This window comes from Micropruina sp. (assembly GCF_047606665.1).
Lineage (GTDB): Bacteria > Actinomycetota > Actinomycetes > Propionibacteriales > Propionibacteriaceae > Micropruina.
The window spans coordinates 57,672-166,538 of the sequence record NZ_JASGEF010000049.1 but is presented as its reverse complement, the minus strand read 5'-3'; the positions used below and the strand labels follow the sequence as shown (position 1 = coordinate 166,538).

The 108,867-nt window shown below is 68.8% G+C and carries 108 protein-coding genes and 2 pseudogenes (1 of these 110 cut by a window edge); 65 read left to right on the top strand and 45 right to left on the bottom strand.

Annotated features, from left to right (window positions below):
- Nucleotides 1–67: 67 nt before the first annotated feature.
- Nucleotides 68–268, top strand: coding sequence for a hypothetical protein (locus QM619_RS12475; protein WP_415109000.1), 201 nt, complete (start codon nt 68–70; stop codon nt 266–268).
- Between the two features lies 1 nt (nt 269).
- Nucleotides 270–1,133, top strand: a pseudogene (locus QM619_RS12470) (NAD(P)/FAD-dependent oxidoreductase); the annotation flags it as partial.
- A 125-nt stretch (nt 1,134–1,258) separates the two neighbouring features.
- On the opposite strand, the gene QM619_RS12465 reads toward QM619_RS12470, so the two are convergent.
- Nucleotides 1,259–1,552, bottom strand: a complete 294-nt coding sequence (locus tag QM619_RS12465) for a DUF4253 domain-containing protein (RefSeq protein ID WP_415109022.1) — start codon at nt 1,550–1,552, stop codon at nt 1,259–1,261.
- Nucleotides 1,553–1,771: 219 nt separating this feature from the next.
- On the opposite strand from QM619_RS12465, the gene QM619_RS12460 reads away from it, so the two are divergent.
- The 3 genes from QM619_RS12460 (at nt 1,772) to QM619_RS12450 (ending at nt 4,691) form a co-directional block, all read left to right on the top strand.
- A complete protein-coding gene (locus QM619_RS12460) occupies nt 1,772–3,688 on the top strand; it encodes an acyl-CoA dehydrogenase family protein (protein ID WP_415108997.1) in 1,917 nt (638 codons plus the stop codon).
- A 21-nt stretch (nt 3,689–3,709) separates the two neighbouring features.
- Nucleotides 3,710–4,219 carry a hypothetical protein gene (locus tag QM619_RS12455; RefSeq protein ID WP_415108994.1) on the top strand — a complete coding sequence of 170 codons (510 nt, stop codon included), beginning with the start codon at nt 3,710–3,712 and terminating at the stop codon, nt 4,217–4,219.
- 223 nt (nt 4,220–4,442) lie between these two features.
- Nucleotides 4,443–4,691 carry a hypothetical protein gene (locus QM619_RS12450; protein WP_415108991.1) on the top strand — a complete coding sequence of 83 codons (249 nt, stop codon included), beginning with the start codon at nt 4,443–4,445 and terminating at the stop codon, nt 4,689–4,691.
- 58 nt (nt 4,692–4,749) lie between these two features.
- Here the strand turns inward: QM619_RS12450 and QM619_RS12445 are convergent, their stop codons facing one another.
- Both QM619_RS12445 and QM619_RS12440 read right to left on the bottom strand, forming a co-directional pair.
- Nucleotides 4,750–4,917 carry a hypothetical protein gene (locus QM619_RS12445; RefSeq protein ID WP_415108988.1) on the bottom strand — a complete coding sequence of 56 codons (168 nt, stop codon included), beginning with the start codon at nt 4,915–4,917 and terminating at the stop codon, nt 4,750–4,752.
- Nucleotides 4,918–5,106: 189 nt separating this feature from the next.
- Nucleotides 5,107–6,507: a DUF2786 domain-containing protein gene (locus QM619_RS12440; RefSeq protein WP_415108985.1), complete on the bottom strand. Its 1,401-nt coding sequence runs from the start codon at nt 6,505–6,507 to the stop codon at nt 5,107–5,109.
- 66 nt (nt 6,508–6,573) lie between these two features.
- Between QM619_RS12440 and QM619_RS12435 the strand changes: the two genes are divergently transcribed.
- From QM619_RS12435 to QM619_RS12420, 4 genes are all read left to right on the top strand, one after another.
- Nucleotides 6,574–11,175 (top strand): ATP-dependent helicase, encoded by a 4,602-nt coding sequence (locus QM619_RS12435; protein ID WP_415108982.1) that lies wholly within the window; start codon nt 6,574–6,576, stop codon nt 11,173–11,175.
- Nucleotides 11,176–11,299: 124 nt separating this feature from the next.
- On the top strand, nt 11,300–12,574 hold the full coding sequence (locus QM619_RS12430; RefSeq protein WP_415108979.1) for an ATP-binding protein: 1,275 nt from the start codon (nt 11,300–11,302) through the stop codon (nt 12,572–12,574).
- Between the two features lie 111 nt (nt 12,575–12,685).
- A complete protein-coding gene (locus tag QM619_RS12425; protein ID WP_415108976.1) occupies nt 12,686–13,528 on the top strand; it encodes a TIGR04222 domain-containing membrane protein in 843 nt (280 codons plus the stop codon).
- Nucleotides 13,529–13,552: 24 nt separating this feature from the next.
- Nucleotides 13,553–14,380 carry a DNA-formamidopyrimidine glycosylase family protein gene (locus QM619_RS12420; RefSeq protein WP_415108973.1) on the top strand — a complete coding sequence of 276 codons (828 nt, stop codon included), beginning with the start codon at nt 13,553–13,555 and terminating at the stop codon, nt 14,378–14,380.
- 262 nt (nt 14,381–14,642) lie between these two features.
- On the opposite strand, the gene QM619_RS12415 is transcribed toward QM619_RS12420, so the two are convergent.
- Nucleotides 14,643–14,882 (bottom strand): addiction module protein, encoded by a 240-nt coding sequence (locus QM619_RS12415; protein ID WP_415108970.1) that lies wholly within the window; start codon nt 14,880–14,882, stop codon nt 14,643–14,645.
- A gap of 28 nt (nt 14,883–14,910) precedes the next feature.
- A complete protein-coding gene (locus tag QM619_RS12410; RefSeq protein WP_415108967.1) occupies nt 14,911–15,198 on the bottom strand; it encodes a putative quinol monooxygenase in 288 nt (95 codons plus the stop codon).
- 102 nt (nt 15,199–15,300) lie between these two features.
- Here QM619_RS12410 and QM619_RS12405 point away from each other — a divergent pair, with 102 nt between their 5' ends.
- The 8 genes from QM619_RS12405 to QM619_RS12370 all read left to right on the top strand — a co-directional run bounded on the left by QM619_RS12405 (nt 15,301) and on the right by QM619_RS12370 (nt 25,177).
- Nucleotides 15,301–16,143, top strand: coding sequence for a phosphotransferase family protein (locus tag QM619_RS12405; RefSeq protein WP_415108964.1), 843 nt, complete (start codon nt 15,301–15,303; stop codon nt 16,141–16,143).
- 4 nt (nt 16,144–16,147) lie between these two features.
- Nucleotides 16,148–16,462, top strand: a complete 315-nt coding sequence (locus QM619_RS12400; RefSeq protein WP_415108961.1) for a zf-TFIIB domain-containing protein — start codon at nt 16,148–16,150, stop codon at nt 16,460–16,462.
- 89 nt (nt 16,463–16,551) lie between these two features.
- The gene (locus tag QM619_RS12395) at nt 16,552–18,051 is read left to right on the top strand and encodes an FG-GAP repeat domain-containing protein (RefSeq protein ID WP_415108958.1); all 1,500 of its coding nucleotides are present in this window, start codon (nt 16,552–16,554) and stop codon (nt 18,049–18,051) included.
- Between the two features lie 70 nt (nt 18,052–18,121).
- On the top strand, nt 18,122–18,955 hold the full coding sequence (locus tag QM619_RS12390; protein WP_415108956.1) for an SH3 domain-containing protein: 834 nt from the start codon (nt 18,122–18,124) through the stop codon (nt 18,953–18,955).
- Nucleotides 18,956–19,188: 233 nt separating this feature from the next.
- Complete coding sequence (locus QM619_RS12385; RefSeq protein WP_415108954.1) at nt 19,189–20,316, top strand: carboxylate-amine ligase; 1,128 nt, start codon at nt 19,189–19,191, stop codon at nt 20,314–20,316.
- Nucleotides 20,313–21,044 carry a glutamine amidotransferase gene (locus tag QM619_RS12380; RefSeq protein ID WP_415108952.1) on the top strand — a complete coding sequence of 244 codons (732 nt, stop codon included), beginning with the start codon at nt 20,313–20,315 and terminating at the stop codon, nt 21,042–21,044. The genes QM619_RS12385 and QM619_RS12380 overlap by 4 nt, the downstream gene beginning before the upstream one ends.
- 98 nt (nt 21,045–21,142) lie before the next feature.
- The gene (locus tag QM619_RS12375; RefSeq protein ID WP_415108950.1) at nt 21,143–22,447 is read left to right on the top strand and encodes an ATP-binding protein; all 1,305 of its coding nucleotides are present in this window, start codon (nt 21,143–21,145) and stop codon (nt 22,445–22,447) included.
- A 255-nt stretch (nt 22,448–22,702) separates the two neighbouring features.
- Nucleotides 22,703–25,177 carry a hypothetical protein gene (locus tag QM619_RS12370; RefSeq protein ID WP_415108947.1) on the top strand — a complete coding sequence of 825 codons (2,475 nt, stop codon included), beginning with the start codon at nt 22,703–22,705 and terminating at the stop codon, nt 25,175–25,177.
- 214 nt (nt 25,178–25,391) lie between these two features.
- Here QM619_RS12370 and QM619_RS12365 read toward each other — a convergent pair whose 3' ends face one another.
- The 3 genes from QM619_RS12365 to QM619_RS12355 are packed head-to-tail and all read right to left on the bottom strand — an operon-like array spanning nt 25,392 to nt 26,820.
- Nucleotides 25,392–25,880, bottom strand: a complete 489-nt coding sequence (locus QM619_RS12365) for a ribonuclease domain-containing protein (RefSeq protein ID WP_415108945.1) — start codon at nt 25,878–25,880, stop codon at nt 25,392–25,394.
- Nucleotides 25,877–26,329, bottom strand: a complete 453-nt coding sequence (locus tag QM619_RS12360) for a barstar family protein (protein WP_415108942.1) — start codon at nt 26,327–26,329, stop codon at nt 25,877–25,879. The genes QM619_RS12365 and QM619_RS12360 overlap by 4 nt, the downstream gene beginning before the upstream one ends.
- Entirely contained in the window at nt 26,326–26,820 is a 495-nt protein-coding gene (locus QM619_RS12355) for a universal stress protein (protein ID WP_415108939.1), read from the bottom strand. The genes QM619_RS12360 and QM619_RS12355 overlap by 4 nt, the downstream gene beginning before the upstream one ends.
- 47 nt (nt 26,821–26,867) lie before the next feature.
- Between QM619_RS12355 and QM619_RS12350 the strand changes: the two genes are divergently transcribed.
- The 3 genes from QM619_RS12350 (at nt 26,868) to rocD (ending at nt 30,388) form a co-directional block, all read left to right on the top strand.
- Nucleotides 26,868–27,785 (top strand): ABC transporter ATP-binding protein, encoded by a 918-nt coding sequence (locus QM619_RS12350; protein ID WP_415108937.1) that lies wholly within the window; start codon nt 26,868–26,870, stop codon nt 27,783–27,785.
- A complete protein-coding gene (locus QM619_RS12345) occupies nt 27,782–29,038 on the top strand; it encodes an ABC transporter permease (protein WP_415108935.1) in 1,257 nt (418 codons plus the stop codon). The genes QM619_RS12350 and QM619_RS12345 overlap by 4 nt, the downstream gene beginning before the upstream one ends.
- Before the next feature lie 108 nt (nt 29,039–29,146).
- Nucleotides 29,147–30,388 carry an ornithine--oxo-acid transaminase gene (rocD, locus tag QM619_RS12340; protein ID WP_415108933.1) on the top strand — a complete coding sequence of 414 codons (1,242 nt, stop codon included), beginning with the start codon at nt 29,147–29,149 and terminating at the stop codon, nt 30,386–30,388.
- A gap of 9 nt (nt 30,389–30,397) precedes the next feature.
- Here the strand turns inward: rocD and QM619_RS12335 are convergent, their stop codons facing one another.
- The 4 genes from QM619_RS12335 to QM619_RS12320 all read right to left on the bottom strand — a co-directional run bounded on the left by QM619_RS12335 (nt 30,398) and on the right by QM619_RS12320 (nt 35,238).
- On the bottom strand, nt 30,398–31,822 hold the full coding sequence (locus tag QM619_RS12335; protein ID WP_415109019.1) for a phospholipase D-like domain-containing protein: 1,425 nt from the start codon (nt 31,820–31,822) through the stop codon (nt 30,398–30,400).
- Between the two features lie 182 nt (nt 31,823–32,004).
- Nucleotides 32,005–32,550: a YceI family protein gene (locus tag QM619_RS12330; protein ID WP_415108931.1), complete on the bottom strand. Its 546-nt coding sequence runs from the start codon at nt 32,548–32,550 to the stop codon at nt 32,005–32,007.
- Between the two features lie 103 nt (nt 32,551–32,653).
- Nucleotides 32,654–33,430 (bottom strand): class I SAM-dependent methyltransferase, encoded by a 777-nt coding sequence (locus tag QM619_RS12325; RefSeq protein ID WP_415108928.1) that lies wholly within the window; start codon nt 33,428–33,430, stop codon nt 32,654–32,656.
- On the bottom strand, nt 33,430–35,238 hold the full coding sequence (locus QM619_RS12320; protein ID WP_415108925.1) for a DUF2207 domain-containing protein: 1,809 nt from the start codon (nt 35,236–35,238) through the stop codon (nt 33,430–33,432). The genes QM619_RS12325 and QM619_RS12320 overlap by 1 nt, the downstream gene beginning before the upstream one ends.
- A 181-nt stretch (nt 35,239–35,419) precedes the next feature.
- Between QM619_RS12320 and QM619_RS12315 the strand changes: the two genes are divergently transcribed.
- The 3 genes from QM619_RS12315 (at nt 35,420) to QM619_RS12305 (ending at nt 36,967) form a co-directional block, all read left to right on the top strand.
- Nucleotides 35,420–36,349, top strand: coding sequence for an aldo/keto reductase (locus QM619_RS12315; RefSeq protein WP_415108922.1), 930 nt, complete (start codon nt 35,420–35,422; stop codon nt 36,347–36,349).
- 96 nt (nt 36,350–36,445) lie between these two features.
- The gene (locus tag QM619_RS12310; RefSeq protein WP_415108919.1) at nt 36,446–36,670 is read left to right on the top strand and encodes a hypothetical protein; all 225 of its coding nucleotides are present in this window, start codon (nt 36,446–36,448) and stop codon (nt 36,668–36,670) included.
- Between the two features lie 36 nt (nt 36,671–36,706).
- Complete coding sequence (locus QM619_RS12305; protein ID WP_415108916.1) at nt 36,707–36,967, top strand: hypothetical protein; 261 nt, start codon at nt 36,707–36,709, stop codon at nt 36,965–36,967.
- 78 nt (nt 36,968–37,045) lie between these two features.
- Here the strand turns inward: QM619_RS12305 and QM619_RS12300 are convergent, their stop codons facing one another.
- Entirely contained in the window at nt 37,046–37,258 is a 213-nt protein-coding gene (locus QM619_RS12300; protein ID WP_415108913.1) for a DUF6191 domain-containing protein, read from the bottom strand.
- A 113-nt stretch (nt 37,259–37,371) separates the two neighbouring features.
- On the opposite strand from QM619_RS12300, the gene ilvD reads away from it, so the two are divergent.
- The 4 genes from ilvD to QM619_RS12280 all read left to right on the top strand — a co-directional run bounded on the left by ilvD (nt 37,372) and on the right by QM619_RS12280 (nt 42,998).
- Complete coding sequence (gene ilvD / locus QM619_RS12295) at nt 37,372–39,219, top strand: dihydroxy-acid dehydratase (RefSeq protein ID WP_415108910.1); 1,848 nt, start codon at nt 37,372–37,374, stop codon at nt 39,217–39,219.
- Between the two features lie 106 nt (nt 39,220–39,325).
- Complete coding sequence (locus QM619_RS12290) at nt 39,326–40,990, top strand: C1 family peptidase (protein WP_415108907.1); 1,665 nt, start codon at nt 39,326–39,328, stop codon at nt 40,988–40,990.
- Nucleotides 40,991–40,998: 8 nt separating this feature from the next.
- Nucleotides 40,999–41,283 (top strand): protease inhibitor I42 family protein, encoded by a 285-nt coding sequence (locus tag QM619_RS12285; protein WP_415108905.1) that lies wholly within the window; start codon nt 40,999–41,001, stop codon nt 41,281–41,283.
- A 467-nt stretch (nt 41,284–41,750) separates the two neighbouring features.
- Complete coding sequence (locus QM619_RS12280) at nt 41,751–42,998, top strand: hypothetical protein (protein ID WP_415108902.1); 1,248 nt, start codon at nt 41,751–41,753, stop codon at nt 42,996–42,998.
- A gap of 6 nt (nt 42,999–43,004) precedes the next feature.
- On the opposite strand, the gene QM619_RS12275 is transcribed toward QM619_RS12280, so the two are convergent.
- Complete coding sequence (locus tag QM619_RS12275) at nt 43,005–43,964, bottom strand: threonine dehydratase (protein WP_415108899.1); 960 nt, start codon at nt 43,962–43,964, stop codon at nt 43,005–43,007.
- Nucleotides 43,965–44,105: 141 nt separating this feature from the next.
- On the opposite strand from QM619_RS12275, the gene QM619_RS12270 reads away from it, so the two are divergent.
- The 9 genes and pseudogenes from QM619_RS12270 to QM619_RS12230 all read left to right on the top strand — a co-directional run bounded on the left by QM619_RS12270 (nt 44,106) and on the right by QM619_RS12230 (nt 50,170).
- Complete coding sequence (locus QM619_RS12270; protein WP_415108897.1) at nt 44,106–44,606, top strand: hypothetical protein; 501 nt, start codon at nt 44,106–44,108, stop codon at nt 44,604–44,606.
- The gene (locus QM619_RS12265) at nt 44,564–45,370 is read left to right on the top strand and encodes an alpha/beta hydrolase family protein (protein WP_415108894.1); all 807 of its coding nucleotides are present in this window, start codon (nt 44,564–44,566) and stop codon (nt 45,368–45,370) included. The genes QM619_RS12270 and QM619_RS12265 overlap by 43 nt, the downstream gene beginning before the upstream one ends.
- Before the next feature lie 27 nt (nt 45,371–45,397).
- A complete protein-coding gene (locus tag QM619_RS12260; RefSeq protein WP_415108891.1) occupies nt 45,398–45,709 on the top strand; it encodes a DUF1778 domain-containing protein in 312 nt (103 codons plus the stop codon).
- Nucleotides 45,702–46,208, top strand: a complete 507-nt coding sequence (locus tag QM619_RS12255; protein WP_415108889.1) for a GNAT family N-acetyltransferase — start codon at nt 45,702–45,704, stop codon at nt 46,206–46,208. Before QM619_RS12260 ends, QM619_RS12255 begins: the two co-directional genes overlap by 8 nt.
- A gap of 242 nt (nt 46,209–46,450) precedes the next feature.
- The gene (locus QM619_RS12250; protein WP_415108886.1) at nt 46,451–47,776 is read left to right on the top strand and encodes a DUF222 domain-containing protein; all 1,326 of its coding nucleotides are present in this window, start codon (nt 46,451–46,453) and stop codon (nt 47,774–47,776) included.
- A gap of 1,120 nt (nt 47,777–48,896) precedes the next feature.
- Nucleotides 48,897–49,031, top strand: coding sequence for a hypothetical protein (locus QM619_RS12245; RefSeq protein ID WP_415108883.1), 135 nt, complete (start codon nt 48,897–48,899; stop codon nt 49,029–49,031).
- Between the two features lie 14 nt (nt 49,032–49,045).
- A pseudogene (locus tag QM619_RS12240) lies at nt 49,046–49,207 on the top strand (hypothetical protein); the annotation flags it as partial.
- Between the two features lie 109 nt (nt 49,208–49,316).
- The gene (locus tag QM619_RS12235; protein WP_415109025.1) at nt 49,317–49,472 is read left to right on the top strand and encodes a hypothetical protein; all 156 of its coding nucleotides are present in this window, start codon (nt 49,317–49,319) and stop codon (nt 49,470–49,472) included.
- 92 nt (nt 49,473–49,564) lie between these two features.
- The gene (locus QM619_RS12230; protein WP_415109017.1) at nt 49,565–50,170 is read left to right on the top strand and encodes an HAD-IA family hydrolase; all 606 of its coding nucleotides are present in this window, start codon (nt 49,565–49,567) and stop codon (nt 50,168–50,170) included.
- Nucleotides 50,171–50,177: 7 nt separating this feature from the next.
- On the opposite strand, the gene QM619_RS12225 is transcribed toward QM619_RS12230, so the two are convergent.
- Entirely contained in the window at nt 50,178–51,083 is a 906-nt protein-coding gene (locus QM619_RS12225) for an AEC family transporter (RefSeq protein WP_415108880.1), read from the bottom strand.
- 94 nt (nt 51,084–51,177) lie between these two features.
- Entirely contained in the window at nt 51,178–51,666 is a 489-nt protein-coding gene (locus QM619_RS12220; protein ID WP_415108877.1) for a glutathione peroxidase, read from the bottom strand.
- A 150-nt stretch (nt 51,667–51,816) separates the two neighbouring features.
- On the opposite strand from QM619_RS12220, the gene QM619_RS12215 reads away from it, so the two are divergent.
- The 6 genes from QM619_RS12215 (at nt 51,817) to QM619_RS12190 (ending at nt 58,512) form a co-directional block, all read left to right on the top strand.
- Nucleotides 51,817–53,268 (top strand): DUF2252 domain-containing protein, encoded by a 1,452-nt coding sequence (locus QM619_RS12215; RefSeq protein WP_415108874.1) that lies wholly within the window; start codon nt 51,817–51,819, stop codon nt 53,266–53,268.
- A 151-nt stretch (nt 53,269–53,419) separates the two neighbouring features.
- A complete protein-coding gene (locus tag QM619_RS12210) occupies nt 53,420–54,172 on the top strand; it encodes an ABC transporter ATP-binding protein (protein ID WP_415108871.1) in 753 nt (250 codons plus the stop codon).
- Nucleotides 54,172–56,619, top strand: a complete 2,448-nt coding sequence (locus QM619_RS12205) for an FtsX-like permease family protein (protein WP_415108868.1) — start codon at nt 54,172–54,174, stop codon at nt 56,617–56,619. Before QM619_RS12210 ends, QM619_RS12205 begins: the two co-directional genes overlap by 1 nt.
- Nucleotides 56,620–56,793: 174 nt before the next feature.
- Nucleotides 56,794–57,141 (top strand): ArsR/SmtB family transcription factor, encoded by a 348-nt coding sequence (locus tag QM619_RS12200; protein WP_415108865.1) that lies wholly within the window; start codon nt 56,794–56,796, stop codon nt 57,139–57,141.
- Nucleotides 57,138–57,623: an SRPBCC domain-containing protein gene (locus tag QM619_RS12195; RefSeq protein ID WP_415108862.1), complete on the top strand. Its 486-nt coding sequence runs from the start codon at nt 57,138–57,140 to the stop codon at nt 57,621–57,623. The genes QM619_RS12200 and QM619_RS12195 overlap by 4 nt, the downstream gene beginning before the upstream one ends.
- Before the next feature lie 106 nt (nt 57,624–57,729).
- A complete protein-coding gene (locus tag QM619_RS12190) occupies nt 57,730–58,512 on the top strand; it encodes an Ig-like domain repeat protein (RefSeq protein WP_415108859.1) in 783 nt (260 codons plus the stop codon).
- A gap of 9 nt (nt 58,513–58,521) precedes the next feature.
- On the opposite strand, the gene QM619_RS12185 is transcribed toward QM619_RS12190, so the two are convergent.
- A complete protein-coding gene (locus QM619_RS12185; RefSeq protein WP_415109015.1) occupies nt 58,522–59,115 on the bottom strand; it encodes a TetR/AcrR family transcriptional regulator in 594 nt (197 codons plus the stop codon).
- A 106-nt stretch (nt 59,116–59,221) separates the two neighbouring features.
- On the opposite strand from QM619_RS12185, the gene QM619_RS12180 reads away from it, so the two are divergent.
- Together QM619_RS12180 and QM619_RS12175 are read left to right on the top strand one after the other, a co-directional pair.
- Entirely contained in the window at nt 59,222–59,533 is a 312-nt protein-coding gene (locus tag QM619_RS12180; protein ID WP_415108856.1) for a DMT family transporter, read from the top strand.
- Complete coding sequence (locus QM619_RS12175) at nt 59,530–59,868, top strand: DMT family transporter (RefSeq protein ID WP_415108853.1); 339 nt, start codon at nt 59,530–59,532, stop codon at nt 59,866–59,868. The genes QM619_RS12180 and QM619_RS12175 overlap by 4 nt, the downstream gene beginning before the upstream one ends.
- Nucleotides 59,869–59,893: 25 nt before the next feature.
- Here QM619_RS12175 and QM619_RS12170 read toward each other — a convergent pair whose 3' ends face one another.
- The 12 genes from QM619_RS12170 to QM619_RS12115 all read right to left on the bottom strand — a co-directional run bounded on the left by QM619_RS12170 (nt 59,894) and on the right by QM619_RS12115 (nt 74,437).
- Nucleotides 59,894–60,301, bottom strand: a complete 408-nt coding sequence (locus QM619_RS12170) for a heat-shock protein HtpX (RefSeq protein WP_415108850.1) — start codon at nt 60,299–60,301, stop codon at nt 59,894–59,896.
- 110 nt (nt 60,302–60,411) lie between these two features.
- Nucleotides 60,412–61,881 carry an ABC transporter ATP-binding protein gene (locus QM619_RS12165; RefSeq protein ID WP_415108847.1) on the bottom strand — a complete coding sequence of 490 codons (1,470 nt, stop codon included), beginning with the start codon at nt 61,879–61,881 and terminating at the stop codon, nt 60,412–60,414.
- Nucleotides 61,868–62,728, bottom strand: coding sequence for an ABC transporter permease (locus QM619_RS12160; RefSeq protein ID WP_415108844.1), 861 nt, complete (start codon nt 62,726–62,728; stop codon nt 61,868–61,870). Before QM619_RS12160 ends, QM619_RS12165 begins: the two co-directional genes overlap by 14 nt.
- Complete coding sequence (locus QM619_RS12155; RefSeq protein WP_415108842.1) at nt 62,725–63,717, bottom strand: ABC transporter permease; 993 nt, start codon at nt 63,715–63,717, stop codon at nt 62,725–62,727. Before QM619_RS12155 ends, QM619_RS12160 begins: the two co-directional genes overlap by 4 nt.
- The gene (locus QM619_RS12150; RefSeq protein WP_415108839.1) at nt 63,714–65,147 is read right to left on the bottom strand and encodes an ABC transporter substrate-binding protein; all 1,434 of its coding nucleotides are present in this window, start codon (nt 65,145–65,147) and stop codon (nt 63,714–63,716) included. Before QM619_RS12150 ends, QM619_RS12155 begins: the two co-directional genes overlap by 4 nt.
- Before the next feature lie 218 nt (nt 65,148–65,365).
- Nucleotides 65,366–66,118 carry a class I SAM-dependent methyltransferase gene (locus QM619_RS12145; RefSeq protein ID WP_415108836.1) on the bottom strand — a complete coding sequence of 251 codons (753 nt, stop codon included), beginning with the start codon at nt 66,116–66,118 and terminating at the stop codon, nt 65,366–65,368.
- Entirely contained in the window at nt 66,115–67,314 is a 1,200-nt protein-coding gene (locus QM619_RS12140) for an MFS transporter (protein ID WP_415108833.1), read from the bottom strand. The genes QM619_RS12145 and QM619_RS12140 overlap by 4 nt, the downstream gene beginning before the upstream one ends.
- Before the next feature lie 32 nt (nt 67,315–67,346).
- Entirely contained in the window at nt 67,347–68,384 is a 1,038-nt protein-coding gene (locus QM619_RS12135) for a pyridoxal-phosphate dependent enzyme (RefSeq protein WP_415108831.1), read from the bottom strand.
- Complete coding sequence (locus QM619_RS12130) at nt 68,381–69,184, bottom strand: Rossmann-like domain-containing protein (RefSeq protein ID WP_415108828.1); 804 nt, start codon at nt 69,182–69,184, stop codon at nt 68,381–68,383. The genes QM619_RS12135 and QM619_RS12130 overlap by 4 nt, the downstream gene beginning before the upstream one ends.
- Nucleotides 69,181–70,449, bottom strand: a complete 1,269-nt coding sequence (locus tag QM619_RS12125; protein ID WP_415108825.1) for an ATP-grasp domain-containing protein — start codon at nt 70,447–70,449, stop codon at nt 69,181–69,183. Before QM619_RS12125 ends, QM619_RS12130 begins: the two co-directional genes overlap by 4 nt.
- 107 nt (nt 70,450–70,556) lie before the next feature.
- Nucleotides 70,557–73,943: a pyruvate carboxylase gene (locus tag QM619_RS12120; RefSeq protein ID WP_415108823.1), complete on the bottom strand. Its 3,387-nt coding sequence runs from the start codon at nt 73,941–73,943 to the stop codon at nt 70,557–70,559.
- A 59-nt stretch (nt 73,944–74,002) separates the two neighbouring features.
- A complete protein-coding gene (locus tag QM619_RS12115; RefSeq protein ID WP_415108820.1) occupies nt 74,003–74,437 on the bottom strand; it encodes a hypothetical protein in 435 nt (144 codons plus the stop codon).
- Nucleotides 74,438–74,544: 107 nt separating this feature from the next.
- Between QM619_RS12115 and QM619_RS12110 the strand changes: the two genes are divergently transcribed.
- The 3 genes from QM619_RS12110 to QM619_RS12100 all read left to right on the top strand — a co-directional run bounded on the left by QM619_RS12110 (nt 74,545) and on the right by QM619_RS12100 (nt 76,072).
- Nucleotides 74,545–74,898, top strand: coding sequence for a type II toxin-antitoxin system RelE/ParE family toxin (locus tag QM619_RS12110; protein ID WP_415108817.1), 354 nt, complete (start codon nt 74,545–74,547; stop codon nt 74,896–74,898).
- Nucleotides 74,895–75,200: a helix-turn-helix domain-containing protein gene (locus QM619_RS12105; protein ID WP_415108814.1), complete on the top strand. Its 306-nt coding sequence runs from the start codon at nt 74,895–74,897 to the stop codon at nt 75,198–75,200. Before QM619_RS12110 ends, QM619_RS12105 begins: the two co-directional genes overlap by 4 nt.
- 74 nt (nt 75,201–75,274) lie before the next feature.
- On the top strand, nt 75,275–76,072 hold the full coding sequence (locus QM619_RS12100) for a phosphatase PAP2 family protein (protein ID WP_415108811.1): 798 nt from the start codon (nt 75,275–75,277) through the stop codon (nt 76,070–76,072).
- Here QM619_RS12100 and QM619_RS12095 read toward each other — a convergent pair.
- Together QM619_RS12095 and QM619_RS12090 are read right to left on the bottom strand one after the other, a co-directional pair.
- Nucleotides 76,059–76,892 carry a patatin-like phospholipase family protein gene (locus QM619_RS12095; RefSeq protein WP_415108808.1) on the bottom strand — a complete coding sequence of 278 codons (834 nt, stop codon included), beginning with the start codon at nt 76,890–76,892 and terminating at the stop codon, nt 76,059–76,061. The genes QM619_RS12100 and QM619_RS12095 overlap by 14 nt on opposite strands.
- A complete protein-coding gene (locus QM619_RS12090; protein WP_415108806.1) occupies nt 76,870–77,940 on the bottom strand; it encodes a hypothetical protein in 1,071 nt (356 codons plus the stop codon). Before QM619_RS12090 ends, QM619_RS12095 begins: the two co-directional genes overlap by 23 nt.
- A 99-nt stretch (nt 77,941–78,039) precedes the next feature.
- Here QM619_RS12090 and QM619_RS12085 point away from each other — a divergent pair, with 99 nt between their 5' ends.
- Genes QM619_RS12085 through QM619_RS12075 form a run of 3 tightly spaced genes read left to right on the top strand, consistent with a single transcriptional unit; the run spans nt 78,040 to nt 82,110 of the window.
- On the top strand, nt 78,040–81,495 hold the full coding sequence (locus QM619_RS12085; RefSeq protein ID WP_415108803.1) for a DUF2126 domain-containing protein: 3,456 nt from the start codon (nt 78,040–78,042) through the stop codon (nt 81,493–81,495).
- Nucleotides 81,496–81,523: 28 nt separating this feature from the next.
- A complete protein-coding gene (locus QM619_RS12080) occupies nt 81,524–81,775 on the top strand; it encodes a hypothetical protein (RefSeq protein ID WP_415108800.1) in 252 nt (83 codons plus the stop codon).
- Nucleotides 81,772–82,110 (top strand): type II toxin-antitoxin system PemK/MazF family toxin, encoded by a 339-nt coding sequence (locus QM619_RS12075; RefSeq protein ID WP_415108797.1) that lies wholly within the window; start codon nt 81,772–81,774, stop codon nt 82,108–82,110. The genes QM619_RS12080 and QM619_RS12075 overlap by 4 nt, the downstream gene beginning before the upstream one ends.
- Before the next feature lie 13 nt (nt 82,111–82,123).
- On the opposite strand, the gene QM619_RS12070 is transcribed toward QM619_RS12075, so the two are convergent.
- Entirely contained in the window at nt 82,124–82,390 is a 267-nt protein-coding gene (locus tag QM619_RS12070) for a hypothetical protein (protein ID WP_415108794.1), read from the bottom strand.
- A 183-nt stretch (nt 82,391–82,573) separates the two neighbouring features.
- Between QM619_RS12070 and QM619_RS12065 the strand changes: the two genes are divergently transcribed.
- Both QM619_RS12065 and QM619_RS12060 read left to right on the top strand, forming a co-directional pair.
- Nucleotides 82,574–85,084, top strand: coding sequence for a circularly permuted type 2 ATP-grasp protein (locus tag QM619_RS12065; protein ID WP_415108791.1), 2,511 nt, complete (start codon nt 82,574–82,576; stop codon nt 85,082–85,084).
- The gene (locus QM619_RS12060; protein ID WP_415108788.1) at nt 85,077–86,021 is read left to right on the top strand and encodes a transglutaminase family protein; all 945 of its coding nucleotides are present in this window, start codon (nt 85,077–85,079) and stop codon (nt 86,019–86,021) included. Before QM619_RS12065 ends, QM619_RS12060 begins: the two co-directional genes overlap by 8 nt.
- Before the next feature lie 61 nt (nt 86,022–86,082).
- Here QM619_RS12060 and QM619_RS12055 read toward each other — a convergent pair whose 3' ends face one another.
- Complete coding sequence (locus tag QM619_RS12055) at nt 86,083–86,685, bottom strand: GNAT family N-acetyltransferase (protein ID WP_415108785.1); 603 nt, start codon at nt 86,683–86,685, stop codon at nt 86,083–86,085.
- On the bottom strand, nt 86,682–86,975 hold the full coding sequence (locus tag QM619_RS12050) for a DUF1778 domain-containing protein (protein WP_415108782.1): 294 nt from the start codon (nt 86,973–86,975) through the stop codon (nt 86,682–86,684). Before QM619_RS12050 ends, QM619_RS12055 begins: the two co-directional genes overlap by 4 nt.
- Before the next feature lie 103 nt (nt 86,976–87,078).
- On the opposite strand from QM619_RS12050, the gene ligD reads away from it, so the two are divergent.
- A complete protein-coding gene (gene ligD / locus QM619_RS12045) occupies nt 87,079–88,035 on the top strand; it encodes a non-homologous end-joining DNA ligase (RefSeq protein ID WP_415108779.1) in 957 nt (318 codons plus the stop codon).
- Between the two features lie 7 nt (nt 88,036–88,042).
- Here the strand turns inward: ligD and QM619_RS12040 are convergent, their stop codons facing one another.
- Nucleotides 88,043–88,762 (bottom strand): Uma2 family endonuclease, encoded by a 720-nt coding sequence (locus tag QM619_RS12040; protein WP_415108776.1) that lies wholly within the window; start codon nt 88,760–88,762, stop codon nt 88,043–88,045.
- Nucleotides 88,763–88,792: 30 nt separating this feature from the next.
- On the bottom strand, nt 88,793–89,539 hold the full coding sequence (locus QM619_RS12035) for a PIG-L deacetylase family protein (RefSeq protein WP_415108773.1): 747 nt from the start codon (nt 89,537–89,539) through the stop codon (nt 88,793–88,795).
- Nucleotides 89,540–89,697: 158 nt separating this feature from the next.
- Here QM619_RS12035 and QM619_RS12030 point away from each other — a divergent pair, with 158 nt between their 5' ends.
- Both QM619_RS12030 and QM619_RS12025 read left to right on the top strand, forming a co-directional pair.
- On the top strand, nt 89,698–90,258 hold the full coding sequence (locus QM619_RS12030; protein ID WP_415108770.1) for a hypothetical protein: 561 nt from the start codon (nt 89,698–89,700) through the stop codon (nt 90,256–90,258).
- Nucleotides 90,255–91,631: a GH1 family beta-glucosidase gene (locus tag QM619_RS12025; protein ID WP_415108767.1), complete on the top strand. Its 1,377-nt coding sequence runs from the start codon at nt 90,255–90,257 to the stop codon at nt 91,629–91,631. Before QM619_RS12030 ends, QM619_RS12025 begins: the two co-directional genes overlap by 4 nt.
- 28 nt (nt 91,632–91,659) lie before the next feature.
- Here the strand turns inward: QM619_RS12025 and QM619_RS12020 are convergent, their stop codons facing one another.
- The 3 genes from QM619_RS12020 to QM619_RS12010 form a co-directional block, all read right to left on the bottom strand.
- Entirely contained in the window at nt 91,660–92,535 is an 876-nt protein-coding gene (locus QM619_RS12020; RefSeq protein ID WP_415108764.1) for a transglutaminase-like domain-containing protein, read from the bottom strand.
- 169 nt (nt 92,536–92,704) lie between these two features.
- Nucleotides 92,705–93,364, bottom strand: coding sequence for an RNA polymerase sigma factor (locus QM619_RS12015; RefSeq protein ID WP_415108761.1), 660 nt, complete (start codon nt 93,362–93,364; stop codon nt 92,705–92,707).
- A gap of 301 nt (nt 93,365–93,665) precedes the next feature.
- Complete coding sequence (locus QM619_RS12010; protein ID WP_415108758.1) at nt 93,666–94,070, bottom strand: hypothetical protein; 405 nt, start codon at nt 94,068–94,070, stop codon at nt 93,666–93,668.
- A gap of 102 nt (nt 94,071–94,172) precedes the next feature.
- Between QM619_RS12010 and QM619_RS12005 the strand changes: the two genes are divergently transcribed.
- Together QM619_RS12005 and QM619_RS12000 are read left to right on the top strand one after the other, a co-directional pair.
- Nucleotides 94,173–95,648 carry an FGGY family carbohydrate kinase gene (locus QM619_RS12005; RefSeq protein WP_415108755.1) on the top strand — a complete coding sequence of 492 codons (1,476 nt, stop codon included), beginning with the start codon at nt 94,173–94,175 and terminating at the stop codon, nt 95,646–95,648.
- 19 nt (nt 95,649–95,667) lie between these two features.
- Complete coding sequence (locus tag QM619_RS12000) at nt 95,668–95,970, top strand: hypothetical protein (protein ID WP_415108752.1); 303 nt, start codon at nt 95,668–95,670, stop codon at nt 95,968–95,970.
- Between the two features lie 46 nt (nt 95,971–96,016).
- On the opposite strand, the gene QM619_RS11995 is transcribed toward QM619_RS12000, so the two are convergent.
- Both QM619_RS11995 and QM619_RS11990 read right to left on the bottom strand, forming a co-directional pair.
- The gene (locus QM619_RS11995; RefSeq protein WP_415108749.1) at nt 96,017–97,480 is read right to left on the bottom strand and encodes a M1 family metallopeptidase; all 1,464 of its coding nucleotides are present in this window, start codon (nt 97,478–97,480) and stop codon (nt 96,017–96,019) included.
- 45 nt (nt 97,481–97,525) lie between these two features.
- Nucleotides 97,526–98,083 carry a TetR/AcrR family transcriptional regulator gene (locus QM619_RS11990; protein ID WP_415108746.1) on the bottom strand — a complete coding sequence of 186 codons (558 nt, stop codon included), beginning with the start codon at nt 98,081–98,083 and terminating at the stop codon, nt 97,526–97,528.
- Between the two features lie 64 nt (nt 98,084–98,147).
- On the opposite strand from QM619_RS11990, the gene QM619_RS11985 reads away from it, so the two are divergent.
- Nucleotides 98,148–99,173: an SDR family oxidoreductase gene (locus QM619_RS11985; protein WP_415108744.1), complete on the top strand. Its 1,026-nt coding sequence runs from the start codon at nt 98,148–98,150 to the stop codon at nt 99,171–99,173.
- A 14-nt stretch (nt 99,174–99,187) separates the two neighbouring features.
- Here the strand turns inward: QM619_RS11985 and QM619_RS11980 are convergent, their stop codons facing one another.
- Nucleotides 99,188–99,793 carry a CE1759 family FMN reductase gene (locus tag QM619_RS11980; protein ID WP_415108741.1) on the bottom strand — a complete coding sequence of 202 codons (606 nt, stop codon included), beginning with the start codon at nt 99,791–99,793 and terminating at the stop codon, nt 99,188–99,190.
- Entirely contained in the window at nt 99,790–100,938 is a 1,149-nt protein-coding gene (locus tag QM619_RS11975) for an LLM class flavin-dependent oxidoreductase (RefSeq protein WP_415108738.1), read from the bottom strand. The genes QM619_RS11980 and QM619_RS11975 overlap by 4 nt, the downstream gene beginning before the upstream one ends.
- 334 nt (nt 100,939–101,272) lie before the next feature.
- Between QM619_RS11975 and QM619_RS11970 the strand changes: the two genes are divergently transcribed.
- Nucleotides 101,273–101,794 (top strand): hypothetical protein, encoded by a 522-nt coding sequence (locus tag QM619_RS11970; protein ID WP_415108735.1) that lies wholly within the window; start codon nt 101,273–101,275, stop codon nt 101,792–101,794.
- A gap of 137 nt (nt 101,795–101,931) precedes the next feature.
- Here QM619_RS11970 and QM619_RS11965 read toward each other — a convergent pair whose 3' ends face one another.
- Together QM619_RS11965 and QM619_RS11960 are read right to left on the bottom strand one after the other, a co-directional pair.
- The gene (locus QM619_RS11965; protein WP_415108732.1) at nt 101,932–102,315 is read right to left on the bottom strand and encodes a hypothetical protein; all 384 of its coding nucleotides are present in this window, start codon (nt 102,313–102,315) and stop codon (nt 101,932–101,934) included.
- Nucleotides 102,312–102,575, bottom strand: coding sequence for a hypothetical protein (locus tag QM619_RS11960; protein ID WP_415108729.1), 264 nt, complete (start codon nt 102,573–102,575; stop codon nt 102,312–102,314). The genes QM619_RS11965 and QM619_RS11960 overlap by 4 nt, the downstream gene beginning before the upstream one ends.
- A gap of 74 nt (nt 102,576–102,649) precedes the next feature.
- Here QM619_RS11960 and QM619_RS11955 point away from each other — a divergent pair, with 74 nt between their 5' ends.
- The 6 genes from QM619_RS11955 to QM619_RS11930 all read left to right on the top strand — a co-directional run.
- Nucleotides 102,650–103,396, top strand: a complete 747-nt coding sequence (locus QM619_RS11955; protein WP_415108726.1) for an SIR2 family NAD-dependent protein deacylase — start codon at nt 102,650–102,652, stop codon at nt 103,394–103,396.
- Between the two features lie 250 nt (nt 103,397–103,646).
- Complete coding sequence (locus tag QM619_RS11950; RefSeq protein WP_415108723.1) at nt 103,647–104,864, top strand: branched-chain amino acid ABC transporter substrate-binding protein; 1,218 nt, start codon at nt 103,647–103,649, stop codon at nt 104,862–104,864.
- A gap of 81 nt (nt 104,865–104,945) precedes the next feature.
- Nucleotides 104,946–105,896 (top strand): branched-chain amino acid ABC transporter permease, encoded by a 951-nt coding sequence (locus QM619_RS11945; RefSeq protein ID WP_415108720.1) that lies wholly within the window; start codon nt 104,946–104,948, stop codon nt 105,894–105,896.
- Nucleotides 105,893–107,632, top strand: coding sequence for a branched-chain amino acid ABC transporter permease (locus QM619_RS11940; RefSeq protein ID WP_415108717.1), 1,740 nt, complete (start codon nt 105,893–105,895; stop codon nt 107,630–107,632). Before QM619_RS11945 ends, QM619_RS11940 begins: the two co-directional genes overlap by 4 nt.
- 62 nt (nt 107,633–107,694) lie before the next feature.
- The gene (locus tag QM619_RS11935) at nt 107,695–108,471 is read left to right on the top strand and encodes an ABC transporter ATP-binding protein (RefSeq protein WP_415109012.1); all 777 of its coding nucleotides are present in this window, start codon (nt 107,695–107,697) and stop codon (nt 108,469–108,471) included.
- On the top strand, nt 108,464–108,867 hold the 5' portion of the coding sequence (locus QM619_RS11930; protein ID WP_415108714.1) for an ABC transporter ATP-binding protein. 304 nt of this gene lie beyond the right edge of the window; the window shows 404 of its 708 coding nt (coding positions 1–404); its start codon is at nt 108,464–108,466; the stop codon falls past the right edge of the window. The genes QM619_RS11935 and QM619_RS11930 overlap by 8 nt, the downstream gene beginning before the upstream one ends.

The window sequence follows — 108,867 nt, the reverse complement described above, 5'->3', positions numbered from 1 at the left end:
GAGGGCCGACACGCCGTCGACCCAGGACACGGCAGGGAGATCAGCTGGCCACGGAACGGGACATCACGTGACCACCAGAAAGGAGATCAACTGGCCGCCTACGAGGAGGTTACGGTGGCCATGGACAGTCGACCACGCGATCCGGATGCGGGACGCCGCCCGACGCTTCCGGCACCTGGGCTTCACCCTCGCCGAGCCGCTGTCCTTCGGCCGACGGGTCGACTGGCCGGATTCCCAGCCGTCCACCGAGCTTGCCGCGGCGGCCTGAGATGACCACCGAGATCGTCGTCGCCGGCGGTGGCTACACCGGGTTGTGGGCGGCGCGGACCATCGCCCGCGCCGTCCGGGCCGGTGCGCTTGCCGGCGTCCGCGTCCGGCTGGTGTCGGCCGCACCCGATCATTCGTTCCACGGCTGGACGGCCGAGGTGATCACCGGCCACGTCCGTCCCGAGCATGCCCGGGTGCCGCTGACCCGGCTGCTGCCCGGTGTCGAGATCGTCCATGGCACCGTCGCCGCCGTCGACACCGCCCGTCGCGCGGTCCGGGTGCACGCTGCGGGCGGCGACCGCGAGCTCCGCTACGACCAGCTGGTCGTCGGGGTCGGCAGCCGGGACGCCGCCACCCGCGTCCCCGGACTCGCCGACCACGGCTGGTCGCTGAAGGATCCGGACGGCCTGGCCGCGCTCCGCGCCCATCTGGCCGGCCTGACCGGACGGCATACCGTGGTCGTCGCCGGCGGCGGGTTCACCGGCGTGGAGGCGGCGACCGCACTCGCTCAGCGGCTGCCGCAGGCGCGGGTTCTGCTGGCTCATCCGGGCGCCGAGGCACTGCCGATGCTGCGGCCGCGATACTCCCGGATCGCCGACTACGCCGTGCGGCAGGCGCGGCGATCCGGTGTCGAGTTCCTGCCCGGCACCCGGCTGCGCCGGGTCACCGCCGACGGTGCCGAGCTGGGGGCGGCGGGTTTCGTGGCGTCCGGCACGGTGATCTCCACCGTCGGCCAGACGCCGGTCGCCCTGCCCGGCCTGGACGCCCTCGCCCGCGACGACTCCGGACGCCTGCGCACCGACCGCTTCCTGCGGGTGGCGCCGGACGTGTGGGCCGGCGGCGACGTGGCGGCCGTGCCCCATCCGGCCGGATCGCAGGACTGCCCGGCGAACGCCTTATGGGCGATCTACCACGGCAAGCAGATCGGGGCGAACGTCGTCCGCACCCTGCAGGGGCGCGCGCCGAAGCCGTTCAGCTTTCCCGGTCTCGGTCAGGGCGCCAGCCTCGGGGTCGGACGCGGCGCCACCGAACTGTACGGCGTCCAGCTCACCGGGTGGCCGGCCTGGCTGGCCCGCTGGTTCTTCTTCCACTGGTTCATGCCGTCACGGGCGGTCGCCGTCCGCACCGCGCTGGAATGGGTGACCGGCGCCGGCCAGTCCCACCAGAACGTCCAGAACGGTGAGCCGGCGATCTCCTCGCCGTACGCCGCCAGCTCGGCGGGGTCCTGGTCGACGTTGTCGGGACAGAACGCGTAGTGTTCGGCGACCAGGAATCCGAGCAGCATCGGCACGGTGCCGAACCGGTCCTCCCAGGATCGCAGCACCGTCGTCAGGTCGCCGGAGGTGCGGCAGTTGGTGGCGCCCAGGTCTCGGTCGGATCGGGAAGCGGCGCTGCCGACCACCAGGCCCGCAGCGGTCGCGCAGCCATGGCGCCATCCTTCAACCAACGGGACACGATTCGCCAGCTCGGGAGTACCGTCGATGTACAGCAGCAGGAGGTGCGTATGTCCCCCACTCAGACCGGACCCACCGAACGCGAGGCCCGCAAGGTCGCGGAGGCCGCACGGGAGTCCACGTGGACCAAGCCGAGCTTCGGCAAGGAGCTCTTCCTCGGCCGGCTGCGGCTCGATCTGGTCGATCCGTGGCCGTCGAACAGCCCTGACCAGATCGCTACCGGTGAGGCGTTCCTGGAGCGATTGCGGCCATTCGCCGAAAGCATCGACAGCGCCGCCATCGAGGAGACCGGTTCGATTCCCGACGAGGTCTTCCGCGGCCTAGCCGAGTTGGGCGCCTTCGGCATGAAGCTGCCCACCCAGTACGGCGGGCAGGGTCTCTCGCACCTGTATTACTGCAAGGCGTTGACGCTGATCGGGTCGGCGCATTCCTCGATCGGGACGCTGCTCAGCGCCCACCAGTCGATCGGGGTGCCGCAGCCGGTGAAGATGTTCGGCTCCGAGGAGCAGAAGCAGCGCTTCCTGCCGCGAGTGGCTGCTGGCGAGGTGTCCGCCTTCCTGCTCACCGAGCCCGACGTCGGCTCCGACCCGGCCCGGCTGGCCTGCACGGCGACCCCGGTCGACGGCGGCTATCTGCTCAACGGCGTGAAGCTGTGGGCCACCAACGGCACCATCGCCTCGCTGCTGGTGGTGATGGCACGGGTGCCGGCCGACGAGGCACGCCGCGGCGGCGTCACCGCCTTCGTGGTCGAGGCGGACACTCCAGGCATCACGGTCGAGAACCGGAACGCCTTCATGGGGCTGCGCGGGATCGAGAACTCGGTGACCCGCTTCCACGACGTGTTCGTGCCTGCCGAGAACGTGTTGGTCGGTGAGGGACGCGGTCTGAAGATCGCGCTGACAACGTTGAACACCGGACGCCTTTCGCTGCCGGCGATGTGTGTGACGGCCGCCAAGTGGTGTGTGAACGTGGCCCGCGGCTGGTCGGCGGAACGGGTGCAGTGGGGGCGTCCGGTCGGCCGGCATGAGGCGATCGCCACCAAGATCGGTCAGATGGCGGCCACCACCTATGCGCTCGAGGCGATGCTCGACCTGTGCTGCCTGCTGGCCGACGACGACGCGAACGACATCCGGATCGAGGCCGCCCTGCTGAAGCTGTACGCGTCCGAGAAGGCGTGGGCGATCGGCGACGACCTGGTGCAGATCCGTGGCGGGCGCGGCTTCGAGACGTCCGCGTCGCAACGGGCGCGTGGCGAGCGAGGCATCGAAGCCGAGCAGGTGTTGCGCGACCTGCGGATCATGCGGATCTTCGAAGGATCGACCGAGATCATGCATCTGTTGATCGCCCGCGAGGCGGTGGACGCCCACCTGGCCGTCGCCGGCGACATCATCGACCCGGAGGCGTCCCGCGACGACAAGATCCACGCGGTGGCCAAGGCGGGCGCCTTCTATGCGACCTGGCTGCCCACTCTGGTGACCGGCAAGGGCACGGTGCCGAATTCGTTCGCCGAGTTCGGTCCGCTGGCCGGCCACATCCGTTACCTGGAGCGCACCGCCCGCAAGCTGGCCCGCTCGATCTTCTACGGCATGGGTCGCTGGCAAGGGGCGATGGAGTACAAGCAGGCGTTCCTGGGACGGGTCGTGGACATCGGCGCCGAGCTCTTCGCGATGACCGCCGCCTGTCTGCGGGCCACCGCGGAACGTGCTGAGCGTCCCGAAGGAGTCGAGTTGGCCGACCTGTTCTGCCAGCAGGCCCGGGTGCGCATCGGCGCGCTGTTCACTGCGCTGTGGGAGAACACCGACGGTGCCGATGCGGCGGCGGCGAAGCAGGTGCTTGCCGGACGCTATGCGTTCATCGAGGACGGGATCGTGCTGGCGTCCGATGACGGGCCCTGGGTGAGTCCGGTCGTTGCCGGACCGTCGGAGAAGCCTGACGTGCGCCGGCACGTTGCCCGTCCGGGCGGCTGACCCGGCCGCTACCCTGGCGGCATGCCACCGCTTTGTCTTGCCGCCGTCGGTTTGTTGCTGGTGCTGGTCGAGATTCGTCTCGGCTCGGTGCTGCTGTCGCTCGATCTGGTGGGCTGGGTGATGGCCGCCATGGGCATGAACCAGCTGATCGATGTCGACCGATGGTTCGTCTGGGCCCGCAATATGGCGATCACCGCGCTGGTGCTGGAACTGATCCAGTTCATCTCGCCGGTCGCCGTTCTGACGGTGCTGGTCGCCCTGGGGTTGCGCCTGGTCGTGCTGGCGTTCGTCTACTGCCTGTGCACGGCGCTGCTGCAGCGGCTCGGGTCACGCGACCGCGGCTACGGTGTTGTTCTGCAGGTGCTGCGGTTGGCGATTCCGCTGGTGACGCTGATGGGTGCCGTATTCGTTGTGATTCCGGCCCCGGCGGTGATTCCGGTCGGCTGGCTGTACCCGATCCAGTTGGCCTGCACCGTGGTGCTGGCCGGGGTGATGTGGGCGCTGGGCTCCCGCTACACGTTCACCCGCTGACGTCCCGGAAACGTCAGGTGCAGCCACCCAAGCCAGATTTTGGTGGATATCACCACAGTGGCGAGGTCCGGCTCGCGCTCGAACCGGATTCTGGTTGATATCAGATGTCCGGAGGGTGGCCATATCCACCAAGAAGTGGCTCGTCCGTGAGTCCGGACGACGCATATACCCCTAGGGGGTAACAATTATCAACCAAAATCCGGTTTCAACTCGACCGCCGGCGATGCTTCCGAACAGGCTGACGCCGGTGCTGGCCGCGCACGCGCTGTGGCACGCCGACTATCAGGCCGGCAAGAACAGCATCGACGCCGACACCCGCTTCCGGGCGTCCGGCGAGCGCATCGTGCGAATGCTGCTGCTGCCCGGCCTGTTCGAGAATCCGTACCTCGACCTGCGTCCGAGAAGATCGTCGCCAGCGCCGACAAGGTCGCGGACGGCATCGACGCCCAGTTCGACTCGGTGGTCATGCTGAAGAACGCCAAGGAGACGATCGAGCCGACCGCGCTGAAGAGCTTCAAGCGCAAGACCGTCTACATTCCGAGTTCGATCGGGCACCGGATTCCCGAGCGGAAGCCGGCGCGCGGTCCGACGGTGATGCCGACCAGATCGTAGATCGAGCCGACATGGTTGAAGTACGAGGTGAGCCGGACGAAGCCGTAGGCGACGGCGCCGACCCCGGCGAAGGCGATGACGAACACCAGTGAAACGCTGGCGCCCACCGAGATGGCGATCGCCTGCCAGAGTCTGAGCTTTCCGGTGGTGGCGGTGTCAGAGATGGCTCCTGCTTCCTTGGTGAGTTCTCAGGCAAACCTGCTGGCTGGACCACCCAACGTCAAGCGCCCGGTCCGTGGCTGAGAACTTGTCATGGTCGGGTACCAAACCGGCGATCAGAACAGCTGTGGCGCTACGGGAACGGCGGACGACCGCGCCAGGTCTGGTTCGGCCACCAGATCGCCCGCGGTGAAGGCCGCCGCGTCGCCCGCCATCCGGCCGCTCGCGTAGCCGGACGCGTCGTAACCGCCGCGCACCCGTTCGGAAGTGGTGGCCTGGAACCGCTCCGCCATGAACTCGTCGATCCGGGTGTCACGCGAGGCCAGCACGGGCAGGAACCCGGTCGCGTCGGCGCTGGTGTAGGCGACCCTGCGGACCTCTGCGAGGCGCTCGCCGATCCGTGCGGTGAAGCCCAGCAGGAAGGCGGAGCGGAAGGCCTGCGACCTGGTGCGGGCACCAGGTGGGGCTGCGGCGCTGGCCTCGACCAGTGCCCGTTGCGCCTGCACCAGCAGCGAGGTGAACAGCAACTCCACCGCCTCCAGGTCGTCGGCATAGCCGACCACGTTGGAGAACGCCAGTTCGGCATTGAACAACGACCGGCAGCGGGTGTGCTCCGCGATCGTCTGCAACAGCAGAGCCTTCGCATCGGCATACGGCGCGTCGATCGGGACGCGGATCATTCCCGGCTGACTTTCGCTGGCACCGGCCTCGTCGACCATTGCCTGCTCGATGGCGTGTTTGGTCATCAACTCCTGTGCCTTGGCGGTGAACGCCATCGCCTCGGACTCGTGCTCGGTCGATTCGGCCTTGGCCAGCAACGCCCGGACGCGTTCCAGTATCGGGTTCGCACTCGCCGCCGTGGCGGACCGGCCGATCAGCGGACGCCGGGCGTGCACCCCCGGTGGGGGCGGCAGCAGCTGGTCCAGTTCGGGGATGCGACCCAAGGCCATCGCGAGGCGGAGGATCGCCTTGATGTCGTCGTCGACCGCTCGGCGAGCCCAGGCCATCGCCCAACCCCGAGCGGGCAATTCCGTCGGCAGCTCGGCGGCGGCCCACTGGCGAAGCCACTGCGGATCGTCCCGGGTGGGTCCCTGCCGCGACGCGCGCTCCGCGGCGATGGCGAGACGGATCAGGTCGGCGCCGGCGGTCTTGGCCCGCAGCCGAGCGAAGCGGATCAGCTCGGTCGGCTGCCAGCCACAGCCGTAGATCTGCCGCACCCAGCCGACCAGCACCGGCTCGGCGTCGGCATAGAACCTGGCCGGCTCAATCGTCCGCGCCTGGGGGAGCAGCTCCGTGATCAGCACGCCGTACCTCGCGTCGTCCAGGATCTCAGCCGCGCCACGCGGCCGGGGATCGGGTTCGCGGTATCGACCGAAGGCGCTGTCGAAGAAGCCGCCGGCGTCGCCGAAGGGGCTGGACGGCCCGTTCGACCGCTGCGCCCGCTGCTTATCGCGCGCCCGCTGACGGGCACGTTCCTTGGCCCGGGTGGCCCGCTTGGTCTGGCTCCTGCTGCTCATGTCGGTGATGGTAGTGACGGCGGCCGACAGAATCGTGTCGGCACCCCGTGGCATTGTGATCACGTCATGGCAGACGACGTTCTCGACCGGTTCTCCCCGGCCACCGCGAGTTGGTTCCGGGGCAGCTTCTCCGCGCCCACCGCGGCTCAGGCCGGCGCCTGGGACGCGATCAGCTCCGGGCAGCACACCCTGGTCGTGGCACCCACCGGATCGGGCAAGACGCTCTCGGCGTTCCTCTGGGCGCTCGATCGATTGGCCACCGAATCGACTCCTGAGAAGCTGAAACGCTGCCGGGTGCTGTACGTCTCCCCGCTCAAGGCGCTGGCCGTCGACGTGGAACGCAATCTGCGCTCGCCGCTGGTCGGGATCGGCCACGAATCCGTCCGGTTGGGTCTGGAACCGCCGTCGATCACCGTGGCGGTCCGCTCCGGCGACACCCCCGCCGATCAGCGCCGCAGCTTCGCGCGCGAACCGTCCGACATCTTGATCACCACGCCCGAATCGCTGTTCCTGCTGCTCACCTCGGCCGCCCGCGAGACGCTGACCAGTGTGCGGACGGTGATCGTCGACGAGATCCACGCCCTGGCCGGAGGCAAGCGCGGTGCCCATCTGGCGCTCTCCCTGGAACGTCTGGACGCGCTGCTGGAACGGCCCGCGCAACGGATCGGGCTGTCGGCGACCGTCCGTCCGATCGAGGAGGTGGGCCGGTTCCTGGCCGGTGGACGGGGCGTCAGCATCGTCAACCCGCCCAGCGAGAAGTCCTGGGATCTTTCCGTGGTGGTGCCGGTGCCCGATCTGGGCGCGCTGGGCGAGGTGACCGAAGACCTGTCCGGACCGGCGGCGGGCGACCCGCGGCGGACCTCGATCTGGCCGCACGTCGAAGAGAAGATCGTCGACCTGGTCGCCGCCCATCGCTCCACCCTGGTGTTCGCCAACTCCCGCCGGCTCGCTGAACGGTTGACTGCCCGGCTGAACGAGATCTGGGCCGAGCGGCAGACCGCGTCGGTCGAGCTTGTCGAGACCAAGCGGACGCCGGCGGAGGTGATGGCTCAGTCGGGCAAATCCCAGGGTGCACCGCCGCTGCTGGCCCGTGCCCATCACGGCTCGGTCAGCAAGGAGCAGCGCGCCCAGACCGAGGACGACCTGAAGGCCGGACGGCTGCCCGCCGTAGTGGCCACCTCATCGCTGGAGTTGGGCATCGACATGGGCGCGGTCGATCTGGTCGTCCAGGTGGAGGCGCCGCCGTCGGTGGCGTCCGGACTGCAACGGGTCGGACGCGCTGGGCACCAGGTGGGGGCGGTCTCGCGTGGGGTGCTGTTCCCGAAGTTCCGCGGCGACCTGGTGCAGACCGCGGTGATCACCGAGCGGATGCGGGCCGGGGCGATCGAAGAGCTGCGGGTGCCGTCCAATCCGCTCGACGTTCTGGCACAACAGATCGTCGCGATCTGTGCGCTCGATTCGATCACCGTTCCCGACCTGGAGGCGTTGGTCCGTCGCGCCGCCCCGTTCAGCGGGCTGACCCGTCCGGTGCTCGAATCGGTGCTCGACATGCTGGCCGGACGCTACCCGTCCGAGGCATTCGCCGAACTGCGCCCGAGGCTGGTCTGGGACCGCACCACCGACACCCTGACCGGACGCCGCGGCGCGCAACGGCTGGCGGTGACCTCGGGCGGCACGATTCCCGATCGCGGCATGTTCGGGGTGTTCGTGGTCGGCGAGGGGGTCGGGCGCCGGGTCGGCGAGCTCGATGAAGAGATGGTCTACGAATCGCGGGTGGGCGACGTGATCACCCTGGGCACCTCCACCTGGCGGATCGAGGACATCACCCACGATCAGGTGCTGGTCAGCCCGGCGCCCGGCGAACCCGGTCGGCTGCCGTTCTGGAAGGGTGACACCCTCGGACGCCCGGCCGAACTGGGCAAGGCGCTGGGTGCCTTCGTGCGCGAACTGGGCGGCATGACTCCGGAGACGGCGAAACAGCGGGCCACGGCCGCTGGGCTGGACGAGTGGGCGGCCGACAATCTGGTCGGCTACCTGACCGAGCAGCGTGAGGCGATCCCGCAGCTGCCCAGCGACACCACGATCGTGGTGGAGCGATTCCGCGACGAACTCGGCGACTGGCGGGTGGTGATCCATTCACCGTTCGGCGCCGGGGTGCACGCCCCGTGGGCTCTGGCCATCGCGGCCCGGCTACGGGAATCGCACGGCGTCGACGTCCAGGCCATGCACGGCGACGACGGCATCGTGCTGCGGCTGCCCGATGCGGGGTGGGCTGATGAGGGCTCCCCGGTGCCCGACGTGGTGGAGTCGATCGTGTTCGACCCCGACGAGATCTCCGGGCTGGTCACCGCGCAGATCGGTTCGTCGGCGTTGTTCGCCAGCCGGTTCCGGGAGTGCGCCGGACGGGCGTTGCTGCTGCCCAAACGTCGTCCGGACAAGCGTCAGGCCTTGTGGCAACAACGTCAGCGAGCCTCGCAGCTGCTCGAAGTGGCGTCGGAGTATCCGAGTTTCCCGATCGTGCTGGAGGCGGTGCGGGAATGCGTCCAGGACGTCTTCGACGTTCCGGCACTGGTCGAGTTGATGCGGTCGATCGCGACCCGGCAGGTGCGCACCGTGGAGGTCACCACGCCCCGCCCGTCCCCGTTCGCCGGCTCGCTGCTGTTCGGTTACGTGGCGCAATTCCTCTACGAGGGCGATTCGCCGCTGGCCGAGAAACGGGCGGCGGCGCTCACCCTCGATCCGGCGTTGCTGGCCGACCTGCTAGGTACGTCGGACGGCCTGGCATTGTCCGACCTACTCGATCCCGAATCGTTGACCCGGACCGAATCGGAGCTGCAGCACCTCGTCGAGGGACGCCGGGCCCGCAACCAGGAAGATCTGGCGGACCTGATCCGAATTCTCGGCCCGCTCGACCTGTCCGCGCTCCGGGCCCGCAGCACCGAACCCGAGCAGGTGCCCGGCTGGCTGATCGGGCTGACCGAGCAGCGCCGGGTGATCGAGGTACGCATCGGCGGCGGCACCCGGTGGGCGGCCGTGGAGGACGCCGGACGCCTGATCGACGCGCTCGGGGTCAGCGTGCCGGTGGGCGTTCCTGAGGCGCATCGCGCGCCGGTGCCCGATCCGTTGGGCGACCTGGTGCTGCGCTGGGCCCGCGGGCATGCGCCGTTCCTGGCCACCGAGCTGGCCGGCTGGCTCGGCGTCGGACCGGCGGTGGTGCACGGAGTGCTGAGCAGGCTGGTCTCTGACGGACGCCTGGTCGAGGGCGATCTGCGGCCACCGGGCTGGCTGCCTCCGTCGTCGCCGGTCGAGTCCTCGCCGGTCGAGCTTGTCGAGACCCCGCGCGGCGGCCTCGACTACTGCGACCCCGGCGTCCTGCGGGTCCTGAGACGGCGCTCGCTTGCGGCGCTGCGCAACGCCGTGGAACCGGTGCCGCCGCGGCAGTTCGCGCGTTTCCTGAGCCACTGGCAAGGGGTGACGGCGCCGCTGTCGGGAACCCCGGGTGTGCTGTCGGCGATCCAGCAGCTGGCCGGCTATCCGGTGCCGGCAAGCTCGCTGGAATCGCTGGTGCTGCCGGCACGGGTGCGCGACTATCGTCCGGCGATGCTGGACGAACTGTTGGCCAGCGGCGAGGTGGTCTGGCAAGGTGCCGGAGCCCTGGCCGGGACGGACGGCTGGGTCAGCCTGCATCCGGCCGACGTTGCACCACTGACCCTGCACCCGCCCGGTGAGGTGCCCGGCAATCTGGCCGCGCGGGTGCTGGAGGCCCTTGCCGGCGGTGGCAGCTACCTGTTCCGCACCCTCGCCGAACGGGTCCCGGCCTCGGACGCCGAGCTGTCCGAGGCGCTCTGGCAACTGGTCTGGTCGGGGCACATCAGCAACGACACCCTGGCCCCGCTACGGGCTTTGCTGAGCGGCGGGCGCGCCACGCTGAAGGGCCGGCCCACACCTGCCCGGGGACGGTTCGGACGCCGTGGCCTGCCGCGCGGACCGCTGCCACGGGCGTCCGGCCCGCCCGAGGCGTCCGGACGATGGGCGCTGCTGCCGGCTGTCGAGACCGACCCGACCGTGCTGGCCGCAGCGCGCGCCGACGTGCTGCTGGACAGGTACGGCGTGGTCACCCGCGGCTCGGTGACCAACGAGGAGGTGACCGGTGGTTTCGCCGGCGCCTACCGGGTGTTCAGCGCCTTCGAGGACGCCGGCCAGGTGCGCCGCGGCTACTTTGTCGAAGGGTTGGGCGCCGCTCAGTTCAGCGACCGGCACGCCATCGACCTGCTGCGGGAAGCACCGGCCGCCCCCGCCGCCCTGGTGCTGGCCGCGACCGACCCGGCCAACCCCTACGGGGCCGCGCTGCCCTGGCCGGCGCGGGCCGAAGGCACGAAGCACCAGCCCGGACGCAAGGCCGGCGCCCTGGTCGTGCTCGCCGACGGCGACCTCACCCTCTACGTCGAACGTGGTGGACGCACCCTGCTCTCGTTCACCGACGACCCCGATCTGCTGGCATCGTCCGCCACAGCCTTGGCCGACGCGGTGCACGCCGGCGTCCTCGGCAAGCTCACCGTCGCCAAGATCGACGGCGCGGACGTCCTCGGCAGTGACCACGCGCTGGCCGAAGCCCTCGCCGGCGCCGGGTTCCGGCTGACCCCGCAGGGGCTCCGGCTGAGGCGCTGAGGGGCAGGTCCAGCGGGAGGTCTGCAGAAGTCAGCCCAGAGGTGCTGCAAACATCGGCTTAGACGTACTGCAAACGTCGGCTTAGAGAGCCTGCAAACGTCGGCTTAGAGGTACGGTGGTCTTCATGGACACGACTGCCGTCCTGGGACGCCCCTACCGTCCGCGAGTCATCGACACCGCACTTGAGCGCTCACTGGCCACCGCCGGCGCGGTCGTCATCGAGGGCGCACGGGCAAGCGGCAAGACCATGACCGCACTGCACGCGGCCCGCTCCTACGCCTTCGTCGACGACGCGGAGATCCAGCGCCTGCTGACGATCGCGCCCCGCTCCATTCTCCAGGGTGAGGCACCGCGACTGCTGGACGAGTGGCAGCTGGCCCCTGAGCTCTGGAATCTCGTCAGACGCGCAGTGGATGCCGACCCAGAACCGGGCCGCTTCATCCTGACCGGCTCCGCACTCCCACCCGACGATGTCACTCGCCATACTGGCGCCGGCCGGTTCCTCAGGCTCCGGCAACGGACGATGACGTGGCAGGAGAAGTCGGCCTCGACCGGACGGGTCAGCATTCTCGGACTGTTCAACGGCGAACAGCCGACCGTCGACATGTCAGCAGGCTCCGAGCTCGACGACATAATCGACAACATCCTCCGTCCGGGGTTCCCGGCGATGATCGGGCTCGAGCCGGGTCGGTCCGCGACCCGGCTGCGGGCCTACATCGACGAGGTCGCACGAACCGACATCTACCGATTGGCGAGCATTCGCCATGAGCCGGACGTGGTGAAGCAACTCATCGCCGCCCTCGCCCGCTCCGTCGCCTCAGACGTGTCATACCGGACGCTGGCCTCGGACCTCAGGGCGGTCGCCCCGGCGATCAATGCCGAGACCGTCGGCAACTACGTCGGACTCCTGCAACGCCTGTTCATCGTGGAGCCTCAGCACCCCTGGGCTCCCAAGCTTCGGTCCCGCGCCCGGCTCCGGACGTCTCCGAAGCTCCACCTCGTCGATCCGGCGTTGGCGGCCGCGTCGCTGGGCGCGACGCCGACTCAGCTACGCCACGACCTCGAAACCCTCGGGGTGCTGTTCGAGAGCGCAGTGGTCCACGACCTCATGGTCTACGCGACAACCCTCGACGGTGAAGTCCGCCACTACCGCGACTCCAACGGAAAGGAGATGGACGCGGTGATCACGCTCCCCGACGGCCGTTGGGGTGCCGTGGAGGTCAAGCTCGGAGGTCTGCAGGTGGCGGCAGGCGCCGATTCCCTTCGCAGGGTGATCGCCGACATCGACACCGAAGCGATCGGGGAGCCCGCATTCCGGCTCGTCGTCACCGGTACCGGGCCGACCCTCACCACCGACGACGGCATCGTCACCTGCCCGCTGAGGGCACTGGCGCCGTAGTGACCGCGAGGAACCTCCCGATGGGCATCGGGCAGCCTCTACGCCGACACGGTGCTGGCGACCACTGCGCCGTCCGATGGACGCGAGCCCGCACCATGGTCGAATACGAACGTGACCGCATCGTTATGGGCAACTGTCGCGGTGTCCATCGCCGGCGTCTGCGTCGCGCTCGCCATCTGGTTTGCGTCCCGGCAGCCGCGCCCGGACGACGCACGGCGCGAGATCGAGCAAGGCTTGGAGCTCGTCGACATCGCGCTGATCAGCGGCGGGCCGGCGCGGGCAGTGGACAGCCAGATCGTGGACCTCGTCGAACGGGGGCTGTTGCGCGCGGACGGAGGGTGGTTGCGCGTTTCAGGGACGCCGGTTCCGGACGGGCGCTACGCCGATGCTGTGACCGTCCACACGGTGGAGATCGCCGGGGACGTCCGGCTGGAGACGTTGCGTGAGCAGGCCGGCCCGTTCAGGCACTTCCTCGCCGTGCTCCGGCTCACCAGGCGACGGCTGATCATCTCGCCCGACCGGGTGGCGGGGGCGCCGGCGATGGTGTGGGCCCCGACGATGGCCGCGTTGTTCCTGTGCACGATGGGCATGCTGGTGAACGACGGCAACAGATCCCACGGGCTTCCGGCGTGGGCACCGGCGGCCATCTCGATCGGGGCCTGGGTCGTCGTCCCGCTGCTCCAGCTGGCGATCTGGTGCCGTCAGCCCGGCTACCACGGCAAGGACCCCCGCTCTCGGCTGGGCAGGGACGTCATCGACGAACTCACCGCCCGCATCGGCCCCAGCACGTCGCAGGCGTTCCGGGTGGCCACCGGTGGCTTCGCCGCGATGACCGACGACGCGCTCCGGCAGGCCATCATGGGCACGGCGTCCGACAGCGAATGGGACGCCCGACCGTGGCGCAAGCGGGTCTTCCAGCAGAATGCCGAGAACCGCTACGTATGGAGCGTCTGAACTCGACGGACGGGAGCATCGATCATGCCCGAGGGTGACACCGTCTGGCGCACCGCCCAGCGGCTCAACCAGGCCTTCGCCGGTGAGTCGCTGACCCGCGCCGATCTGCGCTGGCCGGGCGTCTCCACCGTCGACCTCGCCGGGGACACCACCATCGAGGTGGTCAGCCGCGGCAAGCACCTGCTGCACCGGCTCGACTCGGACTACACCATCCATTCCCATCTGCGCATGGAGGGCCAGTGGCGCATCACGGACGCCGCCGCCGCGCGTCCGGACGCCCAGACCCGTGCTTTCCTCAGCACCGTCCGATGGGCGGGGCTCGGGCAGCGCCTCGGCATGCTGGACGTCGTCCGCACCGACGCCGAAAGCACCGTGGTCGGGCATCTCGGCCCGGACGTCCTCGGCCCCGATTGGGACGCCGCACAAGCTGCCGCGAACCTGGCTGCCGCCGGCACCACGATCGGCGCCGCGCTGCTCGACCAGTCCAACCTGGCCGGGGTCGGCACCCTGTACGCGGCGGAAAGCCTGTTCGCCGAACGCCTCAATCCCTGGACGCCGACCGGCGAGCTGACCGACACCCAGCTGGCGAGCCTGGTCGACCGCGTCCACCGGCTGCTGGACGTAGGCCGGCGCTCCGTCGTCCAATCCACCACCGGGAGCACCCGGCGCGGCGAAACCCACTGGGTGCACGCCCGCTCCGGACTGCCCTGCCGGCGCTGCGGCGACACCGTCCGGGTGGCGATGATCGGGCCACCGACGCGACAACGGACGATGTTCTACTGCCCGACCTGCCAAGGTGGCCTCGGACCCACCGACGACGGGCGTCCGCAGCGTCCGCTGGGCCGCCGATGAGCTGGTACGGCTCTTCGGCCACCGGCAGCGGACCGAGGCCTGGACCCGCCGCAGCGAATCCGGCGATGTCGTCGAATTGGCCGCCGCCCCCTATCTGATCTGGTGCAGGTCACCCGCGACCGCCCGCGCGGCTGGCTCGGCAGTTCGATCCGCGAGTGCCTGAGGAGGCGGTCGTCAAGGCCCGCCTCGCGCCCGCCGTACCAATCGAGTGCATCAAGCAGTTCAGCACGAGCAGCGGGATGTTCGCGCCAGCGGACCAACGTCACGCCCGTCGCGACGCCAGGCGAGCGCGGGCGATTCGAAGCGTCTCCTCACCGTCGACCAACTCAACCTTGCCGGAGACGATGTCATCGACACGACGGTCGATCTCTTCGTCCCAGGCAGCGTCAATCTCGGCCTGCTCATCGTCCTCAACCTGCTGAAAGGCGAGCGCCGCGATCTCACGCTCATCCGCGTCGAGTGCCTTACCCGCCGCGATCACCTCAGCCAACTCGGGAGTCATGAGTGCAGTGTGCAGCGGGTTTCGCGGCTCAGAGCCGGTCGCCGAAGCTGTAGGTCACCCGCGGCGTCGCCATCATGTCGGCCACCGCCTCGCGCCAGGCCAGGTAGTGCGCGGTCTCCTTGTGTGCCTGGGTCGCCGGCTGGTCGACGTACTCCTCGTAGAGGATGAACCGGGTCGGATCGTCGACCTGCTGCAGCAGGTCGAAGCGGGTGATGCCCGGCTCCTGCCGGCTGGCGGCGGCGTTGGCCAGCGAGGCCTCCCGGAACGCCTCGATGCTGTCGGCCTTCACATGCACATTGCACACGGTGGTGATCATCGTGATTGTCACGCCTTCCTGGTCGTTCGTTTGTGGGAACCTGTGGTGAACCTATCCAGCGGTTGCGCCGGTCGCCTACTCGACTGCCGCAGAATAGGCCGCGTGACGACGGATCGGGCGATCGAGACCTGGGCGGCCGGCCTGGCCCGCGCCCTCGGCGTGCCGGACGCCTCTATCGTCCGGCTGCCCACCTCGTCGGACGCCGAACTGCTGCTCACCGGCGCACTGGTGATCAAACTGCACACCGTCCGGACTGACCCCGCAGCGCTCGCCGCACGCCTGCAACTGGCCGCCGCCAACGCCCAGTTCGTGCCGCCGGCCACGCCACGGGTGTTCACCGCGCCGGACGGACGCCCGGCGACCATCTGGCCGAAGGTTCCCGTCACCAAACCGGACGCCGACCCGCAGCCGTGGGCGGACGCCGGAGCCCTGCTGGCCGGCCTGCACCGCGTCCTGGCTCCGAACGAGCTCCCCAGGCACGGTTGGCCGGAGCGGATGGAGCGGGCGGTCGAACGAGCCCCGGCCACCCTGCGCGGCGTGGGTGAACGGTTGCTCGGCCAGCTCCGGCGGGTCGAACCGGACGAGCCGGACGCCCTGCTGCACGGCGACTGGCATCTCGGCCAACTGGGCCGCTGGGACGACGGCTGGCGACTGCTCGACATCGACGACGTCGGCGTCGGGGATCCCGCCTGGGACCTGGCCCGCCCGGCCGGCTTCTGGGCCTGCGGGCTGCTCGACGACGCCGACTGGCACACCTTCCTGGACGCCTATCACGCGGCTGGCGGGCCGGCCGTTCCGGCGTCTGGCGACCCCTGGCCGGCGCTCGACCTGCCGGCCCGGTGCGCGGTCTTCGTGGCGGCGGTGCGCGCCTCCCGCAACGACCATGTCCACAGCAGGCGCACAGCGGAAGCCCTGTCCGAGACTTGCCGTCGGATGGCACAGTGATGTCATGTCCTCACCGACCGACCCGATGCCCCGCTACGAGCCCTACGCCGGCGCTGCGCCCGCCGGCTTCACCTGCCCCAAGTGTGCGGGCAGCATGCGCACCGTCGACCGCAACGGCATTCACATCGAGCAGTGCTTGAACTGTCGCGGCGTCTTCCTCGACTTCGGCGAACTGGAGAACATCACCCAGCTGGAGGCCAGGTTCGCCGCAGCACCTCCGCCACCGGCCCCTGGCTACGGATATGGGCCGGAGTGGGGCCATCGCGGCGGTAGCCGCTACCGCCGCAAAGGCCTGGGCGGGCTGTTCTTCTCCAGCTGATTCCAGGCCGTCCGAATCGGCTGGTATCAGCACGGGCCGGTCGTGCACCTGTCGGGTGATGCACATCGTCTGCACCCACAGGAGGCCGCATGTCCCACCCGCGCCGGCTGCTTGCCGTGTTCGTCGGTCTCGGCCTGACGCTCTCTGCCGTCACTGCTGCCTCGCCGGCAACCGCCCGTGCGGCGTCCGGCTGTAAGGCAGGCAATGGCGTCGCCGGTGACCTGAACTCGGACGGACTGGCTGACATCGTGGTGGGGGTGCCGGCCTACGACAACGAGCGCGGCGCCGTCGACATCTCGTTCAGCGACGGTCAGCGGCGGTTGCTGCGAGCCGCCGACCTGGGCCTGCCGTCGTCGCCCGGCGACCGCTTCGGCGCGTCCGTCGCCCTCGGTGACGTCAACGACGACGGGTGCGCCGACCTGGCGATCGGCGTCCCCGGCCGCGACAAGAGCAAGGGCGTCGTGCACCTGGTGAAAGGCAGCCAGACCCACACCCTCACCCTGATGAACAGCTTCACCGGTGCCGCCGCCCACGGCAGCTTCGGCGCACAGGTGGTACTGCTCACCCCGCGCGAACTGACCCCGCTCGGCTGGCTCCGCACCGGCCAGCAACTGGTCGTGTCGGCCCCCACCGCCGACGACAGCAAGAAGTGGGAAGCCGGCCAGGTGGTCGTCCTGCCACTCACCACGACCGGGGCACTGGCGTCCGCGCGGGTGACCCTGACCCAGAACTCACCCGGCGTTCCGGGCACCTCCGAGAACGGTGACCGGTTCGGGTCGCGGCTGGCCGGCCAGGACCGGACGATCGCGATCGGGATGCCGAACAAAGTGATCGGCAACCGCGTCGACGCCGGATCGGTGACGCTGCTGTCGGCCACCGCGGCCAGGCCGACCACCTTCAAGGGTGTCGGCCTCACCCAGAACTCACCCGGCATCCCCGGTAAGGCCGAGGCGGATGACCTGTTCGGCGAGGCGGTGACGATCCGCGACAACTACGTGCTGATCGGTGCCCCAGGGGAGACCATCGGCTCGGCCTACTACACCGGCCAGGTGCATCTGCTGCACTTCGACCCGGCTACCCGGAAGTACCGCTCACTACGGGCGGTGCATCAGAACACGGCGGGCATTCCGGGCAGCAACCGCAGCGGCGACTACTTCGGCACGGCGGTCGCGCTCGGCATCAACACCCTCGACCAGCTCACCGCCATCGTCGGCGCCCCCGGCAAGAAGATCGGCAAGGCTCTCGGTGCCGGCGCGGTGGTGATGTTCCGCGCCAACCGTGCCGGCGGGGCAACAAAGACGATCTACCAAGGCAAGGACGGTATCGCCGGCAAGCCCGAGGCTGCCGATGATTTCGGCGCCGCGGTGGGCATCGTCAGCGGCGATATCGCCGACGGCGAGTCGATGCGCGACGGAATCGTGATCGGCGCGCCCCGCGAGGACATCGGCAGCTCCGAGGCTGCCGGCGCCGTCGTCTACTCACGCGACCTCAGCAACTGGCACTCCCTGAAGCTCACGACGCCCGGAACCGGCACGCCTCCGGCGCTCAGCCTGTTCGGCGAGACCTTCGCCGCCGTCGCCGCTGCCTGACAAGCCAGAGCCGGATCCGCCCCACTGTCCCGAGGCGGATCCGGCTCATCCCCGTGTTAACGTCGCCTGCATGGCGAAACGCGGTGCGGCGACCACGATGATCCTGGCTGTCCTGCTCGCGGGCTGCAGTGGCGATCCCGGCGCGGCACCCGAGCCGAGCGGAACCTCCGGTAGCCCGGCGGCCACCATCACACCGCCACCCGTGAAGGGCACCGTCCGCACCAGCAAGAACACCCCGCTATCGCTGCGCGCCGAACCCAGCACGCAGAGCAAGCGGTTGGCCCGCATCCCGCATCGGACGGCGATCACGTTGACCTGCAAGACCATCGGCGCCACGGTCAGCAACGGCAGCCGCGCCTCCAATGTCTGGAACAAGGTCACCTGGAAGAAGCAGACCGGCTACGTGGCGTCCGTCTTCGTCGACGGCGGCGACTCGGCGGCGCTCAGCCTGTGCCAGGAGCAGACCCCGACCCCGACCACCACCTCGCCCAAGCCGCCGAATGTCGAATCGCTGATCGTGAAGGCCGCCCGTGGCCAGCGCGGTGTCACCGAGCGCTCAAGGAACTGCAATCCCTATGGCGGCTGCATGCCGTGGGATTCCCTCTTTGTCACCTGGGTTTGGAACAAGGCCGGCGACACCGTGCCGCGCTTCACTTTCAGCGGCGACCTGTACTCGTGGGGCAAGAAGCATGATCGAACCCACGACGGGGTTGACGGCGTCGGCGTCGGCGACCTGGTGTTGTTCGGGACCAGTCCGCAGAACACCAAGACCTCAACCCGCGTCGACATCGTCACCGAGGTGCTGCCCGACGGCAGGCTGCGGGTGATCGGCGGGGACGTGAAGAAGAAGGTCACCGAACGAGTCGTCGACACCAAGGGCATCTACGGCTGGGTGGACGCCTGACGCGAACCCATGGGCGGTTCTAGGGCCTGTTACGAAAGTCCGGGTCATCAGCGAGCGCGGTATCCGCGCCCGGTCCGGCAAGGCCGAGGAGGGCGTCATACCGGGTCGTGTGGCAACTGACGAGAACGCAGCCGGTCGGGATGCGGGGCCGTGCGAGCCGGACCGGGTTTTCGTAACAGGCCCTAGACTCCGGATCAGCCGGAGCAGCCGGCCGACGGATAAGGGAGGCCCCCATGCGGTTCGACTTCGTGCCCTCGGGCGAACCCACCATCGGCGTCGAGTGGGAGCTCGCCCTGGTTGACGCCGAAACCCTCAGCCTGGTGCCGCGAGCGCAGCAGATTCTGGATGCCGTCGACGACCCGAAATCGGGTCCGATCCGCCGCGAGTACCTGACCGACATGGTCGAGCTGGTCACCGGCGTCCATCACCGGGTCTACGAGGCCATGGACGACTTGCGCGGCAGCCTGGCCCGGGTGCGTCAGATTCTCGGTGACGGCACGAAGCTGCTGGGCGCGGGTGCCCACCCGATCGACAAGGCGGCCGATTCCGAACCGTTCGACTTCTGGCGCTACAACGTGGTCAGGGAACGCAACGCCTACTGGGGCCGGCAGATGGCGATCTTCGGAACCCACATTCACGTCGGCATCGACCACCGCGACAAGGCCCTGCCGATCACCTACGGCTTAGCCCGCTTCACGCCGTATTTCATCGCGCTGTCGGCGTCCTCGCCCTACTGGGAGGGCGTGGACAGCGGCTACGCCTCGCAGCGGACGATGATCTTCCAGCAGCTGCCGACCAACGGGCTGCCCTACCCGATGGACAGCTGGGACGAGTTCGAGCACTACGCGACCGAGTTGGAGGACGCCGGGATGATCTCGGCGCCCAACGAGATCCGCTGGGACGTCCGCCCGTCCACTTTCGGCACGGTGGAGAACCGGGTGCTCGATTCGGTGCCGACCTTCGCCGAACTGGGTGCGTTCACCGCCTTCACCCAATGCCTGGCCGAATACATGTCGCGGGAGTTGGACGACGGCCGGGCGATCGCCCGGCTGCCGGTGTGGTTCATGAAAGAGAACAAGTGGCGGGCGGCCCGCTACGGCCTGGACACCGACGTGATCACGCCGCGGGTGAAGGACAAACTGCGACCGATCCGCGACGGCATCTACGACTGGCTGAACCGGCTGGAGGACATTTCGGCCGAACTCGGCTGCGCTGACGAGCTGCGCTTCGTCGCCGAGCTGATGGAGACCGGACCCAGCTATCTGCGGCAACGGGCGGCCGGCGACCCGGCGTCCGCGCTGCGGCAGTTGGTGGACGAGACCGGCCAGCCGGCACCGGCGCGACTACCCTTCTCGGCGTGAAACCGTTCGTTCTGCTGGGCACTCGCGACCACGACAAGGCAGCCGGCGACGAATACGAGTCGGTCCGCCGGCATGCCGGGCTGGCTGCGGAGGAACTGATCCAGATCCGGGTCGAGGCCGGGCCGCTGCGCCAGCTGCGGCTCGACGACTACTCCGGGGTGTTCCTGGGCGGTGGCCCGTTCAACGTCTCGGACGCCGTGAAGTCCGATCTGCAGCTGCGGGTCGAGGCCGATCTGCGAGGAGTGGTCGATCAGATCGTCGACGCCGACTTTCCGTTCCTGGGCATGTGCTACGGCATCGGCACCGTCACCGCGCATCTGGGTGGCACCGTGGACCGCACCTACGGCGAGGGCCTGGGCGCGGTCGAAGTGACCCTCACTCCGGAGGCTGCCGACGATCCGCTGCTGGCCGGCGTCCCGGCGTCCTTCGAGGCGTTCGTCGGCCACAAGGAGGCCTGCAACGGCGTCCCGCCCGGCGTCACCCTGCTGGCCACCGGAACAACCTGCCCGGTGCAGATGTACCGGTACGGCGCCAACGTCTACGTCACCCAGTTCCACCCCGAGCTGGACGTCGAATCGCTGGCTCAGCGGATGGCGATCTACCGTCACGCCGGCTACTTCCACCCCGACGACTACACCGCGCTGGTCGAGATGGCACGGAGATCCGGGGTGCGCGACCACCCCCATCGACTGCTGCGGAACTTCGTCTCCCACTACGCCCGCGACTGATCCGCGGATCATCGAGGCCTGGCCGAACGAAAGTCGGCCCCCTGGCCAAACGAAAGTCAAAGCTTGGCCAAACGAAAGTCGGCTGGCATCGTTGAGGCATGATCAGACCTCCCGTCTCGCCGCTGGGCGAGGTGCTTCGACGTCGAGCGGAGCCGCTCGCACGCGAGGCCCTGTCCGACACGCGTGTCGTGCTGATCAACGGCGCCCGACAATGTGGCAAAAGCACTCTCGCCGCCGTCCTCACCCAGAGCTTGGGCGCCGAGTGGCGCAGCCTCGACTCGGCGACCTGGCGCCACGCGGCGATCAACGACCCGACCGAGTTCGTCTCGGGTCAAGGCCCGATGGTGATCGACGAGGTGCAGCGCGTCCCCGAACTGCTGCTGGCGATCAAGGAGACGGTGGACGCCGACCCGCACCCCGGCAGGTTCCTGCTCACTGGTTCGGCGCGGTTGCTCGGTCTCAAGCAGGTGCCCGATGCGTTGCCGGGCCGGATGGAGACGCTCGAGTTGTGGCCGTTGTCACAGGGCGAGATCGACAAGACTCCCACCGAAGCGTTCGTAGACGCCGTGTTCGCTCAAGGCACCGACTTCGTCCATACCTCGACCCAGAGCCGCGCCGACTATGTGAGCCGCATGACCAGAGGGGGTTTTCCCGAAGCCGTCGCGAGAACCGAGCGACGCAGGCAACGTTTCCTGGACCAGTACATCTCCGACCTGATCAATCGGGACGTCCTGCAGGTAGCTGAGATCGAGCGCGCGCAGGACATGCGTCGCCTTCTGCGCCTCCTGGCCGCCCGCTCCGGCCAGTTGCTCGTGCCCGGAAACCTGGCCAACAGCCTGACGATCAGCGCGCCCACCGTTCGCCGCTACATCGATCTCTTGGAAGAGGTCTTCCTGATCAAACGCATACCGTCCTGGTCGCGCAACCTGTCCCGGCGGACGGTAGGCACACCCAAGCTTGCATTCGTCGACTCGGGGATAGCGTCGAATCTGCTGGGCTACGACGCGGCGGGGTTGCAACGTCTGGACAGCCCGCTGGGCGGCCTGCTGGAAGGCTTCGTCGCCATGGAGTTGGCACGGCAACTCACCTGGTCGCACGAGCGAGCCGACCTCTTCCACTATCGGACGAAGGATCAGACCGAAGTCGACCTCGTACTGGAAAGCCGTCAGGGCAAGGTGATCGCCATCGACGTGAAGGCCGCGTCGACCGTACGAGCGGACGATTTCCGTGGCATCAATCGCCTCGCCGACGACCTGGGTTCAGACCTGATCGCCGGATTCGTGCTGTACACGGGTGCGGCAACGGTGCCCTTCGGCCCACGCAACCGCGCCGTCCCGATCGCCGCGCTGTGGGAGGTCTCTTCGGCGTCACCGCCAGGCGTGGACGACTCCGAATCGCTCTAGGCGACCATCGAACTCCTGTCGGACCGGGCAGCGATCGATCGGGTTCAGGAGGGCAGGCATCGGTCGCTCGTGGTGAGGTCGTGGACGCCGACAAGATGCTCTGCTAATGTCACGCTCAATACTTCCGGGTGCGGCTTTGCGCAGCCAACGCGCTTTCGTTGACGTTTTGCGCGGCACGGGGTCATCTCCGGATCAGGCAAGAGCCGTGTGGCTCTTCGCATTGGGGGTGCAGCCATGGTTCGCGCTGGTCGCCGAGTGTTGGTGCGTCTGGCTGTCGCTTTCTTTGTGGTCGTCGCTCTATGTCTTTCGGGTGCGCCAGCGGCACGTGCCGATGTCGCGATCCCGGACGCGGCGGCGCGCGCAAACTCTTGGGTGGACTCGCGGGTCGGATACAGCCAAGCCACCTATTACAGCAACCAGTACGGCCGATACAGGCAGGACTGTTCAGGGTTCGTGTCCATGGTGTGGGGTCTCGGCAGCAGCCTGACAACTTCGACCTTGCCGTCCGTTTCGCACCCGATTGCCAAGGATGACCTGGCGACCGGGGACATCTTGCTCGACAACACCGGTGGCGACGCCCACGTTGTGGTGTTCGATCGGTGGGCCAATAGTGCACGGACGAAGTACTTGGCGTGGGAGCAGACACCGCCGCAGGCCGTATACCACGAGTTGCCGTACCCATACTGGTCTGGCTACGGGCCATACAACCCGTACCGCAAGAATGGGGCCTCCACCAATCAGGCTCCGCAAGGTTCGTTCGATGCCGCCAGCGGCGGCGCCGGAACCGTGTCGGTGAGTGGCTGGGTGTTCGACCGCGACGTGGTGCCCTCTGCAACAGCCGTGCACGTGTACATCGGTGGCCCCGCAGGCTCGGGCGAAGGCCACGACCTGGGCGCAGCGACCGGATCCCGCCCAGACGTTGCTGCGGCCTACACGGGTGCAGGACCCAATCACGGCTTCAGTTCCAGCATCGTCACTGGGAAACGAGGCCGCCAAACGGTCTACGTGTACGCAATCAACCAGCCCGCGGGCGAGAATCCGTTGATCGGGCAGAGAGACGTGGTGATCGGTGACCCGAGCCCGGTCGGCTTCTTCGACCAGGCGACTTCACCAACTCCAGGCAAGGTGAGAGTGGTTGGCTGGGCGTTCGACCCGAACTCACCGAAGAACGCAGTTCGGTTGCATGCCTATGTGGGCGGTCCAGCGGGCCAGGGCGAGTTCCATGATCTAGGAACCACCGGGGTGGCCAGGGCTGACGTCAAAGCAGCCCATCCAGAGACGGGCGAGTCGCAGGGGTTCGACACGACGTTTGCCACCAGCCGGACGGGCACCCAAACGGTGTATGTGTATGCACTGAATCTCAGCGGGACGCCGGGCGACAATGTGCTACTCGGATCGCGCAGCACCACCATCAGCACCGCACCCACCCCAAAGGTGGACGGCGAACTCGCTGTCGGTTCCGTAGTCAGCGCACAAACCGGCACTTGGCCCTCCGGGACCACGTTGAAGTACGTGTGGCTGCGCGACGGCGTTCAGATCCCGGGCGCCACCGCAAGCTCCTACCAACTGGTTGCCGCCGATGCTGATCGCGCGATGTCCGTGAAGGTGACTGGTACCGTGCCCGGGGCAGATCCAGTGGAGGTCTTCTCCGGCCAGTCGCCCAAAGTCCTGACTGTGGACACACCCAAGTACAACGGTGACGTGGCCGTGGGACGATCGCTCCTTGCCGTGCCGCTCTCGTGGACCGACGGGACAACCTTCCGTTACCTTTGGCTGCGGGACGGGGCATCCATCGACGGAGCGACGGGCCAGACTTACACGCCGACAGCCTCAGACGAGGGACATCGGCTGGGTTTGGCCGTCACAGGCACACTGCCCGGATACTCGACGATCACCCGGATCGCGAGCACTGACTTCCGCGTCTTGAAGGTCGGAACCCCCACCATCAGCGGCACACCACGAGTCGGAGAGACCATCCAGGCAGACCCCGGGGATTGGTCCGACGGTTCAACGTTCATCTACAAGTGGCTCAGGGACGGCAGCACTATCGGCGAGGGACGATCACCCACGTATGCGATCGACAAGGCGGACCTGGGTAAGCGGCTGTCGGTCCAGGTCATTGGCTGGGCAACCGAGACCGCCACTTTGGGCTCCACTAGCGATGAGACCAGCTCCGTCGAGCCGCCGCTGACGTTCACGGCGACCCCTACCCCCACCATCACCGGTTCGGCCCGCGTCGGGTCGACCCTAACTGCCTCAGTAGGCGGGTGGCGGCCAGCATCGGCCTACCTTTCGGTGCAATGGCGTCGAAACGGCAAATCGATCAGCAATGCAAACCACCTCAGCTACGTGCTGGAAAGCGCCGATAAGGGCGCCAAAATCTCGGTCACAGTGACCGGAACCCAGGCAGGCTACACATCCGTCTCCAAGACCTCCCGCACGACTGGCAAGGTGACCGCTGGAACCATTGAGGCCAGCACACCGAAAGTCTCTGGAACGGTCAAGGTCGGCAATCAGTTGACCGCGAAGCCGGGCACTTGGACGCCCACGGCAGTGCAGTTCAGCTACCAGTGGTACCGTAGCGGAAAGGCGATCCGTGGCGCCAACCACAACACCTATATTCTGGTGAAATCTGACAAGGGAAAGCGGATCAAAGTGAAGGTGACGGGCAAGCTGGCCGGCTATACCACGATCACCGAGGCATCTGCACAGACCGGCAAAACGAAATGATCGAGGCCTTGAAACAGACATGTCAGCCCCGCCACGGCTGGGCTACACTTCTGCATCCTCAGGTCACTCACTGTGCCCTGATTCGTGAAGTGTGAGACGCCGCTGAATAGTCGTACTGCTCGCTGCCGTATTGCTGCTCGGCGGCTAGGTCAAGAAATTGTGAATTCGCCCGGAACAGGCGGGAAGTCATCATTTTCCACGCCGGATGGCGGGCTCAGGGACGTAGCTGGCAGAACGACTCGTAGTGGTCGGACGTGTAGAACCAGTCCACGGGTTCGGTGCCGAGTCGCGGCTGGCCTCCGGTGACCAGCCGGCGTGGGCCGGGGAACTTCTGTCCGGGCGCCAGGACGGTGTATTCCCGGTAGTAGCCTCGCGGTTTTGCGGGCAACAGGCCCTCCCGGTTGCCGAACGTCCCACCGTCGTCGCGGGGTCGCAGGTAGGGCCCGTCGTTGCGGACGGCGGCCACGGCGTCCGACACCTCGGCCGGCAACCTGCTGCAGGCCGGCGGCTCGGATCGATCCGGCGGCGTCACTGGCGAGCTCGTCACGGGCGTTGCCGAACGGGTGGCCACGGGGCTCCCGGACGCGGTGGGAGCGGCGGCCGGCTCGCCCCCGTCGGCCTGCCGCCACTGGATGCCGGCGAACACCAGCACCACCACCAGTCCGACCACCAGCAGCAGCCGTTGCCAGGAACCCGGCCTCATCCGTCCAGCCCTTCGGTCAGCAGCAAGGTCTCGAAGACCCGGTCGTCCGCCTCGGCGCCGCCGCGCCAGAGCCGCTCGGTGGCGTCGGCGAGCACGTCCGCGAGCCGTAACCAGCCGGTCAGATCGGCGTCGATCAGCCGCTCGGGACGCCACCAGACCAGCGCGATTCGCATCGCGTCCGGCCAGTGCCGGGCCATGTCGTGCAGGCTGTCCGCGAGGGCGTCCAGGTTTCGTCCGGCGGTCGCCGGCAGCCGCAGACCTGCCGCGATCCGGCGTTGCGCCTCGCGGAAGTCGCTCACACCGCCGGTGTCGATCGCGACCACGGCGTAGCCGGACGCCCGCAAGCGGGCGAGCAGCCGGTCGCAGTCGCCCGCATCGGCGAACACCAGCCCGTGACCCTCCAGGTCGAGCACATCGGCCAGACAGGTCCAGGATGAGTCGGTCGTCACTGATCGAGGATGCGGTCCAGCGGAGCCCGGTCGGCCGGTGCCACCTCGTCCACCCCGCGTCGCACCACCAAGACGTCGCAGGAGGCGTGCTCGACCACCTGGTCGGAGACCGATCCCATCAGCAGACCCTTGAATCCGCCCGCACCGCGGGTGCCGACCACCAGGACTCGGGCGTTCTTGGACGCCTTGAGCAGCTCGCGTCCGGCCACCCCGTGCGGGGTCTCCAAGGTGATCTCTACCTCGGGATACTCGGCCCGCGCCCCGGCGACATCGCTTTCGAGCCGTTGCCGGACCGCGGCCTCGAAGTCGTCGGCTGGCGGCACGTAGCCGGGCGTCCAGCTGGCCGGACGCGGCGCGTTGCTGATCGACCAGGCCCGGACGACCCGCACCGGAGCCTTGAGCTGCCGTCCGAGCCACAACGCCCGGCGCAACGCCAGTTGAGAGAAATCGGAACCGTCGCTGCCGACGACGATGGGCAAGGGCGCGTCCATGTCCTGACTGTAGCCGGGCGATTTGACTCGCGTGGTCAAGTGGAGACATGAGCGAACGACCAACTCCCGTCATCGAGGTGCGCGATTTCCGCATGGCCTTCGGCGATCAGGTCGTCATCGACGACCTCAGCTTCGAGGTGCATCCGGGCGAGACCTTCGGCCTGCTGGGCTCCAACGGTTCGGGCAAGACCACCACCATCCGGGCGCTGCTGGGCATCTACCAGCCGACCTCCGGCAGCCTGCTGGTCGAGGGCCGCCGTTTCGATCCGGCGCGCGGGTCGCGGCTCGGCTATCTGCCCGAGGAGCGCGGCCTGTACCGCAAAGAGTCGGTGCTCGACGTGATGACCTATTTCGGACGCCTCAAGGGCCTCGGCCACCAGGCGGCGGACGGTTGGTCGCGCGCCTTCCTGGAGCGGGTCGGCCTGCAGAGTCATGCCAAGGTGCGGCTGGACAAGCTCTCCGGCGGGCAGCAGCAGAAGGTGCAGCTGGGCGTGACGATCATGAACGCGCCCCGCATCCTGATCCTGGACGAGCCCACCAAGGGCTTCGACCCGGTGAATCGCCGGCTGCTGATGGACCTGGTCGACGAGCAGCGCGCCCAGGGCTCCACCGTGGTCATGGTCACCCATCAGATGGACGAGGTGGAGCGGCTCTGCGACCGCATTCTGCTGCTCAAGGACGGCCGCGCCGAGGCCTACGGCACGGTCGCCGAGGTGCAGGACGCCTTCGGCGGCCGCCGGATGCGGGTCCGGTTCAGCGGGACGCTGCCCGCCTCGGCCAACTTCCGGGTGGCGGTCAGCGAACGCAACTACGCCGAACTCGAGCTGCCCGACGGTGTGGAGGCCAACGCCGTCATCCGCGAATTGCTGGACGCCGGCGTCCAATTGCGTGACTTCTCCACCGCCCGGGTCTCTTTGGAAGAGATCTTCCTGAAGGTGTACGGCGACGAGGAGGTGGCCGCATGAACCCGCACAACCCGAACCGGCACAACTTGGGCACGGTGATCTCGTTCGAGTTCCGCCGCACGGTGTTGAAGCCGAAGTTCTGGCTGATCTCACTGTCGGTGCCGCTGCTGATCGGCGTCGTGGTGGGCCTGATCGCGCTCAGCGGCCAGACCACCGCCCAGCGGGTCGAAAGCCAGGACACGGCGTCCGTCACCTTCACCTACACCGACGCGTCCGGACTGATCGATCCCACGGTGGCCCGGACCGCCGGCGGAACCCCGGTATCGGACGCCGCGGCCGCCCGCGCCGCGGTGGTCGCGGGCACCTCGCAATGCCACATCGACTACCCGAAAGACCCCCTCAGCCAGCCGATCGACGTCCAGGGCAAAGACCTTGGACTGTTCGACTCCAGCCGGTACAACGCGGTCGCGACCACGGTGTTCACCACCTCGATCGAGCACAAGATCGGCAATCCCACACTGGCCAAGCTGGCGGTGAATCCGCCGGACGTCCAGCTCGCCACCTTCGCCGACGGCCACGCCACTGCGGGCATCGCCGGCGTGATCGCGCCGGGCATCTTCCTGGTGCTGTTCTACATGGCGGTGCTGATGCTGGGGAACCAGATGCTCAACGTCACCCTGGAAGAGAAGGAGAACCGGGTCACCGAGATGATCCTGACCACGATGAACCCGACCACCCTGATCGTCGGCAAGGTGCTGGCGCTGGTCGGCATCGGCATCGTCCAGGGCCTGGTCGTCGGCATTCCGGCCAGCATCGTATTTGGCCTGCTCAGCGGCAGCATGGGGTTGCCGGAGGCGTCCGCAGGGGTGCCGACGCTGGGCTCGATCCCGATCGACGCCGGTGCGGTCGCGATCGGATTTTGTCTGTTCCTGTTCAGTTTCCTGATGTTCACCGGCCTGCTGGTCGCCATCGGCGCGGTGATGCCGAGCGCCAAGGAGGCCGGCAACACCTTCGGCGTCGTGGTCATGTCGATGTTCATTCCGCTCTACGCGGGCTCGCTGCTGGTCTCCGACCCGCACGGCGTGGTTTCGCAGATCTTCACCTTCTTCCCGTTGACCGCACCGGTGTCGACGCTGCTCCGCAACGCCACCGGCGGCCTGTACTGGTGGGAGGCGGCGATCGCGCTGGCGATCCTGGCGGTCTGCGGCTGGGTGTTCCTGATGGTGGGCGTCCGGCTGTTCCGGACCGGTTCGATCAGCTACGGCAGCCGGGTGAAGATCGGCCGAGCTTTGGGCTGGACAACCGGCCGCTAGCGCATGCGGACGGCCTCCGCTACCCTTACCGTCGGCGCATTATCACGTCGCAGGACATCTTGCCAGCAAAATTTGTGGCGCTAGAGGAAAACAAGCGGAGGATTTCGCATGACGGACCGTCGAGGGTTGAGCACCGCGCAGCAGCAGGCGATCGAGCAGACCGAGACTTGGAGCGCGCACAACTATCTGCCGCTGCCGGTGGTCATCGAATCCGGCGCAGGCGCCTGGCTGACCGACATCGACGGCAACCGCTACCTGGACTTCCTCTCCGCCTATTCGGCGGTCAACTTCGGGCACTGCCACCCGGCGCTCACCAAGGTCGCCGCCGAGCAGCTGCAGAAGGTGACGATCACCTCGCGCGCGGTCTTCTCGGCCACCTTCGGCCCGTTCACGCAGGCACTGTCCGAGCTCTGCGGCAAAGAGATGGCGCTGCCGATGAACACCGGCGTCGAGGCCGTCGAGTCGGCGATCAAGCTGGCCCGCAAGTGGGGTTATGAGAACAAGGGCGTCGAAGAGCGCCGCGCCAACATCATCGTGATGGCCAACAACTTCCACGGCCGCACCACCACGGTGATCTCGTTCAGCAACGACGAGACCGCCCGCCGCAATTTCGGGCCGTTCACCCCCGGCTTCCGGACTGTCCCCTACGGCGACATCCAGGCGATCGCCGACGAGATCGACGCCAACACGGTGGCGGTGCTGACCGAGCCGATCCAGGGCGAGGCCGGCGTCATCGTGCCGCCGAAGAGCTTCCTGCCCGCGCTGCGCACGCTGTGCGCCGAGCGCAACGTGCTGTTCATCGCCGACGAGATCCAGTCCGGCCTGGGCCGCACCGGCACCACCTTCGCCTGCGATCACAGTGGCGTGGTGCCCGACCTGTACATCCTCGGCAAGGCGCTGGGCGGCGGCATCATGCCGGTCTCGGCGGTGGTCGGGAACCGCGACATCCTCGGGCTGCTGCACCCCGGCCAGCACGGCTCGACCTTCGGCGGCAACCCGCTGGCGGCCGCGGTCGGCCTGGCCGCGGTCGAGCTGCTGCGCACCGGCGAGCTGCAGCAGCGCTCCACCGAACTGGGCGCGCATATGCACCACCGACTGCGCGGGCTGATCGGCCACGGGGTGGACGCCGTCCGCGGCAAGGGCCTGTGGGCAGGCGTCGACATCGACCCCTACCTGGGCAGCGCCCGGTCGATCTGCTACCGGCTGCTCAGCCGCGGCGTGATCGCCAAGGACACCCACACCAAGACCATCCGGCTGGCGCCGCCGCTGGTGATCGAGCGCGACGAGCTCGACCAGGCGATCGACGCCCTGGTGGACGCCCTGGCCGAGGCCCGCGCCGACAAGGCCTGAGCGAGACTCCTACTGCAGCGCGGCCATCAACCGGGTGACGTTCTCCACGTAGCGCAGGCCGGGCGAGCGGGCCGACCACTCCTCGGCGGTCAGTTCGCGGCACACCCGGCGGTAGCCGTCCGCGATCCGCTGCAGGTCGGCAACGAACTCCGGGGCCGTCCCGAGCAGGGAGATCTCGTAGTCGAGGCCGAACGACCGGTAGTCCATATTGGACGAGCCGATCACCCCGGCCACGTCGTCCACGGTGAAGAACTTCGCGTGCAGGACGGTCGGCTTCGGATAGAGGTAGATCCGGACGCCGGCCTCCAGCAGCCCCTGGTAGTAGGACGCCTGGGCGTGCTGCACGACGAACTGGTCGGCGCCCTCGGAGACGAACAACTCGACCTCGACCCCGCGGTAGGCGGCGGTGGTGACCGCCTCCAGCAGGGACTCCTCGGGGACGAAGTACGGGCTGGTGATCGAGAGCCGGTGCTGCGCCCGATGGATCAGCGCGGTGAACAGCCGCAGATTCGGCATCGTCCGGTAGCCCGGCCCGGACGGCACCAGTTGCAGCGGCTGGTCGCCCTCGTCGACCTCCGGCTGCGCCACCTCGTCGGCCAGCGACTCGCCGGTCTCACTCATCCAGTCCAGCGCGAAGACCGCTTCCAGCGAACTGATGATCGGCCCGCTCAGCTGGATGTTCAGATCGAGCCAATGCCGTCCGATGCGGAGATTCGCCGGCATCAGATAGCTGGAGTCGATCAGGTTCTGCGATCCCATGAACGCCACCCGGCTGTCGACCACCAGCAGTTTGCGGTGGTTGCGCAGGTCGGGACGCCGCCAGCGGCCCTGCAGCGGCTTGATCGGCATCATCTGATGCCACTGGATGCCGTCCCGGGTCATGGTCTGGTTCATCTGCTTGAAACCGGGATACTTCCGCGAACCGATGTGGTCGTAGAGCACCCGGACGACGACGCCGCGCCGGACGGCGTCCGCCATCGCCTCGAAGAATTCCTCGGTGGCGGCATCGCGAGCCAGGATGTACATCTCCAGGTGCACCCGGTGCTGCGCCGCCCGGACCGCCGCCGTCATCGCCGCCAGCGACGCGGTGTAGTCGCCGAACAGGCCATGGCTGGTGCCGCCGAGCATCGGCATCGAGGTGAGCTGCCGGTTCAGCCGCACCACGCTGTCCAGGCCGTCGGGTAGATCGGCGCCGTCGGGGACGTCGGGCAGCGACACCGCGCGACTGGTGATCGCACGATCGGCACGCTCCTGCACCGCGTAGCGGCGCCCCCGGACGAAGGGGCTGCCGATCACGAAGAAGATCACCAGCCCGAGCAGCGGGGTGATGATGATCAGCAGCAGCCAGGCCACCGACGACGACGGACGCCGGTTGTGCGGAATCGTGGCCACCGCGACAGCCTTGATCGCCAGATCGATGATCGACACGACCATGCCCACCCACGCAGGCCATCCGACCCATTCGGGCATACGTCCTCCCGGCTCTGTGGACCGATCCCTCTGGCTTGGGAGGATACTGGCAGATTGGAAACACGCAGCGCCCGGCCGAAGCCGGGCACTACGTCACGATTGGCTCAACGCCGGGGTCGGCCCCCGCCCTGCCGCTGCGGAGCGGATCAGGCCTGCTTGATGGCCGACACCTCGAGTTCGAGGGTCACCTTCTCGCTCACCAGGACGCCGCCGGCCTCGAGCACCGCATTCCAGTTGAGACCCCAGTCCTTACGGTTCACCACGACGGAGCCCTCGAGACCGACCCGCTGGTTGCCGAACGGATCGGTGGCCGAGCCCTGGAACTCGAACGGGATCGACACCGGGTGCGAGACGCCCTTGATGGTCAGATCGCCGGTCACCGTCAGCACATCGCCGTCGACCGCGAAGCCGGTGGCGACGAAGGTGATCTCGGGATACTGCTCCACGTCGAAGAAGTCGGCGGAGCGCAGATGTGCGTCACGGCCCTCGCTGCGGGTGTCGACCGAGGCGGCCTGAATGGTCACGCTGAGCGAGGACGCCGACGGGTTCGCGCCATCGAAGGTGGCGGTGCCGGACACATCATTGAAACTGCCACGAACCTTCGTGACCATGGCATGCCGGGCAACGAAGCCGACCTGGCTGTGACTCGGATCGAGAACATAGGTTCCCTTGACATCTGCGATTCCGGACATCTGCCCACCTTCTCTTCGGATCGTGCTTGAAATCTAAACCACCGCTACTATAGGCATGCCTTGTTGACCTGTCAATGACTTTTGGAGATCCCGCAGCGAGTACTCACCGTCGTGGCGCGGCTCGGACGCCCCTTGCGGCCCGCGCCACCGCAGTCAACCGGAACGCGCCGGGCGGAGCGCCGAGGCGGTCGAACAGGGCCCGCCGCAGCCGGTCCTGCGCGGGTTGCGGCAGGCCCACGCAATGGGCTCCGGCCGGTCCGGTCCCGGTCCGTACCGACGCCCACAACTCGCCGAAGTCGCGATACTCGGATTCGACCGCGAGCGTGCCCTCAGCCACCTGTTCCAGACCTGCATCGGCCAACCACTGCGCGATCTCGCCGGGACGTCCGAACCGGAAGGACCGTCCGGGCATCTCGGGATCGAGCGACGACGCGGCGTCCCAGAAGGCGCGAAGCAGTTCCATGCCCTCGGTGAAGTCCCAGACGCAGGCGGCGATCGTCGCGCCCGGTGCCGCGACCCTGACGAACTCGGTGCGTGCCCGGACCGGGTCGGAGACGAAATGCAGCACCAGTTGCGCGGCGACCAGGTCGAATTCGCCGTCGCCGAAGGGAATCTGCTCGGCGCGACCGTGACGAACGTCGACCCCCGGATAGCGCGCGGCACAGGCCGCGGCAAACGGCTCGGACGGCTCACAGGCAGCGACGTTACCGGCCCCAAGACGCCGGAGGAGTTCTCCGGTCAACGCGCCCGGACCGCAGCCCACGTCCAGCGCGCGGAGGCCGGGCGCGACTCCGGCGAAAGCGGCGAACTCGACGGCCAGCCGCCGCGAGTAGCGACCCATGAAGGCGTCGTAGGCGTCCCCGGACAACCACAACGACATCACCAGCCGCCGCCACCACCGCCGCCGAAGCCGCCGCCACCGCTGAACCCGGAACCTCCGCTGGTGGCCGAGGTGGCGCTCTGCATCGACGACGACATGGTGGACGCCAGGTGATCCATCGAGGACGCGAAGTCACCGCTGAGCAGCGACCCGTAGCCATAGCCGTAGCCGACATACCAGGAGTCGTTCGGGGTGTACTGACCGCGGGCGGCGAGGTCCTGGAAGATCTTCGCCCAGCGCTCGGCGACGCCGAAAACGATCGCGTAGGGCAGATACCGGGAGAACACGTCGATGCCCTCTTCGAATTTGATCTGATCGGCCTCGGCGGTGGTCAGGTAGAGCTCGAAGCCCTTCGCCTGGGCGAGAACCGCCGAGCCGGTCGCCGTCCGCGACCCGAACCGGTTGCTCAGCGCCAGCATCACCAGACCGCAGATCACCCCGGCCAGACCGACCAGGCCGAAGCCGACGAAGCCGAGCAGGAAGCCGACCACCGCACCCAGACCGATGAGTCCGAGACCACCGACGATGGCGATGCCGCGGACCAGGGTGGGGTTGCGCCGGAACCACCTCAACTCGTCGGTGACCCGCTTGTAGAGCCGTTCCCGAGTCCCTTCCAGGATTCCCGCGTAGCTCTGGTCCTTCAGTTCCTTGGTGGTGACCGTCGAGCCTTTGTGGAACAGCTTCTTGATCAGATACGACTCGTAGCCGGTGAGCTGGTCGCGTCCGTCGAGGCGGACGAACGTCCATTCCTTCTTCTTCTGCTGATCGATCCTGAGGTGACCCCGGACGGCCAGGTCGATGATGGTGGCGGTGATGTCCACATTGTCGGCGGTGGAGTCGACCAGCACGCCGATCTCACCCGGACGCGCCCCGCGCGGCGGCGTGAACGCGACCGCCACCGGGGCCTTGGCAGCGCCGCGTCCGACCGCCACCTGCTGGCCGGCCGCCGGCATGACGCCGGGCGTCAGCCCCAGGTAGACCTCGTCGCGGCTACCGCGCCGGGTGCGGGTCAGCAACGCCACCAGACCGAGGACGGTGAGCACGGCGGTGACGCCGCCGGTGATCGCGGTGAGCGGGAACATATTGCCGATCCAGTACCGCTTCTCGATGTGGGCCTCGGCACCGACGAAGGTGCCGGCCGGGAATCCGGCGACCACCTGGAGCGGGTTCCCTTCGGGCAGCGACGACTGGGTGAAGGTGGCCGACGTGCCGGACTGCGTCGCGTTGTCGCAGGGTCGCTTCAGGCCGGAGCCGGCGAAGCAGGCCGACCTCGTGACGTCGACCGGGCCGGTCACGGTCACCGCGATGTCCCGGATCGGCACCTCCCAGGAGCCGATCGCGTTCCAGTTGACCTCGTCCAGGCCGGATTGGGCCTGCCTGGGTGCGATCAGGCCGCGAATCGTGTAGTTGACCACGTACTTCTGCGTGCCGCTATAGGTCTTGTTCTCATCGCCGACCCGGATCAGCAGGTTGCCGTCCTCGGTCTTGGTCTGGACGTCGGCGCTGGCCCCGGACGGGCTGGTCACCTCACCGAGCGTGACCTCGAGCATTCGCCAGTGGTCGGGATCGTTGGCGATCTCCTGACGCAACGGCAGAGTGACATAAGGGCCATGGCCTTCGTCGTAACCGAAGTCGAAGTCGAACGCGATCCGGACCGACGCGGTGCCGTCCTTGGCCACCTTCGCGGTCACCTGATAGCTGTCGATGCTGTCATCGTCGGTGTTGGGATCGGCGGCGGCATGCGGGGCGGGGAGCAGCCCGATCAGGAAGACTCCCAGGCCGACCAGTAGAAGCAGGACGCGACGCATGCGTCCACGGTAACAACCAGGCGCGTCGCCGGGCAGTCGTAGGAGCGAGCCGGAGCGGTTTCCCGAAAACGCCAGAGTCGATGCCGAAAAGGAGGGCGACACGCCGGTGGAGGGCAATCGACTCGGCTGTTTTCGGGATTGCCTCGGCCTCATCGGCGGCCCGACCGGTTGAATGGGGCCGGTGAAGACCTATCGACTGCCGCACACCGAGCTCGAGGCGTCCAGCGTCGTCCTCGGGCTGATGCGCATCCCCTCCCTCACCGATGCCGAGATCCGCGCCCTGGTCGGAGCGGCCCGTGACGCGGGCATCAACTTCTTCGACCATGCCGACATCTACGGCACCCATCGGCATGAGTGCGAGGAACGGTTCGGAGCCGCGCTCGCCCTGACGCCGAGCGAGCGCGAGCAGTACCTCATTCAGAGCAAGGTCGGCATCCGGCCAGGCTTCTTCGACTTCTCCGCCGAGCACATTCTGACCACGGTGGACGAGTCGCTGGCCGCGCTGCGCACCGACTATCTCGACGTCCTGCTGTTGCATCGCCCGGACACCCTGGTCGAGCCCGAGGAGGTCGCCGAGGCGTTCACCACGCTGAAGGACGCCGGCAAGGTACGCCACTTCGGGGTGTCCAACCACACCCCCGGTCAGATCGAACTGCTGCGTGACTACGTCCACCAGCCGCTGATCGTCAACCAGGTGCAGCTCAGCATCACTCACGCTCCGATGATCGCGTCCGGCCTCGCCACCAACATGGGCAGCACCGACCAGTCGATCGACCGGGACAACGGCATTCTCGATCACGCCCGGCGCACCGGAATCACCCTGCAGGCATGGTCGCCGTACCAGACCGGCGTTGCCAGGGGCGTCTTCGTCGGCGACCGCGAGAACTATGCCGAGCTCAACGACGTCCTGGACGACCTTGCGCAGGCCTACGGCGTGACCCCGTCCGGAATCGCTACCGCCTGGATCACCCGGCACCCGGCCAACATCCAGGTCGTACTCGGCACCACCAAGCCCGAGCGGGTCGCCGAGGCCGCCGCGGGCAGCGACATCACCCTCGCCCGCCAGGAGTGGTACCGGATCTACCGGTCCGCCGGGCATCTGCTGCCCTGAGTGACGACGACACCGACCAGGTCCACGTGCCCATGGGGGACGAAGGCCGGACCCGCGAGGTCCCTCGGGCACAGCCTGGTGACGACGCTATTCGGGGTGTTCGTGCTGCGGGAGTGGGGCCTGGCGCCGTGGGCCAACGGCGTCGCGCTCGCTGCCGGGGGAGTCGGCGGTTTCGCCGGGGCCCTCGTCGCACCCTCGGTCGGTGCCCGTCTGGGAGCCGGACCCGCGATTCTCATCGGTTGCGCCCTCGCGGTGGTTCCGTGGCTCGCGCTCGCTGTCGCGCCGGTCAACGCGGCAAGCAGCCTCGGCGTGCTTGTGTAGCTGCTCTCCGCTGCGCAGTTCATCTACGGGCTGTCGATGGGAATCGAGGATTCGAACGACATGGGCTATCGGCAGGCCGTCGCGCCGGACGCCATCCAGGGCCGGATGAACTCGACCATCCGGACGACGAACCGGGTGGTCTTCTTCGTCGGCGCATTCGGGGCAGGCCTGCTCGCCACGCTCGTGGGTTACCCGGCGACCATCGGAGTCGCTGCGATCCTGTTCGCCGTGGCGGCGTTGGTCGTGGCCTGCTCCCCGCTGCGCGACGCGCGCCACGAGACCATCGAAGCTGGCTAATCACATGGGTGTAGTTCTCCACAGCTGTTGATGGCGCTGTGGACGGCCGCCACGATCAGGGCGGTGGTACAGAAGCTGTCAGGCCTTGTCGGTCTCGGCGTCCACGCCGTCCTCGGATTCGCCGGACAGGCTCCGGTTCGGCATGTAGAGGGTGACCTTGCCTGATTCCAGATCGAGCGGTTTCGGACCCCAGCCGCCCTTGCGGTAGTCGACCACCAGCATCTTCTCCAGGTCGCGCTGCTGCTGCGTGTGCCGCGCTCCGGGGTTGAAGAGCTGAAAGAAGTCGCTCATCGCCACAGTCTACGCACAGGTGCGTGGACGTCAGAGGCGTCCGACGTGCTGGCCTCGGGTCACCGGATGACCGGTGGATTCCGGCCGGGTTACGCGGGCGTAGTCTTCTCCGCATGCCTGCTCTGCGTTCTCGCACCACGACCCATGGCCGCAACATGGCCGGCGCTCGCGCCCTGTGGCGGGCGACCGGCATGGGGGAATCCGACTTCGGGAAGCCGATCGTCGCGATCGCCAACAGCTTCACCCAGTTCGTGCCGGGTCACGTGCACCTGCGGGACATGGGGAAGCTGGTCGCCGGGGCGGTCGCCGAGGCCGGTGGCGTCGGCCGCGAGTTCAACACCATCGCCGTCGACGACGGCATCGCGATGGGTCACCACGGCATGCTCTACTCGCTGCCCAGCCGCGAGATCATCGCCGACTCGGTCGAGTACATGGTGAACGCGCACTGTGCTGACGCCCTGGTCTGCATCTCGAACTGCGACAAGATCACCCCCGGCATGCTGCTGGCCGCGCTGCGGCTGAACATTCCGACCGTGTTCGTCTCCGGCGGCGCCATGGAGGCCGGGAAGGCCTTCGTCAAGGGCGGGACGGCGCAGGCCCGGCTGGACCTGGTGGACGCCATGGTGAAGGCGGTCGACCCCAACGTCGACGACACCGACCTGACCGCCATCGAGCAGAACGCCTGCCCGACCTGCGGCTCCTGTTCGGGCATGTTCACCGCCAACTCGATGAACTGCCTGACCGAGGTGCTCGGATTGTCGCTGCCCGGCAACGGCTCGACGCTGGCGACGGCGTCCGCCCGCCGCGAGCTGTTCCTGAACGCCGGCAAGCTGGCTGTCGACCTGGCCAAGCGCTGGTACGACGACGAGGACGCCTCGGTGCTGCCGCTGTCCATCGCCACCAAGGAGGCGTTCAACAACGCCATGCGGGTGGACATCGCGATGGGCGGCTCCACCAACACCGTGCTGCACCTGCTGGCCGCAGCCCACGAGGCCGGCGTCGACTTCGACCAGCACGACATCGACGCGCTCTCACGGGTCACCCCGTGCATCTGCAAGGTGGCGCCCAACTCGTCCAACTACTACATGGAGGACGTCCATCGCGCCGGCGGCATCGTCGCGATCATGGGCGAACTGGACCGCGGCGGCCTGCTCGACCGCAACGTGCACGCCGTCCACTCCCCCGACCTGGACAGCTGGCTGGACGACTGGGACATCCGCGGCGGACGGGTCAAGCCGGAGAACGCCGACCTGTTCTATGCCGCGCCGGGTGGGGTGCGCACCACCGAGGCATTTTCCTCCACAGTGCGCTGGGACAGCCTCGACACCGACGCCGAAAACGGCTGCATTCGCGCGGTGGCTACGCCCTATACCGCGGACGGCGGGCTGGCGGTGCTGTACGGCAACCTCGCCGAGGACGGCTGCATCGTGAAGACCGCCGGCGTCCCCGCCGAGCAGTGGGAGTTCAGCGGCCCGGCCAAGGTGGCCGAATCGCAGGAAGAGGCGGTGGAGAAGATCCTCGGCGGCCAGATCGTCGCCGGCGACGTTGTGGTGGTCCGCTACGAGGGCCCCAAGGGCGGGCCGGGCATGCAGGAGATGCTGTACCCGACGTCCTACCTGAAGGGGGTCGGGCTCGGCCCGAAGTGCGCGCTGATCACCGACGGACGCTTCTCCGGCGGCTCGTCCGGCCTGTCGATCGGGCACGTCTCGCCCGAGGCGGCGTCCGGCGGCACCATCGGCCTGGTCGAGGACGGCGACATCATCACCTTCTCGATCCCGAACCGGACCGTCACCCTCGAGGTGGACGACGCCACCCTGGCCGAGCGCCGGGCCGAGGCCGAGGCGCGCGGCTGGAAGCCGAAGGCGCGGCAGCGCGAGGTCTCGCCGGCGCTGAAGATCTTCGCGATGCTGGCCCAGTCCGCCGACAAGGGCGCCGCCCGGCGGTCCCCGGACGAACTCTGAGACCTGTCGGGTCGGCCCGCCGCTGATCGCACGTTGAGCGGCTGGGGACGCATCATTTACGCCGCTCAGCCGTCTTCCCTCCACACGCCTGGAAGGAGCGCGAAGAATGGCAAAACTGGACATCGCCGAGTTGGCGGTCGAGATCAGAGAGCGAAAATTCAGCTGGGTGGCCCGCGAGAATTCGGTCGCCCTGCTGTCGGATGCGGTCAAGAAACGGATGCTGGGAGTCGTGGTCGACCCAGGCATTCTCGCCGGCGAGATGGCGCCACGGACAGCGGACGCGTCCGCGCCAGCATTCGATACAGCCGTCGACTGGCGGAACCGCAACGGCAATCATGTGACTCCACCCAAGGATCAGGGCCAGTGCGGATCATGTGTCTCATTCTGCTGCGCAGGCCTGGTCGAATCGATGGCTTCGATCGAGAAGGGGCAACTACTCGATCTCTCCGAAGCCGATCTGCATTTCTGTTCCGGGCACGGCGAAAGCTGTGGGGGTTGGTGGCCCTCGGACGCACTCGAACAGATCAAGGTGCGGGGCATCCCGGACGAGGCGGCATTCCCGTACTCGTCGGCATTCACCGGCGCCGGCGGAGCACCGGTCTGCAAGATCGTTCCCGACCGGAACCAACGGGTCGCCACGATCACGTCCTGGGGCGCGCTTTCCAGCGCCGCCGACCGTAAGAATCACCTCAGCACAAAGGGGCCGGTGTCGGCCGTGCTGGAGGTCTACGACGACTTCTTCTACTACTCCTCGGGTGTGTACAAGCATTCGAGCGGGGAACTCGCCGGACTGCACTGCGTTTTGATCGTCGGATACTCCGAGACCGAGAAATGCTGGATCGCGAAGAACAGCTGGGGCACCGGGTGGGGGGACGGCGGATACTTCAAGATCGGCTATGGCGAGGCGGGAATCGACACCACCTACCCGTTCCACTGGGCGTCTGGTGTCAAGCTTCCGGCGGGTACCGCGTTCAGCGGCTGGGAGGACCTTGCCGGCATCCTCACCTCGCGCCCGCAGGCGGCGTCATGGGGAACCAACCGGATCGACGTCGTGGCCCGCGGCACCGACTGCGCGGTCTGGCACCGCGCGTGGGACGGCTCTTCGTGGCGGGCTTGGGAAAGCCTCGGCGGGGTGATCCACGATGCGCCGGCGATCAGCAGCTGGGGCAACGGCCGACTCGACATCTTCGGCACCGGCACCGATCACCAGTTGCACCATCGCTGGTTCCAAGGCGGATGGAGCAACTGGGAGAGTCTCGGCGGACTGCTCACCTCGGAACCGGCCGCGGTCTCCTGGGGACCCAACCGGATCGACGTGTTCGCCCGCGGCACCGACTTCGCGCTGTGGCACCTGTGGTGGGACGGCACCGCCTGGCGCGGCTGGGAGAGCCTCGGCGGCTACCTCACCTCAGCGCCGACGGTCGCCTCCTGGGGACCCAACCGCCTCGACGTGTTCGCGGCGGGCGGCGACTCCGCAATGTGGCATCTGTGGTGGGACGGCACCGCCTGGCGCGGCTGGGAAAGTCTCGGAGGAGTCATCACCGAAGCGCCGGGAGCGGTCTCGTGGGGCCCGAATCGAGTGGACGTCTTCGCTCGTGGGACCAACTCGCACATGTTCCACAAGGCCTGGAACGGCACCCGGTGGCTCGATTGGGCGGATCTCGGCGGCATCCTCAGCTCGGGTGCCGGCGCCAGTTCCTGGTCGGCGAACCGGCTGGACGCCTTCGTGATGGGAACCGACAGCCACCTGTATCACAAGTGGACGATCTGAGGAGCGACATGGAGCACGTCAGCGCAGCCGTCGGGCAGCCGATCCCCATCGTCCTGGAGTCGTGGGGCGGGTCTGGCTACCGATGGCGGCTGCGCGACGTGCCGCCGGGGCTCCGAGAGGCGGAACGATCTCTCGAGCCCGGCGCAGCAGGACCGCCCGGAGCACCGCTGCATACGGTCTTCACCTTGGTGGCGGACGCCGTCGGCAGCTACTCCGTCGGATTCGTGCTGCAACGACCGTGGGAAGCTACGCCGGTCGAAGAACGCAGGTACATCGTTGACGTCGCCGAATGACGGTTCATCGAGCGCCCGAACAGCCGCTGTTAGTCTCGTCCTATTAGCCACCTGACGCGGAGCGGGGGACGTGGACGCGGTCGTGACGCAGAACCAGCAGCACGGCGCCGTCGACGCGAGGACGGCGCGGCGAACCTGTTCAGCGTCGCCCTGATCGATGACCACCCGCTGTTCACCGGCGCATTGGCGTCCGTGCTCACCGCGCAGCCCGACATCGCACAGGTGTGGACCGCGACCGGTCTGGACGAGGGCCGCCGGGCCCGCGGCCTGGGCGCGGCCGCGGTGCTGCCCAAGGTCACCTGAGCGACACGCAGCGACCTCGAAGACTGTCGCACCCCGGATCGGCCGGGTGTGACAGCCTTCGGTCATTGTGGGTCGGCGCCGCACCTACGGGTCGAACCGGGATGGTGCTGTCCGCGGATCTGACGCTTGAATCTTTCTGAGAATGATTCTCGTAGTCTTGCGTCATGCGACTTCTTCGTTCACTTCTCGCCGCCACGCTGACCGCCGGCCTGGTCATCGCGGCGCCCGCACCGTCCGCTCCCGCCCACGGGACCGCCGACCCGGTCGGCGAGGCCTGGCACGTCCACGAACGCCTGCTGGTCAGCGACTCGAAGACCGGCGACATCGTGGTCATCGACGACGGCAAGGTCCGTGACCGAATCTCCACCCCGAAGGCGCCGATCAGCCTGGCCCGCTCGGCCGACGGCACCCTCGCCTTCGCGCTGCGTGGACGCGCCGCCGACCGGCACCACGTCAGCATGATCGACACCGCCTACGACGCGGCCAAGGCCGAAGCCCGGCTCCCCTACGTGGCCCGCACCTGGGTGACCACCTCGCCCGGCGGGGTCGACCACGGACGGCTGCCGGAGGCGTCCGGGAAGATCGGGATTCCGTCGGAGTCGACCGGCACCCTGCAATGGTTCGACCCGACCAAGGTGACCGGTTTCGACGACCCGCGCGCCGGCACCCTCAGCCTGGGTGCGCCGGGGCATTACAGCCTGGTGGTCGCCAAGGCCGCCAACGGTGCCGAGCTGCTTCATGTCGGCAATATCCGCGGCACCAGCCAGGTGATCGACATCGCCTCCGGGAAGGTGATCTCCACCGGGGCCGGCACCTGCCCCACCTTGCACGGAGCGATGCTCACCCCGGACGGCACCCGTGTCATCTTCTCCTGCGCCAACGGGCTGCGGGTGGTGCCGGCCGATCCGGCGTCCGGCGGCGAGCAGGCCTTCGTGCCCTACCCGGGGAAGAAGCGCACCGCGGTGATGGTCGACGGCGCGAACGGCGTGATCTGGGGCAGCACCGGCGGCGCGCTGACCACGGTGCAGCGGATCGACAGCAACCCTGCGGTGCCGACGATCGCCGAGGTCTCGGTCGGACGCCGCGGGCACAAGCGCACCGTGCTGCGGGTGGACAGCTCACCCGACGCCGCGCGGCTGTATGTGCTCACCCATCAGGGCTATCTGCAGGTGCGGGACGGCGGCACCGGACGGCTGATCCGGGAGCGCCGGGTGATGACGAAGGTGTCGAAGTCGCTGGACGAGACCACCGAGGTGGCGATCATGCCCGACCTGGCCTTCGGCGAGGGCACCGTGCATCTGTCCGTGCCGCAGTCGGGGAAGGTGCTCACCCTCGCCAGCGATCTGCGCGGCCGGATCACCACCCTGCGAATCGGTGGCAAGCCGACCCGGATGGTCGTCCTGTCGCACTGACCGCCGTCATGGCGTCCGGGAGAGCACGCGCAGTACGAGATCGGTGTCGCAATTGCCGCCGGACATGATCACCGCCGCGGTCGCGCCGGGAGGGCGTCCGGTGTCGCCGAGCAGCCCGGCCAGGGAGAGCGCGCCGGCGGGCTCGGGCATCTGATGGGTGGTCTGCCAGATGGTCCGCATCACCGCCTCGGCGTCCGTCTCGGAGACCCGGACGAAGCGGGCCGCACCGGCGAGCATCTCGGCCACCGCCTCCGGCACCAGCGTCCGGCTGGCGACGCCGTCGACGAAGGTGTCGGCGTCCGGGGTGCTGATCGGACGTCCGGCCGCGAACGACAGCGCGTGGGCCGGTGCCCGGTCGGCGACCACCCCGACGATCTCGGTCGCCGCCCCGAGCAGGTCGCGGACGGCGATGTGTGCGCAGATGCCTGAACCGAGGCCGACCGGGACGTAGATCACGTCGATCGTGCCGGCCTGGGCGTGAAGTTCGGCCGCCGCGGTGGCGACGCCGGCGACCAGATCGGGATGGAAGGACGGCACGAAGACCAGCCCGCGCTCGCCGGCCAGCTCGTGGGCGTACTCCAGGGACTCCTGGAAGTCGCGACCGTGCACCACCAGCTCCGCGCCGAACGCCGCCATGGAGGCGTTCTTGTCCGGACTGTTGCCCTCAGGCACGACGATGGTCGCCGGCAGGCCGTGCTCGCGAGCCGCATAGGCGACCGATTGGCCGTGGTTGCCGCGGGTGGCGGCGATCAGGCCGGGCACCGTCGTCCCGGTTCGCAGCAGCCGTTCGGCGAAGACCAGACCACCGCGCACCTTGAAGGCGCCGGTGGGGGTGGCGTTCTCGTGCTTCACCCAGGTCGGCGTCCCGGTCACCCGTTCCAGCAGCGGCCAGCGGTAGGCCGGCGTCACCGGCACATGGGCGGCAACGATCCTGGTGGCGTCGGCGAGATCTTCGGCAGTCAGCATGAGCCGAGCCTAAAACTCAGCCCGTCGCGTGGTGACTACGACCACAGGCGATCCACAGGTTCGGATCGGACGACTCCGGCGGCAGCAGCCGTGGCGCATCGGCCGATTCGCTGTCGCGGCTGGCGCGGGAAGGATGGCCCGATGACTCAGATGATCGCCGCGCTCGGCCTGTCGCCGCTGGAACTGCTCGCCGTGCTCAGCGGGGTCGTGCTGGCGGTGTCTCGCTGGCTTCCGAGCGCGTTCCGCCGTCAGGTGGCTGTCGCGGCGCTGGCGGTGGCCATGGTGTCGGTGGCCGTCGCGGCCACGGTCGCGTTCCGCTGGCAACTGCTGCTGGTGGCGGCCGGCATCGCGGTCGCGCTGACGGTTGCGTTGCCGAGCGTCCTCGGCAGGACGGCGGCTCCAGCGGGACGTCGTTGGCCGGCGGTGCTGGCGGGCGCGCTGTCGCTGGGTTTGCTGACCGCCGGCGCGGTGGCCGGTTCGGCGCTGCCTATCTCGGATCGTCTCCGAAGGCGGCGACGGTGGCGTCCGGGGTCGCCCGCTACCTCGGCGCCCCCGCCCTACTTCTCGACGGACCGACCCACGCCCGGACGTCCGCCCTTGTGGATGCCCCAGTCGCCGCTGGCGGGCCGTTCCCGGTCGTGACGTTCTCGCCGGGTCTGGGCGGCGTCCGCACCCAGAACACGGCCTGGGCCGAAGAACTCGCCAGCCGGGGTTACGTGGTCGCCGCCCTGGACCATCTCTACGACTCGGCTGCCGTGGTGCTGCGCGACGGCCAGACCAACACCACCCAGGTCGGGGCCACCGGGGACCAGGCCGAGGACCGGCGGGGAGCGGTCGAATGGACCGCGATCCGGGCCGCCGACCTCAGCTTCGCGCTGTCGGAGCTGTCCCGGCTCGATCGGGACGCCGCCGGAATGTTCCACGGGAAACTGGACGTTCGCCGGGCCGCGGTCGCCGGACATTCCCTGGGTGGTGCCGCCGCTCTGCAGGCGCTCCGCCAAGACTCCCGGTTCCTGGCGGCGATCGACCTGGACGGCTTCCCTCATGATCCGGCACCACGCCGGCTCGCCCGTCCGATGCTGGCTCTCACCCATCCTCTTCAGCCTGGTGAGAGCCCCGATTACCTCCCGCGGCTGACCAGTGTTCTGAAGTTGAGCGACGTCGGCGGCTACCACCTGGAGGTGCCTGGCACCGTCCACCTCAGCTTCACCGACGCACCGCTGTTCCTGCCACCGTTGCCGAGTCTGATCGGTTCTCTGGGTCGGACCGAACCGATCCGGATCACCGCCGAGGCCAGCGCCGACTTCCTGGACGCCACCATGAACGATCATCCAGAGGGGCTGGCCACTCGCTTGGCGGAACTCGGCGAACTCTCCGCGTACCGGGGAGGCGTCCGAACGCGATAGCGATGTGCGCCCCTGTGCCCCGGAGGCGTGGCGCCGTACAATCGTCCGTACAGAAAGGACGACATGGGCGCAACAGCACGGCTCGAGTTCCGAGTGACACCGGACAATCGCGCACGCATCGAACGTGCCGCGGAAATCGCGGGGGAACCGGTCACGGCCTTCGCCCGCTCGGCGGCCGAGCAACGCGCCGAGCAGATCCTGCGTGAGTACGAGGCGACGACCACGGTTCCCGCGGAGTACTTCGATGAACTGCTCGCGGCGTTCGATGCCCCAGTTCAGCCGAGCCCTGCTCTCGCAGACGCGGCGCAGCGACTGCGCGAGACCGTCGTCCGTGACTGAACGGCTTCGCTCCCAACGCCTGGATCCGGAACGCCACGACATCGCCGGATTCTCGTGTGGCGAGGATTCCTTGGATCAATGGCTGCGAAGGCATGCCGCCGACGCTGCAGCACGCGGAACGGCCCGGACGTGGGTATGGCTGGACAGCGAGGACCGCGTTGTCGCCTACTACGCACTCGCGGCGCACAAGGTCGCGCGCGAGCAGGTGCCATCGCGGATCGGACGCGGCGGGCCGGCCGAGTTGCCCGCCGTCCTGCTGGCCCGGCTCGCCCTCGCCGAGCATCTACGGGGCCAGGGGCTCGGTGCCCTACTCGTGGCCGATGCGCTCGAGCGCATTGTCGAGGCGACCCGGACGGTGGCCGCACGCGTCGTGGTCGTGGACGCGTTGACCGAGCCAGTAGCGCGGTTCTACGAGACCCTGGGGTTCCGACGCATCCCCGGCAGCCTTCGTCTGGTCCAGAAGGTCACCGATATCGCCGCCGCACTCGGTCACGACTGAGCCCTTTCGCAACTCCGGATGCGCTGTCGAACTCGACGCTCCGAAAGTGTCAGAGGCGGTGTCTAGCGTGTGGTCCATGAGTAGCAGGGCGTCGTTGGCTGGCCGGGTTGGCCTGTTCCGGTGCGTGTCGGCGCCTGCGTGTAGCGGCAGCGGATCGACTACGAATGCGGCGTTGACTAGCTGTTTTGTTGGTCGTGGGGCTGTTGCGGTTTTTGTCGGTGGCGGCGTTTAGGGTCTTGGACATGAGCAATCGAGCAGGTGTGAGCACGGTGGATTTCGCTGCCGCGGTTACCGGCCTGCTCGATGCTGTCCGCACCGATGATGTGACGTTGCTGACCGATCGCAAACAGCTCGACCTGGTCACCGATCTGCTGCGGGTCCAGTCCCGCCTGTCCGGGGTGGTGCACACCGTGCTCGGCGCTGTGGATCGGGCCGGGGCGGCGATGACGGCGCACGGCATCCCCACGATCAGCTGGTTGGCTTCTGAGTTGCGGCACACGCGGACGCAGGCCTCAGCGATGGTGCATCAGGCGAATGATCTGTACCGGTTCGAGCGGATTGGGGAGGCGTTGCGGGAGGGTCGGATCAATGACCGGCAAGCCACCGCTATCACCCAAGTGCTCCGCAAACTACCCACCGACCTGGGTGTCCAAGCCGAAGTCGAGGCGCAGGCGACGATGGTGGGGTTCTGCGACACGTTCGACAGCCACCACCTGGCCGGACTCAGTCGGCATCTGCTGGAAGTGATCGCTCCCGAGGTCGCTGAAGAAGCCGAAGCGGAAAGGATGGCGCGGGATCTGCGGGATGCCCAGCGGGATCGGCACCTGACGTTCGCTGACAACGGTCACGGCTCCACCCTGATCAAAGGCTCCCTCCCCGCAGCAGACGCTGCCTTGTTGAAGGCGCAGATTGATGCGTTGGCGCACCAGATGCACCGCACCACCCTCGAACTCCACGACCCGGGTGTCGAGCAGCCGTCGTGGTCGCAGCGTCGGGCGGACGCCCTGGTCGAGTTGGCCCTCCGGATCGCGATCCACCAGGTCGCCCCCAAACATGGTGGGGATCGTCCGCATGTGGTGGTCACCATCACCTACAACGATCTGCTGGGTGACTGCCAGGGTGCCGGGCTCGCCGACGGCACCCGGCTCACCCCTGGTGAGGTGCGGCAGTTTGCGTGTGATGCCGACATCCTCCCGATCGTGCTGGGCGGCCCGTCTGTAGTCCTCGACGTGGGCCGTCAGCAGCGGCTGGTCACCCCCGACATCCGGCACGCCCTGCATGTGCGTGACCAGGGATGCGTCTTCCCGGGATGTGACCGTCCCGCCGCGGACTGTGACGCCCATCACATTGGGCCGTGGCGCCACAAGGGCGAGACTTCGCTGGCGAACCTGTGTTTGTTGTGCAAGCACCACCACAACCTCCTCGAACCTGACCCGAAACGCCCACCCGAGCTGCAATGGCAGATCCGGATCGCTGCTGACGGTGTTCCCGAGGTGATCCCACCCTGCTATGTCGACAAACACCGACGACCCCGACGCCACCAACGCTTCCGAGAACCCTCCGGATAACACCAGCATTCCGAAAGATCGGTGATCAACACCGACAGTGCATGGAAGAGGGCTGCCCGCAACCATGCGGACCGGTTGATCAGCGCGTTGGCCGCTGATTGAGCCTGTCGAAGGCCCTTGTCAGCAACGCGTGGTTTCCGAGGTCCCGACAAACTCGACCAACGAAAGTCGGCCCCTCCCCACGGGAGGTACTGATCGACACGTCCACCGCTGGTTGAGGCGTCCGCCGCTGGTTGAGCCTGTCGAACCCCCCTTGCCACCGGAGCCTGGTTCAGGTCCCGCACGCTCAACGATCAAGGCCCGCAGAGATCCCGGCAGCCGGATGACGGAAGCTTGGCGGGAATACCGGGAGTTTGGCTGTTGGTCGCTGGGACGGTTCCTTGAACCGAAAAGAAGCCGTCCCCTGAACCGACACGTGATCCATCCGATGCCGCCCCCGTCATCCCGGACTCGATCCGGGATTCCAGCATCCAACGGGACGACAAAAACAAACTCAACCAACCGGTGACGCAGCCCCGTAGAGATCCCGGCATCCGCCGGAATGACGGAACCTTGGCCGCGACGACGGGAGTTTGGCTGCTGATCGCAGGGGACGGTTCCTTGAACCGAAAAGGAACCGTCCCCTGAACCGAAACACAACCCTCCTGCTCCGGTGATCAAGAGAACCGTCCCCTTGGTCAACCGGCACGGGCGCAACCGGAAAGCGGAGTGGGCTGCACCCCGTCCGGGTATCGTCGCTTCGCTCCTCAACTCCGGTCGTAGAGCGACCTCCGTATAGGTCGGGCGTCAAGCGCGCGACATCCCCTGCCGGGCACCGCACGCGAACAACCAAGTAGGACGAGCAGCGCACGGGCGGGACGGGGTACAACCCACTCCGCGACAACCAAACGCAACGCCCAGAACCCGCGCCACAGTGGGTCTCGACAAGCTCGACCAACGGAGGGGATCTCGACCAACGGTGGAACGAAAGAACCGTCCCCGCGTACCACCCTCGACCGCAGGGGCCGAGGAGCAGTCCGCGATCGCTGGGATTCAATACGCTCGACCCCGCAGTTGATCCGCGCCACGGTGCTGTCTCTGCCGGCAGCCATTCGGGCGTCCGGCCGATCTGAGGAGAACCATGACTCACCCGCAGCGGTCAGATTCGACCGAGGCGCCGTCCGCTCCCACGATGTTGCTGATGGTCGGTCTCCCTGGGGCGGGGAAGACCACCGGCGCCATCGAGCTTGCCGCGACGAACCGGCGCTTCGGTTGACTCCCGATCAGTGGATGATCCCGCTGTTCGGCGACTCCATGGCAGACGGATTGCGTTTCGTGCTGGAAGGCCGGCTGATCGCCGTCGCGTTGCAGGCGCTGCGGCTGGGCACCAGCGTCGTTCTCGACTTCGGGCTCTGGGGTCGCGACGAGCGGTCGGCGTTGCGCTGGCTGGCGCTGTCGGTCGGGGCGTCTTGCCGGGTGGTCTATCTGCCCATCGACAAGGGGGTTTCAGCTCGCCCGGATCGCCAGACGCCAGGCGACGTCCCCGGATCAGACGTTTCCGATGACCGAGGCGGAGGTCGATCAGTGGCGCGATCAGTTCGAGGTGCCGGACGCCGCCGAACTCGCGGGTGGCGAGATCCCCGATCCTCCACAGGGTTGGGCGGACTGGACGGAATGGGCGGCGGAGCACTGGCCGTCCTGCACCGCCGACGGCTGAGCCAACAGCCGGCACCGCGGTTGAGCCTTCCGAGGTCTCGACAAGTTCGACCAACGAGGTCAACGCTTCCTTTCACACGCAACAATCGGTGTATGCACCGACCAACCTGGCCCCCGTTGCGCGTCGTGTTGTTGGACGCCGACGGCGTCCTGCAGCGCCGCCGTCCGGGATTGGTGCGCTCGTTGCTGAAGCTGGGCGGTCCGCGCTTCCTGGCGGACGCCATGCGCGCGGAGGTCGGCTGCCTGACCGGTGAGCGGGATTTCCCGGACGCCCTGGCGCAGGCGATGCGGCGGCACCGCGTCCAGGCCTATCCGGCGGACGTGGCCCAGGGCTGGCTGGACATCGTGGTCGACCCGCGCCGCCTGGAGTTGGTGGACGCCGTGCGCGCCCGCGGCGTCCGGGTCGCGTTGGCCACCAACCAGCATCGGTTCCGCGGCCTGCATATGCGCGAGGTGTTGCGGCTCGACGAGCATTTCGACGCCGCCTACTACTCATTCGAACTGGGTGCGGCCAAGCCGGACGCCGGCTATTTCACCCGCGTCCTGGACGACCTGGGCGAACCGCCCGAAACCGTGCTGTTCGTGGACGACCTGCCGGACAATGTCCGCGCCGCCCGTTCCCTCGGCATCGATGCCCGGCTGCATCTGTGGCGCACCGGGGTCACCGGGCTGCGCCGCACTCTGGCGTCCCGGCTGTAAGGACCGCTCAGGCGAGCAGCGGCAGCAACGCCACCACCCCGGCGATCGTGCCGAGGCTGGCCAGGGTGGACAGCGCCACCACGCTCGCCACCAGCGCCGGGTTCGAGCCGTACTCGCGGGCCAGCATGAAGGCGTTCACCGCGGTCGGCATCGCGCTGGCCAGGATCAGGCTGCTCAGTTCGGGGCCGTCCAGCCGCAACAGCAGACCAAGCCCGGCGGCCAGTACCGGCAGCGCCACCACCCGGACGCCGGCCGCGATCACCACCGGCGCGGTCAGCCGCAGGCTGGACCGCTGACCCAGCTGCAAGCCCAGCGCGATCAGCACCATCGGGATCGCCGCCTGGGCCAGCAACTCGGCGCCGCGCGCCACCCCGACCGGAAGCACCACCCCGGTGGTGCGAACGATCAGCCCGGCCAGCAGCGCCCAGGTCACCGGCAGTCTCACCACGGTCAATACCGCGTCCCACAGGCCGCCGTGCGAGCCGAGCAGCGCGGGTCCGACGGTGTACATCACCACCAGCGAGGTGACGAAGATGACCACCGCCTGGTCGAGCCCGACCCGTCCCAGGGCCAGCAGGGCGATCGGCAGTCCGAAGTTGCCGTTGTTGCCGATCACCACACTGGCGATCATGGCGCGCCGGGTCGGCCCGTCCCGTCCCCAGGCGGCCAGCCACGCGATCAGGCCGGCGACCAGGGTGATCAGCAGATAACCGCCGACCAACTGGATCGCCTGCCCGCCGGAGACCTCGGTCTTCATCACGCTGTCGAAGGCGAGCAGCGGGGTCAGTCCGTACAGGTTGATCTTGCCGACGGTGCCCATGTCGAGCTGGAACTTCCGCGCCAGCGCGACGCCGACCAGTGCGACCAGCACCACCGGCAGGATCACCTCGATCAGGGCGGTGAGAAAGGCCACCCGCCGATCGTTTCATCCCTGCGCCGTTCATCACTGCGCCGTCCGGGACGGCGGCAACCACTGCCCGGGCAGCACGCTCAGCCGGGCAGCACCCTCAGCCGGGCAGCACGGCCTCGATCGCGCCGATCACCGCGGGGTCCTCGGGATCGACCTGCGGCGCGAACCGAGCGACGACGGCGCCGTCCGGTGCGATCACGAATTTCTCGAAGTTCCACCGGATGTCGCCGGTGTAGCCGTCGGCGTCCGGCGTGTCGACGAGAGCGACATACAGCGGATGCCGGGTCTCGCCGTTCACGTCGATCTTCTCGGTCATCGGGAAGGTGACGCCGTAGGTGGCCGAGCAGAATGCGGCGATCTCGTCGGCGCTGCCCGGCTCTTGGTTCATGAACTGGTTGCAGGGCGCGCCGAGCACGGTGAAGCCGCGCGGTCCGAAGCGCTCATGAAGCCGCTCCAGGACGGCGTACTGCGGGGTCAACCCGCACTTCGACGCGACGTTGGCGATCAGCATGGCCTTGCCGCGGTACTGCGCAAGGTGGGCCGATACGCCGGTGAGTGCGTCGATCTCGATGTCGAACACGGACATGCCGCTCATCGTAAACCTCGAGTACCGGAGCTCTCGATCAACGAATATCGGGCTATCTAGGATCGTCAATAGAGAGCTTCATAGAGCCCCATCGAGCGCGGACAGCACTGATCCGGCCACTAGGCTCAGTCCCCCGGAGAGGAGCCGCGAATGTCGCATCACACCAGCCACACCGTCCTGGCCAGTACCGACAGCAGTGCGTTCGCCTCGCTGCGGCAGCGAGGGACCACCCGCGACGAGCGCTTCGCGTTGGGACGTTCGCTGCGCGAGAAGGTGCCGATCGCGGCGCTCGGGGTGTGGAACGCGACGCAGGCGCGTCCCGACCCGATCGAACTCATCAACGCCTCGCACCACGGCCGGGTCGATGAGCTGATCCCGATCCGGGTGGGCCGGATGGTGTCCTCGCCGTACGGCTTCTACCGGGGCACCGCGGTGGTGATGGCGTCCGATCTGGCCGCGCTGCCGATCACCGGGATCATGCCGGTGATCTGCGGCGACTCTCACCTGGGCAATTTCGGCTTCTACCGCTCGCCCGAGGGCGAGCAGGTGATCGACCTGAACGACTTCGACGAGGCGCATCCGGGCGCCTGGGAGTGGGATCTGCGCCGGCTCGCCGCCGCCGTCTGGGTCGCCGGACGCGAGAACGGTTACAGCGAGGACGCCTGCGCCGAGGCCGTCCGGGCCTGCGTATTGGCTTACCGCGACGAGGTCGCCCAGCTCGCGACCATGCCGCTGATGGCCCGTTCCTACAACCGGCTCGACGTCGAGCGGCTGCACGAGACGGCCACCGAGAAGCAGCTGCGCAACGAGATCCGCCGGGCCGCGAACACCGCCCGCAAGCGGACGTCCGACCGGGCGCTGCCCCGCTTCACCACCGAGACCAACGGCGAACGCCGGATCGTCGAGGAGCTGCCGCTGATCCGGTCGGTGCGCGGCAAGGAGTTCGATCATCTGGCCGCGGGCCTGGACGGCTACCTGGACACCCTCGCTCCGCACTGGCGGCGGGTGGTCGCCGGCTACACGCTGGTCGACATCGCACACAAGGTGGTGGGCGTCGGATCGGTCGGCCTGCGTGCCTATGTGGCCTTGTTGGAGGGCAGTTCACCGGACGACGTGCTGTTCCTGCAACTCAAGCAGGCCCGCCGCTCGGTGCTGGCGAAATACGTCCACGGCGACGCCGCCTGGCACGACCATCAGGGCCAACGGGTGGTCGAATACCAGCAGGCGCTGCAGACCGTCTCCGACCCGCTGCTGGGCTGGACCTCGGTCGACGGACGCCAGTACTACGTCCGGCAGTTCCGGAACATGAAGGGCACCGTGCCGCTGGACGGGCTGACCGCGACCGCGCTGGCCGACTACGCCGGCATCGTCGGGCACCTGCTGGCCAAGGGTCACGCCCGGACGTCCGGCGCCTCGATGATCGCCGGCTACCTGGGTCGCGGCGAGAAGGCGGCCAAGGCGTTCTCCCGGTTCGCCCGGCTGTACGCCGATCAGACCGAGGCCGACCACGCCGCGCTGGTCCAGGCCGCGCGCACCGGTCGCGTCCCGATCGCCGACGGCGCCCTGGCCGCGATGGGGTCCGCCTTTCGCCCCGGCGGCTGACCGTCACCCCGTCCCGGCGAACGCCGGGATCCCGTGGCAAGCACGGGATGACGGAGGGGTGGACGGGATGACGGCGTGGTAGTGCCAGCACTACCCAAACCCTCGTGCCGCCGCCATTCGGCGGCTCACAGCTGGCACCTAGGGTGACCGTATGACCGCGACTTTGCCCGCTCCCACTACGGATGTCATCGCCCGCGCCGTGGGCCTGACCAAGACCTACGGAACCGGAGACGCGCAGGTCCATGCGCTCGCCGGCGTCGACCTCGAGCTTCGCCGCGGGTCGTTCACCGCGATCATGGGGCCGTCCGGATCGGGCAAGTCGACGCTGATGCATTGCCTCGCCGGGCTGGACGCCTCGACGTCCGGGCAGATCTGGCTGGGCGGCACCGAGATCACCGGCCTGGACGATCGGCGGCTCACCCAGCTGCGCCGCGACTCGGTCGGCTTTGTCTTCCAGGCGTTCAACCTGCTGCCGACGCTGACCGCCAAGGAGAACATCCTGCTGCCGCTCGACCTGGCCGGACGCCGCGTCGACGCGTCCGAGTTCGACGCGATCGCCGGCTCGCTGAAGCTCACCGACCGGCTCGGCCACCTGCCGTCCCAGCTGTCCGGCGGTCAGCAGCAGCGGGTCGCCATCGCCCGCGCGCTGATCACCAAGCCGCAGGTGCTGTTCGCCGACGAACCCACCGGTGCCCTCGACTCGCGCACCGGCCACGAACTGCTCGACCATCTGCGTTCGGCCAGCCGCGAGCTGGGCCAGACCATCGTGATGGTCACCCACGATCCGAACGCCGCCGCCTACGCCGACCGGGCCGTCATCCTCTCCGACGGCCGGATCGTCGACGACCTGGACGCCCCCAACTCCGACACCGTGCTGGACGCCATGCGGAAGCTGGGTGCCTGATGCTTCGGCAAGTGCTGCGGGAGTTGCGCTTTCACCCCTCCCGATTTGTCGCCACCGTCATCGCGATCGCGATCAGCGTGGCCTTCATGGCCGGATCCTCGATCCTGGTCGCCACCGAGAGCAACGGTGTCCAGCGCCTCCAGTCGCTGCCGTTCGCCGGGGCGGATGTCGTCGTCGAACTCGGCCCGGACGCCGAACGCGCAGCCGTCGCCAAAGCCGTCCCCGGTGCCGCCGGGGTCGCGGTCGCCGAACCCAGCCTGACCTTCGTCGAAAGCCTGCGGCACGGCGAGACGACCCAGCTGACCAACCTGATCGGCCTGCCGTCCGAGCCGCTGCGGTGGTCCGAGGTGACCAGCGGACGCTGGCCGCAGACCGCGACCGAGGTGGCGCTGAGCGGCGCGGTCGCCCGGACCCTCGGGGTCGGCATCGGCGACACACTGGTCGCCTCATATCAGGACGTCAACCTGACCGTGGTCGGGCTGACCGGCGAGCCCAACTCGCTGTTCCTGCAGACCGGCTACCTGGCCCCCGGCGCCTTCGCCCGCTTCGGCGTGGACCCGAGGCTGGCCGCCGAGAACTGGATCGCCAAGGCGGCGGCCGGGACCACTCCGGACGAGCTGGCCGCTAGCCTGAACGCCACCGCCCTGGCCAAACTGAAGGACGTCAAGGCGAAGTCGGCCGCGCAGGTGCGGGCCGAGTCGATGAACGAGCTGACCGACAGCTTCGACGCCTTCCGCAACCTGCTCTGGGCGTTCGCCGCGATCGCCGCCGTGGTCGGCATGATCACCATCGCCAACACCTTCACCATTCTGCTCGCCCAGCGGCGCCGGCAGATCGGCCTGCTGCGCGCGGTCGGAGCGTCCGGTGCGCAGGTCCGCCGCCGCTTCCTGCTCGAGGCGCTGGCCCTCGGCCTGGTCGGCGCGGCGCTCGGCCTGCTGCTCGGCGCCGGGCTGGCGGCGATCGGGTCGGCCCTCACCGGCTCGCTGTACTGGGGCCTGATCCTGCCGGCGTCGGAGGTGTCCATCGCGTTTGCGGTCGGCGTCCTGATCACCCTGGTCGCGGCGTTCGTCCCGGTGCTGCGCGGTACCCGGGTGCGGCCGCTGGAGGCGTTGCAGCCCGAGCCGGCCGCCGACGAGAAGCGGCGCGCCGGCATCGTCCGCGGCGTCGTCTGCGGCCTGCTGCTGGCCGGCGGAGTGGCGTCCGGACTACTCGGGCTGGGCACCGGGCTGGCGTTCGCGATCGCCATCGTCGGCAGCGCGCTGGCGGCGCTGGGCGTTCTGTTCGGCGCGCCGCTGTTCGTGCCGGCACTGCTGCGCGGCGTCGGCGCCGTGGTCGGACGCCTGGGTGTCACCGCGCGGCTGGCCGCGCAGAACGCCGTCAGGAACCCGCGCCGGGCGTCGACCACGGCCACCGCGCTGATGCTGGCCGTCGGACTGATCGTGACCCTGCAGGTGGCCACCGCGAGCGTCCGGACGAGCCTGCTGAACCAGATCGACCAGCGGCGGCCGGTGGACGTCGCGGTCAGCACCTGGAATGTCGAGAGGTCGCTGCCGGCCGACCTGATCGACCAGCTGCTCCGGATTCCCGGTGTCGGCGGCGGGGTCAGCATGGCCGCGACGACCGCCGAATACCAGCGCGGCTCGGACAATTACGGCGAGTTGCCGGTGATCGGCTACGACCCGGCGGCCGCCCACATCGCCCGGGCGGGCGCGCCGGCGTCCATCGCCGACGACGAGGTGTACGTCACCGACGGGTCCTCGGCCAAGCCCGGCGAACGGGCCACGCTGAAGGGCCGCTCGGGCAAGACCCTGCAGTTGCGGGTGGTGCCCTCGCCGCTCCTGGAGGGGGGCGAGGTGATGGTGTCGCGAGCCACCCTGGACGCCCTCGGCGGCGTCCGGCCGGACGCGCTGCTGTGGCTGTCGGTGCCGCACCTGTCCGACGGCGTCTCGGTCGCCTCGGCGGTCGGCGAGAAGGTCAGCAGCGAACAGTTCCAGGTCACCGGTTCAGTGATCGACGCGGCCGCGATGGAATCGGTGCTCAACCTGCTGCTCGCGATCACCACGGCGCTGCTCGGTGTGGCGGTGCTGATCGCCCTGATCGGGGTCAGCAACACCCTCGGCCTGTCAGTGCTGGAACGCACCCGCGAGTCGGCGCTGATCCGGGCATTGGGGCTGCAGGCCCGCTCACTACGGCTGATGCTGCTGATCGAGGCGCTGCTGTTGGCCGTGGTGGGCGTCGCGGTCGGGGTCGGCGCCGGCATCTACTTCGGCTGGCTGGGCGCGACCTCGCTGGCCGGCCAGCTGAAGGCCGACGTCCGGCTGGTCGTCGATCTGCCGCTCACCCTGGGCATGGTGGCGATCGCCATCCTTGCCGCCGCGCTGGCGTCCATCCTGCCCGGACGCCGGGCGGCGAAGGCGTCCCCCACCGAGGCGCTGGCCGACATCTGAGCCGGCTGACCGAACCTGCCGAAACCCACGCTGGTCGAGCTTGTCGAAAACCCCGGCTCACGCCAGGTCTCGACAGGCTCGACCAGTGAGCTCTCACTTCTTCAACCAAACGGTTGACAAAGCTCGCACGCCGTCGTACGGTTCTTCAACCAACCGGTTGAAGAAGGAAGAACCATGACGGCTCGGCTCGATGCGGCCTTCGCGGCACTGTCCGATCCCACCCGGCGCGACCTGGTCGCCCGGCTGGCGATCGGGGACGCGACGGTCGGCGAGCTGGCCGCCCCGTACGACATGACCATCCAGGCGATCTCCAAGCACCTGAACGTGCTGGCGGCCGCCGGACTGGTCACCAAACGGCCCCAGGCCCAGCGCCGGCTCGTCCATCTCGAGGCGGACGCCCTGCGCCGGCTCACCGACTGGGTCGACCACTACGCCCGGCTGGCCGAGCAGCGCTATTCGCGCCTGGACGACGTCCTGGCCTCGCTCACCGAGGCCGCACCCGACGAAGGGAACCCATCATGACCGAGCACCTCACCACCGCGACCATCGAGGCCGACCCGGTGGTTCCGCTGATCCACATCACCCGCGACTTCCGGGCCACGCCGGCGCAGGTGATCCGCGCCCACACTGACCCCGAGCTGTTCGTGAAGTGGATCGGCCCGAACGACCGGACCATGACCATCGAGCACTGGGACGCCCGCACCGGCGGCAGCTGGCGCTACTTCGATGCCGGCGACGACGATCTGCAGGCCTTCCGCGGCTGCTTCCACGAGATCGGCGAGAACCGCATCGTGCAGACCTTCACCTGGGAGGGCATGCCCGAGGGCGTCTCGCTGGAGACCCTGACCGTCACCGATCTGGGCGACGGCTGGACACGGCTGCATGCCACCTCGCTGGTCGACAGCTTCGAGGGTCGGGACGCCTGGCTCGTCTCGGGCATGGAGATCGGGGTCAACGACGGGTACGCCAAGCTCGACGGACTGCTGAGCGATGGCGCGCTCTGAGGCCGCGACGCGAGCGGAGCGTGAGACGTCCGACGGCACGATCGACAGCTGAAGGTTAGGCTTGCCTAATCTCCCTCGAATCGGGGGCTTGCGATCAAGGAGTGACATGACACAGAACCTGACCCGGCAGCGCGTCGGCCAATGGTCCGCCCGGCTGGCCGCCACGACCGCGGCGGTGGCGCTGCTCGGTGGCAGCCTGCTGCCGCCTCAGCAGGCGGTCGCCGCCGAACCACGGCCCGAGAACGGCGAGGGCACGCTGTCCATCTCGAAGGTGACGGTGACCCCCGGCGGCACCATCACGATCAAGGGCAAGGGCTTCGAGCAGCGGCCGTCCGGCGGCTATCTCTCCTACAAGCTGAACGACGGGGCGCTGAAGTTCACCACCGGCAAGCCGAACGGCACGGTGGACGACTCCGGGACGGTGACCACCAAGAAGAAGGCGAACCTGCCCGACAAGTCCGGCTCGTTCTCGGTGAAGCTGACCATTCCGGCCGACCTGGAACCGAACAGCAACGCCGGCACCTACTGGGTCCGGCTGCTGGCCGGGAACGACGGCGGCAGCCTGGCGTCCAAATTCGTCCACTTCACGGTGGTGAAGTTCAGCTCGAAGACCAAGGCGTCCTTCGACGCGAAGACGAAGAAGAAGTCCTCGACCGGTACCGCGAAGGTGACCGTGAAGACCCCGGAGTCATCCAAGCCGACCGGTGCGGTGAGCATCCTCGACGGCACCACGACGATCGCGACCGGCACCCTGGCGAGCAAGAACAAGGGCGTCATCAAGGTCAAGCTGCCGAAGCTGACCAAGGGCAAGCACACCCTCACCGTCACGTACGAGGGCACCAGCCGGGTCAACGCCAGCTCGAAGTCCTACAAGATCACCGTCAAGTAGTCACGACGCTCACCCGTCCGCTTCCGGCGGGCGGGTGAGCAGTCTGTTCACCGCCGCCCGGAGCACCTCCTGGGCGGCGTCGGCGTCTACCCGGCCGAGCAGGACGTGCACCGTCAGTCCGTCGAGCATGGCCTGCAGCTCGACGGCCGCGGACGCCGGACCCCCGTCGACCTGGAAGCCCATCGCGGCCAGCATCGTCAGCAGCTCGACCAGCAGCTGGTTCAGGTCGCGGTAGAGAATGCCCTGGGCGTCGGCGAGCCCGGCATCGCTGGCCGCCTGCCCGACGAAGGCCAGCCAGACCAGGGACGCCCGCTGGATCTGCTCGTCGGTGGGCAGCACCGCGGCCAGCACGGCGACCAGGGCGTCCAGCGGGGGCGCCGAGGCGTCCACCGCCTTGATCCGTTCCTCGATCAGCTCGGCGACTCGCTGCGCGGCGGCGTCCAGGATGGCCTCGCGGGTCGGCAGGTAGTGCCGCACCGCACCGCTGGACCAGCCGCTGCGCTCGGCCACCCGGCGGATGGTGATGCCGGCCAGGCCGTCCTCCACGATCAGCCGCCACACCACGTCGATCAACTCGTCGCGGCGTTGCCGATGATCCACCATTCGGGGCACTCCGCAGTTGTAGCACAACCGTGCGAACTTGCGCGAGATCGCACGACCGTGCTAGAACAGGTTTCAGCACGATCGTGCGAAATAGGGGGGTTGGACGATGGATCCGTGGCTGACGCTGGTGACCGCCGGCTTGTTCGAGGTGGGCTTCACCACCTGTTTGAAGCTCGAGCAGCGCAGCAAGTGGTTCATCGTGCCGTTCCTGGCCTGCGCGGCGGTCAGCTTCACCCTGCTCGCCGAGGCGATGGAGACGATTCCGCTGGGCACCGCCTACGCGGTGTGGACCGGGATCGGCGCGATCGGCACCGTGCTGGTCGGCGCACTCGCCTTCGGCGAGCGGCTGCGCCCGCCCGCGCTGGTGCTGCTGGCCGTCATGGTGGCGATGATCATCGGGCTGAAGGTGGTCTCGTGAACGGCTGGCTGTGGCTGCTGATCGCCGGCGCCTTCGAGATCGTGATGACCACCGCGCTCAAGCTGGAGCAGCAGAACTCCCAGTTCGTGTGGCTCTTCCTGGTCTGCGCGATCGCCGGCTTCGAATGCCTGTCGAAGGCGATCGCGACGATTCCGCTCGGCCTGGCCTACGCGATCTGGACGGGCATCGGCGCGGTCGGCACGGTGATCGTCGGCGTGCTCGCCTTCGGCGACCCGCTCGGCCCGATCCGGCTGCTGCTGCTCACCGGCCTGGTGGCGGCGATGATCGGCCTCAAGCTGGTCGGCGGCGGCAAGCCGGCGGACGCCGCGCACTGATCGACGGACATCGCCCGACAGGGCGTCAGGCTGCGGCGGGCGCGTTCAGCTCGATCAGCAGGGCCGCGACGCGGGCCTTGATCGCGTCCCTGATCGGACGGACGGCGTCCAGTCGCAAACCGGCCGACTCGGGCAGATCCCAGTCGGCGTACGACCGGCCACCGGTCAGGGCCCGAAGGTCGGCGCCCAGCGAGATGACCAGGTCGGCCTCGCGCAACTGCTCGATGCCGATCGCCTTGGGCTCCTCGTCGCGCAGGTCGACGCCCTCTTCGAGCATCGCCGCGACCACGGCCGGGTTGAGGGCGTCCGCCGGAGCGGTGCCCGCCGAGGAAACCTCGATCGCGCCCCCGCTGAGTTGGGCCAGGAAGCCGGCAGCCATCTGCGACCGGCCGGCATTGTGCGTGCAGACGAACAGCACGGAACGGGCGACCATCCCAAACCTCCTTGTCGATGGGCTTTGTCGGGACTATCGCAGCCGGACGTTACAACGGCGTGAACAGCACCCGTCAATCAGCTGTGGGTTCCCGAGGCTTCCTTAAGTCTCTACGCAGTAGGGCATCCGCCGGCGTTGAGGTCGGCCAGCCGCAGCACGCGGTGGCAGACCCGGGCGAGCCGGGCGTGGTCGTGGGAGACCAGGAGGAGGCCGGCGCCGCGCTCGACGGCCGCCTCCGACAGCAGGGCGAGCGCCTCGTCGGCGAGCGCCGGGTCGAGGGACGAGACCGGTTCGTCGGCGAGCAGCAGTCCGGGCTCGAGAATGAGCGCCCGGGCGAGGCCGACCCGTTGGCACTGGCCGGTGCTCAACTCGGCCGGACGATGCTCCGAGAACTCGCCCAATCCGAGCGAGGCGAGAGCCGCGATGGCACGGGCCTCCCGCTCCCGTCTACTGCCGATTCGGTGGATGTGCAGCGGTTCGCTGACGAGCTGGCGGGCCGTGCACCATGGGTTGAGCGCTTCGCGGGGATGCTGGGGAATCAGCTGGACACCTCGCCGCCATTGCCGCCGGGAGAGCGTCCGCGGGCTGTGACCGCATACCTCGATCAGGCCTGCGCGGGGGGCGTTCCCCGCGGCGACAAGCTCGAGGAGAGTGGTCTTTCCCGTCCCGCTCGGACCGCACAGCCCGACGACCTCCCCCGCGGCCACGTCCAGGCCGACGCCGTCGAGAACCGTGCTGGTGCCGTGACCGTGCACGACGTCCCGGATCAGCAGAGCCGGCGGACCGGAAGTGCTCGGCCGGTGCCGGTCCAGGGGTGTGTTCGGCGCCGCCCCCGGCAGGCTCTCCGGCGGCACAGTCGTGCCCGCGACGATGCCGAGAGTCCGGTCGGCGATCCGTGCCGCGGCCTCGGTGTCATGGGTGACCAGGATGACGGCGGCACCGGCGTCGGCGGCGTCGCGCAGCGCGGTCAGAACCTGAGACCGGGCGTCGGGATCGAGTGCGGTGGTGGGCTCGTCGGCCAGGATGACGGCCGGAGCGGCGGCGAGCGCGAGCGCCACCCCGACCCGTTGCGCCATTCCGCCGCTCAACTCGAAGGCCCTGCGGCGAACCACGCGCTCCGGATCGTCGAATCCGGCGATCTCCAGCGCCGCGTGCACGGCGGCCGGTGTGGCCGGCCGGCCCGCCAGCCGGGCCGACTCGGCGACCAGCGATCCGACCCGGCGCAGCGGAGTCAGCGCGGCGACCGGGTCCTGAGCGACGAGCCGAACGTCGCGTCGCCGGATCTGGCGCCACGCCGTCCGGTCGGCCGTCGCGAGGTCGATCGGCCCGTCCTGCGAGCGCAGGGTCGCGTATCGCCACCCGGTCTCGAGGTCGGCCGGAAGCGTGCCCAGCAGCGCCCGCAGCAGGGTGGACTTGCCGGCTCCGCTGGGACCGACGATCGCGAGGATCTGGGTCGGCGCCACCTCGATGTCGACCTCGTCGAGGAGCGTGGCTCCGGTCGCCGGGACGCGCACCGAGAGCCCCCTGACCTGCAGGCCGGCAGACTGCGCGACCGGGCGACGAGGATCAGCGATGGCCATCGGAGACCTCCGAGAATCGGGCACCGAGGTCTCGTATTCCTTCGGCGACGAAGGTGAGGGCGAGGACGACGATGAGCACCGCCGCGCCAGGACCGAGGACGAGGTGGGGGGCCGTCCGCAGCACCGACCGGCCCTCCTGCAGCATCGAGCCCCACTCGGCACTCGGCGGCTGCGCTCCCAGGCCGAGGAACCCGAGGCCGGCGATGAGAGTGATCACCTGGCCGGCTTCGAGCGCCACGAGCACGAGCATCGGTCCACGAAATCTGGGCAGCACCTCCCGCCACAGCATCCGGAGCCGGCCGGCCCCGAGCAACGCCGTGGCGTGCGCCGACGGCGAGGCCAGCGCGTCGCGGACGAGGCTTCGGGTCTGCCGGGCGAAGGGCGCCCAAAGGGTGACGACGAGGGCGGTGAGCACGGACGCGATCGAGGGACCCATGAAGCCCACCCAGGCGAGCGCAACGACGACGAGCGGAAATCCCACCACCACATCGAGGAACCACCGGGCGACCGCGTCGATCCGGGAGGGCAGCAGCGCCACGAGCGCGCCGATGACGATGCCGCCACAGGTCGCGAGCGCCATGATGCCGCCGGAGAGCAGCAGCGTCTCGCGTCCGCCCCACACCAGGCGCGACCAGACGTCGCGGCCGTATCTGTCGGTGCCCAGCAGGAACTCACCGCCCGGCGGGCGCAGCGGCGCGCCGACGAGTTGCCGGGCCGGGTCGAACGGGGCCAGCAGCGGGGCGAGCGTCGCGCAGCCGGCCACCGCGAGAAGCATCGTCATGCCGACGACGACCAGGGCCCGCCCGTGCCGTGCCGCGCGGACTCGGGTGCCTGCTCCTCGCCTCATCCGACGACCTGCCGGGACTGCTCCACTCTCGGGTCCAGCAGTCGCTGAAGGAGATCGACCCCACGGTTGACGAGCAGTGCCACGACGACCATCGCCAGGACGTAGGCCTGCACCACCGGTTGGTCTTGAGCCTTGATGGCGCCGACGGCGTAGGCGGCGATCCCCGGCCAGGTGAAGACGACCTCGGTGATCACCGACCCGGCGAGCAGGGAGGCAAGGGTGAGGCCCGCGGTCGTCAGCACGGGAGTGGCCGCCGGACGAAGGGTGTGCCGGAACAGCAGCCCCGCCGGCGCGACCCCGCGGTTGCGTGCCGCTTCGGCATAGGGCTTGCCCTGCTCGGCCAGGAGGGAGGCCCGCAGTACCCGGGCCAGCGTCGGTGTCACGGCCACCGCGAGCACCGCGGCCGGCAGCCAGACCCTGGAGACCGTCGCGTCGCCGATCACCTGATAGCCGGACCGGGCCGCCACGGTCAAGGCGACGACGCCGAGCAGGAATGAGGGGACGGCGGCCACCGTCACCGTGCCCAGCCGCACGAACTGGTCGACCACCCCGCCGGGGCGGCGAACCGCCACCCCGGCGAGCAGGACGACCGCAGGTATCGCGAGGAGGATCGCCGCACCGGCCAGCGCGAGGCTCGCAGGCAGCCGTTCCGCGAACTCGGTGACCACCGGCCTGCCGGTCCGGTACGACGTGCCGAGGTCGAGCCGCAGCACCGCGGCCAGCCAGTCGACGTACTGCACCGGCAGAGGGCGGTCGAGGCCGAGCTCTGCCCGCCGCTGGGCGCTGAGCTCCTCGATCTGGCCGGCGGACAGATACGAGGAGGCGTCGCTGGAGGCCAACTCGGAGGCCACCGGGTCTCCGGGCGCGAGCCGGACCAGCCCGAAGACCGCCATTGAGGCGAGCAGGAGCACCACCAGCGTCCCGGCCGCACTGGCCGCCAGCGTCCGCACGATCGAGCCGGCCGAACCCGCGGCGCCTCTCCTGGTCACTGCGCCGGACGGAGCGCCCCAGTGACCAGGGTCTCGTACTGCAGCGGATGCGCCACGAATCCGCTCACGCCCTGCGCGACGGCAGACGTGACGGCACGCGGGTGCAGCGGGACGAGGGGGACCTCCTGGGTGATCAGTCCGTCGAGGGCGATGATCGCGTTGCGGCGCTGCTCCGGTGAGGGGTCGCTGTTCGCCCGCTGCAGCAGCGCGGCAGCCTTGGCCGGCACAATGCCGGCGTGGTTGGCGCTCCCGTCGGGGCCGATCTGACCCGCGATGAGCGCGGCATGGTCGCCGAGCGTCGTCCAGGCCTGGATGACCATGTCCCAATCGCCGCTCTTGATGGCCTCGGCGACCGCGGTGTTCTCCACGTGCCGGACCTCGACCGTCACGCCGAGCTTGCCCCACTGCGCCTGCAGCACCTCGCCGTCCGCCTTCTCCGCACCGAACGTCAGCAGCCGCAGCGTGAGCGGCTTGCCGTCCTTCGATCGGACGCCGTTCGCGAGCGCCCAGCCCGCCTCGTCGAGCAGCCTCGCGGCGGCCTTCGGGTCGTAGCTGTGCTTGGCGGTGATGGCGTCCGCGAAGACGGGCGAGGTGGACAGCCAGCTCCCGGCCGGCTTGACCAGCCCGGAGGCGACGAGGTCGACCAGACCCGCCCTGTCGACGCCGACCGCCAAGGCGCGTCGGACCCGGACGTCGCTGAGCGCCTTGGTGCGCGGTGACTTCGGGTTGAGGTAGACGGCGACCGTGTTGGCGGCGGACGTGGCGACCAGCTTGGCGGCTGAGCCGCCGAGCTCCTTGGCCCGCTCGGCCGGGAAGTCGCCGATGACGTCCGCCTGCCCGTTCAGTGCCAGTTCGGCGCGCGCGTCGCTGTCGCCGACCGCCTTGACTTCGACGGACTGGTAGCCCGGCTTCCCGCCCCACCAGGTGTCGTTGGCCTTCAGGGTCATGCCTCGGTCGGTGTTGAAGGCGGTCAGCCGGTAGGGCCCGGTGAGATCGGCGTTCTTGACGTCGACCGACCCTGTGGTGTTGCCGTAGGCCTTCACGTTGTGAACAACCAATTGGTAATGGGCCAGCGCGTAGGGCATCGCCGGGCGAGGCGTTTTCGTCTTGAGGCGCAACGTCGAATCGTCGACGACCTGCATGGTGACGCCCTCGACCTGGGTCGCCCCGAGCGAGCTCACATCCTTCATCCGGTTCAAGGACGCGGCCACGGCGTCCGCGGTGATCGGGGCGCCGGACCAGAACGTGCGCTTGGGGTCGAGTTTCACCGTCCAGGTGAGTGGGTCGTCATTCGTCACCGAGACGGCCAGCTCAGGTTTGACGGAGCCGTCGGGCTGGATCTTCATCAGCCCCTCGGCCGCGCCCACAGCGCGAAGGTAGGACGCGGTGAGATCCGACGCGGGATCGACACTGGCGGCGATCTTGGACATCGCCACGGTCAGTTGATTCCGATCGGCGGTCTGCGCCGGTGTTTGGCTTCCTCCGCTGCATGCGCTGAGAGCAAAGGGTACGACGGCCAGCGCGGCGAGCACTGGCCATCGTCGCGGCGAGAATGACATGGTGTGGTTCTCCTTCTTCGGTGTTTCTTCGGTGTTTCGAGGTTGGTGTTCGCGGAGCCGTGGATTTCGGGACGTGGCGCCTTGGCCCGCTACATTGCGCGAGGCGACGGAGAGGACGATGTCGCGGCGATCCGCAGCCGACGTCCGGTGAGAGATGTGCCGTCCTCGTCGGACAGTTCGATGTCGGTGAATCCGTTCGTCTCCAGCAGTCCGCGCAGCTCGTCGGGAAAGATCAGCCGCCACGCCGACTCCTGGACCTGGGATTCCGCGCCGGGCCACGTCCAGGTCCGACGACGTCTGAGCAGCTGCGCGGCGTGATCGATCCAGAGCACTGTTCGGGAGCGATACACGACGCCGTCGTGGGCGAACTCGTCGTCGATCGCGTCGCCGAGCCCGCCGTCTCGGCCGAGGTAGTGGGCGCCGTTGCGCATCTCGGCGACGAAGACTCCGCCGGGTCGAAGGTGACGCCGCACCACCCGCAGGCAGCGACCCAGGTCACGATGGGTGAGGCAGTACAGCAGCGCACTGTCCATGCAGCTCACGACATCGAACTGCCGGCGGAGGTCGCACCCTCGGAGGTCGCCGACGCGGAACTCGAGCGAGGGGTAGCGGTGCCGGGCGTGCTCGACCATCGCCGGCGCGAGATCCACTCCCGTCACGGAATGACCCAGCGCGGCGAGCCCCGCCGCATCGCGTCCGGTACCCGAGCCGAGGTCGAGGATGCGCCACGGTCCAGGGCCCAGGCGTGCCCCTGCCGCCGACGCGATCAGCACGACATGCTCCTGGGTGTGCGGGAAACGCGCCTCGTACAGGGCGGGATTGTCGAACAGCAGATTGCTCATCGGCGGACTTCCCCGGGCTGTCGCGCAGGCAGCCAGCCGCACCGATGCAGCTGCCACACCGCGAGCGCGCAGACGCCGCCGATCGCGGCGCAGATCAGGTCGCCTGCCACGGGTCCCCACAGATCCGTCACGAGACCGATGACCGCCGTGGAGATCGCGGCGATGAGGCCCGAGGCGAGGTAGAAGAAACCGAATCGGGTGCCGGTGGTCCGTTCGTCGCCGAAGTCGCTGATCAACTCGTAGGCGAACGGCTGGGCCAGCATGACGCCCGCTGACAGCCCGAGGCCCGTGACGAGCACCGGCAGTATTCCCAGCACCGGCCCGTGCACGAGATGCCCGGTCAACGGCGGGGCCGCGAAGGCGAGCCCGGCGAACGCCAGTCCGACAGCCATGGCCGGTCCCCGGTCGGGGCTGCGGCTCAGCCGTCGGCTCAACCGGACCTGGAAGAGGATCGTCACGGTGGTGGCGGCGACGAAGACGACCGCGACGCCGCCACTGCCTCCGGTCAGCCGCTCCACATCGGCCGGAATGACGAAATAGAGCTGGTTCTGCAGTGAATACAGGCCGGACAGCGCCAGCGCGAACGCAACGAACCGGCGGTCTCGGACGAGCTGCGCCCAGTCGGCGATGATCGATGTCGACGTGTGCTCGACCGGTCGGGTGGCGAGCATCCGTGCCTGCAGGAGCACGAGCAGGGCGAAGACGCAGGTGGCGGTGGCCGCGGAGATCCGGAAGTCGAGCGCGGCCAGTCCCGCTCCGAGGACTGGCCCGAGCAGGGCGCCGCCCTGGCCGAACACGTTGAAGAGGGCGAAGGCCTCGATACGCTGCGTTCCCGCCTCGAGGGCGAGGTAGGAACGGACCGCGGGGTTGAACAGGGCACCGGCCACGCCGCTCAGCACGGCCGCGACCATCAGCAGCGGCAGCGTCTCGGCAACGACGAACAACCCGAAGCCCACGGCGCGAAGCGTGGTTCCGGTCAAGATCATGGCGCGCGGACCGAGCCGATCCGAGGCCGTCCCGCCGATCAGGAAGAGACCCTGATGAGAGAGGTTCCGAATGCCGAGGACCACGCCGGCGGTGGCGAATCCCAGCCCCAGGCTCCCGGTCAGGTAGGTCGCCAGGTAGGGCACGAGCAGGTAGAACGCGAGGTTGCCGACCAGGTGGTTGACGAGCAGGAAGCGCACCACGCCGGGCATCTGGCCGAAGCCGCCGATCGGGTTGGCGAGTCTCATCCGGCGACCTTCAACGGATCCGATACCCGCACGCAGCGCGACCAGGTGGTGGCCTCGACATGATGCGGATCGCAGATCTCCACCGGTGTCCGCGTCGCGGGACCGAGCAGGCCTCGAGCGCGGCACCAGTCATCGTCGTAGATCGTGCCGAGATACCGGTGAGGTCCGTCGGGGAGCACCACCACCACGCGTGCGCCGGGCTCGACCCTGGCCTGCCAGGCCGCGACCAGCGCTGCTGCGCCGGTGCTCCAACCACCTGCGATCTGCGCGGCACCGGCAAGAAGGCGGCAGGTGGCCACGGCGTCCCGCGGGCTCACCCAATGGACTTCATGGAATTGGTCGTAGGCCACATTGCGCGGGTAGATGCTGCTGCCCAGTCCCCGCATCAGGCGAGGGCGCGCGGGCTGGCCGAAGATCGTCGACCCCAACGAGTCGACGCCGACGAGCCGGACGTCCGGCCAGTGCCGCCTTATCCCGCTCAAGATGCCCGCGCTGTGGCCGCCGGTGCCGACGCTGCAGATGAGGACGTCGGCCGGCGGCAGCTGCGCGATGAGTTCGTCGGCGAGCGACTGGTACCCGCGGCTGTTGTCGGGGTTGTTGTACTGGTCCGGCCAGTATGCGCCCGGGTTGTCGCGCAGCAGGCGCCGGATCCGTTTCAGGCGCGCCTCCTGCCAGCCGCCGACCGGGTCCGGAGAGGTGACGACCTCGAGCGTCGCGCCGTGAGCGGCGAGCAGCCCCCGCATGGACCACTCCAGCTCGTCGTCGACGACCAGCGTGAGGGGGTGCCCGAACGCACTCGCGGCCAACGACAGCCCCAGGCCGAGAGAGCCGCTGGTGGATTCGACCACCAGCGCCCCCGGTTGGAGCTCACCGCGCCGGCGGGCTCCGGCGAGCATCGCGACGGCGGCGCGCGCCTTCATTCCGCCGACGCTCACCGCCTCGAGCTTGGCCCAGAAGCCGGGGTGCGGCAGCGGCAGGTCGGAATCGATCCACGCGACCGGCGATCCGCCGACGAGATCCAGCAGCGAGTTCATCTCGTGCTCCGATGCAGGGTGATGCGGCTGTCGTTCCCGTCCAGCCAGAAGAACGGGTAGGGCTCGGCAGAGACGGCGCTGACCCCCTGGCCGAGCAGATGCGGAAAGATGCCGGAGCCCGTCTGGGCGAAGACGACGAGCGGGCTGCCGGTGCTGCGGGCGTGCTTCAGGAGAGCGTCGAAGGTGCCGTTGGCCAGGGTCATTCCGGATACCAGCAGCGCATCTGCCTGCGCGAGTGCGGCATCGGTCTCGCGGAGGATCTCTTCGCCCCACTGGGTGTGCCCGCCCTTGAGGTCACAGGGTAGATAGGCGTATCCGCGTTCTCGCAGTTCGGCGAGCAGGGAGTTGACGACTCCCACCACGGCGACGCAGGTGGTGTCACCGGGTGCGGGTAGGAGATCGACGACCAGCCTGGCGCGCGCTCTCGACTTCTCGACCGATGTGCCGGCCGGCACGACGGCGGATGTTCCGGCGAGCGGACGGGCGTGCTGGGTCACGGCGTCGAGCGCCGCGACCCGCACTGCCTGCACCGGGTGCCGGATGAGCTCCCGCACGGTGCGGCCGACACACGCGAACACGGCATCGTCCACCAGCTGGCCGGGTTCGACCGCGGCGGAGCCGACGCTCGACTCGATGCGCAGGCTGAGCACCTCGTTGCGATAGCGCTGGTGCCGTCCGGTGTGTTGCGCCCCTTGGCGCGTCACCCAGGCGACCGTCACGATCAACTCCGATTCGGGCCCGTTCGACGCCCAGTCGACCAATTCCTCGGCGAAGGCGCTGACTCGTGGGGCGGTGATCATGCCGTGCGTTCAGACGGGTCGGCCTCGATGACGATGTCGAGGTCTGCGACCAACCCCTCGGCGAGGGAGCGAGCCCCTCGGCCTTCCGGGTCGACGACCATGACCCGGCCCAGGTAGCAGTTGTTGTCCCGTGGCGCCGAGGCGCGGGCGCCGGGCTCGGGCACGACGTACTCCACCACCTCGCCGCCCCTGAGCCTGTCGACACCGGTCACGGCGACGACCGTGCCTGCCTTCGAGGGCAGCAGCATGTGGACGGCGGCGGATCCGAGGCCGGTGTCTCGGTGGCGCAGGTCAGGCTCGTCGCCTGCCGCGAGCTGGGCATGGACGCACGCGAGGTCGATGCCGGTGACCCGCCGGATGAGTTCGGAGATCCGGTTTCCGGCCGGGCGAGGGTTCAGCTCGACGATTCGCGGGCCGTGGGGGGTGAGCTTGACCTCCAGATGCGAGATGCAGTCGGTGAGGCCGACTGCGGCGACGGCGGCCCGGGCCAGGTCTGCAAGCTCGCCGGCGGTCTCGTCGTCGAGTGCGGCGGGAAACATATGCCCCGTCTCCACGAAGCAGTCGTCACCGACGATGCTCTTGTCGGTCGCCCCGATGACATGTGTGGCGCCGCCCACCGTGACCGACTCGACGCTCACTTCGGGCCCGGTCAGGAACTCCTCGATCAGCACCACGGGACTGCGCAGCTGCTGTCGGGAGTTGTGCGTCGCGGCGGCAAGCTGTTCGTATGCCGCTCGTAGCCCGGCCTCGTCATCGACCCGCCGAACGAGCATCCCGCCGCACAGGTCGGTGGGCTTGATGACGACCGGATACCCGATCTCCTCCGCCGCGGCGCGCGCGGCCGGCCAGTCTCGCGCCGCCCTGATCTGCGGCCCTGGAATGCCTGCCGCGGCGAACGCGGCGCGAGAGCGGTCCTTGTTCAGGCAGGTGGCGATCGCCTCCGGTCGGGGCCCAGGAAGTCCGTAGCGCTCGGCGATCCTGGCCACAGTCGTCAAGTAGTAGTCGCAGGACGTGATCGCGCCATCGAACGGGATCAGGTCGCGGGCCCGGTCCAGCCACGGCCACAGGGCGTCGATGTCGTTGGTCTCGGCGGTCAGCACATTGCGTGCCGCGAGCAGAGGGTGCGGCGTCTGCCGGCTCTGCCGCAGATAGTGGTGCAGATCTCGGGTGAGGAACGAGAACTGATGACCGGTTTCGTGGATCGCCCGCGGCAGCAGCGCGCTCATCGCGGCCACCCAACTCTCGACCATCAGCAGATGACTCATGCGTTAAGCATAACGAGAATCATTCTCGTGTCTACTTCGCGAGCCGCACCCTCAGCGACCTCGAAGTCGAGCCTGGCGCCCGTGCCATCGGACGGGCGCTACCGCGATCAGCCGATCACCACGAGCAAGTCGCCACCTTCGACGGCCTGCGCCGGACCGATCGCGAGCCGCTGCACTGTGCCGCCGACCGGCGCGGTGATCGCTGCCTCCATCTTCATCGCCTCGATGGTCGCCACGGGCTGGCCGGCTTCGACGGTGTCTCCGACGGCGATGGTCAGCGTGACCACGCCCGAGAACGGCGCCGCCACATGCCCTGGGTTGTTGGGGTCGGCGCGTTCGGCGGTGACCAGCTCGGACTTCGCCGACTGGTCGCGTACCGACACCATCCGGATCTGGCCGTTGATGGTGCAGACCACCTGGCGGAAGCCGCGGGCGTCCGGTTCGCCGATCGCCTCGAGGCCGAGCAGCAGCTTCTTGCCGCGTTCCAACTCGACCTCGTGCTCCTGCTGGACGGCCAGGCCGTGCAGGAACTCGCGGGTGGAGAGCACCGACAGCTCGGAGAACTCATCGACGGCGTCCTCGTAGTCGCGGGTCGGGCCGGGGAACAGCAGCCGGTTCAGGGTGCGCCGCGGTTCGCGCTCCAGCGCCTCGGCGTCCGCCTCAGAGAGCTCGGTCTCGACCGGTTTCGCGGTGCGTCCGGCCAGCGCCTTGGTGCGGAACGGCTCCGGCCAGCCGCCGGGCGGGTCGCCGAGGTCGCCGTTGAGGAAGCCGATCACCGAGTCCGGAATGTCGTACTTCTCGGGGTTGGCTTCGAAGTCGTCCGGGTCGGCGTTGGCTCCGACCAGGGCCAGCGCCAGGTCGCCGACCACCTTGGACGACGGGGTGACCTTGACGATGTTGCCGAGGATGCGGTTCGCGGCGGCGTACACGTTCTCGACCGCCTCGAACCGGTGCCCCAGGCCGAGCGCGATCGCCTGCTGGCGCAGGTTCGACAGCTGACCGCCGGGGATCTCGTGGGTGTAGACCCGTCCGGTCGGGCCGGGCAGGCCGGACTCGAACGGGGCGTAGAGCAACCGGACCGCCTCGAAGTACGGCTCCAGGTCGGTCACCGCCTGCAGCGACAGCCCGGTGGCCCGCTCGGTGTCGTCGGTGGCCGCCACCAGCGCCGACATCGACACCTGCGAGGTGGTGCCCGCCCAGGCCGCGCAGGCGACGTCCACGGCGTCCACCCCGGCGTCGATCGCGGCCAGCAGGGTGGCCAGCTGACCGCCTGCGGTGTCGTGGGTGTGCAGGTGCACCGGCAGGTCGAACCGCTCCCGCAGCGCCCGCACCAGCTTCGCGGCGGCCGGCGCCCGGAGCAGGCCGGCCATGTCCTTGACCGCCAGAATGTGCGCGCCAGCCTCGACCAGCTGCTCGGCGAACCGCAGGTAGTAGTCGAGGGTGTAGAGGGTCTCGCCGGGCGAGGTCATATTGCCCGTGTAGCAGATCGCCGCCTCGGCGACGCCGTGGTCGGTCTCGCGCACCGCCTCGATCGCCGGCCGGATCTGGTCGATGTTGTTCAGCGCGTCGAAGATGCGGAAGATGTCGCACCCCGTCCGGGCCGCCTCGGCCACAAAGGCGCTGGTCACCCTGAGCGGGTACGGGGTGTAGCCGACGGTGTTCTTGCCGCGCAGCAGCATCTGCTGCGGGATGTTCGGCATCGCCTCGGCGAACTTCGCCAGCCGCTCCCAGGGATCCTCTTTGAGGAAGCGAAGGGTCACGTCGTAGGTGGCGCCGCCCCACGATTCCATCGAGAACAGCTGCGGCAGCATCCGGGCGACGTGCGGCGCGACATGCAGCAGGTCACGGGTCCGCACCCGGGTCGCCAGCAGGCTCTGGTGCGCATCCCGGAAGGTGGTGTCGGTGACCGCAACCGCCGTCCGGTCGCGCAGCGCCTGGGCGAACCGCTCCGGACCCTCGTCGAGGAGCAGCTGCTTCGACCCGGCCGCCGGCGGTGTCTGCAGTTCCTGCTTGGTCAGCGCCGGCAGCTTGTCGCGGGCGATCAGCGTGGTGCGGCATTCGCCGTTCGGCTTGTTGACCGCGATGCCGGCCAGGTAGCTGAGCAGCTTGGTACCCCGGTCGGCCGGGATGCGCTGGGTGAGCAGGTACGGCCGCTCATCGATGAAGGACGTGGTGGCGCGTCCGGCCAGGAAGTCGGGGTCGGAGATGACCGCTTCGAGGAACCCTATGTTGGTGGAGATGCCGCGGATCCGGAACTCGTTCAGCGCCCGGTTGGCTCGCCGGGCGGCCGTGACCAGATCGCGTCCGCGGCAGGTGAGCTTCACCAGCATCGAGTCGAAGTGGGCGCCCACCTCGGAGCCGCCGAACACCACCCCGCCGTCCAGCCGGACGCCGGCGCCGCCGGGGCTACGGTAGACCGAGATCCGTCCGGTGTCGGGACGGAAGCCGTTGGCCGGGTCCTCGGTGGTCACCCGGCACTGCAACGCCTGGCCGCGCACCTGGATCTCGTCCTGCCGCAGCCCCAGATCGTCCAGGGATTCGCCGGCGGCGATCCGCAGTTGCGAGGAGACCAGGTCGACGTCGGTGACCTCTTCGGTGACGGTGTGCTCGACCTGGATCCGCGGGTTCATCTCGATGAACACGTAGCGGCCGTCGGCGCCGAGCAGGAACTCGACGGTGCCGGCGTTGATGTAGCCGATGTGCCGGGCGAATTTCACCGCGTCGGCGCAGATCGCGTCCCGCAGCGCCGGGTCGAGGTTGGGTGCTGGGGCGAGTTCGACGACCTTCTGGTGCCGGCGTTGCACCGAGCAGTCCCGCTCGAACAGGTGGATCACGCTGCCCTGCGTGTCGGCGAGGATCTGCACCTCAATGTGCCGCGGGCTGATCACCGCCTCTTCCAGGTACATCCGGGCGTCGCCGAAGGCCGCCTTGGCCTCGCGCATCGCCTCGACCAGGGCCGGCTCGAGGTTGGCCCGGTCGTCCACCCGGCGCATGCCGCGTCCGCCACCACCGGAGACCGCCTTGACGAAGACCGGGTAGCCGATCTCGTCGGCGGCGGCCAGCAGGGTCGGGATGTCCTCCGAGGCGTCCGCACCGCGCAACGTCGGCAGCCCCGCCTCGCGTGCGGCGGCGATGGCTTTGGCCTTGTCCCCGGTCAGTTCGAGGATTCGTGGGGCCGGCCCGATGAAGGTGATGCCGTTGTCGGCACAGGCTTGGGAGAAGCCCGCGTTCTCGCTGAGGAAGCCGTAACCGGGATAGATGGCGTCGGCGCCCGCGTCCAATGCGGCGGCGATGATGCCGTCGACGTCCAGGTAGGCCCGCACCGGATGCCCGACCTCGCCGATCTGGTAGCTCTCGTCGGCCTTCAGCCGGTACTCGGCGAGCCGGTCCTCGTAGGGGAAGACGGCGACGGTGCCGATGCCGAGCTCGGTAGCGGCGCGGAAGGCCCGGACGGCGATCTCACCCCGGTTGGCAACCAGAATCTTGCGGAACATCGCGTCTCCTCACCTCGTTGTCGGACGCCGGCGACGGTCGCCCAGCGACGCTGCCGGAGTCACGACCGTCTGCCGCACAGCCTGACACACAACCCCCGCGACACGGAACGAAACCGATTCAGCGACGGACGCCGTCCCCGCGGTCGCGCAACAACCGTGCGGTCAGGGCATGAATCCCGACCATGGACGCCGTAACCCAGCAGCGCCGCCTGGAAGAGCCGGGATCGCCCCTGCGTGCTGGTGCCGCGCCTGCCGAGCGTCCAGATCAGCAGGCCCATCATGGCGATGGAGACCTGGGCGTGACGTTCGGAGAAACCGTCCCGCAGCCATGGCGGCAGCGGGAACGGCACCCGCCGGCTCAGCTCGTCGGCGTTGGCACGCGACCAGGAGCCCATGGTGATCAGCTCCTCGATGTCGTTGATCAACCACGACCAGAACAGACCCTCGGTGACCAGGTCGCGACGCGTCGGCGTCCGAATCTCCCGCTTCCGCATCCATGGCAACTCCCTGTCTTCGGTGGCGGTCCCAGTCTGTGGCACCCCACCTTGCCGCAGGGCGACAACTCTTGGCTGATAGAAGTCGTGGGTTGTAGACTAGCGCTGTGTCCTGGGAGATCTTGATCGGCGACCAGGTCGGCGCTTGGCTCGATGAGACAGATCAAGGCACCTACGAGCAGGTCGTGGCCGCGACCCGTGTCCTTGCGCAAGACGGCCCACACCTCGGGCGTCCCCTGGTCGACACGGTTACGTCCTCCCGACACAGGAACATGAAGGAACTCCGGCCCGGATCGACAGGACATAGCGAAGTGCGAATCTTGTTCGCATTCGATCCGGCCCGCCGTGCGATCCTCCTTCTGGCCGGCGACAAGGCCGGCAACTGGCAAAAGTGGTACCGGCGCAATATCCCACTGGCCGACGACCTTTTCGATGAGCATCTGAAAGGACTGAGACGATGACCCGAACCCTCGCCGAACAGCTCGCTCGCCGCCCCGTTGACGAGCAGCGGGTCGAGCAGATCGCTGACCAGATGCGCAAGCAGGTGCGTGCCGCTCGTCTGCGGGAACTGCGCGATCAGCAGCAGGTGACCCAGAAGGAACTCGCCAATCAACTTCACGTATCGCAGAACCGGGTCTCTCAGATCGAGAACGGTCAGGTCGACAAGGCGCAGGTCGACACTCTTCGGCGCTACGTGGAGGCCCTCGGCGGAACCCTCACTCTCGAAGCATCGTTCGGCGACACTCACTACCTGATCGGCTGATCCCGCATCGGTCGTCCAGACCACCGACCCAAGGGGTGCGGTGAGCCGCCGAGGGACCCTGCCAGACTTGGTCGATGCTCCTGGAACCGTCGGAGTCCGAACGCAGCATCGGCGACCGTGACCTGACCGCGTGGCGCAGTCCGGCTGGCCGCTGGCTGTGGCGGACGTTCGACGCGCTGGTGCGGCGGCTGCGCAACGCCGATCTGGCCGCCCTGGTGCTGCTCGGGATCGCCGGGGCGCTCACGGTCGGAGCGACCTGGGTGGCCGGCGAGATCTACGAGGCGGTGGTGGCCGGGGACAGCGTCGCCGGCCTGGACCGTCCGATGCTGAACTGGATGGTGAGCGTCCGGACGCCGGAACTGAACGCCGTGATCGCCACCTTCAGCGCCTCCGGCGGGCAGTTGTGGATGTCGGTGATCACCGGCCTCGCGGTCACCCTGCTCTGCCTGCGCTGGCAACGATGGACGCCGCTGGTGCTGATGGTGATCGCCGTCACCGGCTCACTGGCGATGACGGTGACCGGCAAGCGGCTCACCGACCGGGCCCGTCCGCCGCTGACCGAGTCGATTCCGCCGCCGGAGACCTCGGCGTCCTTCCCGTCCGGGCATGCACTGAACTCGATCGTGATCGCCGGCATGTTCTGCTATCTGCTGGTCTCGCACCTGTCCGCCGCGGCGGCACGGGCGGCGACGGTCACCCTGACCGTGCTCTACGTGCTGGCGATGGGAACCTCGCGGGTCTATCTGGGCCACCACTGGCTGACCGATGTGCTGGCCGCCTGGTGCCTGGGCGTCGCCTGGTTGACCGTGGTGATCACCTGTCACCGGCTCTGGCTGACCCAGCATCGCAGCCATTCGCTCAGCGCGAGATAGCCCACAACGCAGCCACCGCTTCGGACGCCGCCCGCCCGGCCCGCCGGCCACGCTCGCGTGCTGCGGCCAGCCCGGCCGGCGACATCGCGTCGAGGTCGGGGTGCTCGTCGGCGATCAGGACGACCTGGGCGCCTGCGGCGCGCAACCGGGCCGCCTGATGACCGGGTCGCCGGACGGCGCGTGTCGACCGACCCTGCGGCGCCAGGATCAACACCCGATCGCAACCGGCCGCCACGTCGGCATTCGCCGGCGACCGCAGCCCGCCGTCCAGGAAGGTCCGGTCTTCGATCCGCACCGCAGGCAGGACGCCGGGCATCGCGCAACTGGCGGCGACCGCGCTGCGCAGTTCGACCGCCGAACGCGGCGTGAAGTAGGCCGGACGCCCCGAGTCGGCGTCCACCGCGACCACGATCAGCGCCGCCGGCCAATCCGTGCCGCCGACCGCCCGGCCGACCAGATCGACGAACGCCTGCTCGCTGACGGTGGTGCGGGCTCGCCGGGCGAACCGTCCCAGCCAGAGCAGGGCGTGCCGACGGCTGGGCCACAGCTGTGCGGCCACCAATCGCGCCGCCACAGCCGGGGAGATCCGCGCGCCGGACAGTTCGTCCGCGACATCCTCCAGTCCGCCGGTCACCCCGCTCAACAACCGGGCGGCCATCACGGCACCCGCCGAGGTGCCGATCACCCGATCCGCGCTGCCCACCACGTCCGGGAGTTCGTCCAGCACGCCGCGCAGCCAGGCCAATCCGGTGAGCCCGCCCCCGCCCAGGACGACCGCCCGGTCGAGCGGGTGCGGGTCAGGAGACCCGTTGCCAGACAACCGGCTGCTTGGCGTTGGTCACCGACACCAGATACCGGACGTCGACAGCGGGTAGGGTCTGGTCGACGTTGTACTTCTCGCCGTTCTGGGTGAGCGTGCAGCGGAACCGGAACTCCAGCGTGGCGGCGCCGCGGACATTGGTCGGGTCGGCGACATCGAGGGTGTAGACCGCGTCCTTCCAAGGATCGCCGATCAGGTCCCATTTGATCGACTTGGTGTCGATCTTCTGGCCCTTCGCGATCGCGACACTGTTCGGGCAGTCCGCGGGGGTGGGGCTCTTCGTGGCCAGGCAGCGCTTCAACGCGGCGGCGGCCGAACGGTCGGCCCGCTTCTCGCCGGCGGCGGTCAGCACCGGCTGGAGGCCGGCCGGAACGTCCTCGCCGACGGTGGTGACGACGACACGGGCGCCCTCCAGGTCGATCTCGGGCACCTTCTCACCGAACACGTAGACGCCCGGGAACACCTCCAGATGCTCCGGATTGGTCAGCGGCAGACCGTTCAGAGTGGCGGTCAGCGCCTTCGGCAGCGCGCCGGGATCGATGGTCGAGGTGAGCTGGGCAAGGCGCCACCCGTTCTCGGTACGGGTGAGCGAGAAAGTGATCGTGGCCGACGTCTCACCGAACCGCACCTCGGCCGGCACCGTCGCGGTCTCGCCACCGTCCACCTCGGGCACGTTCACCACGGCCAGCTTGCCCTCGTGGTGGGACGCCTCGAGCATCGTCCGGGTGAGCAGCGTGGTGTCGGCGGGGCGGTTCAGCGCGTACTCCAGGGCCCGGTCCGCGTCGGCCGCGACCAGGGCGTCGAGGTACCCGGCGACGGCCTGCTGCGGTGTCGCCGAGGGCACCGTGGAGGCGTTCGGCTGGGGCCGCATCAGCCAGGCGATGCCGGCGATCAGGCCGGCGACCACGACGAAGACCAGCGCCACGATCCACCGGGTGCGCGGACGGGCCGGCGCGGCTGCAGGACGCCGCGCAGCCGCCGTGCCGTCATCGTCGGGGGTGTCCGGCCCAGCCTCATCGGGGGTGTCTTCGGGTGCCTGAGAAGTCACCCGCTCAGATTACCGGTGCCACCGCGGTCGCGTTTCAGTGACGTTTCGGTGCCCCGCAGTGGGTGACCAGGCTCGTAGCCGGCCAGTACATTCACGCAGGTGACCATCCGGGTAGCTCTCGAACACCGCACCACCTACACCTTCGCCGAGCCGGTGAAAGTGTTCCCGCACACCGTCCGGCTGCGTCCGGCGCCCCACTCGCGGACGCCGATCGCTGCCTATTCGCTGACCGTGTCGCCGCGCAACCACTTCATCAACTGGCAGCAGGACCCGTTCGGCAACTACCTGGCCCGGCTGGTCTTCCCCGAGCCGGTCAAGGAGCTCGACATCTGCGTCGACCTCGTCGCCGACATGACGGTGATCAACCCGTTCGACTTCTTCCTCGAGGAGTACGCCGAGCGCTACCCGTTCGCCTATCCGGACGCCCTGCGCGCCGATCTGGAGCCCTACCTGCGCCGGGTGGACGAAGTGGGCGACGGCGGTCCCGGTCCGCTGGTGAGGCAGTGGGTGCAGCAGCACATCACCGACCGCTATGCCGGGCTGAGCGGCGACGACCGGCCGCGGATGGTGGACTTCCTGGTCGCGGTGAACACCGCGCTGCAGGCCGACATCGCCTACACCGTCCGGATGGAGCCGGGCGTGCAGACCCCGGACACCACGCTGGCCAAGGCGCTCGGCTCGTGCCGCGACTCGGCCTGGCTGCTGGTCTCGATCCTGCGCGAGGCCGGCCTGGCGGCACGCTTCGTCTCCGGCTACCTGGTCCAGCTGACCTCCGATGTGGAGGCGCTGGACGGGCCGTCCGGACCGACTGAGGACTTCACCGACCTGCACGCCTGGGCCGAGGTTTTCGTGCCGGGCGCCGGCTGGATCGGCCTCGACCCGACGTCCGGGCTGTTCGCCGGCGAGGGGCATATCCCCTTGTCGGCAACGCCGCACCCGTCCTCGGCGGCGCCGATCACCGGGGCCACCGCGCCGGTCGAGGTGATCATGGCGTTCTCGAACACGGTCCGCCGGGTGCACGAGGATCCACGGGTCACCAAGCCGTACTCCGACGCTCAGTGGGCGGCCGCGGACGCCCTCGGCGAGCGGGTCGACGAGCTGCTGGCCGCTGGCGACGTCCGGCTCACCATGGGCGGCGAGCCCACCTTCGTCTCCGCGGACGACACCGCCACCCCGCAGTGGGAGGGTGCCGCCGACGGACCGGAGAAGCGGGCGCTGGCCCAGCGGCTGGCGGCCCGGTTGGAGCAGCGCTGGGCGGCTGGCGGCGTCGTCCATCATGGCCAGGGCAAGTGGTACCCGGGCGAGGACCTGCCGCGCTGGAACATCGCCATCACCTGGCGCACCGACGGCATCCCGATCTGGGAGGACCGCTCGCTGTTGGCCAATCCGTGGGACGAGCCGTGCGTCGAACCGGGCTCGGTGGAGGCGCAGACCGCCGCCCGCGACCTGGCCGCCTACATCGCCGGTGGGCTGGGCATTCCTGGCACCCACGTCATGCCGGCCTACGAGGACGCGTTGAACGATCTGCTGGTCGAGGCGCAGCGTCCGTTCGGCGACGAGCGTCCGGCGACCGACCTCGACCCCGACGATCCGGCGCTGGCCGATGCCGAGGCGCGCGCGGCCAAAGTCGCCGAACTGGACGGAAACCCCGGTCGCCCGCGGGGCTGGGTGGTGCCGGTGTTCCGGCTGACCGACGAAGGCCGGTGGGGTACCGCGCAATGGCGTCCGCGCCGGCGGCACCTGTTCCTCACCCCCGGCACCTCGCCGATGGGGTTGCGTCTGCCGCTGTCGTCGCTGAGCTGGCACGAACCGCCCGACGAACCCGAGCGGTCCCCGTTCGAGATGACCGGACTGCTGCCGCTGATCGTGGAGGGCGAACCCCCCGAGGCGGTCGTCCAGGACATCGCCGATTCGCCGCGCACCGCGCTGTGCGTCGAGGAGCGCGACGGCCGGCTGTGCGTCTTCCTGCCGCCGCTGACCAAGCTGGAGGACGCCCTCGAGCTGCTCAGCGTGGTCGAGACCGCGGCGTCCGCGGTGGAGCTGCCGGTGGTGCTGGAGGGCTATCCGCTGCCCTTCGACCTGCGCACCAAGACGTTGTCGGTCACCCCCGACCCGGGCGTGATCGAGGTGAACACCCAGCCGACCAGCAGCTGGGCCGAGCAGCGCGACCTCACCCTCTCGCTCTACGAGGACGCTCGGCAGACCCGGCTGGCCACCGAGAAATTCGACCTGGACGGCACCCACACCGGCACCGGCGGCGGCAACCACTTCACCCTCGGCGGGGCGACCCCGGCCGATTCGCCGCTGTTGCGCCGGCCCGATCTGCTGCGTTCGCTGATCACCTACTGGCAGCATCATCCGGCCTTGTCGTACGTGTTCTCCGGACGGTTCATCGGCCCCACCTCGCAGGCCCCGCGGTTCGACGAGGGCCGCTTCGAGACCCTGTACGAGATGGAGATCGCGTTCGCCGAACTCGACCGGGTGACCGCGGACGCGGAGAAATTCGCGCCGCCGTGGGGCGGTCCGGCGCTGCCCTGGAACACCGACCGACTGCTGCGGCACCTGCTCACCGACCTGACCGGCAACACCCACCGCGCGGAGTTCTGCATCGACAAGCTGTACTCGCCCGATTCGCAGCGCGGACGCCTCGGCCTGCTGGAGCTGCGCGGCTTCGAGATGCCGCCGCACGCCCGGATGGCGCTGGTGCAGGCGCTGCTGGTGCGCTGCCTGGTCGCGATGTTCTGGGCTCGGCCCTACCGGGGCCGGCTGATCCGCTGGGGCACCCGGCTGCACGACCGGTTCCTGCTGCCGGCGTTCGCGGCGTCCGATCTGCGCGAGGTGGTCGCCGACGTCAACGAGTGGCTGACCGAGGCCGCGCCCGGCGTCCGGTTCGACCCGGCCTGGCTGGACCCGTTCCTGGAGTTCCGCTTCCCGCGGCTCGGCGAGACCCGGATCTCCGGCGTCCATCTGGAGCTGCGGCAGGCCATCGAGCCCTGGCACGTGCTCGGCGAGGAAGCCACCGGCACGGGCACCGCCCGCTACGTGGATTCGTCGGTCGAGCGGGTGCAGTTGGCGGCGTCCGGGCTGGTCGAGGGACGCCACGTGGTCACCTGCAACGGCGTCCCGGTGCCGCTCACCCCGATCGCCAACGGCGGCTGGGGCACCGCGCTGGGCGGCGACGACGAACCGTCCACGGTCGGCATGTTCGCCGGCGGCGTCCGGTACCGGGCCTGGGCGCCCTGGTCGGCGCTGCACCCGACGATGGGGGTGCATTCGCCGCTGGTCTTCGACCTGGTCGACACCTGGAACGACCGCTCACTAGGCGGTTTCACCTACCACGTGGTGCATCCTGGCGGCCGCAACTACGACACCTACCCGGTGAATGCGGTCGAGGCCGAATCGCGCCGGGCTGCCCGGTTCGAACCCCAAGGCCACACCGGCGGACCGATCGACACCGCATCCTGGCCGGCCGTCGAAACCCTCGCCGGCCCGATGGGCACCGAATACCCCTGCACCCTCGACCTACGCCGCTACTCCCCGGGAAAGCTGCCGTAGCGGTAACCCGGAAGGGTACCCTATGGGTATGACTGACGTGGCCACCATCAAGGTTCCCCGAGTGGTCCGTGACCGTGTTCGCGATGCCGCACGGGCGGCGCACTTGACCCAGGGCCAGCTCATCGAGGAAATGCTGGAACAGCGCCGCAAGGCTGAATTCTGGGCTGCGCTTGAGGCCGAGACTCCTGACCAGGAGTATCTGGACGAGCTCGCCGAGGCTGACACAGCATTCACCGGCGACGCCGAGGAGTCCATCGCCCGGTTCGAGGCGGGCCAGTGACCCAGGCGATCGCCCGCGGCGACGTCGTCTGGGCGAACATGGACCCGACCATCGGCCGCGAGCAGGCGAAGCACCGGCCCTGGCTGGTGTTGTCCGAACCAGCGCTTCACCGCGCCCGCGGCCTGCTCATCGCGGTGCCGCTGACACACACCGACCGCGGCTGGTCGACGCACGTGAAGCTCACCTCGAGCGACTCGACCGTCACCGTGGCGATGTGCGAACAGGTCAAGTCCATGTCGATCAACCGCGTCACCCGTGTCGACCGCGCACCCTTCCCGCGGGGCCAGGTCGATCAGGTTCACCAGGTCCTCGCGCTGCTCACCGGCGGCCGGTAGCACACCTGACTCCTTACGGGATGATCCCGTCATCCCACGGCCCGAACGGGTTGATCACCACCAGTCCGGACGCCTCGAACGGGGCACGGTCACGGGTGGCGATCGCGAAACCGTGGGCGGCGGCGATTCCGGCGATATAGCCGTCGGTGGCGGCGATCGCGTCGCCACGAGCGCGGGCGTCGGCGCGCAGCGTCGCGTAGGCCGCGCTGGCGGCCTCGTCGAAGGCCACGATGCGCCCCTCGAAAGCCGGGACGACCTCGCCCTCGATCCGTTCACGCAATCGGTCCCGGTGCCGTCCTGCCGCCCTCCGACAACGCCTGCGCAAGGGCACATCGCCTGCGGAGGAACGCAGGCGATGTGCCATACCGCAGGCGACCTGGTCCGACAGCCGGGCCGATGACCAGGCAGCCGCCACGGATTGGCGCTGTCTCGAACCCCGTCGTCCGCCCCCTATGGTGATTCCATGTCCGCGGCCGTTTCGATCGAGTCGGGCGTGCTCGACGACTACCGAGCACGCCTCACCTCCGACGCCGTCGATGAGCTGGCCACCCCGACCGGTCTGCGCGGCGACCAGGCGGCACTCGGCGCGGCCGTCGACGCGATGGGGATGGCCGGCCTGCTGGCGGCGCGAGCCGAGGCCCGCAATTTCGCCGCCGACGAGGGCATCACCTACGGCACCGGCACGCCGGGCGGACGCCGTTGGGCGATCGATCCGATCCCGGTGCTGCTCGGTGCCGCCGAATGGCAGGAGTTGGAACGCGGCCTGGATCAGCGGGCACGGCTGCTCGATCTAGTGCTGTCCGACCTGTACGGCGAGCGCACCCTGTTGCGCCGGCGGGTGATCCCACCGGAGTTGATCCTCGCCCACGACGGCTACGTGCGGCAGACCGCCGGCATCGCCGCGCCAGGCCCGCGGCAGCTGGTGGTAGCGGCGACCGATCTGGGCCGCGACCCACAGGGACGCTGGACGGTGATCTCCGACCGCACACAGGCGCCGTCCGGCCCCGGCTACGCGATGGCGACCCGCCGGATCATCTCCCAGGTGATGGCCGGGCTGCACCGTTCGGTGCCGCTGGCCCGGCTGCGCGGGTTCTTTCAGACGTTCACCGCCGCCCTGCAGGACGCGTCCCCGTCGGCCACCGAGCCGCCACGGGTGGTGCTGCTCACCCCCGGCCCCAACAGCGAGACCGCCTTCGAGCAGGCCTACCTGGCCACCCTGTTGGGCTTCCCGCTGGTCGAGGCCGACGATCTGGTGATGCACCAGGGCCGGGTCTGGCTGCAGGCCGGTGACCGCCTGGAGCAGGTCGACGTCGTGTTGCGCCGGGTGGACGCCGCCTTCGCCGATCCGCTGGAGCTGCGCGGCGACTCCCAGCTCGGCGTCCCCGGCCTGATCGAGGCGACCCGGACCCGGACGGTCGCGGTGGTCAACCCGATCGGCGCCGGCGTCCTGGAGAATCCGGGGCTGGTCGCGCACCTGCCGGACGTCGCCCGCGTCCTGCTCGACGAGGATCTGCTGCTGCCGTCGCCGACCACCTGGTGGTGTGGCCGCGGCGCGGATCGTTCGCACGTGCTGGCCAATCTGGACGCCCTGGTGATCAAGCCGATCTCACGGGCGACCGGCCCGCTGCGCTACGGCTGGCAGCTCACCGCCCAGGAGCGCGGCGAGCTGGCCGACCGGATCGCCGCCGAGCCCTGGGCCTGGTGCGCCCAGGAGCCGCTGCAGCTGTCCACCGCCCCGGTGGTCACCCACGACGGCCTGGAGCCGCGCCGGTTCGTGCTGCGCACCTTCGGGGTCGCCCACGACAACGGCTACCGGTTCCTGCCCGGCGGTCTGGGCCGGGTCGCGGGCCAGGTCAGCGAGCACACTGTGTCGAACTACGCCGGCGCGCTCGCCAAGGACGTCTGGGTGATCTCCGCGGACGCCGAGCAGGCCGCGCCGGCCGTCCGCGACCGCGCCCTCGGCGCCCCGCCAGTGACCCGGACCGCCGGCCTGACCCCACGGGTCTCCGACAACCTGTTCTGGATGGGCCGCTACGCCGAACGCGCCGAGGGCACCGCGCGGCTGCTGAAGGTCGTCGACGACTTCGCCGAGGACAACTCCAGCCAGGTCGGAACGCCGGGCGCGCTCGCCACCGGCGTCCTGCTGCACGCGGTGGCGCGGGTCACCTCGACGCCGACCATCGGCTCCAGCGAACCCTCGCTCGACTACCTGCGCCGGGTCGTCCTGGACGACTCGCGCGCGGGCACCGTCCGGCATTGCGCGAACCGACTGATCGGTGCCGCGCAGCATGTCCGCGACCTGCTCAGCGTCGACACCTGGGCGGTGCTGGGCCGGCTGCAGAAGACTCTGGACGATCCCCCGGACGACGATGACCAGCTGCAGCCGCTGCTGGCCGACGTGCTCGAATCGCTGCTGGCGCTGGCCGGGATCATGGCGCAGAGCATGGTCCGCGACGAGTCCTGGGCGTTCCTGGACGCCGGCTGCCGGATGGAGCGGGCCCAGCTGACGCTGGCGCTGCTGGGCAGTGCGTTGACCGAGCCGCGCGACCGCGGCGTGCTGGATCTGGTGGTGGAAGGCGTGCTGCGGGCCGGCGAGTCGATCATCACCCATCGCCGGCGGGCCGCGGCCGGGACCGGTACGGCATTGCCGCTGGAGTCGGCGATCGACCTGCTGCTGCTCGACCGGAGGAACCCGCGCTCGGTGCTGTACCAGGCCGAATCGCTGGTCGCCGACCTGACCCTGCTGGGCGACGAGGCGTCGGTGGCGAAGACGTTGGCGATCGTGCAGACGCTGCGCACGGTCGAGCCGGCCGATTCGATGGACGCCGCCGCGCTCGCCGAACGGCTGGCCGGGCTGGAGCAGGACTTCCGGCGGCTGTCCGACGACCTCGCCGCGCTGCACTTCTCCCGGCAGGCGCCGCGGCGTCCGCAGACTTCCGGTTGGGCGAGCCCGTGGCAGGTGGCCGATGACTGAGCAGACGACCGACGTGCAGGCACGTCCCGACCACTACGCGCCGCGGCGCTACCGCGTCCGGCACTCGACGATCTACACATACGACGACGACGTCCAGGCCTGCTACGAGCGCGGCTTTCTGCGTCCGCTGGAGACCTGGTCGCAGCAGGTGGTGTCGAACGAGGTGGAGGTCTCGCCGCACCCCGACGTGGTCGGCGAACACGTCGATCACTTCGGCAATCACAGCTACTACGTGGAGGTGCGCACCCCGCACCGCGAGCTGGTGGTCGCCAAGACGGCCTTCGTCGACGTCGCCTGGCCGCGTCCGAGCATGGGGTCGCTGAACGCGTTCACGGTCGCTGACGCCGCCGCGCGGGTGGCGCAGGAGGCCGATCCGGTGGAGCACGCCGAGTACCTGCTGCCGTCCGATCTGGTCGACCTGGGGCCCGATGTCCGCAGCTATGCCGAGAGCATTCTGTGGCCGGACCGTCCGCTCGGCGAGGCGCTGGTGGGGCTCTACTCGACCATCTATCGCGACTTCAGCTACGAGCTGGGCGCCACCTCGGTGCGGACGACGCTGCCCGAGTTGCTGAAGCTGCGCAAGGGGGTCTGTCAGGATTTCGCGCACCTGGCGGTGGGCTGCTTGCGGTCGGTCGGGCTGCCCGCCCGGTACGTGTCGGGCTATGTAGAGACCTCGCCGCCGCCGGGTCAGCCGAAATTGGAGGGGTCGGACGCCTCACACGCCTGGACGTCGGTTCTGGTGCCGGGCGGCGAGTGGATCGACCTCGACCCGACCAATGACCATTTCGCCGATTCTCGCTACATCGTCACCGCCTGGGGCCGGGATTTCCGTGACGTCTCCCCATTGAAGGGCGTGGTGTTCACCGAGGCGAAGAAGTCGACGCTGGAAGTGAAGGTGGACGTGTTCCGGGTGAATCCGGACGGCTCGCTGAGCTGACAGGCCGGGGCGCTGCCCTTGGGTTCGCCGAAGTCGGCCCAGCACACCTCTCCGCGCCGGATCACCACTCATCCGACGCCTCGGCCAGGCGGACGTTCGCGATGCTGCGCAGTTCGGCCAACTCATCGCCGGGTTGCCCGACCGCGTCGACCGCTTCATCGATCTGCGCCGTCAGATAGCGCCGCAGCGCCTTGATCGGCACCATCAACTGCAGCGGATCCAGTGGCGATTCGAGGAAATCGCCGGAATGCAGGTAGAACCGCCGGGCATTCTCATCGCGGCAGTGCACAAGGACGGCGGCCGCGCCGATGCCGTCACTGGCGACAACGGATCGCAGCAGCGCATCGCGGAGCAATACCCAGGCCAGGCCGCGACCCTGATAGTCGCGATCGACGGCGAGTCGCGCCAAGAGCACACAGGGTATCTGCGCCGGTCGTGCCTGACGCAGTCGTTCGGGCACCACGGCACGCGCCACCGCGGACATCGCGATCGCGTAATAGCCGACCACACGCGAGCCATCGACGACAACGTAGGTCGTCGCGTTGTTCGCCTGCTGGTTCTCCCAGGCATATTTCGTGAGCCAGAGATCGAGGTCGTCGGCGCCGCTTCGGAAGCCGTCCCGGATATCGGCCTTGGCCAGCTTTCGCGGTGTCGATTCGATCACTGCTGGGCGGGGTGCGGCCGATGTGAGAACAACCGGTCAAACCGCTCGGTGGACGGCAACGGAGCATCGAGCAGGACGAGGAAATCCTGGTACTGCTGATCGGTCGCGATGAACCAGCGCTGGTCGGCGAGCACCCGTTGCGCGTTGGACACCGCGCTATCGAGGATGAAATCGGTCAGCGTGTGATCGGTGGCCTCGGCGGCTCGTCGCAGCAAACCCTCCTGCCGCGCCGTCGCACGCAGATTGATCCGCTGACTCTTGGGCCACCGCTGGTCGGTCGTCGTGTCCACGACAGCCACCTCCTCACTCGTGCGTACGTACGTACAAGGTACTCACAGAGGTGCCCCAATTCAACGCTCGCACTCGCTCCGTCGACCCAGGTAGCGTGCCTGCATGGCGAAGCCTCAGACGTCCGCCGTCGAGATCGAGGTGGGCGACCGGGTGGTGCGGGTGACCAATCCCGACCGGGTCTACTTCCCCGAGACGGGGTGGACCAAGCACGACCTGGTCGATTACTACCTGGCGGTCGGCGACGGGATCGTCCGGGCGCTGCGCGAGCGGCCGTGCATGCTGCACCGGTTTCCGGACGGCCTGGCCGGGCCGAAGGTGCATCAGAAACGGTTGCCAGGCGGAGCGCCGGACTGGGTTCAGACCGTCGAGCTGTGGTTTCCCCGGTTCGGCCGCACCGCCGACGAGTTGTGCGTCACCGAGTTGGCCCAGGTGATCTGGGCGGTGCAGATGTCGACGGTCGAGTTCCACCCGTGGAACAGTCGGCGGGCTCACGTCGAGCGGCCGGACGAGTGGCGGATCGACCTCGATCCGATGCCGGACGCCGACTTCGCAGAAGTCCGCCGGGTGGCGCACGTCGCCCACGACGTGCTGGACGAACTGGGCATCACCGGCTACCCGAAGACCTCTGGTGGCAAGGGGTTTCACATCTACGTCCGGATCGAGCCGGAGTGGAGTTTCGGCGAGGTGCGGCGGGCGGCGCTGGCCTTCGCCCGCGAGGTGGAGCGGCGTTGCGACGACGCCACCACGGTGTGGTGGCGCAAGGACCGCGACCCGGAGAAGATCTTCGTCGACTTCAACCAGAACGCCCGTGACCACACCATCGCCTGCGCCTATTCGGTGCGCGGCACCCCGACCGGCACGGTGTCCACCCCGGTGTTCTGGGACGAGCTGGACGACCTCGACCCGCGCGACTTCACCCTGGCGTCCGTGCCCTCGCGATTCGCCGATCTCGGCGATCTGCACGCCGGCATCGACGACGAGTCGTTCCGGATCGACCAGCTGCTGGAGTGGGCCGACCGGGACGGCATCGAACCCGCCAAGACCGGAAAGCGGCCCTGAGGTTCCGCTATTCGCCGAGCAGGACGCCCAAGTCGAGGCTGACCGACCGGCCGGCGAACTGCACCTGGATCGGTCCCCGTCCGGCGCTGTGCGCGACTTCCACCAACAATCCGTCCTGCAGCGCGTATTGCCGCAGCACTTTGTCGCGGCGATCCACCACCCAGTACTCCGGGAGACCTGCGACGGCATATTTGGCGCGTTTAAGGAAGTGCTGGTCAATGCTGTTCCGAGCGAGGACGTGCCGGGCGGGATGAGCTGCGGCCCCCAGATCTTGTGGGCGTATCGGGTCATACGGCGCAAGAGATGGGGGCCGCAGGTCGCCCGCCGGGTACGCCGCAGCCGGGACATGATTGATCAGCGGTTCCTTCGGGATGAGGTCGGTGGCCCAGTTGCCGGAGGTGACCTCCACACAGAGGAGGGGGATTCCGGTGAACCGCAGTTGGTCGTCCGTGGCCGGGTGCACCATCACGTCCGGGACGTACTCTTCGGTGACGCCGGCCGGCGACCAACCCCAACCGGTCGTGACGCCCAGCTCAGAAGTGCACACCTCGGAGAGTCGGCCGACCAAATACAGAATCGCGGTCTGATGGTGCCGATCCGGCGCCGGCGCTATCACGAGCGCCCCCTCGATGAACTCACCGCGAACATCGTCTCCGAGCTGGTTGTATTCCGCCCACGACATGGGCAACCACTTTGCGACATCTGCCACACCGGCACGCACCGTCATCGCTCCACCTCCTGGTCGAAGCAACACACCCTAGGGTCCGGCGGGGCGCCCACGGAGGTCGAAGGCGCCGAACAGCATCGCGTGCTCGACGCCGAGCGCCTTTCCGCCGCCGGTGAGCATCGCCGGAATGAAGTCGGCCGGGGCCGGATGGCCGGGGATCGCCGCCAGGTATTCCTCGTGTGCTTCCAGCGATTTCACCGCGCGCTGCACCGAGGCGTCCGACACCGGCACCCCGTGGGTCGGCTTCGGATGGCCGCCGACCAGCAGCCAGCGGACGCCCCACTTGGGCAGGTTCTCGTGCTTGGCCAACTCGGGGTGCACCCAGGTGTTGTCGGCGTCCCGGACGGCGTCCAGCACGCACACCCCGGCCACCCGGTGATCGGCCTGATTGAGCCCCCAGGACGCCTCCAGATCCCAGGCGGAGGTGACCACGGCGTCCGGCTTGAACTCGCGGATGCGCCGGGCGATGTCGCGGCGGATGTCGAGCGAGTAGACCAGCATGCCGTCGGGATGGTCGAGCATCACCAGCTCGGAAACCCCGACCTGCGCACAGGCCCGCTCCTGTTCGCCGCGCCTGATCCGGGCGCATTCCTCGGGCGGAATCTGCATGCCGGCCTCACCCTTGGTGAGCAGCAGATAGGACACCTCGATGCCCCGGTCGGTCCATTCGGCGACGGCGGCGGAAGTGCCGTATTCGAGGTCGTCCGGGTGCGCGACCACGCACAGCACCCGCCGGAACTCCTCGTCCGGCAGCCGTTCGATCTGGGTTTCGGTCATGGGATCAACCTACGGCTCCCGCAACTTGCCGTCGAGACTGGCCATCACGAGATCTCCACTCACGAACGTCAGATCACCCGCCTCGAAGTCGGGACCTGTACATCACAGAGATTAGCCCCTACTCTCGGGAACAGCTCGTCAACTCGCGGGAGCATCTAATGAGCCATTTTTCGATACCCGCACGGATGGTTCTGGCCTCTCTGACCGCTGTGGGCATGCTGGGATCGGGACTATCAGCTGCCCCCGCAGTCGCGGACACAACCGCGACCGAGAAGTGCATCACCGCGTCCCAGGGAGTCGAGTGCGCCTTCATCGACTCGAAATCCAGCAAGTCATGGAAGACCGTCTATTCACGATCCCAAATCAACAAGATCACCAAGTACATCCCGTTGACCTGTACAGAATCATCATCAACCTCGTTCTCGGTCACGACCACCGTCGGCCTGAAAGCTGAATTTCAGGCGTGGGTCTTCGCCAAGATGGAGGCCAGCGTGGGTGTCGCCCTGACCTGGAACTGGTCCGCTTCCGGAACCTCCACGTCTGGGCCCGTCAAGGTCCCCAAGGGCTGGAAATACACTTGCAAGTTCGGAACCTACCTCGTTCAGGTCAACGGACACACCAAGAGGTACACCGGCGCCGGGGTCACTACGAGGTACTGGAGCTTCACGGCCCCCCAAGAGGAGAAGGGCTGGAAGTGGACCAAGGTTCGCGTCGGTTGAGCCTCCTCCACTTCCCGGCCGGCTTCCGCTGGGGCACCGCCACCTCGTCGTTCCAGATCGAGGGGGCCGCGGAGTTGCGCGGCGACTCGATCTGGGACGAGTTCTGCCGGGCGCCGGGGGCCATCGCGGACGGCTCGGACGGCCGGGTCGCCGTCGACCACTACCACCGGTACCCGCAGGACGTGGAGTTGATGGCCTCGCTGGGCATCGACACCTACCGGTTCTCGGTGTCCTGGCCGCGGGTGTCCGACCCGGACGGCTCGGTCAATGCGGCCGGTCTGGGCTTCTACGACGCGTTGGTGGACGCGCTGTGCGCGGCCGGGATCCGGCCCTGGCTCACCCTCTACCACTGGGATCTGCCCGCCTGGCTGCCCGGCGGCTGGACCAACCGGGCCACCGCGGACGCCTTCGCCGACTACGCGCTGCAAGTGCACGACGCGCTCGGCGACCGGGTGCGGGTCTGGACGACGCTGAACGAGCCGTGGTGCGCGTCCTTCCTGTCCTACGCGGGCGGCCATCACGCACCCGGCCACACCGATGCCGCCGAGGCCTATGCGTCCGCCCACCATCTGCTGCTCGGGCACGGCCTCGCCGTCCGGGCGCTGCGGGCTGCCGATCCCGAGGCGACGCTGGGGCTGACGCTGAACTTCACCCCGGCCTATCCGGCCGACCCGGAGAACCCGGCCGATCTCGACGCGGTGCGCCGGATCGACGGCACCGCGCACCGGTTCTTCACCGATCCGGTGTTCCGCGGCGCGTATCCGGCCGATGTGATCGCGGACGCCGGCGCGGCCTGGCCCGCCGACCTGGTGCGCGACGGCGATCTGGAGCTGATCGCGGCACCCATCGACGTCCTGGGGGTGAACTACTACACCTCACAGCTGTGGCGCGCCGGGGAGCCCTCGCCGCAGCCCACCCCGCATCCGAGCGCGACGGACGGCGTGGTGGTGGACCGGCCCTGGCTGAGCCGTACCGACATGGGCTGGGAGATCACCCCGGACGCCTTCCGCGAGCTGTTGGTCGGGCTGCACCGCGACTACACCGGGCCGGCCGGCGTCCGGCTCGCCATCACCGAGAACGGCGCCGCGATCGACGACCCTGACCCGGCGTCCGGACCGATCGACGACCAGGAACGGATCGACTATCTGCGCGAGCACCTGCGGGCTGTGCACCAGGCGATCGAGGACGGCGCGGCGATCGACACCTACCTGGTGTGGTCGCTGATCGACAACTTCGAATGGGCGTTCGGCTACACCAAACGGTTCGGCCTGGTGGCGGTCGACGGCGATCTGAACAGGGTGCCGAAGGCCAGCGCCGGCTGGTACGCGGAGTTGATCCGCACCGGGACGCTGTCGCTGCCTGACCCGTCCTGACTCGACGGGAGTCGCCTCCTGCGAACCGTCAGTCGCCGAACGGATCCCGTGCCACCATCGAGACGTCGGCCGGGGGCCAGGGCTCGCTCAGGTCTTCGTCCGCCCACACCGTCAGCCGGCGCAGCCACGGCGCGCCGTAGCTGGTGACCAGGGCCACGTCGGCGGCGTCCCGCCCGCGGGCGATCGGCACGTGGCCCTTGCGCCGGGCGTTGTGCCGCGGGTCGAAGGTCCACCAGCGGTCGCCGACGTAGGCCTCGACCCAGGCGTGGAAGTCCATCGGGGTCGGCAGCGCGGGCACGTCCATGTCGGGCAGGTAGCCGCTGACGTAGCGGGCCGGAATGTTCAGCGCCCGGCACAGCGTGATCATCAGGTGCGCGAAGTCGCGGCAGACGCCATACCCCGCCTCGAAGGAGTCCTTCGCCGTCCACCAAGAACCGGTGCTGCCGGTGCGGTATTCGACGTGGTTCCACACCCAGTCCTGGATTCGGGTGACCAACTCGAAGTTGCGTTCGGCGTCGCCGAACCGTTCCCAGGCGGCGGAGCTGAGCATGTCCGACTGGCAGTAACGGCTGGGCAGGGTGAACAGCAAGGTCTCGCCGGGCAGCGACTCCGGGGGGCTGAGCACCGCGCCCGGGTCGGCGGCGTCCAGTTCGTCGGGCACCTCGACCACCGCGTAGTACGACACCAGCGACTCCCCGGCGGGCAGGATCACCCGGCGGAACTCGTTGCCGTACAGGTCGTGGAGGAAGGTGGCGGGGGTCGCTGGATCGGCCGTCCACAGCTCACGGACGATGGCCGCCTGGCCGGCGGGCCGCACCAGGAAGCTGGCCGGGGTGGCGGACTGCGCGACGTGGTTGAACTCGCAACCGATGCGTAGCGTGCGCACGGATTGTGCCTGCGACACGTGGGCTCCCTTCGTGGTGTGGGCGCCAACCTATCCCAGCCCGAACCGGCCACTTGCACCCTCCCACCCGGTCTCACCCTTAGACGTGCCACAGGTAGGGCATAGCCGGATATCATGATCTCTATCATCATTAGTAGAATCAGCAAGACAGCCCCAGAGGTTCCCATCGTCAGGCCACCGCGGCGGTGACGGCCAGACTCGCCGCATGCGGCGCCAGCCGGCGGATCGACCGCGCGTTGCGCCAACGGACCAGGGCCGGGCTGATCCGCAATTCCTGTGCCGCCTCGTGGCTGCGCAGGCCGAGGCCGTAGACGGCGTAGAGGCAAGCGCCCGCCTCTTTGTCGATCAACCCCATCCGGGTCGCCGCCCGCACCACCCGCGGCACGTCCAACACCACCGGGATGCCGCGCTCGGCGACCTCGGCAAGATCGACGACCGGACGCCGCTCGTCGGCAGCCCATACCCGGCGCCGGGCGTCCAGCGCGAGATTGGCTGCGACCCGCCGCGGACGCCGGACCAGCGGATATGTCCCGAGCCGCAGCCAGCACTCGGCCACATAGTCGCCGACGCCGTGCCGGGCGTCCTGCGCCGCCAGCCGGACCAGCATGCCCAGCACCGCCTGCAGCACCACCCGGCCGGCGAGCTGGTCGCCATCGGCGTGACGGCGCAGCAGATCGCCGAGCCGGGCGTCCGGATCGTCGCCGATACCGACGAGCACCTCACCGAAGGTCCGTGCCGACGTGCCCCAGCCGTCCGGCACCGGCAACGCGGCCAACCGGCTCCATTCGGTGTTCAGAGACCGGACCACGGGATCGGCATCGCAACTCATGACGCCACCCTGGCGAGCAGGTGTTGTCAGGAGTGTTGTCAACCGCCTCCGAGGTGTTGTCAGCGGATCCCGATCTCAATTCGGTAACCATCCGTCCGACACCGCGATCCCGAGTCGGCCCACCAGCCGCCTAGGTCTTACACTTGACACATCACCTTCGGGAATTGGTTGCCCTCTCAACCATCCAATTCGCCCAGGGGGCTGCGTGGACGGTCCAGCAGCCTCCTGGAGCCCTTAACGGCAACGATGCGGGCCGGACGCACAGCTGCGACCGGCCCGCATCGGACGTCTCGGGATCGGCTCAGGGCGCGTATTCGATCAGCGTCCGCTCCAGGAAGTCCTTCAGATCGCCGGTCTCGCCGTCGCGGCCACCGCTCCCCACCACCAGGGGAGGCGGGCTCGGCATCAGCTTCACCCCGGTGAACCGGGCAAAGCGTCCCCCGGTGGTCAGCATTTGGAAGAACCGGCCGTCGGGAGCGATGGCCAGGGTCTGGCTCTTGTTGATGTACCAGCCGACCTGATCGCTCTTCACCCTGGTGCCGTCGATGAGCAGGGCCCGCAGCGGCTCGGCGACCAGCTTGCGGGCGGCCGCCGTGGCCACGAATTCGTCGATCAGCACCTGCGCGGCGACCGATTCGTTCCGCAACGCCGCGGCGGCAAGTTCTTCGCGGCGGCGCGCGTCCTGGCGGCGACTGCTCTGGGCCATGCCGGTCACCCTACTCCCAGCGACCGGCGTCCGACCGGCGGAGGAGCCCTCGCTGGTGAACCCGCTCTAGCGAACCCGAACGCGGCCGTGATTGTCTGAGCCATGAGCTTCAGCGTTGCGGCCCAGCAGGCCCAGTCCCCGTTCGTCCTCGCCCTCGATGTCGGCAGCACGGGCACCCGTGGCGGCCTCTACGACGCGACCGGCCTTCCCGTCCGCGGTGCCCGGCTGAAGATTCCGCACGCCTTCACCACCGGCTCGGACGGCACCACCACGATCGACGCCGATCAGGTCGCCGACGAGCTGCGTCAGATCGTCGAACACGTAGCCGCAGCCAGTTCGGCGGCGATCGCCGGGGTTGCGCTGGACACCTTCGCCTCGTCGTTGGTCGGGGTGGACGCCGACGGCAACGCCGTCACCCCCTGCTACACCTATGCCGATTCGCGCTGCTCAGCCGAGGTCGACCACCTGCGCACCGTGCTGGACGAGGACGCCACCCAGCAGCGCACCGGCACCCGCCAGCACACCGGCTATCTGCCGGCGCGGTTCCTGTGGCTGCGCCAGGTCGACCCGGACACTTTCGGCAAGGTCCGGCGCTGGATGTCGCTGGGCGAATACGCCTACCTGAAGCTGATCGGCGCCACCGCGGCCGGCACCTCGACAGCGGCCTGGACCGGAATGCTGAACCGGCTCGAGGGCAGCTGGGACGCCGAGCTGTGCGCCCTGGTCGGCGTGGACGCCGAGCAGTTCTCGGCGATCGCGCACCCGAGCCAGCCGCTGACCCCGGTGTTCGCGCCACTGCACCCGAACCTGGCCGACGCGGTCTGGTTCCCGCCGATCGCGGACGGCTTCTCGTCCTCGCTGGGCGCCGGCGGAACGGACGCCACTTCGATCGTGGCCGCGGCCGCGACGTCCGGGGCGATGCGGGTGCTGGTCGACGGGCTGGTCGACGACCTGCCCCGTGGGCTGTGGTGCTACCGGGTCGACGAGCGCCGCTCGCTGCTGGGCGGCGCCCTCAACGACGTCGGACGCGCGGTCAGCTGGCTGCAGGCGACCCTGCGGCTGCCCGAAGAGCCCGAGGTGCTGGACGCCGCGCTGCGCGCCGATCCCTCGCCGCTGACCCCGCTGGTGCTGCCCTGGTTCACCGGCGAACGGTCCACCGGCTGGGTCGGTCAGGCCCGCGCCGAGTTCCACCGGGTATCGGCCGGCACGACCCCGACCGATCTGTACCGGGCCACCGTCGAAGGCGTCGCGCTCTCGTACCAGCGGATGCTGGCCCAGTTGACCCAGGCCGCCGGCGGCGCGCAGCGGGTGCTGGCCACCGGCAGCGTGACCGCCGAGGTGCCGGGGCTGATGCAGGTGCTGGCCGACGCCACCGAGGTCGACGTGCTGCCGATCACCATCCGGCGGTCCACCCTGCACGGCACCGCGATGCAGGCGCTGGAGATTCTGGCTCCCGGCACCGAGTTCGTCCCGCCCGATCACGGCGAGGTGATCAGCCCGGTCGCCGGACGCGAGACGTACTACCGCGAGCGGGTCGCCGCCTTCGCCGATCTCTACGACAAGGTCGTCGCCCGCTGACCGGCGGGACGGAACAGCCATGGCCGAACCGGTCACCCTGACCTTCCTCGGCGGCGCCGGCAGCGTCACCGGCTCGAAGCATCTGCTCACCGTCGGATCGCGCCGGGTGCTGGTCGACGCCGGCATGTTCCAGGGCGAGAAGAAGTGGCGCGAGTTGAACTGGGCCGAGTTCCCGGTGCCGCCGGCCAGCCTGGACTCCGTCGTCCTCACCCGCGCCCACCTGGATCACTGCGGCTACCTTCCCGCCCTGGTCACCCCGAGCACCGGGCTGCCGGCGCCGCTGGCGCATGTCCCGAAGGTGATCGGCCGCACCGCCGGTTGAGATTGCGTCGAGGCCCGCGGGTCTCGACAAGCTCGACCGACGATGATCAGCGGGTGAGCACGCCGTTAGCCCTCGTCGGTTCGGGACGGTCGGTCTGGTCGAGCCATTCGGCGAAGAAGCCGGTCAGGTCCTCGGGTGTGGCCTCGTCGGCGGCCCGGCGAAAATCCTCCAGGCTGCGCGGGCCGGCGTCCTGCTGGGCCCAGTCGCGCAGGAATTGGAAGAAGACCGTGTCGCCCATCCGGTTCCGCAGCGCATGGACGGCGGTCGGTCCCCGGTCGTACACCCGGACGAACAGCTCCTTCAGACCCGGATCGGACAGCGCCGGCGTCCAGAACTCGGGCGTCCAGTCCCAACCGCGGTAGTAGCGGTCGAAGTTCTGCGCCGGGCTGCTTCCGCTGGTGACCAGCCAGTCCGCGTAGCTGGCGAGGCTCTCGTTGTCGAACAGATCGTTCCACTCGGTGAGGGTAATGGTGTCGCCGAGCCACATGTGGGCGAGCTCGTGATTGAGCACCATCTCGCTGTCCACCATCCGCGGGTGGTAGATCGGGTTCATCGCGGTCTCCAGCCCACCCCACACCGGCTCCATCCCCGGCACGAAGCCACCGATCCCGCTGAACGGATAGGGCCCGAGATACTTCTCGAGCTTGTCCACGGCTCCGTGCGTTTGCCGTAGCCAGCGCAGGGCCTTGGTCTGCCGAGAGGACGACAGCCGGGTGCTGACGGCGTACACGAACGGACGCCCTCCGGCGTCGCCCTGCTCGATCCGGTAGCTCCCGACGGCCAGGAAACTGGCGTAGGTGACGGTCGGTGCGTCGATGCGCCACACCCAGCGGTCGGCGTCCGGGACGTCGGGGTCGGCGCCGTGCTCGATCAGCCGTCCGGCACAGATCGCCTGCTGTCCGCGCGGCACGGTGATCGCGAAGTCCATGGTCGCCGGATCTCGCGGGTGATCGTTGGACGGGTACCACAGCGCGGCCGCCTCGGGCTCGCCGGCGATCAAGAACTCCTTGCCGAGGCGGTAGAAGCCCGGGGCCTCATGGAGAGTGATCGCGCTCGGGTCGCCGTCGTAGACCACCGTCACGACGAAGCCGGCCCCGGACGCGATCGCGGGCAGCTCGGGCTGCCGCCGTGCCGCGGTGATCGCTAGATCCGATTCCTGCTGGACGAAGGTGGCCGCAACCCCGTCGACGACGACGCTGCGGGCGGCGAGGTGCAGATCAAGATGGAACTCGTCGAGATCCTGGCGGGCCACCGCGGTCACCGTCGTAGTGCCCCGCAGCTCCTTGCCGAGGGCGACGGCATTCACCCTGACGTCGTAGTGCAGGAGGTCGTACCCGGCGCCACCGGCCTCGGGCAGATACGGATCGCCGACTCCGGACGCCGCCCGCACCAGTTCGGCGGCAGGTACCGTGACGCCGGACAGCAGCCGATCGCCGAGCACACTCAGGGCGATGACCGTGGCGAGCAGCACGGCACCGAGGACCAGCCAGAACCGTTGAGCGAGCGACACGCCGCCCAGACTGCCAGACCAGCCAAGACGTCCAACCGCCGGCGGTCAGACCGAACGGATCACCCGCAGGCAGAGCCGCTCGACGGCTTCGGTGAGCTCGGCGTCCGATAGTTCACCGAGTCGGCGAAGCACCGGACCCACGTCGAGGATCAGCCAGAATGCGGCGCGCTGGTCCACTGTCGGGGCATCACCGAACAACAGCGCCAATGCACGCTCTCCCAGCATGTTCAGCAGCCGAGCGGCTTCGGGCTCCCGCTGCAGTCCGGGGTCGCCCAAGTTCAGCGGCCCGAGGCCGCGATAGGCGTTCACCACCACCGCGGCATAGCCAGCGGCCAGCCAACGAGCCCGTTCGGCGGGATCGGGAAGTTCCGCGACGCTATCGAGCAGATCGGCCAGCGGCGCAGTCAGCGAGCCGAGCAACTCCGCCAACAGGGCCGATTTGGTCTTGAAGTAGTAGTAGACGTTCGCCTTACGGACGCCCATCGCGTCCGCGATCTCCTGCAGCGAAGTGGCGTCGTAGCCGCGTTCGGCAAACAGCCGGCGCGCGGTGTCGAGCACCGCTTGGCGGGTCTGCTGCGCCTGCAGCGTGCGCTTGGTGGTCATCGGCGCTACAGTATCTCATTGGCCGATCGGCTAATGAATCGATCGGCCAATGAATGGAGTGGGGATGCGTGATCTCGTTCTCGTCACCGGTGGGACCGGCTATCTCGCCGCCTGGTGCATCGTCACCTTGCTGCGGCGCGGTCACCGCGTGCGCACCACCGTGCGCGATCTGAACAGGGCGGACGCGGTACGAGCGGCCGTGACCCGTGGTGGGGCGGACGCGACACAGCTGGAGTTCGCAATCGCCGACCTGCTCGCCGACGACGGTTGGGCGGAAGCGGTCGAGGGCTGCGCGGCCGTACTGCACGTCGCCTCACCACTCACCGCGACCAGGGACGCCGAAGAGGTGATCCGGCCCGCGGTCGACGGCACGTTGCGGGTGCTCCGGGCTGCCCGTGACGCCGGGGTGGCCCGGGTCGTCTACACCTCCAGCTGCGGCGCCGTGTACTACGGCCACCCGGAGCGTTCGACACCCTTCGACGAGTCTGACTGGACGGTGATCGGCGGCGGCCCGATGAGCGCCTACGTCACGTCGAAGGCACTCGCCGAACGGGCCGCCTGGGACTTCGTCGACCGCCAGGGCGATGGCCTCGAGCTTTCGGTGATCAACCCGTCCGGCATCTTCGGGCCTGCTCTCAGCCCGGAGTCCACGTCATCGCTGGGACTGCTGCGTGCCCTGCTGGACGGCATGCCGGGGGCGCCGAAGCTGTGGATGGGGATCGTCGATGTGCGCGATGTGGCCGAACTGCATGCGCTGGCACTGGAATCACCGGACGCCGCGGGCGAGCGATTCATCGCCTGGGGCGCGGGCCCTGTCTCGATGCCACAGATCGCCGGCGTGCTGCGGGAGCGGCTCGGCAAAGCCGCCCGGCGCGTTCCGCGGCGCGCATTGCCGGACTGGCTGGTGCGGCTGGCCGGCCGGTTCAACACCGAGATCGGCGACCTGGTCCCGCTGCTCGGTCAGCGACGGACGGCCACCAGCGCCAAGGCGATCGAACTGCTCGGCTGGGCACCACGTCCCTGGCAGGAGACGATCGTGGAGTCGGCCCGGTGTCTGATCGCGTTCGACAAGGAGCTCGACCATCGGTAGTTGGCGATCCCGGCTCAGCTTCCGCGCAGCAGGTCGGTGAATCCGGCGTCCAACTCGAACTCGTCGGCGACCGGGGTGCCGGGACGGGAGACGACCAGTTCGGCGAAGGCACGGGCCGCCGCGTCGATCCGGGCCGCGAGATGTCCGGAGGGGTCGCCCCAGTCGGCGGTAGCCGCGAACACCCCGAGTGGCGCGACGGTCGCCTTCAGGTAGTGGAACAGCGGCAGCAGCGCGGTGTCGATCACCAGCGAATGCCGCGCGGTGCCGCCGGTGGCGGCCAGCAGCACCGGCCGCGCGTTCATCGCGTCCTCGTCCAGCAGGTCGAAGAACAGCTTGAACAGGCCCGAGTACGAGGCGTTGAAGACCGGGCTGACCACGATCACTCCGACCGCCCGGCCGAGTGCCGCATAGGCGTCTGACAAGGCCGGGGACGGCACCTGGGAGACCAGTTGATGGGCCAGGTGAGACGCCAGCGTGCGCAACTCAATGTGCCGCACCGTGACCGGTGTATCGGAAGCCGCCAGGAACCGGGCGCTGGCGTCGGCCAGCCGTTCGCCCAGCAGCTGGCTGGACGACGGTGTTGCGATGCCGGCGCTGACCACCACCAGTTCGCCAATCATCGGGCTTCCCCCGCCGCGGCGTAGGGGCTGCGTCCGGTGACGTCGTCGACACTGACCGGGGCCGCAACGGGAGTCTGCCGCGAGGACGCCACCAGCGAGGCGTGCGTCGGTGCCTCCGGGACATGCGCCGGACGTCCCTGCGCGAAGCCCTCACGCAGCGCCGGCAGGATCTCGCCGAGCAGATCGAGCTGCTCCAGCACGGTCGCCAGCGGCAGGCCGGCGTGGTCGACCAGGAACAGCTGTCGCTGGTAGTCACCCACCGATTCGCGGAACGACAAGGTCCGCTCGATGACTTGCTGCGGCGAACCGACCGTCAGCGGGGTCTGCGCGCTTAACTCCTCCAGGCTGGGCCCGTGGCCGTAGACCGGCGCGACATCGAAGTACGGACGGAACTCGCGCACCGCGTCCTGGCTGTTGCGGCGCATGAAGAACTGCCCGCCCAGCCCGACGATCGCGGTATCGGCCGGGCCGTGTCCGTGAAACTCGAAGCGGCGCCGGTACAGGTTGACCATCTGCTGGGTGTGGCTCATCGGCCAGAAGATGTTGTTGTGGAAGAAGCCGTCACCGTAGAAGGCGGCCTGCTCGGCGATCTCGGGGCTGCGGATCGAGCCGTGCCAGACGAACGGCGGGACGTCGTCCAGCGGCCGGGGCGCCAGGGTGAAGCCCTGCAGCGGGGTCCGGAACCGGCCCTCCCAGTCGACCACCGGTTCGCGCCACAGCCGGCGCAGCAGCGCGTAGTTCTCCACGGCCAGGCTGATGCCGTCGCGGATGTCCTTGCCGAACCAGGGATAGACCGGGCCGGTGTTGCCGCGGCCGAGCATCAGGTCGACCCGGCCGTCGGCCAGGTGCTGCAGCACCGAGTAGTCTTCGGCGATCTTCACCGGGTCGTTGGTGGTGATCAGCGTGGTCGCCGTCGACAGGATGATCCGCTCGGTACGGGCAGCGATGTAGCCCAGCAGCGTGGCCGGGCTGGACGGGTGGAACGGCGGGTTGTGGTGCTCGCCGTGCGCGAACACGTCGAGGCCGATCTCTTCGGCCTTGGCGGCGAGGGTGACCGCAGCCTTGATCCGCTCGTGCTCGGTCGGCGTGCGTCCGGTGGTCGGGTCGGTGGTGATGTCACCGACGGTGAAGATGCCGAACTGCATGCCCGCTCCCAGCTAGTTGCCGTTTCAACTGTATGCCTGCAACGCCCGCCGCGGCCATCTTGTTCCCACCTGCCTTGCCGGGCCGGCCGCCAGTCGCTGCCCATCAAATTCCGCCGATCTCCTTGCGACATAGTCACAAAGCAACGGAATTGCTCACTCCGCGCGTTCCTCTGCCGGAAGTGGTTGAGGTATCGACTTTCGGATTTCGCCCGAAACAGGTCTTCCATCGCCTGACGAACCACTGTTAGGCTGCGGAACACCCAGATTCTTAGGACTCTGGAAACTCCCCCGATTCCGGCGGAGATCAGATGTTTCGAAAGGGCTGGTTCCAGTGTTGTTGAAACCATTGTTGACAGCGGCCGGCGCCGCATCGCTTATCGCTTCGGCTGCCCTCGCGGCGCCATCGGCCAACGCCGCCTCGTATACGAAATGCGAACGCGACGCCCCGGTGCTCACCTGCGTGACCACGACCGGCGGCCGCAGCGTCGGATGGCAACGCATGGGTAGCTATCTGCTGCCCAAGTCCAACGTGACTACGAAGAGCGAGTGCTTCGTGACGAAGTCCGCGACCACCAAGTGGAGCTTCTCGGTCGAGGTCTCGGCCGAATGGAAAGCCTGGATATTCGCGAAGGTCAGCGCGACGGTCAGCGGCGGGCTCGAGAAATCGACCACGATCTCGGCAGGGGTCAAGCGCAGCTTCACACAGAAGAAGGGCGAAACCTACCGATGTGAATGGGGCTACTCCAAGTACCAGTCGTCCGTGACGATGCGGGTCACCGCCGCAGGCCAGTCCTACGAAAGGAAGGGCACGTTCACCGGGCCGAAGGAAATGGAGCTGCGCGTCACCAAGCTCTGAACTCCCGGGGTCTTCGTAGTTCATTTCGTGGAGCGCCGGGAATGTTCCTTTCTTGAGCGTCTCGGCACCGGTGCCGAACACACCTCGGCGCAACCCCGACCCAAAGAGATTCTGCGGGTCGGGGGTTGTCGAGTTCGTCAGACGGCGATCAGCGGCAGGGTCGGGTCGAGGCGGGCGATGTGGTCAGGATCGGTGGTGACCACCGGGCAACCGTCGAGGCGCCGGGCGCACACCGCGACGAATCCGTCGATCACATCTGAGCTGCCACTGCCTTCCAGGAGCGCTCCGACGTCCAGGGCCGCAGCCAGGTCGAGCGCGACATAGCGCAGGGTGGCGTCGGCGAGGAACCGGCGCAGGTTCGCCGGCCGCCCACCGGAGCGAACCACCTGCGCCACCACCGGGGTCGGGACGACGATGCTCAGCCGTCGTTCTCGCGCCTGGGTCAGCAGTGCCTGGATTCGGGTGCTGCGGCGCTCGACCGCGATCAGGGCACCGGCGTCCAGGACCAGCGCACCGGTCACGCCTGGCTGCTCCGGCCGGCTGCCGCCTGCGCCCCGAGCGCTCGATCCAGCTCGCGGCCGGCCCATGCGGCGTCCTCGGCGCTGGGGGCGCCGCGCTCGGCGTCCCACTCGGAGAACAGGGCGTCCATGGCTGCTCCGGGGGCCAGCCGGCGGGCGATGTAGGCGGAGACCGAGCGCTCCTCGCCGCGTCCGACCGCGGACTTGATCGCGTCGATGAGATCTTCTGGCAGCGTGATCGAGATCTGGCGGGTCTTACTCATGATTCCATCATAAGTATGGCTGTCGCGTGCGGCCGGGTCTCGACGGACCGGCGCCGCCGGGGTGACACTGAGTCATGGACGAGTTGGACGGGGCGCGCGATCTGCTGCGGCAGGCCGACCGGGTCGCCGTCCTGACCGGTGCCGGGATCTCCACGGCGTCCGGGATCGGCGACTTCCGCGGCCCCCACGGACGCTGGACGCTCGACCCGGACGCCGAGCGCGTCTCCACCCTGTCCTGGTACCTGCAAGATCCGGACGTCCGGGCCAAGGCTTGGCGGTATCGTGCCGAATCCCCCGTCTACGACGCCCAGCCCAACGCGGCCCATCGCGCTCTGGTCGGCCTGGAACAGGGTGCCCGGCTCACCGGGCTGGTCACCCAGAACACCGACGGACTGCACCAGCTGGCCGGCTCCAACCCCGAACTGGTGATCGAGCTGCACGGCAACAGCCGCACCTGGCGCTGCGAGTCCTGCCGGGCGACTGGGCCGATGACCGAGATGGTGCGCCGGGTGCGGGCCGGCGAGACCGACCCGCGCTGCCCCTACGACGGCGGCATCGTCCGGGCCACCACCATCTTGTTCGAGGAGAACCTCGACCTGACCACCATCGACGCCGCCGTCGCGGCCGTGGACGAGGCGGACGCGCTGCTGGTGATCGGCACCTCGCTCTCCGTCCATCCGGCGGCCGGACTGGTCCCCTACGGGCACCGCCGCGGCACCGCGGTGGTGATCGTGAACGCCGAGCCGACCGACTACGACGCGCTGGCGCACAGCGTCCACCGGGCACCGATCGTCGAGGTCGTCCCGGCCCTGCTGAGCTGAACGCCCTGCCTCGAGTACCCGTTCGGAGACGCTTCCGGCCCCATCGCGGTTTTCCCGGCCGTGATACTGGCGCCGGGCCGTTCCAGCCGCTTAGATGCCCCCAACACCCAAAGGACGGAGCCGCGCGCACTCCCACGTTGCAGCATGGTCACAATCGGTCAACGATCGACCACCGAGCTTCGCGTCGCGTGTCCTCGCCCGCAATAGTTCTCGCATCGCGACGGCGGGTCGCGAGCGACAAGGAGGAAGTGTGCGTAACAAGAACCTGCTCGGGGGCGCCGCTGCCCTGGTGAGCGCCTCGCTGCTCTTCGCCGGTTGCGGCAGCCGTACCGAACCGAGCGCCGCCGGCAGCACCGCGGTAACGAAGACCGCCAAGATCGGCGTCATCGCACCGCTCACCGGCGACCTGTCGGTGATGGGCCTCGGCATCCGGAACTCGGTCGATCTGGCGATCCGGCAGGCCAACGAGTCCAACGCGATCCCGGGCTGGAAGCTCGAACTCGCCCCTGAAGACGACCAGGCCACTCCCGATGTCGGTGCGAACGCCGCCACCAAGCTCGCCGGCGACGACGCCATCGTGGCTGTGGTCGGCACGATGAACTCCGGCGTCGCCCAATCGGTCCAGCCCATCCTCGACCGGGCGAAGATCGCCCAGGTTTCCCCGGCCAATACCGCGGTCTCGCTGACCAAGGGCGCCGACGAGTCCAAGCCCAAGCGCCCGTACGCCAACTACTTCAGGACCTGCACCACCGACGCCGTTCAGGGTCCTTTCGACGCCCGGTACATGTACGACGCGGGCCTGAAGAAGGTTGCCTTCGTCAACGACAAGAAGCCGTACGGCCAGGGTCTGGCCAAGGCCGTCATCGCCGAGTTCAAGAAGCTCGGTGGCGAGGTTGTCGCCGACGAGACCGTCAACAAGGACGAGAAGGACTTCTCCACCGTCATCGATCTGATCAAGGCGAAGAATCCGCAGGCGGTGTTCTTCGGCACCGAGTTCCAGTTGGCCGCCCCGATGAGCCAGCAGATGAAGAACAAGGGCCTGAATGTGCCGTTGGTGGGCGGTGACGGCGTCAAGGACGACAAGTACATCGCTCTGGCCGGTGGTGCCACGGCGAACGGCGACCTGGTGAGCTTCCCCGGCCCCGACATCGAGACCGCGACCGCCGGCAAGGCTTTCGCGGACGCCTACAACGCCGCCGGCTTCAAGGACGGCTGGTCCGCTTACGGGCTGACCTCCTACGATGCCGCCAACGCGATCATCGCCTCGTTGAAGAAGTCCCTCGCCGGCGCGTCCGACGCCAAGTCGGCCCGGCAGGCGACCATCGACAACCTGGCGACGGTCAGCTTCGACGGGCTCAGCGGCAAGGTCGGCTTCGACAAGTACGGCGACGCGATCACCAAGACCATGACCATGTACCAGGTCAAGGACGGCAAGTGGGTTGCGGTCAAGACCGAGTTCGGCAAGTGACCGACCGTCCAACCACCCGACACTGAATCCTGTGGGGAGTCGCGGCCAGCGGCTCCCCACAGCACGATCGAGAGGCCTTGAGTGACGATCCTGCTCGACCAACTGGTGAACGGCCTATCGCTGGGAGCCCTCTACGCGTTGATCGCGGTGGGCTACACGGTGGTCTACGGCATCGTCCAGTTGATCAATTTCGCCCACGGCGAGGTCTTCATGATCGGCGCCTTCGGGTCGCTGTCCACCTGGATCGTCCTGGACACCGTCACCGGGAGTTCGACGGCCTGGTGGAATCTGCCGCTGATGCTGGTCGGCGGCATGGTGGTGGCGGTCCTGACCGCGGTGCTGATGGAGCGGTTCGCCTATCGTCCGCTACGCAATGCCCCTCGGCTCGCGCCGCTGATCACCGCGATCGGCATCTCCATCTTCCTGCAGGAATTCGTCCGGCTGTTCTTCGGCGAGATTCCCGGCTTTCCGGACGCCAAGGCCGCGATCCCGTTCCCGCAGATCGACTTCTTCACCGGAGACCCGGTGAGCATCGGTGGCCTGCTGGTGCACCGCGGCAACTTCTTCGTGGTCGGCGCCCTGCTGGTCTGCTGGTCCTTCCTGTGGTGGTTCGTCAACCGGACCGCGACCGGACGCGCCATGCAGGCCGTCTCGCAGGACCCCGACACCTCGCGGCTGATGGGCATCGACGTCGACCGGATCATCGTGGTGGCCTTCGCCGTCGGCGCCGCACTGGCCGCCATCGCCGGGGTGGCCAGTGGTCTGCGGTACGGCAATATCGACTTCAGAATGGGCTTCCTCGCCGGGCTGAAGGCGTTCACCGCAGCCGTCCTGGGTGGCATCGGCAACATCAACGGCGCCGTGGTGGGCGGTTTGACCCTGGGCGTGGTGGAGGCGATGGCGACCACCCTGATCCCCGGTCAGTTCGGCGGTCCTTCCTGGAAGGACGTCTGGGCGTTCGTGCTGCTCATCCTGATCCTGGTGTTCCGGCCGCAAGGCATCGTGGGCGCGAAGGTGGTGGACCGAGCATGAGAATTCCCGCCATCTTCACCCCGGCGCTGCAGCGGCGCCACCACGGCACCGGACGCAGCCTGGCCCTGGCCGGCGGACTGCTGGTCGCCGTGTCGGCCTACCTGCCCTGGGCATACACCGGGGCGGCCCTGGACGACATGTCCTACCTCGGCGGGCCGTCCACTCTGCAATTCCTCGGCCTCACGCTCGGCCTGATCCTGGCGGTCTGCGCCGCCATGGGCTGGGTGGAGCCATGGGCGGACGCCAAAGGCCTCGCCCCGGCCGTGCTGAAGATCTGCAAGCGGGTCGGGTGGACGCGCGGCGCCAAGACCAGCGGCATCGGCGTCCTGGCCTACGTCGGCATCGTGTTGATCGCCATCGCGTTGGAACTCGGCGGCCTGGTCACGGTGGAGTGGGGTGGCTGGGTGGCCCTGGTCGCCGCGCTCGCCGGGTTCGTCGGCAGCCGGCTGCTCACCCCCGGCCGTCAACCCAGCCTGGAGCGGGCTCGCACCGCGCCCTGGGTCGGCATTCTCTCGATCGCGATCGTGCTGCTGGCCGGGCTGCTGTTGGCGGCATACGCCTTGAACCAGGTCGACGGCGGCATCTTCGTGGTCATCCTGGCCTTCGCCGGCGTCCTGACCGCGTTCCTGATCCGCAGCGGCATCGGCGGTTGGCTCTCGGCGGTGAGCCGCCAGCATCGCACGGTGCTGGTCTTCGCCGCGTTCATCGTCGCGTTCCTGTTCCCGTTCACCCAGAACGGGTCGGACGCCAATATGTCGATCGCCACACAGGTGCTGGTCTTCGCGGGCACCGCTGTCGGGTTGAACATCGTGGTCGGCCTGGCCGGCCTGCTCGACCTCGGCTACATCGCCTTCCTCGGCGCCGGCGCATTCACCGCCGCCACGATGAGCGAGTCGGCCTTCGCCACCATCGGGTACAAGCCGCCGTTCATCGTGGTGATGCTGATCGCCGGGCTGATCTCGGCGACCCTCGGCCTGATCATCGGCTCGCCCACGCTGCGGGTTTCCGGCGACTATCTGGCCATCGTCACCCTGGCCTTCGGCGAGATCTTCCGGATCACCATGAACAACCTGGACGGCAGCGATGGTCCCGATCTGGTGCACGGCTCGTCCGGAATCCCGGCGATTCCCGACCTGAACCTGTTCGGCTTCGATTTCGGCGACGTCCACACCATCGCCGGCATTCCGCTGGGCCGGTTCTCGAATTACTTCTTCCTGATGCTGCTGATCATGGCGGCGATCGTGCTGATCTTCACCCGCCTCAACCACTCCCGGATCGGACGCGGCTGGGTGGCGATCCGCGAGGACGAGAAGGCGGCCGAGGCGATGGGCGTCAACGTCTTCGGGCTCAAACTCCTCGCCTTCGCCGGCGGCGCCTTCCTGGCCGGCCTGGCCGGCGCGGTCAAAGCGCACGTCGACCAGTCGGTGACCCCCGACCAGTACATCTTCCTGGAGTCGGCATTCCTGCTGGCGGCGGTCGTGCTGGGCGGCATGGGCACCGTGATGGGCGTCATCCTGGGTGCCGTCCTGCTGAAGCTGGTGCCCGAGAAGCTGCGCTTCGTCAACGAGTACCGCATGCTGCTGTTCGGTCTGCTGATGGTGGTCATGATGCGCTTCCGGCCCGAGGGCATGATTCCCAATCAACGCCGGGTGCTGGAATTCCACTCCGACGACGAAGACCTGATCGACGAGATCGATGAGGACCTGCCCTACGAGTTCGCCGAGGAGAGCCGATGAGCAGCGACAATCCGGCACCCCTCGCCGGGGAGGCGTCCGGGCATCAGGTCGGCAAGCAAGAGATGCTGTCGGCCCGGAACGTGACCATGCGGTTCGGCGGCCTGGTCGCCGTCGACAGCGTCGACCTGACCGTGCATTCCGGTGAGATCGTCGGCCTGATCGGCCCGAACGGCGCCGGCAAGACCACCTTCTTCAACTGCCTGACCGGCCTGTACAAGCCGACCAGCGGCGAGGTGCTGTTCGCCGGCGAGCTGTTGCCGCCCAAGCCGCGCAAGGTGGTCATGGCGGGCATGGCCCGGACCTTCCAGAACATCCGGCTGTTCCCGAACATGACGGCCCTGGAGAACGTGATGGTGGGCCGCTACTGCCGGACGTCGTCGATGGCATTGACCTCGATTATGCGTGGCCCCAAGTACCGGCAGGAAGAGGCCGAGACCCGCGAGCGGGCGTCCGAACTGTTGGAATACGTGGGCATGAAGGGACAGGGCGGCCATCTGGCCCGGAACCTGCCCTACGGCGATCAGCGCCGGCTGGAGATCGCTCGTGCGTTGGCCACCGATCCGAAGCTGCTGTTGCTCGACGAGCCGACCGCCGGAATGAACCCGCAGGAGACCCGGCAGGCCGAGGAGTTGATCTTCAAGATTCGCGATTCCGGGCTGGCGATCGTGGTGATCGAGCACGACATGCGATTCATCTTCAATCTGTGCGACCGGGTGTCGTGCCTGGTGCGCGGCAAGACCCTGGTGGAGGGGACGGCGGCGCAGGTGCAATCCGATCCGCGGGTGATCGAGGCCTATATCGGCTCGCCGGACGCCGAGGACGGGGCGGACAATGCTTGAGGTCAAAGACCTGGTGGTCGCCTACGGCAAGGTGAAGGCGGTCAAAGGGATCAGCTTCGCCGTCGACAAGGGCCAGGTGGTGTCGCTGCTCGGCACCAATGGCGCCGGAAAGACCACCACGCTGCGCACCATCTCGGGGCTGCTGCGTCCGGAATCGGGCGAGATCTGGTTCGAGGGCGAGCGGATCGACCGCACCCCCGCGCACCAGGTGGTGATGAAGGGTTTGGCGCATTCGCCGGAGGGACGCCGGATCTTCCCGCGGCTCACCGTCGAGGACAACCTGATGCTCGGCGCGTTCGCCCGCAAGGACGCCGACGGCGTCGCCAAGGACCTGGAACGGGTCTACGACCTGTTCGAGATTCTCCGCGAGCGGCGCACCCAGCCGGCCGGCACCTT

Coding starts and splice junctions, on each gene's coding strand:
- QM619_RS12465 (WP_415109022.1), bottom strand. CDS start 1,552: ATGCTGCTCGGATTCCTGGTCGCCGAACACTACGCGTTCTGTCCCGAC.
- QM619_RS12460 (WP_415108997.1), top strand. CDS start 1,772: ATGTCCCCCACTCAGACCGGACCCACCGAACGCGAGGCCCGCAAGGTC.
- QM619_RS12455 (WP_415108994.1), top strand. CDS start 3,710: ATGCCACCGCTTTGTCTTGCCGCCGTCGGTTTGTTGCTGGTGCTGGTC.
- QM619_RS12450 (WP_415108991.1), top strand. CDS start 4,443: ATGCTTCCGAACAGGCTGACGCCGGTGCTGGCCGCGCACGCGCTGTGG.
- QM619_RS12440 (WP_415108985.1), bottom strand. CDS start 6,507: ATGAGCAGCAGGAGCCAGACCAAGCGGGCCACCCGGGCCAAGGAACGT.
- QM619_RS12435 (WP_415108982.1), top strand. CDS start 6,574: ATGGCAGACGACGTTCTCGACCGGTTCTCCCCGGCCACCGCGAGTTGG.
- QM619_RS12430 (WP_415108979.1), top strand. CDS start 11,300: ATGGACACGACTGCCGTCCTGGGACGCCCCTACCGTCCGCGAGTCATC.
- QM619_RS12420 (WP_415108973.1), top strand. CDS start 13,553: ATGCCCGAGGGTGACACCGTCTGGCGCACCGCCCAGCGGCTCAACCAG.
- QM619_RS12415 (WP_415108970.1), bottom strand. CDS start 14,882: ATGACTCCCGAGTTGGCTGAGGTGATCGCGGCGGGTAAGGCACTCGAC.
- QM619_RS12410 (WP_415108967.1), bottom strand. CDS start 15,198: ATGATCACCACCGTGTGCAATGTGCATGTGAAGGCCGACAGCATCGAG.
- QM619_RS12400 (WP_415108961.1), top strand. CDS start 16,148: ATGTCCTCACCGACCGACCCGATGCCCCGCTACGAGCCCTACGCCGGC.
- QM619_RS12395 (WP_415108958.1), top strand. CDS start 16,552: ATGTCCCACCCGCGCCGGCTGCTTGCCGTGTTCGTCGGTCTCGGCCTG.
- QM619_RS12390 (WP_415108956.1), top strand. CDS start 18,122: ATGGCGAAACGCGGTGCGGCGACCACGATGATCCTGGCTGTCCTGCTC.
- QM619_RS12385 (WP_415108954.1), top strand. CDS start 19,189: ATGCGGTTCGACTTCGTGCCCTCGGGCGAACCCACCATCGGCGTCGAG.
- QM619_RS12375 (WP_415108950.1), top strand. CDS start 21,143: ATGATCAGACCTCCCGTCTCGCCGCTGGGCGAGGTGCTTCGACGTCGA.
- QM619_RS12365 (WP_415108945.1), bottom strand. CDS start 25,880: ATGAGGCCGGGTTCCTGGCAACGGCTGCTGCTGGTGGTCGGACTGGTG.
- QM619_RS12355 (WP_415108939.1), bottom strand. CDS start 26,820: ATGGACGCGCCCTTGCCCATCGTCGTCGGCAGCGACGGTTCCGATTTC.
- QM619_RS12350 (WP_415108937.1), top strand. CDS start 26,868: ATGAGCGAACGACCAACTCCCGTCATCGAGGTGCGCGATTTCCGCATG.
- QM619_RS12345 (WP_415108935.1), top strand. CDS start 27,782: ATGAACCCGCACAACCCGAACCGGCACAACTTGGGCACGGTGATCTCG.
- rocD (WP_415108933.1), top strand. CDS start 29,147: ATGACGGACCGTCGAGGGTTGAGCACCGCGCAGCAGCAGGCGATCGAG.
- QM619_RS12335 (WP_415109019.1), bottom strand. CDS start 31,822: ATGGTCGTGTCGATCATCGATCTGGCGATCAAGGCTGTCGCGGTGGCC.
- QM619_RS12330 (WP_415108931.1), bottom strand. CDS start 32,550: ATGTCCGGAATCGCAGATGTCAAGGGAACCTATGTTCTCGATCCGAGT.
- QM619_RS12325 (WP_415108928.1), bottom strand. CDS start 33,430: ATGTCGTTGTGGTTGTCCGGGGACGCCTACGACGCCTTCATGGGTCGC.
- QM619_RS12320 (WP_415108925.1), bottom strand. CDS start 35,238: ATGCGTCGCGTCCTGCTTCTACTGGTCGGCCTGGGAGTCTTCCTGATC.
- QM619_RS12305 (WP_415108916.1), top strand. CDS start 36,707: ATGGGAATCGAGGATTCGAACGACATGGGCTATCGGCAGGCCGTCGCG.
- QM619_RS12300 (WP_415108913.1), bottom strand. CDS start 37,258: ATGAGCGACTTCTTTCAGCTCTTCAACCCCGGAGCGCGGCACACGCAG.
- ilvD (WP_415108910.1), top strand. CDS start 37,372: ATGCCTGCTCTGCGTTCTCGCACCACGACCCATGGCCGCAACATGGCC.
- QM619_RS12290 (WP_415108907.1), top strand. CDS start 39,326: ATGGCAAAACTGGACATCGCCGAGTTGGCGGTCGAGATCAGAGAGCGA.
- QM619_RS12285 (WP_415108905.1), top strand. CDS start 40,999: ATGGAGCACGTCAGCGCAGCCGTCGGGCAGCCGATCCCCATCGTCCTG.
- QM619_RS12280 (WP_415108902.1), top strand. CDS start 41,751: ATGCGACTTCTTCGTTCACTTCTCGCCGCCACGCTGACCGCCGGCCTG.
- QM619_RS12275 (WP_415108899.1), bottom strand. CDS start 43,964: ATGCTGACTGCCGAAGATCTCGCCGACGCCACCAGGATCGTTGCCGCC.
- QM619_RS12270 (WP_415108897.1), top strand. CDS start 44,106: ATGACTCAGATGATCGCCGCGCTCGGCCTGTCGCCGCTGGAACTGCTC.
- QM619_RS12250 (WP_415108886.1), top strand. CDS start 46,451: ATGAGCAATCGAGCAGGTGTGAGCACGGTGGATTTCGCTGCCGCGGTT.
- QM619_RS12245 (WP_415108883.1), top strand. CDS start 48,897: ATGACTCACCCGCAGCGGTCAGATTCGACCGAGGCGCCGTCCGCTCCC.
- QM619_RS12235 (WP_415109025.1), top strand. CDS start 49,317: ATGACCGAGGCGGAGGTCGATCAGTGGCGCGATCAGTTCGAGGTGCCG.
- QM619_RS12230 (WP_415109017.1), top strand. CDS start 49,565: ATGCACCGACCAACCTGGCCCCCGTTGCGCGTCGTGTTGTTGGACGCC.
- QM619_RS12220 (WP_415108877.1), bottom strand. CDS start 51,666: ATGTCCGTGTTCGACATCGAGATCGACGCACTCACCGGCGTATCGGCC.
- QM619_RS12215 (WP_415108874.1), top strand. CDS start 51,817: ATGTCGCATCACACCAGCCACACCGTCCTGGCCAGTACCGACAGCAGT.
- QM619_RS12210 (WP_415108871.1), top strand. CDS start 53,420: ATGACCGCGACTTTGCCCGCTCCCACTACGGATGTCATCGCCCGCGCC.
- QM619_RS12205 (WP_415108868.1), top strand. CDS start 54,172: ATGCTTCGGCAAGTGCTGCGGGAGTTGCGCTTTCACCCCTCCCGATTT.
- QM619_RS12200 (WP_415108865.1), top strand. CDS start 56,794: ATGACGGCTCGGCTCGATGCGGCCTTCGCGGCACTGTCCGATCCCACC.
- QM619_RS12195 (WP_415108862.1), top strand. CDS start 57,138: ATGACCGAGCACCTCACCACCGCGACCATCGAGGCCGACCCGGTGGTT.
- QM619_RS12190 (WP_415108859.1), top strand. CDS start 57,730: ATGACACAGAACCTGACCCGGCAGCGCGTCGGCCAATGGTCCGCCCGG.
- QM619_RS12185 (WP_415109015.1), bottom strand. CDS start 59,115: ATGGTGGATCATCGGCAACGCCGCGACGAGTTGATCGACGTGGTGTGG.
- QM619_RS12180 (WP_415108856.1), top strand. CDS start 59,222: ATGGATCCGTGGCTGACGCTGGTGACCGCCGGCTTGTTCGAGGTGGGC.
- QM619_RS12170 (WP_415108850.1), bottom strand. CDS start 60,301: ATGGTCGCCCGTTCCGTGCTGTTCGTCTGCACGCACAATGCCGGCCGG.
- QM619_RS12165 (WP_415108847.1), bottom strand. CDS start 61,881: ATGGCCATCGCTGATCCTCGTCGCCCGGTCGCGCAGTCTGCCGGCCTG.
- QM619_RS12160 (WP_415108844.1), bottom strand. CDS start 62,728: ATGAGGCGAGGAGCAGGCACCCGAGTCCGCGCGGCACGGCACGGGCGG.
- QM619_RS12150 (WP_415108839.1), bottom strand. CDS start 65,147: ATGTCCAAGATCGCCGCCAGTGTCGATCCCGCGTCGGATCTCACCGCG.
- QM619_RS12145 (WP_415108836.1), bottom strand. CDS start 66,118: ATGAGCAATCTGCTGTTCGACAATCCCGCCCTGTACGAGGCGCGTTTC.
- QM619_RS12140 (WP_415108833.1), bottom strand. CDS start 67,314: ATGCCCGGCGTGGTGCGCTTCCTGCTCGTCAACCACCTGGTCGGCAAC.
- QM619_RS12135 (WP_415108831.1), bottom strand. CDS start 68,384: ATGAACTCGCTGCTGGATCTCGTCGGCGGATCGCCGGTCGCGTGGATC.
- QM619_RS12130 (WP_415108828.1), bottom strand. CDS start 69,184: ATGATCACCGCCCCACGAGTCAGCGCCTTCGCCGAGGAATTGGTCGAC.
- QM619_RS12125 (WP_415108825.1), bottom strand. CDS start 70,449: ATGAGTCATCTGCTGATGGTCGAGAGTTGGGTGGCCGCGATGAGCGCG.
- QM619_RS12120 (WP_415108823.1), bottom strand. CDS start 73,943: ATGTTCCGCAAGATTCTGGTTGCCAACCGGGGTGAGATCGCCGTCCGG.
- QM619_RS12115 (WP_415108820.1), bottom strand. CDS start 74,437: ATGCGGAAGCGGGAGATTCGGACGCCGACGCGTCGCGACCTGGTCACC.
- QM619_RS12105 (WP_415108814.1), top strand. CDS start 74,895: ATGACCCGAACCCTCGCCGAACAGCTCGCTCGCCGCCCCGTTGACGAG.
- QM619_RS12100 (WP_415108811.1), top strand. CDS start 75,275: ATGCTCCTGGAACCGTCGGAGTCCGAACGCAGCATCGGCGACCGTGAC.
- QM619_RS12080 (WP_415108800.1), top strand. CDS start 81,524: ATGACTGACGTGGCCACCATCAAGGTTCCCCGAGTGGTCCGTGACCGT.
- QM619_RS12065 (WP_415108791.1), top strand. CDS start 82,574: ATGTCCGCGGCCGTTTCGATCGAGTCGGGCGTGCTCGACGACTACCGA.
- QM619_RS12060 (WP_415108788.1), top strand. CDS start 85,077: ATGACTGAGCAGACGACCGACGTGCAGGCACGTCCCGACCACTACGCG.
- ligD (WP_415108779.1), top strand. CDS start 87,079: ATGGCGAAGCCTCAGACGTCCGCCGTCGAGATCGAGGTGGGCGACCGG.
- QM619_RS12040 (WP_415108776.1), bottom strand. CDS start 88,762: ATGACGGTGCGTGCCGGTGTGGCAGATGTCGCAAAGTGGTTGCCCATG.
- QM619_RS12035 (WP_415108773.1), bottom strand. CDS start 89,539: ATGACCGAAACCCAGATCGAACGGCTGCCGGACGAGGAGTTCCGGCGG.
- QM619_RS12030 (WP_415108770.1), top strand. CDS start 89,698: ATGAGCCATTTTTCGATACCCGCACGGATGGTTCTGGCCTCTCTGACC.
- QM619_RS12015 (WP_415108761.1), bottom strand. CDS start 93,364: ATGAGTTGCGATGCCGATCCCGTGGTCCGGTCTCTGAACACCGAATGG.
- QM619_RS12010 (WP_415108758.1), bottom strand. CDS start 94,070: ATGGCCCAGAGCAGTCGCCGCCAGGACGCGCGCCGCCGCGAAGAACTT.
- QM619_RS12005 (WP_415108755.1), top strand. CDS start 94,173: ATGAGCTTCAGCGTTGCGGCCCAGCAGGCCCAGTCCCCGTTCGTCCTC.
- QM619_RS12000 (WP_415108752.1), top strand. CDS start 95,668: ATGGCCGAACCGGTCACCCTGACCTTCCTCGGCGGCGCCGGCAGCGTC.
- QM619_RS11990 (WP_415108746.1), bottom strand. CDS start 98,083: ATGACCACCAAGCGCACGCTGCAGGCGCAGCAGACCCGCCAAGCGGTG.
- QM619_RS11985 (WP_415108744.1), top strand. CDS start 98,148: ATGCGTGATCTCGTTCTCGTCACCGGTGGGACCGGCTATCTCGCCGCC.
- QM619_RS11980 (WP_415108741.1), bottom strand. CDS start 99,793: ATGATTGGCGAACTGGTGGTGGTCAGCGCCGGCATCGCAACACCGTCG.
- QM619_RS11975 (WP_415108738.1), bottom strand. CDS start 100,938: ATGCAGTTCGGCATCTTCACCGTCGGTGACATCACCACCGACCCGACC.
- QM619_RS11960 (WP_415108729.1), bottom strand. CDS start 102,575: ATGAGTAAGACCCGCCAGATCTCGATCACGCTGCCAGAAGATCTCATC.
- QM619_RS11955 (WP_415108726.1), top strand. CDS start 102,650: ATGGACGAGTTGGACGGGGCGCGCGATCTGCTGCGGCAGGCCGACCGG.
- QM619_RS11940 (WP_415108717.1), top strand. CDS start 105,893: ATGAGAATTCCCGCCATCTTCACCCCGGCGCTGCAGCGGCGCCACCAC.
- QM619_RS11935 (WP_415109012.1), top strand. CDS start 107,695: ATGCTGTCGGCCCGGAACGTGACCATGCGGTTCGGCGGCCTGGTCGCC.